The following is a 101556-nucleotide window of genomic DNA, read 5'->3' on the forward strand; positions in this document are numbered from 1 at the left end:
CGGGGGGGGGGGGGGCCCCCCCCCCCCCCCCCGCCGGGGGGGGGGCGCCCCCCCCCCCCCGGGGCCCCCCGCCGGCCCCCCCCCCGGCCCCCCCCCCCCCCCCCCCCCCCACGACCGGGGTGCTCAGACGGTGGGCTGGCTCGGCACCTTGAGGTGCTGGGACAGCCACTCCAGCGAGGACGGCAGCAGCGCGCTCCAGGTCTCGAAGTTGTGGCCGCCGTTCTCCAGCATGGCGTACGAGACCTTCATCGGGCTCTGCACGGCGTCGATGAACGCCTCGGTCTGCTGCTTGTAGTCGCCGTCGCCCTTCTTGGTGCCGGAGAGCAGCACGGACACCTTCGGCTGCGGCAGGTTCTTCAGCCGCCACATCAGGTTCGCCTCGTCGCGGCGCTGCTTGCTGCCGCCGAACAGGTCGCCGGTGGTCGGGTCGTCGGCGGCGTCGTAGTACCCGGAGAGGGCGACGGCGGTCGGGAAGACGTCCGGGTGGCGCATGGCCAGCTTCACTGCGCAGTAGCCGCCGGTGGAGTTGCCCATGAAGGCCCAGGACTGCGGGTCGGTGGAGACCCGGTAGCTGGCCTCGATCGCCGAGGGGACGTCCTTGGTGAAGTACGTGTCGGACTGCGGGCCGTTCGGGATGTCCTCGCACTCGGTGTCCTGCGGCATGGCCGGCGAGGGCTTGACCATCACCATGACGGTCGGCTGCATCCGGCCCTCCTGCAGCAGCTTGAGGGCCGCACCCGGGTAGTTGAAGCGGGTGATCAGGTTCTCGGCGAGCCCGGGAAAGCCGGTGCTGACGATCACGGCCGGGAACTGCCGGTTCGCGTACTCGGGCTGGAAGTACTGCGGCGGCAGGTAGACGTAGCCCTCGGTGGAGAGCCGGCTGGTCTTGCCGTCGATGCGGACCTTGCGGATCTCGCCGGACTGGGCGGGCTCGCGGCCCACCGCGCCGCCGCCCTTGACCGAGGCGGTGCCGATCGTGTCCACGATCAGGCGACCGGAGGCGTCCGCCTTGTTGTGGATCACCACCGGGCCGGTGTCGCCGGTGCCCAGCAGGTCGTCCCAACTGCTGTAGAAGGCGAAGTAGTTGTTCGCGACCAGGCCGAGCGCGGCGAGCACCGCGAGCTGGGTGCCGAGCAGCGCGCCGATCCGGCCGAGCACCGCCCGCCAGTTCTTCCCGGCGAGTCTGGGCCACAGCCAGACCGTGCCGACCATCATCACGACGGCGATCAATACGGCCAGCGCCAGCACCTTGTGGCTCGTCAGACCCATGTCCTACTTGCTCCCACGCCTCGAACTCCCCGCCCCTCCGCTAGCTACAGGACACCCGAGGTCGTCGACCCGGTTCCCCCGCCGGGGCGCGCGAGGACCAACCCTAGCGGGAGCTGGGAGGGAGCTGATCGCGGGCTGGGGAGCGACGACGGGGCGGGCAGGTCACGGCCGACGGGTCACGACCGACGGGTAACAGATGACAGGTTTCAACTTTCAGACTTCAACTTTCAGCTTTCAGATTTCAACTTCTGTCATCTGTCAGCCGTCCGGCGCCGGCCGTCAGCCATTCGCTGTCAGCCGCAGCCCCGCCGTGAGCTCGCGCATGCAGCGGCCGCCGAGGTCCTGCGGGGAGCCCGGGCCGGTGACCGGGGCGTCGGAGGCGGCCCACTGCTCCAGCGCGACCCGGATCGCGGCCGTCGCGGCGGCGGCGGCCAGCCGGATCTCCAGCGAGTCGGTGCCGTCCGCACAGCGGGCGGCCAGGACGGTGCGCAGCCGCTCCTCCGAGCCCGCGTGGACGCGCTGCCAGGTGCCGTCGAGCCGGGGGTCGCGCAGCAGGCTGCGGGTCCAGTGCATCGCCTCGACGGCCGCGTCGTCGGCCGGGGTCAGCGATGCGACGGCCGAGCGTTCCAGCGCCTCGCGCAGCGGGAGGTCCGCCGGGCTATCGGCGAGCAGCTCGACCCACCGCTGTCCGCCCGCCGCGAGCAGCGGGGCGACGGCGTCCTCCTTGACCGAGAAGTAGCGGTAGAAGGTGCGCAGCGAGATGCCGGCGGCGAGGGCGATCTCCTCGGCGGTGGTCGCCTCGACGCCCCGTTCGGCGAAGAGTGCGGCGGCGGTGCGGGCGATGTCGAGGCGGGTGGCCTCGCGGCGGCGCTGGTTCAGGGTGGGGCGTCCGGTCACGGGCTCAGCGTACGCGGCCCACTGCCACTTCGGCGTGACCTGCCGATATGGCACGACAAGACTTATTGGCACAACGTGCCATGCGGGCGTACCGTGTCTCTTGAGGTCGAGAGGCCACGAACGAACGGAGTACCACCATGGAGCGCTTCAGCGGACGGAACGTCCTGATCACCGGCGGCGGCTCGGGCATCGGCCAGGCGACCGTGCACCGGATCCTCGCCGAGGGCGGCAGCGTCGTCGCCGTCGACGTCAACGAGGACGGCCTGAAGAAGACCCGGGACCGCGCCACCGCGGACGGCACCGCGGACCGCCTCACCCTCCAGGTCCTGGACATCGCGGACGAGACCGCCGTCGTCGCGGGCGTGGCCGAGGCGGTCGCGGGTCTGGGCGGCCTGGACGTCCTGGTCAACGCGGCCGGCATCCTGCGCTCCTCGCACACCCACGAGACGACCCTGGAGTTCTGGAACAAGCTCCTCGCGGTGAACCTGACCGGCACCTTCCTGATGACCCGCGAGGCGCTCCCCGCGCTGCTCGCGGGCGGCAAGGGCGTGGTGGTCAACTTCAGTTCCACCTCGGCGGGCTTCGCCCACCCCTACATGGCCGCGTACGCCGCGACCAAGGGCGGCATCCAGTCCTTCACCCACGCCATCGCCTCGGAGTACTCCAAGCAGGGCCTGCGCGCGGTCTGCGTCGCGCCGGGCAGCATCGACAGCGGCATGACGAACAACCCCGGCCTGCCCGCCGACGCCGACTTCAGCCTGCTCGCCAAGCTCTCCCCCGCCCTCGGCCAGGGCTTCGCGGGCCCGGAGACGGTGGCCGGCGTGATCGCCATGCTCGCCTCCGACGACGGCGCGTTCGTCACCGGCACCGAGCTGCGGATCGACGGCGGCACCCACATGTGACCCGCCGGTCCGGCGGGCGGGCGGGGTCCGTGCCCTCCCCTGTGGGGCGCGGGCCCCGCCCGCCCGCGTCCAGGCCGCGGATCGCGCCAGAGCGGCCAGTCGTCGGGGGTGAGGGCGCGGAGGGTCGGCACGGCCGCCACCGTAAGGCTGCGGGCCGTCAGCCGGTGCGGGCGCGGGCGTGGCGGCGGCGCGGGGCGGGGTCGCGGCGGCCGTCCCGGCGGGCGGCGAGGGCGTTGCCCGCCGCCACGATGGCCGCGCCGACCAGCAGGAACGCCACCGTCATCAGGAAGCAGGCCCCGGCGACGCGCCGGTAGCCGCCGTGCCGGGCGGGGTCGAGGAACGGGTACGGGTACCAGTCGACGGCGTGCCCGCGCAGCAGCGTGTACGCCAGGTAGAGCAGGGGGACGACCAGCCAGCCGAGCAGCACGGTCGGGCGCAGCGGCCGGGCGGGCGGGTCGACCAGCCAGTCGGCGAGCACGACCAGCGGCATCGCGCGGTGGACGACGTCGTTCACCCACGGGATCACCAGCAGCTCCGGGTACTTCGCCAGGACCGTGCCGTAGACCAGGCCGGTGATCCCCAGGTAGAGCACCGCCGCCCCGCGCACCGCGTCCGGGACGGGCGGGCGGCCGGTGAGACCGGCCCAGCCGCCGTAGCCCAGGACGGCCAGCCCGACGAAGTTGCTGAGGTTGGTGAAGTAGCTGAAGTAGTTCACCACCCCGGTGGGGTCGGTCGCGGCGTGGTAGCCGTTGAGGCCGAGCGCGACGGCCAGGAAGACGGCGATGGCGAGCCGGGTGGGAGCGAGCCACGCGTGCATCGTCTCCTCCGCTCTCTGATTGCCCCAGCTCCGGGGGCGTGGTCCGGCAGGGCTACTCGGATTGAAACCCGGTCGGGAGGAGTCGGCCACAGGAGCGGGAGGCGGCGGGGCCCCGAGGGCGGCGCCGAGGGCTACGGCGCGCGCCAGTCGGCGGCGAGGGCGGCGGCCGGGTTGGCGGTGAGCAGCAGTTCGGGCAGCTCGGGGCCGAAACTGTGGGCCAGGCGCGGGGCGAGGTCGGTGAGCAGGCGGGCCGGGCCGCCGGCCTGGCGGGCGGTGCGGGTGGTGGTGTCGGCGCCGAGCAGCAGTCGGCCGGCGTGGCCGGCGTCGACCAGGTCGGCGATCAGGTCGAAGGCCTGGTGGTCGGCGGGGTGGCCGGCCCGGGAGGGGCTGTCCAGCGCGAGGTGGACGCCTTCGGCGGCGAGGCTGCGGTGCAGGGCCGGGTCGGGCAGGCGGGTGAGGTGGCCGAGGACGATCCGGTCGGGCCGGACGCCGTGCCGGCCGTGCAGGCGGTCCAGGATCTCGTGCGGGTCGCCGTCCGCTTCGAGGTGGACGGCGATCGGGGCGCCGGTGGCGTGGTGCGCCTCGGCGGCGGCCGCGTGCACCCGGCGGGTGTAGGCGGTGGTGGGGCCGGCGTCGGAGGCGATCTTGATCAGGCCGGCCCGGACGCCCCGGGGTGCGCCGGGCAGTCCGGTGGTCAGCTCGGCGACGAAGCGTTCGACGAGGTCCGGGTGGCCGGTGGACTCCGGGTCGACCGCCATCGGGAGGGCGTCCCGGCCGTAGTGGGCGGCCTGGTGGGCGCCGGTGGCGGCGACGAGGTGGACGCCCGTCGCCCGGGACAGCGTGGCGAGGGAGTCGGCGCCGCGGCCCATCCCGTACGGGGTCCACTGGACGAGGGTGCGGCCGCCGGCGGCGGCGAAGGCGCGCAGGACCTCCTCGGCGGCGGCCGGGTCGTCCAGCTCCTGGCCGGGGAGCAGCGGGCTGCGGATGAACAGGTGGTCGTGGGAATCGGTGGTGCCGAGCTCGGCGGGGTCGACGTCGCCGAGGACGGTACGGACGGTGCGCGCGGTGCCGGTCATGCCCGGGCCCGCTCGGGCTGGGGCGCGGGCGCGGCCTCGGACGCGGCCTCGGACGCGGCCTCGGACTGGGGCGCGGGCGCGGCCTCGGGCGCGGGCGCGGGCGCCGAACCGGACTCGGCGAGGGTGGCGGTGACGGCGCGGAGAGCGGCCAGGGCCTTGGGGACCCCGACGTACGGGGCGAGGTGGACGACCACCTCGGTGATCTCCTCCGGCGTCAGGCCGATCCGCAGGCTGTTGCGGACGTGGTCGGCGAGCTGCGGCTCCACGCCGCCGAGGGCGGTGAGGGCGGCCAGGTTGGCCACCTGGCGCTCGCGCAGGCCGAGGCCGGGGCGCTGGTAGGTCCCGCCGAAGAGGGCGGTGACGATCCAGTCGGGGAAGCCGGGGGCGACGGCGTCGAGGCCGCCGAGGGTGTCGACGGCGACCGGGCCGGCCAGGTCGGCGAGCAGGGCGTAGCCGGCCGCGCGGTCGAGCGGGGCGGGGGTGAGATCGGCGGGGATCAGCTGGGCGGACATGGCGGCGGAGAAACCTTTCACCAGTGGCGGCCGGCGGGCAGCCGGTCGAGTTCGGGGCTGGACAGGTGCAGCACCTGGTAGCGGATGCCGGGGGCGTCCTGCGGGGCCGGGCCGTGCCAGAGGGCGAACCGGAGCAGTTCCCAGCGGCTCGGGTCGACGGCGACGGCGGCGGTGTGCAGCGCGGGGTGGGCGGGGAGCTCGGCGAGCGCCCGCTCGACCGCCTCGGCGGGGTCGGCGGACTCCGGCAGCCGTACGGTCTCGCGGGTGGCGGTGGCCGGCGCCTCGGTCCGGGTGCCGTGGGCGACGCCGGCGCCGAGCCAGTGCCGGACGGTGGGGCGGCCGAAGTCGGCGCTCAGGCCGCGGAAGCCCGGGCCCCAGAGGAAGCCGTTCATGCCCTCGGGGGTGCGCCAGAGGTAGAACGGCGCGTACTGGTTGACCGGCGAGCCGTCCCGGCCGCGCTCGCGGACCAGGTACGCCTTGAGGCCGAGGCCGGGGTGGGCGTCCAGCAGGTGGCCCTTGTCGGCGACGCGCTTGCGGATGACGTCCATGTCGTAGTCGGCGGGGAGGGTGATCTCGTACTGCATGGCGTGCACGGCGGGGCTCCTGGGTTCTTCTGGCAGCGGTCGGGCGCGTGCCGCGGTTGCGTGCGGTGGCCGCGTGCGATGGCGCAGGTGTCGGGCCGGGTGTCCGGCTGGATGTCAGGCCGGATGTCAGGCCGCGCCGGGTGTCAGGCCGCGCGGTGGGCGGCCAGCAGGCCGAGGGCGCCGCGGGTCGCCTGCTCGAAGGGGCCGGCGTCGTCGGCCGCGCGGGCCAGGACGTAGCCGCCCTGGACGACGGCGACCACGGCGGCGGCGGTGTCGGCCGGGTCGAGGCCGGGGGCGAACTCGCCGGCGGCCTGGCCCTGCGCGACCAACTCGGCGATCCGGCCGCGCAGCCAGTCGAAGGTCTCCTCGACCGGGGCCCGCAGCTGCGGGTCGGCGACGACGTCCGGGTCCTGTGCCATCCGGCCGATCCGGCAGCCGCGCAGCACGTCGCGGTCGCGGTGCAGGTAGGCGGCGATGCGGTCGTAGGCGGTGCCGGGGGCGGCGAGGTCGGCCTCGGCGACGCCCCGCAGCTGCTCGGCGCTGCGGCGCAGGGCGGCGGCGGCGAGGTCCGGCTTGCCGGTGAAGTGGTGGTACATGCTGCCCTGGCCCACGCCGGAGCGCTGCTGGATGGCCTTGGGGCTGGTGCCGACGTAGCCGCGCTCCCAGAGGAGTTCCTGGGTGCTCTCGATGAGACGGTCCTGAGTGGTCACGTGGAACACTGTACATACCAGTAGGTACAGAGCGCCAGGGGATTCGCCGTTCCGGAGGAACGGGCGGCGGGAACGACTGAGGGCCGTGCGCCGCCCCCCGGCGGCCACGGCCCCTCGACCGTTCGTCCTCCCCCGCCCGGCCGGGCGGCATTCCGCCGCGAGTTGGTGGCGCGCGTCACGTCACGGAAAGTCGCCGACATGACGGACCGTGAGGAACGCCCGAGTGTCACACCGACCCTGCACCACACGGACATTGGCGACGGAGAGGCCTCCGGACCACCCGTCCGCCGCGACGACACGCCCGGCCCGCCGCGCGATCCGGAGGAGACCGGGGGTCGAACGCGCCGCGGCGGCTGGCAGGATGTCCGACATGAGCTACCTCGCCTCGGATGACCGCTACGCCTCGATGACCTACCGGAAGGCCGGCCGCAGCGGCGTGCGACTGCCCGCCGTCTCGCTCGGGCTCTGGCACAACTTCGGCGACGCCCAACCCCTGGACGTGCAGCGCGCGGTACTGCGCCGCGCCTTCGACCGGGGCGTCACCCACTTCGACCTGGCGAACAACTACGGCCCGCCGTACGGCAGTGCGGAGCGCAACTTCGGCTACCTGTACGCCCAGGACTTCCGGCCCTACCGCGACGAGCTGTTCATCGCCACCAAGGCCGGCTGGGACATGTGGCCCGGCCCGTACGGCGACGGCGGCAGCCGCAAGTACCTGCTCGCCAGCCTGGACCAGTCGCTGGGCCGGATGGGGCTCGACTACGTCGACGTCTTCTACTCCCACCGCTACGACCCCGAGACCCCCGTCGAGGAGACCATGGGGGCGCTGGACAGCGCGGTGCGGTCGGGCAAGGCGCTGTACGCCGCGATCTCCAACTACCCGGCGGAGCAGCACCGGGAGGCGGTGGCGATCCTGCGCGAGCTGGGGACGCCGGCACTGCTGAACCAGTCGGCGTACTCGATCCTCGACCGGCACGTGGAGGAGGGCGGCGTGCTGGACGCGGTGGGCGACACCCAGACCAGCCTGATCGCCTACTCGCCCCTCGCCCAGGGGCTTCTGACGGACCGTTACCTTTCCGGCGAGGTGCCGGCGGGTTCGCGGATGTCCATCGGGAAGTTCCTCACCGAGGAGGCGCTGACCGGCGAGAAGCTGGAGCGGCTGCGGGCACTGAACAAGGTCGCCGAGGGGCGCGGGCAGTCGCTGGCCCAGCTGGCGCTGTGCTGGGTGCTGCGGGACCCGCGAGTGGCCTCGGTGATCGTCGGCGCGAGCAGTGTCGCCCAGCTCGACCAGAACCTCGACGCCCTGGCCGGCGGGCCGCTGACGGCGGAGGAGCTGGCGGAGATCGACCGCCTGAGCCACTGACGGGACATCGGGCGCGGTCGGTGCGCAGTCGGCGCAGTCGGTGCGCAGTCGGCGGCGACGAACAGCGAACAACGAACAGATTTCAGCGAACAGATAACAGATGTTGAAATCTGTTATCTGTTCGCTGTTTTTTGTTCGCCGTTCGCCGTCGTTCGCCGCCGTTTCGCGCCGACCGTCAGCCCGCCGGGGTGTACTTGTAGCCGACCCGGCGGACCGTCACGATGCTGTCGCGGTAGGCCGGTCCGAGCTTGCGGCGCAGCCGGGCGACGTGGACGTCGACGGTGCGGCCGTCACCGACGTGGCCGTACCCCCACACCGCGGTGACCAGGTGGTCCCGGGTGTGGACGCGCTGCGGGTACTCGGTGAGGTGGGCGAGCAGCTCGAACTCCAGGTAGGTGAGGTCGAGCAGCCGCCCGTCGACGTAGGCGTTGCGCCGCTCGGCGTCGACGGTGACGCCGCGTCCGACCGGGCGCACCGGCCGGACGCCGGCCGGGGCGGGCGTTTCGGCGGGCGACGGCGCGGCCGCCGCCGGGGTCTCGGCGGGCACCAGCACCAGGTAGCCGACCATCGGCTGCCCGGCCGCACCGGCGAACTGCGTGCCGTACTGGGCGAGCAGCCCCGGCGGCAGCGCGCCCTGCGGCAGCGCGGCGACGACGGTCGCCCCCTCCGGCAGCGCGGCGAGCAGCGTCTGCGGCGCGGCCGGCGGCACCGGGACGCCGGCCGGGCGGCTCGGCGGGACGGGGGCCGAAGTGCGGTGGGGCGGAAGGTGGTTGGGCGTGGTGGCGGTGGGCAGGGAGCGGACCGCGCGCAGGTGCGGGGTCGCGGTGGGCAGGGGCAGGGTGGCCGTGGAGGAGGAAGACATGGTGCCGCTCATTTCGCGCGTGACGGACGGGGTGGAGTCGTCTGCGCGTCGACCGGGCGTCCTGCCGGTCGCCGAACCGGGCCGTCCAGGGGACGGGGGTTCAGCGGCCGGAGGGCCGGGACGCGCGGGGCGAGCCCGGACACGTCTGGTCGAACAGGTGCGGCTGCCGGGACGGCCAGAACGGTTCGAGGTCGGGGCGACCCCGGCGGCCGTCGACGGCGCGGCTCGCGCACCCGTTCCACCGGCCGGCGGTGCCGGCGCCGGGGGCGGGGGTCGTGCAGGCGTTGTTCACTGGTGGTCTCTCCGCGCGGCGGGGCGGTTTCGGGAGGCCGCGGACGTGCCGCGTGGGACGGGGTCCGCCGCGGCCTGGTCGGCGGGATCGAGGGTGCGTCGGGCGGCGGCCGGGCGTGGGCCGGGTTGCCGGGGACGTACCGGGACGGGCAGGTCCGGTCAGCGACAACAGGCGCTGCAGATCAGCGCGTGGTCGATGTAGCGGCGCACGGTGAGGGCCGGGACGGCACGGGGGGACACGGCGGGACCGGGACGTCGGTCGACGGTCATCCTGCTGCCCTCCCCCTCGTTGTCACGCGGTCGCGCCGCGGTCGTCTCCGCTCCCCCGGGCACGGCCGGGGGCGGCTTCGTCCACAGAGCCTTCCACGGCCGGGGTGGTCCAGGCAACCTTCCGCGCATCGAACGTCCGACATGCGGACATCCGGATGAGACGGCTGCGGCAGCGACGCCCCGGTGGGGTGGGGCGGGATCCGGCGAACTGGCTGGTCAGGCGCGGACGGTGGCGGCGCGGTGGCGGCCGGCGGCGGTGTGCTCGACGAGCGCGACCAGCACCTCCTTGCCGTCCTCCCGCAGCCGCGCGTCGCACAGCAGTACGGGAATGCCCGGGTCCAGGTCGAGGGCGTCCCGGACCTCGTCGACCTCGAAGCGCTCGGCGCCGTCGAAGCAGTTGACCGCGACCACGAACGGGATGCCGCGCCGCTCGAAGAAGTCGACCGAGGGGAAGCAGTCGGCGAGCCGCCGGGTGTCCGCGATCACCACCGCGCCGAGCGCGCCCCGCGCCAACTCGTCCCAGACGAACCAGAAGCGGTCCTGCCCGGGCGTGCCGAAGAGGTAGAGCGCGAGGCCGGGCTGCAGGTCGATCCGGCCGAAGTCCATCGCCACCGTGGTGGTGCGCTTCGTCTCGACGCCCGAGGTGTCGTCCACCGGGCGGCCCTGCTCGCTGAGCTCCTCCTCGGTGCGCAGCGGCCGGATCTCGCTGACCGAGCCGACCAGGGTGGTCTTGCCCGCGCCGAAGCCGCCGGCGACCAGGATCTTCACGGCCGCGGCCGGACCGCCGCGCCAGCGCGGTTCGGCGGCGCCGCCGCGCGTGGCCGGGGTGTGGTCAGAGCGCACGGAGTCCATTGATCACGTCTCGCAGCAGGCGCTCGTCCGGCAGCTCGGCGAGCGGAACGGGTCGGGTGACGCTGATCAGCTCGGCGTCGTAGAGGTCGCCGAGCAGGACTCGCACCACGCTGACCGGCAGGTCGGTGAAGGAGCCCAACTCGGCGACGGACAGCGGTTCGTGGCGGCACCAGGCGAGGATGGACTGGTGCTCCGGGGTGAGGCCGTGCGCGGGCACGCCGCCCGATTCCGGCCGGGGCTCGGCGGCGGTGATCAGCGAGATCAGGTCGAACAGGCCCTCCTCGACCGGCCGGGTGCGGCCCCGGGTCATCGAGTAGAGCCGCACCACCGGGCCGGCCTCGTCGTCGAACCAGCGCTCCTCGGTCTGGGCGCGCGGACGGAACAGGTCGACCTCGGGCCCGTCGCCCGGGTCGGCCTGCTCCGTCTCCGTCGACTCCTGCGCGCCGGACGGCAGTTCAGGGCCGTCCGGCGCTTCGCGGTCGGCCGGCACCCGGGCGCCGTCCGCCGCGACCTTCGAATCCGCCATCGGACGGTCTACCTCCCGGGCGGGGCGATTTCGGTGCGCGGCTCGGCGGCCATGTGCTCGCCGACCCGCTTGACCAGCAGGGCCATCTCGTAGGCGATCTGGCCGATGTCCGCCTCGGCCTCGCTCAGCACGGCCAGGCAACTGCCGTCGCCGGCCGCCGTGATGAACAGGAACGCCTCGTCCAGCTCGATCATGGTCTGGCGGACGCCGCCGACCTTGAAGTGGCTGCCGGCGCCCTTGGCGAGGCTGTGGAAGCCGGCCGCGACGGCGGCCAGGTGCTCGGCGTCCTCCCGGTCCAGGTCGCGGGAGGCACCGGTGGCCAGACCGTCGTTGGAGAGGATCACCGCGTGCCGAAGGGCCGCCACGCGCCCCACCAGGTCGTCCAGGAGCCAGTTGAGGTCCCCGGACGGCTGCGTCGAAATGGTCATGAATCGGTTCCTTCCGATGGAGCGGGTGATGCGGGTGATGCCGTTGGTGCTGATGCCGATGATGCCGTTGATGCCGTTGATGCCGATGGTGCGGGTGCTTCCGGTCCTGCAGAGGTCGTGGGCGGTACGCGCGAGGCGGACCGCAGCGGCACGGCGGGCGGTCCCGGCGGGACCCGGCGGGCCAGCCGGGCCCGGCTGCCGTCCGCCGGTCCGGGCAGCGCCGCCGGGGCGGGCGCCGGGCTGATCGCGCGACGGGACGGGTCCGGCGGGAGCCAGGCGGGCCGGGTGCTCCCCCGCTCCGCGCCGTCCGCCCGGTCGGCACCGTCCGCCGGATCGCTCGGGGCGCTCGGGGTACTGGGCCCGGCCGGGGCGCCCGGAGCGGTGGACGTGGACGGCCCGGTGGCACCGCGGCCGCGGGTGAAGCCGCGCTGGAAGGAGGCGAAGGTGGCCCGGGCCTCCTCGGGCGAGCGTTCGCGGGCGTCCCGGGCGTCCCGGGCGTCGGTCGCGGCGCGCTCCCCGGCCCCGCCTGGGCCGACGCCCGCGCGGAACCGTTCCTTCGCCTGTCCCTTGAGCTGCGGAGCCAGGTTCGCCTGCCGGACCCGCCGGGGCAGGCCGCCCGCCGTCCGGGTCGCGGCACCGCCGGGCGCGGCACCCGCGGGTACCGAAGCCAGGGGCGCGGCGTCGACCGGCCGGACGTCCGCCACCGGAGCCACCGGTGCCACCGGAGCCTCCGCGGCCCGGTCCGGCACCGCCTCCGGCCGCCGGTGCCGCCCGGTGGGCGACTCGCCGTCAGCGGGCGTCCCACCCTCGGCCTCGGCCCCGGGCGAGGGCACCAGCACCGGCCCGCCCCGGCCCCGGGCGGCCCGGCGCGGCAGGCCGCCCGCCGTCCGCCCGGCCTCGGGCGCGGACGGCCGGGGGCCGCCGGCCACCCGGTGCCGCCCGCCCGTGGCGTCGGCGCTCCGGGCGCCCGCGCTCCGGTCCGCGTCCGGGCCGGCCGCGGCGCCGACCCCGGCACCGGCGGGCACGGCCACCAGCTCGCGCGGCCCGCGCCGCCCGGACGCCCCGGTGCCCCCCGCAGACCCGCCGGCCCGGCCGGGCCCGGAGACCCCAGCGGCCCCGGAGGCCCCGGCCGCCGGCGGCTCCGGCAGCCCGTCCTGTGCCTCCGCGAGCAGTTCGCGCGGGATGAGCACGACGGCCGTCGTCCCGCCGTACGGCGAGGGCCGCAGGTGCACCCGGACACCGTGCCGCCGGGCGAGCCGGCTGACCACGAAGAGGCCCAGCCGGTCGGTGTCGGCGAGGTCGAACTCCTGCTCCACGGCGAGGCGTTCGTTGATCTCGGCGAGCAGCTGCTCGCTCAGTCCGAGCCCGCGGTCGTCGATCTCCAGCGCGAAGCCGTGCGCCACGACCTCGCCCTGGACGGTGACCTGGGTGCTGGGCGGGGAGAACACGGCGGCGTTCTCGACGAGTTCGGCGACCAGGTGGGTGATGTCGGCGACGGCGCTGCCGAGCAGCCCGGTGCCGGGGAACGGCCGGACGATCACCCGGGCGTAGTCCTCGACCTCGCCGACCGCCGCGCGCACCACGTCGACCATCCGGACGGGCTTGCGCCAGGCCCGCCCGGGCGAGCCGCCGGCCAGGATGATCAGGCCCTCGGCGTGGCGGCGCATGCGGGTGGTGAGGTGGTCGACCTTGAACAGGTCCTCCAGCTCGGCCGGGTCCTCGGTGCGGCGCTCCATGGTGTCCAGCAGGGTGAGCTGGCGGTGCAGCAGCACCTGGCTGCGGCGGGCGAGGTTGACGAACACGGCGGAGACGCCGCGGCGCAGTTCGGCCTGTTCGACGGCGGCTTCGATCGCGGTCCGCTGGACTTCGTTGAAGGCCTGGCCGACCTGCCCGATCTCGGCCTGCCCGAAGTGGAGTTCGGGCGCCTCGGCGGCCACGTCGACGGCCTCGCCGCGGCGCAGCCGGAGCATGACGGAGGGCAGCCGGGTGCTCGCGAGCTCGTTGGCGGCGTTGCGCAGGCCGATGAGTTCGCGGGCCAGGCCGCGGCCGATCCGGAAGGAGATCAGCACCGAGAGCACGACGGCGACGAGGCCGACCGCCCCGGCGATGCCGGCGCGCAGCAGCGCGGAGAGCGAGGCGGAGTGGCCGCGCTCGTCGAGCCCGGCGGCGATCCGGCTGTTGATCGCGGACAGGTCGGTGAGGGAGCGGTCGGCGGTCTCGCGCCAGCTGCCGCCGGCGAGCGCCTGGCCGACCCGTTCGGGGCCGCCGGCGCCGACGAAGTCGGCTTCGGCGCGGGTCAGCGCGGACCAGGCGTCGCTGCCGCGCAGGGCGATGTAGTCGGACTGGTCGGCGGGGTCGAGTTCGGCGATGTAGACGGTGAACAGGGCCTGCTGGTTGTGCAGGGCGTCGAGGGCGACCTGGTACTGCTCGGCGGTGGGCTTGGCGGCCGCGGTGTGCAGGCCCTCCATCGCCGCGTCCTCCTCGGAGAGGTACTCGCGGGCGCGCTCCAGTTCGATCAGGATGGTGCCCTGGCGCGGGAGTTGGCCGCTCTGCCGGGCGACGTAGGCGGAGCGGAAGCCGAACACGGGCTTGATCAGGTCGCTGTACTGGCCGAGCGCGAACTCCCAGTTCAGCGCGGCACGGCCGACCTGGGCGCGCAGCGGGCCGAGCTGGTCGGCGGCGGCGAGGACCTGCAGGTAGCGGCCGCGCTGGCTCTGGGAGAGCCGGCCGCCGGATTCGTCCTTCTTCTCCCGCAGCACGGTCAGGGTGCGGTCGGTGGCGGCCCTGGCGTGTTCGAAGGCGTCCCGGGCGACGGGCGAGTTCGGGTCGGCGAGGCGCTGGACGGCGGCGCGGCGCTCGCCCTGGAGGGCGTCGGCGTAGTCGTCGACGCGGGGGCCGAACTCCTTGTACGTACGGCTGATCTCCAGCTGGTTCCAGACGTCGCCGGTGGTGGCGAGGGTCGCGTACACCCACAGGGCGGTGAGCGCGACGATGGGCACCAGGAGCAGCGCGATGATCTTCGCGCGGATCGAGCTGCTGCGCAGACGCATGGAGTCCTCGGTCGGGAGTGTGCCAGGCGCGGGCTGGTCGGCGTGGGTCGTACGTCGTCGGAACGGGCCTGGCCGGAGCCCCGGCCGCAGGTCTGCGAGACTCTACTACGCCCTGACCACTCGTTCGAGGGTCGAATTCCCCCGCTCCGTCCACGCGGCCTCCACACTCGGCCCGCCTTGCCCCGGACACGTCAGGAAAGCGCCCCGATCGCCGCCGATTCGCGCCCGGATCGTCCGCTCACGCCCGATTTGCGACCCGGTGCGGCGCTGTCGCGGGCCTTCCCGGGATCTTCTCGGCAGCGACACTTCCGGTGCGAATCGGTGCCGATCTCGTCGCGTCACCGTCACAACCCTGGGCAGTGACAGGGCGATCCGATAGTTTCGCTGCACCCGCGCCGCCGCCCCCGTGCCGGGGCAGCCGGGGCGGGCCACCAGTCGCGCGCCGCACGGGCGGGCGGGCCGCGAGAGGCGAACGGGGAGGACTGTGCGCGAGTTCACCACGCCCGCCCTGCCCGGCCCCCCGCCCACCGGAGGCATCGCCGACTCCGTCTACGACACCGCCGAGCGCTCCCCCGAACTGGTCCAGCTCTCCCGCCAGGACCCGGACGGACGCTGGCGGGACGTCACCGCCCGCCGCTTCCGGGACGAGGTGCTGGCCCTCGCCAAGGGCCTGCTCACCCGCGGCGTGCGCTACGGCGACCGGGTCGCCCTGATGTCCCGCACCCGCTACGAGTGGACGCTCTTCGACTACGCGCTCTGGTCGATCGGCGCCGTCTCCGTCCCGATCTACCCGACCTCGGCGCCCGACCAGGTGCGCTGGATCCTCGCCGAGACCCAGGCGGTGGCCTGCCTGGTCGAGGACGAGGACGCCGCGATGACCGTCGGCGCCGTCTGCGACGCGCTGCCCGACCTGACCGGCATCTGGCAGCTCGACCACGACTGCGTCGCCGCGATCACCGAGGACGGCCACGGCGTGCCCGACTCCCTGGTGCACCGCCAGCGGCTCGGCGTCGCCGCCGAGAACATCGCCACCGTCGTCTACACCTCCGGCACCACCGGCCGCCCCAAGGGCTGCCTGATCACCCACGGCAACCTCGCCGCCGAGGCCGACGCCATGCTCGGCGGCTGGGGCGACGTCCTGCACGACACCGGCGGCGAACAGCCCGCCACCCTGCTCTTCCTGCCACTGACGCACGTGTACGCGCGGGCCGTGCAGATCGCCTCGATCCGCGGCGGCCTGCGCATCGGCCACCTGCCGCAGGTGTCCACCGACGCGATGCTGCCCGCCCTGGCGGTCTTCCGGCCGACCTTCCTGCTCACCGTCCCGTACATCCTGGAGAAGCTCCTCCAGCAGGCCCGGCAGGCCGCCGAGAACGCCGGGCGCGGCGAACTCTTCGAACAGGCACGGCAGGTGGCCGTCGACTGGGCCACCGCCAAGGAGCAGAAGGCCTTCGGACGCGGCCCCGGGCCCGGCGCCGGCCTGCGGCTGCGCCACATCGCCTACGACCGCGCCGTCTACCAGAAGCTGCGCGGCGTGCTCGGCGGCCGGATCCGCACCGTGATGTGCGGCGGGTCCTCGCTGCGCCGCGAGCTGGCCCTGTTCTTCACCGGCGCCGGCCTGCAGCTGTACGAGGGGTACGGGCTGACCGAGACCTCGGGCGCGATGGTCGCCAACCCGGCCGGGCGGCAGAAACTCGGCACCGTCGGGCAGCCGCTCGCGGACTGCACCGTGGTGCTGGCCGACGACGGCGAGGTGTGGCTGCGCGGACCCACGATCTTCGGCGGCTACCTCAACCACCCGCAGTGCACGGCCGACGCGCTGGTGGACGGCTGGTTCGCCACCGGCGACCTGGGCCGCCTCGACCAGGACGGCTACCTCAGCATCACCGGCCGCAAGAAGGACCTGATCGTCACCAGCAACGGCAAGAACCTCGCCCCGGCGGCGCTGGAGGAACGCGTCCAGGCGCACCCGCTGGTCTCCCAGTGCCTGGTGGTGGGCGACGACCGTCCGTACGTGGGCGCCCTGATCACCCTCGACCCGAGCGCGCTGGCGCACTGGCTCAAGTCGCACGGGCGGGAGCAGCTGGACACCTGGTCGGTGCTCGCGGACGAGCAGCTTCACGTGGAGATCCAGCGGGCGGTGGCGGCGGCGAACGCGGCGGTGTCCCGGGCCGAGTCGATCCGCGCGTTCCGGCTGCTGCCACGGGAGTTCAGCCAGGATCAGGGGCTGCTGACGCCCTCGCTCAAGCTGCGGCGCGAGGCGATCACCCGGCACCACGCGCAGGACATCGAGGAACTGTACGCGTCCTGACGGTTCGTCTGAGACGGTGCGGCGGCGGGAGGTTGTCCGGCGGCCGGGCGCCTCGGGCGGCAGCTCGCGGCGACTCGGCGCGACTTGCGGCGGCTCACTGCGGTTCACGGCGGCTCGCGGCGGTTCACCCGCCGTTCCCTTGACGGGCCGATTGGTCCAGTCCATTGTTTCTGTTCGGTCCGCGTGCGGGCGCACCACCCACCGCTCCCGCCCCTCCGGGAGCGCCCGGTTCCACGGCTCTGACACCGTCCCGCCCTCCCCACGGGCGGGTTCCCCCACCCGCAGGAGTCCTCACGTGTCCATGTCCACGCGTCTGTCCGCGCTGGCCGCCTCCGTCACCCTGCTCACCGGCCTCGCCGCCCCGGCGGCCTCCGCCGACCAGCCGCCCGCACCCGCCGGGGGGCCGGTCGTCAACCTGGCCACCAACCCGGGCTTCGAACTGCCCGCGCCCGACCTGGCCGACTGGGGCAGCATCCCGGGCTGGAACTGCACCGGGGGCCCGGCCGAGGCCGCCGTCACCACCACCGCCCCGCACTCCGGCACCTCCGCCCTCACCGTCACCCCGGCCGGGCCCGACTCCACCGGCGAGTGCGCGCAGACCGTCGCCGTCCAGCCGAACACCACCTACACCGCCTCGGCCTGGGTGCGCGGCAGCTTCGTCCACCTCGGCGCCACCGGCACCGGCAGAGACGTCGCCCCCGCCTGGACGGAGACCACCGGCGGCGGCTGGCAGCAGCTCACCACCCGCTTCACCACCGGCCCGAACGCCCGCAGCATCCGGCTGTACGTCCACGGCTGGTACCAGCAGGGCCCGTTCTCCGTCGACGACGTCCACGTCGACGGCCCCGCGCCCGCCCCCGCCGTCCAGACCGGCAGCGTGCCGACCGACGACAAGGTCGTCTTCTTCACCGTCGACGACGGCTGGCAGCGCACCCCCGAGGCGGAGAAGTTCATCGCCGACCACCACCTGCCGATCACCACGTTCCCGCTGCCGATGCCCGCCGGCACCGACCCGGGCTTCTTCCGGCGCGTCACCGCCGTGCCCGGCTCCTCCGTCCAGGACCACAGCGTCTCGCACTCCGACCTCAGCAAGCTGCCGCTCGACCGGCAGCAGGTCGAGATCTGCGACGCCCGCGACGCCATGACCCGGCTCTTCGGCACCGCGCCCGTGCTGTTCCGCCCGCCGTTCTTCGCCTGGAACGCCGACACCCTGCAGGCCGCCGCCAACTGCGGCATCCGCACCGTGCTCACCGCCGACGCCGACTTCAGCTGGGGCGCCGCCAACATCTGGCACCCCGGCCCGCTGCAGCCCGGAGACGTGGTGCTGATGCACTGGAGCGACACCCTCGCCACCGACCTGCAGCGCGTCCTCGCCGCCGCCGACGCGGCCGGGCTCAAGCCCGCCGGGATCGTCGACCACCTGAACTGACGCCGCCCTCGGCTCCCCCCCCGGAACGGGAGCCGACAACGCCGGTGCCGCCGCCCCCTCCCGTTGCGCGGGAGGGGGCGGCGGCACCGGCGTCATGCCCCGGCGGCCGACGCGAGGACTGATGCGGGATCAGGCCAGGCGTCGGACACGGTCTCAGGACTGGCTGAAGACCGGCAGGTAGCCGCCGGCCTGGCCGTCCGCGTTCGGGTGGTAGCTCTCGTCGACCGGCCAGGTGGCACTGTGCAGCCAGGTGGTCGACGAGCCGCAGATCTCGTGCCCGGCGAAGGTGCCGCGCACGTCACCGAAGGTGAACCCGGCGTTCGCGACCCGCTTGGCGATGACGTCGTCCAGCGTGTCGGCGGCCCCGTTGATGGCGGCGCGCTTGGTGTCGCCGATGCCGAACAGGCAGTAGCCGTCGATCTGGTACAGGTGCGGGTAGCCGAGCACCACGACGTGGGCGTTCGGCGCCTTGGACCGGATCGCGGAGTACACCTGGTCGAGCTGGCCGGGCAGGGTGTTCTGGGCGTAGTCCTCGGCGGCGCTGACGGCGTTCAGGCAGTCGCTGTCACTGCCCAGCACGCAGGTCTGCATGGTGCTGGAGAACCCGGAGTCGTTGCCGCCGATGGTGAGGCTCACCAGCGTGGTGCCGGCGTTCACCGCGGAGAGCTGGTTGTTGAGGACGTCGCCGGTTCTGGCGCCCGAACAGGCGACGAACGAGAACGACGAAGGCGCGTTCGCGTTCTTCCAGAGGTAGGCGTAGGCGTTGGTGCTGCGCTTGCAGCTACCGCTGTCGCTCAGGTAGTTGCCGGCGCCGACGCCGGCCGAGTAGGAGTCCCCGAGGGCCACGTAGTTGGCACCGGCCGCACCGGCGGACGACGCGGCGAAGAACGTCGACAGCGTGAGGAGAGCGGAAACGGCGGCGACGGAGAGAGCACGAGCAGGGCGGAGCATTGCACCTCCTGGGATGGCGGGGGTCGCAGAACGAGTGCCGGGCGGGGGCCCGGCACGCACGGCCTGGGCAGGAGCGGGAGCCTGGGCCGGGGACTTGGGGGGAACGGATCCGGGAACCGGAGCCGGAGGGCTCGGCGGGGGCCGGGGCCGCCTGGCGTCAGGGCCAGGTGTCAGGGCCAGGCGTCAGGACCGGCTGAAGACCGGCAGGTAGCCACCGGACTGGCCCGCGGCCTTCGGGTGGTAGCTCTCGTCGATCGGCAGCGTGGTGCTGTGCAGCCACGTGGTCGACGAGCCGCAGATCTCGTGCCCGGCGAAGACGCCGCGCACGTCGCCGAAGGCGAACCCGTGGTTGGCGGCCCGCTTGGCGATGACGTCGTCCAGCGTGTCGGCCGCCTTGTCGATGGCGGCGCGCTTGGTGTCGCCGATGCCGAAGAGGCAGGAGCCGCCCACCTTGTAGAGGTGCGGGTAGCCGAGCACGACGACGTGGGCCCGCGGGGCCTTCGCGTGGATCGCGTCGTACACCCGGTCCAGCTGGCCGGGCAGGGTGTTGCGGGCGTAGTTCTCGGCGGAGTTGACGGCGTTGAGGCAGTCGCTGTCACTGTTCAGCACGCAAGTCTTCATGGTGTCGCCGAAGCCCGCGTCGTTGCCGCCGATCGTGATGCTGACCAGCGTGGTGCTGGAGCTCAGGGCGGAGATCTGGTTGTTGAGGACGTCCCCGGTTCTCGCGCCCGAACAGGCGACGAACCTGAACGAGGACGGCGCGTTGGCGTTCTTCCAGAGGTACGCGTACGCGTTGGTGCTGCGCTTGCAGCTACCGCTGTCGCTCAGGTAACTGCCGGCACCGACGCCGGCCGAGTACGAGTCCCCGAGCGCAACGTAGTTGGCACCGGCCGCACTCGCCGACGATGCGGCGAAGAACGTCGTCATGGCGAGGGAGGCCGCTATGGCGGCGACGGGCAGAACGCGAGCTGGGCGGAGCATGACACCTCCTTGGCGTGACACGGGTCACAGAAGTGATAGCAGGAGGTGAGTGGCTCGGGAAGCGGTCATGCCAAGGATATTGACGGACCGTCTGACAACGGAGAAGTGAACCCCTGACCACAGCGCGCACATCCCCGCTGCTCAACAGGGGTATATGCCGACGCGCATCGGTCATCGCGCGTAGAAAGGATTCTGTGGAGAAGTCAGCACGCGGTCAGCCGAAGGCCAACACATGGTCAGCCTGCGGCCAGCGCACGGACAGGAAGCGCACGGACGAACACGCGCGCGAGGGCGGCGACGAGGGCGCGGACGAGTACGGGTTCAGGCGGGCGGGCGGGCGGGCGCGGCGCGGCGCCCGGTGGCCCGGTGGCACGCCTGAACCCGGCCTACGGGTACTCCGCGCCGGGGAAGACCTCGCAGCCCTCCACCGGCAGCTCCTCGATCGCCTCGTTCGCGGCCGCGGGCACACCGAGCCGCTGGACGGCCGTGGCCACCGCCACCCGCGCCTGGCGCAGCCCGGGCTCGCCCCAGCCCAACAGCTCGACCGCCAGCCCCGGCGCGACCAGCAGCCGCCGGTAGTGCCGACCCGAGGCCGGATCGGCCACGCTCGGCCCGACCGCCCGCATGGCGGCCGTCATCCGGACCCGTGCGCACTCGTGCCCGCCGTTCGCCGAGCCGACCCGGTCGTAGAGGTAGCCGAGGTAGTACGGCCGGCCGATCAGGGCCTGGGCCTCCTCGCCCGCCTCACGGGCCAGCGCGGCGCCCGGGTCACCGTCGTCCTCCGGCTCCAGTGAACCGCCGGGCAGTGAGCAGATCCCGTCCCTGGGGTTGACCAGGGTCAGCACCCGCCCGTCCGGTGCGAACAGCCACCCCCAGGACTGCTTCACCGGCAGGCCGTCCGGCACCGGCTCGCCCGGCCGCCACGGCCAGCCCGCCGTGGGGCGGCGGCGCACCCGGCCGAGCAGTTCGGCGACCTCCGCGCTGTACTCGATCCGGCTCATGCGCCCGCCTCGCCGCGCTCGGCAGAGGCACTCACCCACGCGCACCTTCCATCGATTCGCTCGCCACGCTCGCTCATGCGCCCGCCTCGCCGCGCTCGGCAGAGGCACTCACCCACGCGCACCTTCCATCGATTCGCTCGCCACGCTCGCTCATGCGCCCGGCCCTCCCCCGGCCGCCCGGCCCGGGACCTCCCACCGTCCGGTGGGGGCACCCGCCCGGGCGGGCGCCGCGGTGAGGAGACGGCTCCGCTCACTCATGCGTCCCCCTCTCGGTGTCGGGCTCGCCGCACCGGCGGCGCGACGGTCGACCTGCGGGGCACGGCGCGGAGCGGAGCGGCCGGAGCGGCGGCGTGGGGCACCGCACGCTCCTGCTGTTGATCTTCTCCGAATCTTCCCCGAACAGGCGGTCGATGAACAGTCCCCAGCGCCGCATGGCGGACGCGGCCACCCGCACACCTCGGGCACGGTTGATCAGCCCAGCGGCCCACCCCCCTTCCGGGGCCCGGGGAATCCCGGCCGCGAAGGCCCGGACGACGGCCGCCCCGAAGGCGGCGGCGCGGCCGGCGGCGGCCCCGGGGGCCCCGAGGGCGGCGTGTCCGGCAGCGGGAACCCCGGCCGCGGCATGACCCCGGGCGGGAACGGGAGCCCTCGCTCGGCGTCGTCCGCCAGCTCGTCGAACACCTCGTGTACCGTCATCGGCCGCAGCCGCCCGCCGGCCAGCGCCCAGCCGCGCACCACCGGCCCGGTCGCCGGGTCGCCGTGCAGCAGCACCGCGCCTCCTCCGCCCGCGGCCACACCCGCCGCCAGCGTGACGCAGAACGCCTCGGTGTCCCGCCCGGCGGGCCGCAGGCTCCCCGCCTCGACGCAGACGTCCACCGCCGACGTCAGCTCCTCTCCGTCCTCGGGACCGTGGCAGCGGAGCGTCAACAGGTGGCAGCCCTCCCCCGCGCCCTCGGCCAGCGCCAGGTACGCCGACGTCACGTACCGCATCACCGAGGCCAGCCGGCGCTGCCCGGCCGGGTCGTCGCCGACCGCGTCCAGCAGAGCCGCGCAGGCCACCGACATCCGCACCCTCGCCCGGTGGTCCTCCAGCAGCGCCGGCGCCAGCTCAGCCAGCCGCTCCCCCGCGTAGACGAACGGCTCCCCGGCCAGCTCCGGATCGCCCGCGTACGCGACCCGGGCGGCCGGCATCCGGGGATCGAGGCCGAGCGCGTCGCAGTAGTCCTCGAAGTCCCCCGCCTCGAAGACCCTCAGGTGCACCTCCACGCCCTGCCCGTGCAGGGCGCGCAGCTGCTCCTCCGAGCGCCGCAGGTACTCCTGGTGCCGCAGCGCACCGAACAGCCCGTACCGCGCCAGCCCGGCGAAGTCCGCCGCCTCGACCGCCAGCGCGACCGCCACCGGCTGCGGCGGCGGAGCACCCCGCGCCCGCCCGCCGCGCCGCGACCGCGCTCCGGGGCCGCCCGCACACCCACCCGGCGGCGCACCGCCCGGCGGCACGCCCCCGGCACCGCCCGGCCGCGGCCCGCCGACCCCCGCCCCGGCCCCGCGCCCGGCGAGCAGCACCCGCCGGCCCGCCTGCGGCCTTCCGCCCCGCCTCACCGCGACGCCCAGCGCCCCGGAGACCTCGCCCAACAGCTCCCGTACGGTCATGGTTCCTCCCAGCTCACTCGAACAGCACTGACACCTCCGGCCGCCCCGCCCCACAGAGCCGCCGACGTCGAGGAACATACACAGAGCCACTGACAATCGACCCCGGGTAATCGAACAGGGGGTGGTCGAGCGGCCGGAGAACGGGTGCGCGGGCCCGCACCGGCCGGCAGGGGACGGGAAGCCCGACCCCGCACGGCCCGGCGGTGCGGGCGGCCACGAGCGCCCGGTACGCCGGCGGGGAGCGGCTCCCGCACCGGCATGCCGAGCGAGGCGGCGGCTCCGCGCGGGCGGCGTGGAAGCCCCGCGTCCCGAACAGCGCGCCGGGGCCGGCGGCCGGGCGATTCGGGCGCACCGGCCGTGGCCGCCGGTCCGGGAAGCCCGCGCACGGGCCCGGCGTTTCGAGCGGAGCGCCGAGCCGGGCGGCCCCGCGGATCCCCCGGCGGAGAACCCGGCGGCCCAAGCCCCGCACCCGCACCCGCACCGGAGCCCAGCCGGTCCGAGCGCGACGCACGGAGGCCCGGCGCCCCGAGGCACACCGCCCGGGGCGCCGGTACGGGCACCCGGGCGGACCGGGCGGCGACCGGTCGAACCGAGGGATTCCGGGTGCGCAGGAGCCCGGCGCCCACCCGCGGGGCCGCCCGCCCCGGGCCGTGGTGCGGGCGGTTCGGGCGGGGTTGTCAGTGGCGGGCGTTATGGTCGGGGACCATGCGACTGCTGCATACCTCCGACTGGCATCTCGGCCGTTCGTTCCACCGGGAGAGCCTGCACGACGCCCAGCGCGCCTTCCTGGACCACCTGGTGGGCGTGGTCCGGAGCATGCGCGTGGACGCCGTGCTGGTCGCCGGGGACGTGTACGACCGGGCGCTGCCGGGCCTGGAGGCGGTGGAGCTGTTCGACGACGTGCTGCACCGGCTGGCGGGCCTCGGCGTGCCCACGGTGTTCATCAGCGGCAACCACGACTCGGCGCGCCGGCTGGGGGTGGGCGCCGGACTGATCGGGCGGGCGGGCGTGCACCTGCGGACGGATCCGGGCGAGTGCGCCGTCCCGGTGCTGCTGGAGGACGAGCACGGGCCGGTGGCGGTCTACGGGCTGCCGTACCTGGAGCCGACGCTGGTGCGCGAGCGGTTCGGGTTGGCGAAGGGCGGGCACGCGGCGGTGCTGGGTGCGGCGATGGAGCAGGTCCGGGCCGACCTGGCGGCGCGGCCGGAGGGGACGCGGGCGGTGGTGCTGGCGCACGCGTTCGTCACGGGCGGCGCGCCGAGCGACAGCGAGCGGGACATCGCGGTGGGCGGCGTCGCCGCGGTGCCGGCGGCGGTCTTCGACGGCGTGCACTACGCCGCGCTCGGCCACCTGCACGGCAGCCAGACGCTGGCCCCGCACCTGCGCTACAGCGGCTCGCCGCTCGCGTACTCGTTCTCCGAGGCGAAGCAGCGCAAGTCGATGTGGCTGGTGGACCTCGCGGCGGACGGCTCGGTGTCGGCGGAGCGGGTGGACTGCCCGGTCCCACGCCGCCTGGCCCCGCTGCGGGACACGCTGGACGCGCTGCTCACGAAGGAGGAGTACGCGGAGGCCGAGGACTGCTGGGTGCAGGTGACGCTGACCGACGCCGTCCGGCCGAGCGAGCCGATGGAGCGGTTGCGCCGCCGCTTCCCGCACACCCTGCAGTTGCTGTTCGATCCGGCGGAGACCGAGGCGGAGCCCGTCCGCTCGTACGCGGCGCGGGTCGGCGGCCGGGCGGACCTGGAGATCGCCGAGGGCTTCCTGCGGCACGTCCGCCCGGGCGCGGAGCCCGGCGCGGAGGAGCTGGGCTGGCTGCGGGAGGGCTTCGAGAGCGTGCGGGAGTCCGCCGAGCGGAAGGCGGACCTGCCGCGATGAGGCTGCACCGGCTGACAGTCACCGCCTTCGGCCCGTTCGCGGGCACCGAGACGGTGGACTTCGACGCGCTCGCCGCGGGCGGGCTGTTCCTGCTGCGCGGCGCGACGGGCGCGGGCAAGAGCAGCGTGCTGGACGCGGTCTGCTTCGCGCTGTACGGCGAGACGCCGAACGCCCGGCGGGCCGGCCGGCTGCGCAGCGACCACGCCGACCCCGGGCAACTGACGCAGGTCCGGCTGGAGTTGACGCTCGGCGGCCGGCGGCTGGAGATCACCCGGCTGCCGGAGCAGCGGCGGCCGAAGAAGGTCGGCACCGGCACGACCGTCGAGCGGGCGCAGACCCTGCTGCGCGAGTGGGCGGCCGACGCGGGCGCGGGCGTGCCCGGCTGGCGGCCGCTGAGCAAGTCGCACCAGGAGGCCGGGGAGGAGATCCACCGGCTGATCGGCATGAGCCGGGACCAGTTCTGCCAGGTGGTGCTGCTGCCGCAGGGTGACTTCGCCCGCTTCCTGAAAGCGGACTCGGAGGAGCGCGGCAAGCTGCTGCGGCGACTGTTCGACACCGAGCGGTACGGGCTCGTGGAGGCCTGGCTGGCCGAGCGCCGGCGTGCCCAGGAGGCCGCCGTGCAGGCCGGCCGGCGGCGGCTGCGGGACCTGGTCAGCAGGGCGGAGCAGGCGGCCGGTCCGGGTGCCGAGCCGGCCGAGGGCTGGGTGCCGGCGGAGGACGGCGAGGCGGACCTGACCGCCGGGGTGCTGGGCTGGGCGGCGGTCCTGCGCTGCGGCGCGGCCGAGCAGGCGGCCGTCGCCGAGGCGGCGCTGGACGGCGCGCAGGCGGCTCAGCGCGCGGCCCAGCGGGTCCGGGAGGCGGCCGAGGAGGTGGCCGGGCGACAGCGCCGCCACCGGGAGGCGCTGGCCAGGGCCGAGCGGCTGGCGGAGTTCGAGCCGGCGGCGGAGCGGGACGGGCGCCGGCTGGCGGCGGCGCAGCAGGCGGTCGGCGTCGAGTCGGCGCTGCGGCTGCGCGAGGGTGCGGCCGAGGCGCACCGGCGGGCCCGGACGGCGGAGCGGCGGCGGCGCGAGGCGCTGGCCGGTGCGCTCGCCACGCCGGGTGGGCTCGACGCGCTCGGTGTGCTCGGCATGCTCGGCGCGTCCCCGTCCGTGGACGGCACCCCCGTCGACATCGGGTCCCGCACCGACACCCAGCTCGATCCCCGCACCGACACCCGGGCCGACACCCGGGCCGACACCCGGGCCGGGGCCTGCGCCGAGGAGCTGGCCGGGGCCGAGCGGCGGCTGCGGGCCGAGGTGGTGCGACTGGAGGCGGCCCGGGCCGAGGAGCGGCGCTGCACCGAACTCGCCGACGAGCGGCGCTCGTTGGGCTCGGACCTGCGCGGCGCCGAGGAACTGGCGGAGGAGGCCGAGGACTGGCTGGCCGAGTTCGAGGGCGAGTTGGGCCGGCTGGAGGAGCGGCAGGCGGGGGCCCGGGCGGCCGGCGCCCGGGTCGAGCAGTTGGACGGGCGGCGCGCCGAGTCGGCGGCCCGGCTGGCGGCCGCGCGGGAGCGGGACGGCCTGCGGGCCGAGATCGCGGCGGCCGAGCCGCGGGTGGCGGGGCTGCGCACCGCCGCGCTGGACGCCCGCGAGCACGGCCTCGATCTCCGGGACCGCCGGCTGGCGGGCATGGCGGCCGAGTTGGCCGAGCGGTTGCGGGCGGGCGAGGCCTGCCGGGTGTGCGGGTCGCCCGAGCATCCGGCGCCCGCGGAGGCCGCGCCGGGCGGCCGGGTGAGCGCCGAGGACGAGGAACGGGCGGCCCGGGCGCTGGACGTGGCCGAGCGGGCCTGGCGGCAGGCCGACCAGGCGCTCACCGCGCTGCGGGTGCGCGAGGCGTCCGCCACCGGTGCCGCCGGGCCGGACGGCGTCGACGTGCTCGCCCGGGCGCTCGCCGGGCTGGAGCACGAGCACCGCGAGGCGCTGGGCGCGGCGGAGACGCTGGGCCGGGTCGAGCAGGAGATCGGCCGGCTGTCGCAGGACCGTGCGCGCCGCCTGGACGAGCTGCGCGAGGCCAAGGAGCGGGCGGCCGTGCTGACCGACCGGCTGCAGCAACTGGACGCCGAGCAGCGGGAGTCGGCCGGCCGGGTGGCGGCGGCCCGGGGCGGCGCGGCCTCGGTCGCCGAGCGGGCGGCGGCGCTCGGCCGGCTGGCCGAGGAGGTCGCCGGCGCGGCCGCCGCGGCCCGGGCCGGCGCGGAGGCGGAGGACCGGCTTGCCGACGCGGAGGCCGAGCTGGGCCGGGCCGCCGTGGCGGCCGGCTTCCCGGACTCCCGGGCGGCGCTGGCGGTGCTGCTGCCGGCCGAGGAGCGCGAACGCCTGGCCGGGCGGCTGGAGCGGCACCGCGCGGAGTCCGCGGCGGTGCGGCGGGAGCTGGCGCTGCCGGAGCTGGCCGAGGCGGCGGCCCGTCCGCCGGCGGACCTGGCGGCCGCGGCGGCCGCGCTGGGCGCCGCGACCGACCGGCTCGGCCGGGCGCACGCCGCGCGGGCGGCGGCGGACGAGCGGTGCGCGGCGCTGGCCGCGATCGGGCGTCAGCTGGCCGCGCTGGCGGCGGAGTTGGGCCCGGCACTGGAGCGGTTCGGGCGGATCAACCGGCTGGCCGGGGTGGCCGCCGGCACGTCCACCGAGAACCGGCTGCGGATGCGCCTGGAGTCGTACGTCCTGGCGGCACGGCTGGAGCAGGTCGCGGCGGCGGCCAGCGACCGGCTGGTCCGGATGTCGGGCGGCCGCTACACCCTGGTGCACAGCGACGACCGGGGCACCGGCAACAAGCGCTCGGGGCTGGCGCTGCGCGTGGTCGACGCCTGGACGGGCACCGAGCGGGACACGGCGACGCTCTCCGGCGGCGAGGGCTTCTTCGCCTCGCTGTCGCTCGCCCTGGGCCTGGCCGACGTGGTGACCGACGAGGCCGGTGGCATGCCGCTGGACACCCTGTTCATCGACGAGGGCTTCGGCACGCTGGACGAGCAGTCCTTGGAGGAGGTGATGGACGTCCTCGACGGGCTGCGCGAGCGGGACCGCGCGGTGGGCATCGTCAGCCACGTCGCCGACCTGCGCAGCCGCATCCCGGCGCAGCTGCTGGTCCGCAAGGGCCGGCACGGCTCGACGCTGGCGCTGGCGGGTCGGGAGGACGCGTAGCGCAGGAGAGGACGGGGCGACCGGCGGGGCCGGTCAGCTGGTCAGCCGGTCAGCCCGAGCAGGCGATCCGCTGCGCCTGCTGCCAGGCGCAGACCGGGCAGAGCGTGCTGCCGGGCTGGTCGGCGGGCAGTTCGGTCGGCTCGCCGCACAGCACGCAGTCGGCGCGCGGGCCGGCGGCCGCCGGGTCACGCCGCAGCGCCGCCTCGGCGTCGCCGTCCGGGGCGAGGTCGCAGACCGTCACGTCGGCGGCCGGGCCGTGGGCCGCGGTGTCGCCGGGGACGGCGCCCGCGCTGCCGTCCGCCCTGTCGCCGGCGCTGTCATCGACCCTGCCGTCGGCACTGTCGTCGGCGCTGTCGTCGGTGGGGGTCCCGTCGTTCATGCCGCCTTCCTACTCCGGGCGCCCGGCCGCGGGCAAGGCGGCGGCACCTGGCCCGACCGGGGCCGCCACGGTCGGGTTCCCGGCCGCCGCGATCATGGCGGCGACGCCGTCGAGCAGCGGGCCCAGCCCGAAGGCGAACAGCGCGTCGAGGTCGAGGTCGTAGCCGTCGCTGCCGAGGCCGCCGACGATCCGGGCGAACACCGGGTGGCGCCCGCCGGCGACGATCCCGGCCAGGGCGGGGGCCTGCCGGTCCATCCACTGGTCCTCGGTCAGGCCGGTGCGGGCCTCGGCCTGGCTCTCCCGTTCGAGGTGGACGGCGAGGCCCTGGACGTAGCTGTAGAGCAGGACGTGCAGGTCGAGCACGGTCCTGGGGTCGAGGCCGTGGCCGTCCAGGGCGCCGAGCGCCCACTCGGCGTGGTCCATCAGCGCGGGCAGCAGGAGCGGGCGGGTGAGCGCGCCGACCTGGGCGAGCCAGGGGTGGCGCCGGTGGATCCGCCAGAGGATGTGCGCGCCGGTCTCCAGCCGCTCGCGCCAGGACGGCGGCGGCTCGGCCGGGTAGGACTCCTCCGCGAAGGCCGCGTCCGCCATCAGCAGGACGAGCTCGTCCTTGCCCGCGACATGTCGATAGGTGGACATGGCGGCGACACCGAGCCGGGCCGCGACGCTGCGCATGGAGAGCGCGGCGAGCCCTTCGCGGTCGGCGATCTCGACGGCGGCCCGGACGATCCGCTCCCGGGTCAGCTCGCCGCCCTCACCCGTCCCCGGTTCGCCGAACAACTCGCCTGACGGCCCGGCGGCCGGCCCGGCGGCCGAGCCGGGCGCGGGCGGGCGCCGCCGGGCGGCGCCCGGGGCCGCCACCACCGTGCCGACCCGGGGCCGGGCCTCCACCAGGCCCTCCAGCCGCAGGGTGGTGAGCGCCTTGGTGGCCGTCGCGAGCGCGACGTTCCACTCGCGGGCGATCCGGCGGGTCGAGGGCACCCGTTCGCCGGGTACGAGGGCACCCTCGGCGATCCGCCGCCCGATCTCGTCGGCGATCCGCCGGTACGGCGGCAGGGCGGGCTCCGGCTTCCCGGCCATCCGGCGACCTCCTCGTGTGACATCCGTCTCAGCGTCGCGGCGGACCGCGGCTGCCCTAGGACAGAAGCTACCAGCCGCGCTCCCCCACCAGACCCCAACTGTCCTAGCTCAGTCGCGCCGAAAGCCCAGTTGGAGCCCCTGTGCGTACGCCGTACATTCAGGTCGAGTACACCGTACCGGCACCGGCGGCCGACAGCCGTCCGGCGCACACCGACGCGAAGGAGTCGACCCCGTGAAGACCGTGACCACGACCGCGACCACGACCGCGACCAGAACCGCGACCAGAACCGCGGCGGAGACCGCGACGAAGACCCCGGCCGGCGCCCCGGCCAGGACCGTGCTCATCTCCGGCGGCGGCATCGCGGGCTGCGCGCTCGCCGCCCTGCTCGCACGCAGCGGCTTCGCCCCCACCGTGGTGGAGCGCGCGCCCGGGCCGCGCCGCGGCGGGCAGGCCGTCGACGTCCGGGGCGTCGCGCTGGAGGTGGTCGACCGGCTCGGGGTGCTGGGGCAGGTCCGCGAGCACCGCACCCGGATGCGCGGCATGTCCGTGCTGGACGGCGAGGGCCGGGAGGTCCACCGTTCCACCGACAGCACCTACAGCTCCGGCCGGCTGGACGGCGACGACGTCGAGCTGCTGCGCGACGACCTCGTCCGCATCCTGCACGAACGGGCCGCCGGGGACGGCGCCGAGTTCGTGTTCGGCGACGCCGTCACCGCGCTCGACCAGGACGAGGACGGCGTGCTGGCCCGGTTCGGACAGGCCGGCCCGCGCCGCTTCGACCTGGTGGTCGGCGCGGACGGCCTGCACTCGGCGGTGCGCCGCCTCGCCTTCGGACCCGAGGAGCGCTACGCCACCCACCTCGGCCTGCACCTCGCCCTGTTCAGCGCCGAGAACTTCCTCGGCCTGGAGGACTGGCAGCTGTGGCTGCGCGACGGCGAGATCGGCTTCGGCATCTACCCGGCACGCGGCAACACCGAGCTGCGGATCGGCTTCGGCTTCGCGGCCGGCCCTGAGCCGGAGGGCCGGCAGCCGGAGGGTCCGCGGCCGCAGGGCCCGCCGCGGGAGGGCCCACCGGCGGACGGCAGCTCCGGCCCCGAGGCCCGCCGGGCGCTGGTCGCCGAGCGGATGGCGGCGCTGCGCTGGGAGCGGGAGCGGCTGCTGCGGGCCCTGGCCGACGCCCCGGACTTCACCTGCTTCGCGATGACGCGGATCCACCTGGACCACTGGTCCCGGGGCCGCGTCACCCTGCTCGGGGACGCCGGCTACTGCCCGTCCCCGCTGTCCGGCCAGGGCACCAGCCTCGCCCTGGTCGGCGCGCACGTGCTGGCCGACGCCCTCGCCGGCCACGGCGGCGACCACCGCACGGCCTTCGCGGCCTACGAGGAGCGGCTGCGCCCGTTCGTCCGGCTCAACCAGGAGCTGGCCACCGAGAACCCGGGCGGCCCGGCCTCGGAGGAGTCGGTCGAGCGGGCCAAGAACGCGATCACCCTCGACACCCCCGGCGCCTGAACCGCCCGGCCGCGGACACCCGGGCCCGCCCGGGGGCGCCCCGACGCCCCGCCCTAGGGTGGCGGGCATGACCGCCGACCTGCACCGCCGTCTGCTCGCCGCCCGCGTGACCGCGCCGACCTACCCGGAGGTGGGCGCCACCCGGGGCGGCCGGCTGCCGGACGGCTACGCGCACCTGCGCCGCCGGGTACACCTCGGGCACGGCCGGGCGGTGCTGGAGCGGGCCGGCCGGTACGTGCTCGGCTGGGGCAGCCAGCTGGGCACCGGCTTCGCCGTGTACCCGCACGCGCCGGCCGAGCCGGGGGCGACGGTGCTGCTGCGGCTCAGCCTGCCGGGCAGCCGGTGGCCGCGCGTGGTGATCCCCTGCCGGGTGGTGTGGACGGTGGCGGAGTCGGACCGGATCGGCTTCGGTTACGGGACGCTCCCCGGGCACCCGGAGTGCGGCGAGGAGGCGTTCCTGGTGTCGATGGACGAGGCCGGCGAGGTGTGGTTCGAGGTGACCGCGTTCTCGCGGCTGGCCGCCTGGTACGCCCGCCTGGGACGTCCGGTCGCGCTGCTGTGCCAGCACCTGGCGATCGAGCGCTACCTCGCCGCCGTCGCCGCCCACTGCCGCGACCGGCAGGACCGGCGGGACGGGCGGGACCGGCGCGACCGGCGCGACCGGCGGGACGGGCACGGCGACGGAGCCCGGACCGGGGGACCCGGCCGGGCCTGAGCCGAGGCCAGAGCCTGCGCCCGGGTCGGCACCCGGGGCGGCCCCCGGCCCGCGGCTCAGCCGAGGAACGACAGCCGCACGCTGCGCCGCGGATTGTCCCCGTTGGTGTCGACGAGCACCACGGACTGCCAGACGCCGAGGGCGAGTTGACCACCGATCACCGGCAGGGTGGCGTGCGGGGCGACCAGCCCGGGCACCACGTGGTCGCGTCCGTGGCCGGGGCTGCCGTGCCGGTGGCGCCAGCGGTCGTCGGCGGGGAGCAGGTCGCGCAGGACCGCGAGGAGGTCGTCGTCGCTGCCGGAGCCGGTCTCCAGGACGGCGATCCCCGCGGTGGCGTGCGGGACGAAGACGTTGAGCAGGCCGTCGCGCCCGGCGGCGTGCTCGGTGAGGAACGCGGCGCAGCGGTCGGTGATGTCCAGCGCGACCTCGCGGCTGCCGGTGGTGATCTCAAGGGTGGCCGTCTGGAACCGGCCGGGGTGGGTGGGGTTGGTGTTGTCCGCCATGCCGCCATCCTGGCCCAGGTCAGCCGATCGCGCGTACCGCGCCGCCGTCCGCCGGCGCCGGTCGGGCGCCGTGGCATACCATGAGAGGTTCAGACCACATCCGCCGCCGGACGGCGCCCGGTCATGCCGAAGGCCCGGTGGACCGGACGGTCCACCGGGCCGAAGCCCGAAGGCCGGGGCCGAAGCCCGAAGGCCGGGGCCGAAGCCCACGGCCAGGGCCCGAAGGCCGTGGCCGGAACCCGGCTCCGAAGGTCGAGACCCCCCTCGACGCGACAGGCCGCGACTGCTTAGCCGCGCCCGCCGAACAGGGTCCGCCGCAGCCGCCGCAGGGGCGCCAGCAGCTTGACCCGGGTGTGGCGGCGCCGGGCCGCCGGAGCGTCCGCGGCGGCCGGGCCGCGCGGGGTCAGCTCCCTTATCAGCCCGAGCGCCTCGGCGGTGTCGACCGCCGAGAGTGCGGGCGCGCCGAGTACGGCCAGGTGTCGGTCGATCCGGCGGCCGGTCGCGCCGACGCCGCACTGGATCGCCGGCACACGGGGCCGAGTCCGCACTTGCATGTGTTCCATCTGTTTCCCACCCCTACGAGGCGCCAGGGCCGTGAGGCGAAGACTATCCGTGACGGACGGCCTTCGCGCAACCGTCCTGGTGTGCTGCCACCGTACCGTGCGGCGTCAACTGACGGCGCACCAGGGGCCACCCGGGCGGTCACGACTAGGCATCAATGATGGGTGCACGGATCGCCTCCCGCCAACGGTGCCCGGATGCACGGACGGCGCACGGGCCGGGCCGCCGGTGCGCCCCCGGGTCGGCTTGCCCATATAGGGGACAAGCGCCAGGTCGACAAAGCGATCATGAACGGCGGCCGGCGATCACCCGCGGCGGTCCACCCGCTTCATGAAGTGAACACATTCGAGGGATTGACTCCCGGGAAAGCTCCAAGCAATATCTCTTCCAACGCGCGAGTGCCGCACCGCACCCGCGCGTGTGTTCGAGTCATGAAAGACTCGATGCGGGACTCCGGCTCCCCGCGGGCCACTGCCCGGCCGCCTCGACGCTGCGGCGGCCAGGCTCGCGCGGTGCCCGGACCGGCGGCCGGCCGTAGAGGGTCGGCCCGGCCGCCACCGACTGCCGGTGCCGCCCCCGTCCGGGGCCCGGCACCGGCGGTTCCGGGCCCGGGGCCCGGGGCCCGCCGCGATCACCCCCGCGACGACCACCCCCGCGCCCGTGCCCGTACCCGCCGGACGTCCAGGCAGGTCGGACCCGGCGGATCGGTAGACTCGGCCAGCGTGTCCCCCCTCCTCCTCAGCATCGTGCTCCCGGTCCACGGCGTGGAGCGGTTCCTGCCGCGCTGCCTCGACTCGATCCTCGGCGACACCGCCGCCGTGGAGTCCCGCTTCGAGGTGGTCGCGGTCGACGACCTCTCCCCGGACGGCTCCGGCGCGATCCTGGACGCCTACGCCGCCCGCGACCGCCGGCTGCGCGTCCTGCACCTCGACGAGAACCGGGGGCTCGGCGGCGCCCGGGCCGCCGCCCTGCCGCAGCTGCGCGGCGAGTACGTCTGGTTCGTGGACAGCGACGACTGGGTGCCCGAGCGCACGGTGAGCGTGCTGCTGGACGAGCTGGCGCAGGAGCACCGCCGCGCCACCCCGGCCGACGTGCTGATCACCGACTTCACCCACGTCTACCCGGACGGCGGGACCGAGCCCAACCCGTGGCGCCACGTGCTCACCGGCTCCCCGCTGATAGAAGGCTGCACCCTGGCCGAGCACCCGGCACTGTTCCGCACCGTGATGTCGGTGTGGAACAAGGTGTTCCGCCGCGCCTACCTGGAGGGCCTGGGCGTCTCCTTCGGCGGCGGCTACTACGAGGACATCTCGGTCACCTACCCGGCGCTGCTGGCCGCCGAGCGGCTGCGCTACCTGGACCGGCCCTGCTACAACTACCGGCGCGGCCGGGACGGCGCGATCACCGCCACCGCCTCCCCCAAGCACGCCGACGTGTTCGCCCAGTACGACGCGATCTTCGCCTTCCTCGACCGGGCCGACCGCCCCGGTCCGGCTGTCCCCGAAACGCTGCGCACCCAGGTCTTCGAGCGGACCGTCCAGCAGGCGCTGAACGTCTACGACTCCCCCGGGCTCGTCCCCGCCGACCGGCGCAAGGACTTCTTCCGCCGGATCGCCCAGCACTTCGAGCGGCACCGCCCGGCCGGCTACCGCTTCCCCGGCGGCGTGCGCGGCGTGCAGTACCGGCTGGCCGCGCGCGGCGCCCGGATCGCGTACGCGGAGCTGCGCCGCACCGGCCGGCTGCCGCGCGAACTCAAGCGCGGCGCACGGGCGGTGGCGCCCGCGGTGAAGAAGGGGATGCGCAGCGGCGCCCGGTTCACCGCGTACAACGCGTTCCGCCGGCTGCCGCTGGACGAGCACCTGGCGGTCTACGCCGCGTACTGGCACCGGGGTTACGCGTGCAGCCCGGCCGCGATCTACGAGAAGGCGAAGGAACTCGCCCCGCAGATCCGGGGCGTGTGGGTGGTGGAGAACCGCCGGCAGGCCGACACGCTGCCGGACGGCGTGCCGTACGTGATCGTCAACACGCCCGCGTACCTGAAGGTGATGGCGACCGCCAAGTACTTCGTCAACAACGTCAACTTCCCGCGCACGATGGCGAAGCGGCCGGGCACGGTGCACGTCCAGACCCAGCACGGCACCCCGCTCAAGGCGATGGGCATGGACCTGCGCGACCGGCCCGAGGCGGCCGAGGGGATGGACTTCGACCGGCTGCAGGAGGCCATCGACCGCTGGGACTACCTGGTCTCCTCCAACCCGCACACCAGCGAGCACTTCGCCCGGGCCTTCCCCGGGCGCTACGAGATGCTGGACACCGGCTACCCGCGCAACGACCGGCTGGCGAACGCCACCCGGGAGGAGGCGCGGGCGATGCGCGAGCGGATCGGGCTGCGGCCGGGCACCACGGCGGTGCTGTACGCGCCGACCCACCGCGGCGGCAAGGGCGGCTACCTGCCGCTGCTCGACGTGGCGGACCTGGCCCGGAAGCTGGGCCCGGACTTCACGCTGCTGGTGCGCACCCACTACTTCCACACCGGCGGCCCGGGCGACCTGACGGTGGATCAGGACGCGGCGCGGATCGTGGACGTGTCGGCGCACCCGGTCGTGGAGGACCTGTACCTGGCGGCGGACGCGCTGGTGACGGACTACTCGTCGATGATGTTCGACTACGCGGTGCTGGACCGGCCGGTGGTCGTCTTCGCCCCGGACTGGGAGGAGTACCAGCGCGAACGCGGCGCCTACTTCGACCTGTTCGCCGAGCCGCCGGGCGCGGTCACGGTGGACGCGGAGGGGCTGGCGAAGGCGCTGCTGGCGGGCGATCCGGAGCCGGCGGCGCGGGCGCGGTTCCGGGCGAAGTTCTGCGTCTGGGACGACGGCGGGGCCTCGGAGCGGGTGGTGCGCCGGGTGTTCCCGGTGCGGGACTGACCCGCGCGGAACCGGCCCGTGCGGGTGGGGTCGGGCCGACCGCCGCCGGTACGGCGGCCGGCCCCGACCCCGGGGTGCGCTCAGCCGCGGCGGGCGGCCAGGAACTCCTCGAAGTCCAGGTAGCCCTGGTGACGGGTGTCCATCGTGTGGATCAGCGCCTCGGCCATCCCGAGGGTCACGCTGTGGTCGCCCATCTCGTTGGCGGCCAGCGCGTACTCGGCCGGAGTGATCTTGCCGTCACCGTTCTTGTCGAAACGGTCGAACAGCGCCTTGATCTCCTCGACGCTCTGCATGGTGCCCTCCTGGTACTGCGGGGTCGTGCTCGGTTCGGACGGGCGTACCCTACCCGGCCGTGGCACGCGCCACGGTCAGCGGGAGTGGACGGGCGCGGGGGTCGGTGTCGTAGTCTGCGGGTCTGATTGCAGGCCCGGGCACCTCCCGGGCGGTCGTTCGTCCAGGGAGGGAACCATGCTCGACCTCGTCACCAGGCTGGTGCTGAAACCCGTTTCGCGCGGGATCTGGCGCCCGGCCATCGAGGGTGCCGAGAACGTGCCGAGCAAGGGCGGGGTGATCCTGGCGAGCAACCACCTGTCGTTCATCGACAGCGTGGTGATCCCGCTGACCGCCCCCCGCCGGGTCCACTTCCTCGCCAAGGCCGAGTACTGGCAGGCGCCGGGCCTCAAGGGCAAGCTGTCCAAGGGCTTCTTCGAGGCGATCGGCGCCGTCCCGGTCGAGCGCGGCACCTACCGCTCCGCCCAGGCGTCGCTGGAGTCCGCGCTGGAGATCCTGGAGGCCGGCAAGGCCTTCGGCATCTACCCCGAGGGCACCCGCTCGCTGGACGGGCGGCTGTACCGGGGCAAGACGGGCGTCGCCTGGCTGGCGCTGACGGCGGGCGTGCCGGTCGTCCCGGTGGCGCTGGAGGGCCCGGAGCAGATCCTGCCGGTGGGCAAGCGCGTGCCGCGGATCAAGAAGGTGACGGTCCGCTTCGGGGAGCCGCTGCACTTCGACGAACTGCACGGGCAGGCCAGGTCGCTGAAGGCGCGCCGCCAGGTGACCGACGAGGTGATGGCGGCGATCCAGCGGCTGTCCGGGCAGGAAGTCGTGGGGAGCTACAACGAGGTCCCGAAGGCGGCGTAGCCAGCGCCTGCGGTCCTTGCGGTTCTTGCGGGTCCGGTCCGCGGTACGGGCCGGCCGCGGTGCGCACTGCCCCGCGGTGCGGACTGCCCGCGATACGGACCGGCCGCGGTACGGGCCGGCCGCGATACGGGCCGGCCGCTACGCGTGGCCCAGGACCTCGGCGGTGTCCGGAACTTCGCGGCGCAGCAGCGCGGCGTACCGCCCGTCCAGTGCCACCAGTTCCTCGTGGGTGCCGAGTTCGGCCACCTCGCCGCGGTCGAGCACGGCTATCTGGTCGGCGGTGCGCACGGTGGAGAGCCGGTGCGCGATGGTGATGGTGGTGCGGCCGGCGGCCAGCGCGTCCACGGCCTGCTGGACGGCGCGTTCGGTGCGGTTGTCGAGCGCGCTGGTGGCCTCGTCGAGGATCAGCACGGGCGGGTTGCGCAGGATGGTGCGGGCGAGCGCGAGGCGCTGCTTCTCGCCGCCGGAGAAGCGGTAGCCGCGTTCGCCGACCAGGGTGTCGTAGCCGTCCGGGAGGGCGGCGATGGTGTCGTGGACCTGTGCGGCCCGGGCGGCCTCGACCAGTTCGGCGTCGCTGGCGTCCGGCTTGGCGAAGCGCAGGTTCTCGGCGACCGAGGCGTGGAAGAGGTAGGTCTCCTGGGAGACCACGCCGACCGCGCGGGCCAGGGTGTCGAAGGACAGCTCGCGCACGTCCACGCCGTCGATGGTGACCCGGCCGCCGGTGGCGTCGTACAGGCGCGGCACCAGGTAGCTGAGCGTGGTCTTGCCGGACCCGGTCTCGCCGACCACGGCCAGTGAGCTCCCGGCCGGGACGGCCAGGTCGACGCCGGCCAGGGTCGGGCGCGGCTGCTCGGGGTCGTAGCGGAAGTCGACGCGCTCGAAGCGGACCTCGCCACGGATCGGGTCGAGGGTGACGGGCCGCGCCGGTTCGGCGATGTCCACCGGCAGGTCGAGGTACTCGAAGATGCGCTGGAAGAGCGCGAGCGAGGTCTGCACGTCCACGCCGGTGGAGAGCAGGCCGACGGCCGGGCGGAACAGGCCCTGCTGGAGGCTGACGAAGGCGACCAGGGTGCCGACCGAGACGATCGGCGCACCGGCGGCGGAGGTCAGGCCGGCCGCCCAGTAGATCAGCGCGGGCATCGCGGCCATCACGATCATGATGGTGTTCATCCGCCAGCGCCCGGCCATGCCGGCCCGCACCTCCAGGTCGGCGAGCTGGTCGGACTGCGCGGTGAACTCCCGGGCGAGCGAGTCGGAGCGGCCCATGGTGCGGCCGAGCAGGATGCCGCTGACGGACAGCGACTCCTGGACGGCGGAGCTCATCGCGGCCAGCTGCTTCTGCCGCTCGGTGGTGATCTTCTTGCGCTCGCGGCCGACCCGGCGGCTGATCCAGACGAACAGCGGGAGCAGCAGCAGCGAGACGACCGTCAGTCGCCAGTCGAGGGCGACCATGGCGACGACGGAGGCCACCACGGCGGTGAAGTTGGAGGCCAGGCTGGTCGCGGTGGACGTCACCGTGGACTGCATGCCGCCGATGTCGTTGGCGATCCGGGACTGCACCTCGCCGGTGCGGGTGCGGGTGAAGAAGGCGAGCGACTGGCGCTGCAGGTGGTTGTAGACGGCGGTGCGCAGGTCGTGCATGACCCGCTGGCCGACCGTGGTGGAGATCAGCGTCTGCAGGACGCCGAAGATGCTGCTCACGACGGCCGCGAGGACCATCCCGAGCGCCAGCAGGCTGAGCAGCCCGGTGCGGCCCTGCGGAATGGCGGTGTCCAGGACGGCGCGGAGCAGGAACGGCGTGGCGACGGACACCACGGCGGTGGCGGCGACCAGCAGGCCGACCGTGGCGAGGCGGCCCGCGTACGGGCGGAACAGCGCGAGGATGCGCCGCCACTGGGCCGGCGGGCGGGGGTCGCCCTCGGCGCGCGGGGGCGGGGTCCAGTCGATGGTGGCATGCCTCAAGGGCGGCCTCCCTGGGTGGGGCGCGCGGCGGGCGCGCGCCGGCGGACGGGTTTCGGCGAACGGGTTTCGGCGGACATGTTCCGGCGGACATGTTCCGGCGGACAGGGTTCGGCACGACGCGGGCACGGCCGAAGGGGCCGTGCCGGGGCGGGCGGCCTCAGCATAGCGGGGTTAGCTCATAGTTAGGCAAGCTAATAGTGAGGGTTGCTCTATTCCCGGTGCCGAGGCCGCCTGGCCGTGCGACTCCTCGGGCCACTGGGGACTTTGGCCCTTGGGGCCCGCCGTCCGTCCGGCGCCGCCGTCAGTTCGTCCGGTAGGTGCGCGCCGCCTTGGAGGAGAGGCCGCCCAAGCCGCCGGACGGCAACAGGCGGGCCAGGGCCACCACCGTCTTGTAGCGCTTGCCCGGCACCGACAGCGACTTGCCCCGGGCCAGGTCCCGCAGCGCCTCGTCCACCACCCGCTCCGCCGACAGCCACGACCAGCGCGGGATGTTGCCCGTGCCCATGCCGGCCCGCTGGTGGAACTCGGTGCGGGTGAAGCCCGGGCACAGCGCCATCATCCGCACCCCGGTGCCGCCGAGGTCGCGCAGCACGCCCTGGGTGAAGCTCACCACCCACGCCTTGCTCGCCCCGTACGTGCCGCGCGGCAGGAACGCGGCCACCGAGGCGACGTTCACCACCGCGCCCCGGCCGCGCTCGCGCATGCCAGGCAGGGCGGCCGTGGTCAGCCGCAGCACGGCCTCGATGTGCACCTTCAGCATGTCCAGCTCGTCCTGCAGCGGGACCGTCCCGAACGCGCCCTTGTTGCCGAACCCGGCGTTGTTGACGAGCAGGTCCACCGGGCGGGCGGAGTCCGCGAGGCGGGCCTCGACGGCCGCGATGCCCTCCTCGGTCGCGAGGTCGGCGGTCAGCACCTCCGCCTCGACGCCGTACTCGGCGTGCAGGTCGGCGGCGGCACGCTCCAGACGCCCGGTGTCGCGGGCCACCAGGACGAGCCGGTGGCCGCCGCGGGCGAGTCGGCGGGCGAACGCGGCTCCGATGCCGGCGGTAGCGCCGGTGATCAAGGCTGTGGTCATGCCCAGACCGTACCGACTCCCCGCAGCCACGCCCACACCCAGGGCAACACCCCAGCTCGGCGGGCTGCGGAGGCCGGCCGCCGAGGGCTCGTAGCGTCGGACAGGGGCATCGCCCGACCGGGCGGTGACGACCGGATGAGGAGGCACATCTGATGCTTGCTCAGTTCGGGACCACCACGACCCGGGCGCTGCTGGCGCCGCCGGACGAGCTCGATGCGCTCGGCACGCTGATGGTGGAGGACGAAGTCCTCGCCACCGCCCAGCGGGTCGGCTCGCGCGCGCTGGCCTGCTGCGCTACCCGCTCGCCCACCTATGGCTCGGAGAGGGCGAGTTGGGCCGGGCCCTCGGCGAGGTGCGGCGGCCGCGGCTGCGCCTGCCGCACTCCGGCGACGAGCTGTGCCTGGTCTGGAACCACCGACGCCCGGCGGCCGGGACCTCTACTTCCACACCGGCGGCACCCGCGGCTTCACCGCGTTCGTCGGCTTCTCGCCGCCCAGCGGCACCGCCGTCGCCGCGCTCGCCAACACCGGCCCCGGCCTGGACGGGCGGTTCCTGCAGTGCGGCTACGGGCTGCTGCGGGAACTGGCGTCGCAGGTGTGAGGGCGGCTCCGGGACGCCCCGGGCCTCGGCTTCGGTGTTACGCGGCGACGGCCTTGGCGCGGTCGGTGGCGATGTGCAGGGCCAGGCCGGCGAGGACGGTGCCCATCGCGTAGCGCTGGATCCGCAGCCAGGTCGGGCGACGGCCGAGGAACGAGGCGATGCTGCCGGCGCTGACCGCGATCAGGCCGTTGACGGCGACCGCGATCACGATCTGGACCAGGCCCAGCACGAGGCTCTGCAGGGCGACATGGCCGCGCTCCGGCGCCACGAACTGCGGCAGCAGCGAGAGGTACATGATGACGATCTTGGGGTTGAGCAGGCAGGTCAGGAAGCCCATCGCGAACAGCTTGCGCGGCGGGTCCGGCGGCAGCGGCTGCGGGGCGAACACCGCCGCACCGCCCGGCTTCACCGCCTTCCAGGCCAGCCACAGCAGGTAGCCGGCGCCCGCCAGCTTGATCGCCGTGTACAGCGCGGGCACCACCGAGAACACCGCGGCCACCCCGGCCGTCACCGCCATCAGGTACACCAGGAACGCGGCCGCCACCCCGGTCAGGGACACCAGACCGGCCCGGCGGCCCTGGGCTATCGAGCGCGAGACCAGGTAGATCATGTTCGGGCCCGGCGACAGCGCCATGGTCAGGGCCACGGCCGCGATCCCGAGCACGGCGTGGCCGTCCACGACGTGTCCGTTCGCGACGTACCCGTTCACGGCAGAGAGCAGATCATCCATGCGAGGAGGCTAGGCCGGGCTCCCTACTCGATGCAATGATGACTTTGCGCTCGGTGCAATCCGGGCGGCGCCGAAACAGCCCGGAGGGACCGACCGGCCGTGGACGACTACCGCGCGATCGCCGACCAGATCGCCGCCGACATCACGGCCGGACGGCTGCGGCCCGGCCAACAGCTCCCCACCCAACGGGACTTCGCCCGCCGCCGGGGCATCGCCAACTCCACCGCGACACGCGTCTACCGCGAGCTCGTCCGGCGCGGACTGACCACCGGCGAGGTCGGGCGCGGCACCTTCGTCCGGGCCGGGGACGCGCCGGGCGGCGGCGGCCGGGTCGCGCTCGCCGAACCGGGCGCCGCGCCCGTCGACCTGGAGCTCAGCTACCCGGCCGTCCCCGAGCAGTCCGCGCTGCTCGCCGCCGGTCTCGCGCCGCTGCTGCGGCCGGACGCGCTGGCCGAGGCACTGCGGCCGGTCGGCGCGGCCGGGACGGCGGCGGCCCGGCGCGCCTTCGCCGGACTGGTCGGCGGCCCGGACCGGGGCCTGCCGGAGGACGCCGTGCTCTTCGCGGGCAACGGGCGGCAGGCCGTCGCGGCGGCGCTGGCCGCGCTGGTGCCGCCGGGGCAGCGGCTCGGGGTCGAGGAACTGACCTACCCGGTGGTCAAGGCGGTCGCCGAACGGCTGGGCATCCGGCTCGTGCCGCTGCCCGTCGACGAGGACGGGCTGCTGCCCGACGCCGTCGCCGCCGCGCACCGGACGGCGCCACTGCGGGCGCTGTACGTCCAGCCGCGCGTGCACAACCCGCTCGGGACGAGCATGCCGCCGGAGCGGGCGGCGGCGCTGGCGGCGCAGGTGCGGCGGCTCGACCTGCCGGTGGTCGAGGACGCGATCTGGTCCTTCCTGCGCCCGGACCTCGCGCCGTTCGCCGCGCTCGCGCCGGAGCGGACGGTCCTCGTCGACAGCCTGTCGAAGCGGCTCGCGGCCGGGCTGAGCGTCGGGGTCGCGGTGGTGCCGGCGGCGCTGCGCGAGCGGGTCGCCGGGGCGCTGCGCTCGGGCGGGTCGACGCCGAGCGGCTACGCGTTGGAGGCGGCGGTGCGCTGGATCGGTGACGGCACAGTCGCGGCGGTCGCGGCCGCCAAGCGGGCCGACGCCACGGCGCGGCTGGAGCTGGCGCGCGAAGTCCTCGGCGGGCGGCGGCTGTCGGCCGACCGGTGCGCGTACTTCGCGTGGTGGCGGCTGGCGCCGCCGTGGCGGGCGGAGACCTTCGTCGCGGCGGCGGCCCGGGCCGGCATCTCCGTCACCCCGGCGGCGGCGTTCGCGGTCGACCCCCGGCGCTCACCGTCCGCCGTCCGGATCGGGCTGGCCTCGCCCCCGCTGCCGGTCCTCGAGCGGGCCCTGGCGACGCTGGAACGGATCGCGGCGGAGGGGCCGGGAGCTGGCGGGGAGGTGGGGGCGGTGGGGGCGGAGGCGAGCGACGGCGAACAGATCACAGGCGACAGATGACAACGAACAGATGACAACTTTCAACATCTGAAATCTGTTCGCTGACATCTGTTCGTTGTTCGCCGTCGGTCGTCAGCTGTCAGCCGCCCGCCCTCCGCCGTCCGTCAGCTCGCCGGACCGCTCCGGCCGCCCCGCACGGCGGAGTCCGCAGCCGTGTCGGCTGCGCCGCCCGCGCCGACCGCGCGCAGCCGCGAGGCGGCGGTCGCGGCGAGCTGCGGCGCGAGCCTGGCGACGTCGCGGGAGCCCACCAGTGCGATCAGGCTCGGCAGCATCCAGCGGACCGGCTGCATGCCGCGCAGCCAGGCCTGCGCGTAGACGTGCGCGGAGCGGCGGGCGATCCCGGCGACGATCCGGTCCACCGCCGGCTCCAGCGGGTACGTCTTGTTCGCCGGCCACGGCAGCCGGCTGCGCATCTGCTTCAGCACCGCGTCCTGGTCGGCGCCGCGCACCATGTCGGTGTCGGTCCAGCTCAGGTACCCGACACCGACCTTGACTCCCTGGTAGGCGACCTCGGCGCGGATCGAGTGGGCGAAGGCCTCCACCCCGGACTTGCTCGCGCAGTACGCGCTCATCAGCGGCGCCGGGGTGAGCGCCGCGAGCGAGGCGATCTGCAGCAGGTAGCCGCGGCTCTCGGCGAGCGCCGGCAGGAAGGCCCGCGCGGTGGCGACGCTGCCCAGCAGGTTGACCTCGATCACCCGGCTGAACGCCCGGTGGTCGCTGTCGGCCAGCGGCCCGCCGATGGCGATCCCGGCGTTGGCGACGACAGTGTCGATCCGGCCGTAGTGCTCCTTGATCCGCCGGGCGACGTCGCTCAGCGCGTCGAGGTCGGTGACGTCCGCCTCCCAGCTGGTCGCGGACGGTCCGCACTGGGTCGCGACGTCCTTCAGCTCCTCCGGCTCCAGGCCGAGCAGCGCGACCTTCGCCCCGCGGCGGGCCAGCTTCCGGGCGAGCGAGGCGCCCACGCCGCGGGCGGCCCCGGTGACGACGACGACCTGCTCGGACAGCGGCGGGATGGTGTTCATGCGGCGGCGGTCCTCTCGACCTCGGGGACGGAGACGGGAACGGCAGGGGCGGGAGCGGCGGCCGCCAGGTACGCGAGCGCCATCCGGCGGATCTCGGCCGCGACCTCCGCCGGCCGTTCCAGCGGCGCCATGTGGCCGACGCCCGGCAGCAGCAACAGCCCCTGCGGGTCGGCCAGTTCGGCGACGATGCGGTGCGCGTGCACCTGCGGGGTGAGCCGGTCCGCGGTGCCGACGACGACCGCCGTCGGCACGCCGAGCCGGGCGAGCGGGGCATGGACGTCCAGGCGGTCGAGCACCCTCGCCCAGTTGGCCCGGACGGCGGCCGGGCAGGCGTGCACGATCCGGGCCGTCGCCTCGACCTGGCCGGCCGGCGAACCCGGGCCCATGGTGGCGTACTTGAGCGCGGCCCGGCTCAGCGGCGTGACCGGTCCGAGCGGCAGTCGGGCGTGCAGCAGCCGCCGGTGCAGGAAGCGGCGCAGGCCGGCGGGGCGTACGCCCTCCGGCACCACGGTGAGTTCGGCCACCAACTCCCCCGCCCCGGTGGAGACCAGGACGGCGGCGGCGGTCCGCTCGGCGACCTCGGCGCGGCCGCCGGCGGCCATGATGGTCATCCCGCCCATGCTGTGGCCCGCGAGCAGGGCCCGCTCCCCCGCCGGGACGGTGGCGGCGAGCACGGCGGACAGGTCGTCGACGAGCGCGCGGGTGGAGTACCGGGCCCGGCTCGGCGGGACCTCGCTGCGCCCGTGGCCGCGCTGGTCGTAGGCCACCACCCGGTAGTGGTCGGCGAGTCTGCGGATCACCGGCGCCCAGAAGGCGATCGAGCAGGTCCAGCCGTGCGCGAGCACCACGGTGGGCGCGCCGGGCCGGCCGTGGACCTCGGCGTGCAGCCGGATCCCGTCCGCCGAGCGGACGCTCAACTCCTCGACGGGCAGGGGTGCTTCGTAGTCGGCGGGCGGCCGGACGGCGCTCACGCGGACACCTCCCGGGTGGCGGCGGAGGTGGCGGCCGACGCGGGAGCGGCGGTGGCGGCGGACGTGGCGGCCGACGCGGGAGCGCCCGTGGCGGCGAACGCGGGAGCGGCGGTGGCGGCCGACGCGGGAGCCGGCCCGGGCCGCATCGTCAGCTCGTACTCGCCGAGGTCGACCTTGCGGGTGGCGCGGCGGAAGGAGGTGGTGGAGCCGGGCCACAGCACGGTGTTCTTGCCGTTCGGGTCGAGGTACCAGCTGCGGCAGCCGCCGGTGGTCCACACCGTGCGGTCCATCCGGTGCTGGAGTGCGAGGTTCCACCGCCGCTGGGCGCGCGCGGTGGGCTGCATGGCGGCCGCACCGACCGCGTCGAGGGTGGTCAACGCGTCGATCAGATAGTTCACCTGGGACTCGATCATGAGGATCATCGAGCTGTTGCCGAGGCCGGTGTTGGGGCCGATGACGAAGAACAGGTTCGGGAAGCCGTGCACGGTCGAGCCGCGCAGCGCCTCCATGCCGTCCTTCCACTCCTCGGCGAGGCTCGTCCCGTCCGCGCCGAACACCCGGGAGCCGATGGGCATGTCGGTGACGTGGAAGCCGGTGCCGAAGACGATGGCGTCCACCTCGCGCTCGGTGCCGTCCGAGGCGACCAGGGTGGAGCCGCGCACCTCGCGCAGGCCGGCCGCGACGACCTCGGTGTTGGGTGCGGCGAGCGCCGGGTAGTAGGTGTTGCTCAGCAGGATGCGCTTGCAGCCGATCCGGTAGTCCGGGGTGAGCTTGGCGCGCAGCGCCGGGTCGGCGACCGCCTGGGCGAGGTGGCGCTGGGCGAGCCGCTGGACGACGCGCAGCAGGCCGGGGCGGCGCACGAAGGCGTCGACCTGCAGCTCGCGGAGCGCGAAGAGGGTGCCGCGGCGGATCGAGGTGGTCGCCGGCACCTGGGTGTGCAGCCACTTCTCCAGTTTGGTGATCTCACGGTCACGGCGCGGCAGGACCCAGGCGGGGGTGCGCTGGAAGACCGTCAGTTCGCCGACCCGCGGCTGGATCGACGGGATGATCTGGGCGGCGGAGGCGCCGGTGCCGACCATGGCGACGCGCTTGCCGGTCAGGTCGTAGTCGTGGTCCCAGCGGGAGGAGTGGAACACCTTGCCGGGGAAGGCGTCGAGCCCGGGCAGGTCGGGGATCTGCGGGTCGGCGAGCGGTCCGGCGGCGGACACGACGGCGTCGGCGGTCCAGTCGCCGGCCGAGGTGGAGATCCGCCAGTGGGTCCGTTCGTTGTCCCAACGGGCCTCCAGCACCTCCGTGTCGAAGCGCAGGTGCGGGCGCAGCCGGAAGACGGTGGCGACCTTCTCCAGGTAGGCGCGGATGTCCGGCTGGCCGGAGAAGCTGCGCGGCCACTCGGGGTTCGGCGCGAAGGAGTAGGAGTAGAGGTGCGAGGGCACGTCGCAGGCGCAGCCGGGGTAGCTGTTGTCGCGCCAGGTGCCGCCGACCGAGTCGGCCCGCTCCAGGACGACGAAGTCGGTGATCCCGGCGCGCCGCAGGCGGACGGCGGCGGCGAGGCCGCCGAAGCCGGATCCGATCACCGCCACCCGGACGTGCGGGACGGCCTGCTCCGGCGCGGACGCGTCGGGAGCGCCCGGGCGCGGGAGCTTGCTGCTGGATGCCATGCGGCCTCCTCCTGAGGGTGGGGGCGGTGATCGCGCTCTCCCGGGGCCTGCCCGGGGACCCTTGCAATCGCGCCAGTAATCACTGGCATGGTTGGCAGGGTAGCCCTTGCCGACACCGGATGGAAGAAGAGCGGCAGTGCGGATTCGGCGCGGCTTCGACCACCCATTCTCCAAGCCGCCGAAGCCCCGGCCGCGCGCGCACCTATGCTGAACGCCGTGGACAAGGTCAGCGCAGCCGCGGGCGACGAGAAGAACGGCAGACGCGAATACCGGGTGGAGGAACTGGCCGAGGCGGCCGGCATCACCACCCGCACCCTGCGCTTCTACCGCGAACGCAAACTGCTCCAGCCGCCCCGCAAGCAGGGCCGGATCGCCTGGTACGGCGACGAGCACCTGGCCCGGCTGCGGATGATCGCCGAACTGCTCGACCGCGGCCACACCCTCGGCGGCATCACCGAACTCATCGGCGCCGGCGAGAGCGGCCGCGACGTCGCCGAACTCATCGGGCTGGAGGCCGCGATCGTCGCCCCCTGGTCGGACGAGACCCCGGTGCGGCTCGACTGGGACGAGCTCAAGGCCGCCTTCGGCGACCAGCTCACCGAGGAGAACACCGCCGAATCCATCGCCCAGGGCTACATCACCATCGCCGACGACGGCATCACCCACGTCAGCCGGCGGCTGATGGACGCCACCACCGAACTCGTCGCGGAGGGCGTGCCGCTCTCCGCCGTGCTCGACGCCAGCCGGCGCACCCGCGAACACGTGGACGCGATCGCCGAGATCTTCATCGAGGTGGTCAGCGAGCACCTGCTCAGCGCGCTCTCCGCCGACACCCCGCTCGCCCCCGGCGAAGCGGCCCGGCTCACCGAACGCATCCTGCGGGTCCGGCCGCTGGCCCGCACCGTCGCCGACGCGCAGTTCACCCTCGCCATGGACCGCCGGGTGCACGTCGAGTACGACCAACTGCTGCGCCAGCGGCGGGAGAACGGGCTGGAGAACGAGCCGGAGAACGAGCCGGAGAACGAGCCCGAGCCGGGCGCGGAACCCGGCGGCGAGGCGTAACGGACCAGATCCGCAAGGACCTGACGGCGGCGACCGACAGCGGGGCCCCGGCGTCGAACAGCTCACAGGAAACAGCCGACGGACAACAGATGACAACTTTCAGATGTTGAAAGCTGTCATCTGTTATCCGTCAGCTGTCATCTGTCAGCTGTCATCTGTTCGCCGCGCTCCGCCCGCCGCCCGCCACCGCCCGCCGGCTACTCCGCCTCGTCGTCCACCGCCCCCGGGGCGAGAGCCGGCGACGGGAAGACGTGCCGGGCTTCGCCGCCGGACCACCAGACACCGACCGCGAAGACCGCCGTCGCCTCCAGCAGCGCGGCCCGGTCGAGGCCGCCGCAGGGCACGGGCACGCACCCCATCGAGTCCACCAGCTCGGCGACCAGGGCGCCCGCGCCCGGATCGTCCGCGCAGTACGGGACGCCGAGCGGCGCGCCGTCGAAGCTCGGCCGCGGCATCGTCCAGATGCTCTCGTGGCAGATGCCGAACGCCTTCACCACCCGGGCGTCCGGGGCCGCCGCGGCGAGCCGCCGGGCGACCGAGTCCCCGGCCCCGGCCGTGGTCAGGGCCGGTCCGTCCGCGCCGGGGGCCATCGGCACGGTGCAGTCCAGCACCACCCGCCCGGCCAGCTCGGCCGCCAGCGGCGCGACCACCGACACCGCCGCCCCGGCCGGCACCGCGACCAGCACCGCCTCGGCCGACCGCACCGCCGCGGCCGGGTCGCCGCCGCCCGTCGCCCCGATCCGGGCGGCGAGCCGCCGGGCCGCCTCGGGGTCTCGCCCGCCCACCGTGACCTCGTGCCCGGCCCGCACCCAGGCCCCGCCGAGCGCCGCCGCCATCGCACCCGTCCCGAGGATGCCGATCCGCATCGTCCGCATATGCCCACTCCCCACCGTCGTCAGCCGTCTTCGCCGACCCGCCGCACCGGGCGAACCGCCGTGCCCAGGACGCTAGTCCGGCCGTTGCACACCGCCCGGTACGCAACGGCTGGGGCAGGATGGGGGGATGGAGACCGACGATCTGGGCGGCGCCGTGTTCGCCGCCGACTGCCATGCCCGGCTGGCCTTCGAGGTGATCGCCAACCGGTGGGACAGCGTGGTGGTGTACGTCCTCGGCGAGCGGGGTCCGATGCGCCCCCGGGCGCTGCTGGCCCGGATCGGCGGGATCAGCCCGAAGGTGCTCAACGAGACGCTGCGCCGACTGGAGTTCAACGGCCTGGTGGAGCACCGGCGTTACGCCGAGGCGCCGCCCCGGGTGGACTACGCCCTCACCGAGGCGGGCACCGCCCTGCTCGGCCCGATCCGCGCGCTCGGCGCGTGGGCCGCCGTCCACGGGGACGCCGTGCTCGCCGCCCAGGAGCGGGCCGAAACGGAACAGAGGGGTCCCGCCGAGCCGCACCCGAGGCTCGACGGGACCCCTCATCGGGGAGCCCGCCGGTTCGGACCCGCCCAACTCGGACCCGAACCGGCGTCGTTCCCGGCCTAGTTGACGTTGACGGCCGTCCAGGTGGCGGCGACCGCGTTGTACTCGTTGCTGTTGGCGCCGTACAGGTCGGTCGCCGCGCTGAGGGTGGCCGCACGGGCGCCCGCGTAGTCGGTGGTGGACGTGAAGTACGCGGTCAGCGCCTTGTACCAGATCTGCGCGGCCTTGTCGCGGCCGATACCGGCGAGCGTGGAGCCGTCGTAGGTCGGGCTGTTGTAGCTGAACCCGTTGACCGTCTTCGCGCCGCTGCCCTCGGACAGCAGGTAGAAGAAGTGGTTGGCGACGCCGGACGAGTAGTGGACGTCCAGGTTGCCGACGTTCGGGTCCCAGTAGTCCGCGGACGAGCCGTCCTTGCTCGGCTGGTCCATGTAGCGCAGCGGGCTGCCGTCGCCGCGCAGGTTGATCAGCTCGCCGATCTGGTAGTTCGGCGGGTTCGAGGGCAGGTTGGCGTACCACTCGACCATCGTGCCCATGATGTCGGAGGTGGCCTCGTTGAGGCCGCCGGACTCGCCCGAGTAGTTGAGCGCGGCGGTGGCGGCGGTGACGCCGTGGGTCATCTCGTGGCCGGCCACGTCGATCTCGGTGAGCGGGGCGGAGTTGTTGGCACCGTCGCCGTACGACATGCAGAAGCAGTCGTCGCTCCAGAACGCGTTGACGTAGTTGGAGCCGTAGTGGACGCGGCTGAGGGCGCCGACACCGTCGTTGCGGATGCCGTTGCGGCCGAAGGTGTTCTTGTAGAAGTCCCAGGTGGTGGCAGCACCGAACTGGGCGTCCACGGCGGCGGATTCGCGGTTGCCGGCGGTGCCGTCACCGAAGCTGTTGTTCGGGTTCGCGAACAGGGAGCCACTGCCCGAGGTCCCGTTGCTCATGTCGCTGGTGGACTGGCCGCCGCGGGTGGCGTCCTTCAGCTCGTACTGCGAGCCGTTCTGGTTGGTGGTCAGCGGGACCTGGCCGACGAAGACGCCGTTGCCGGTGCCGGCGGCGGTCTCGATCTTCTCGTGGGTGGAGAGGACCGCGCCGCTGGCCGCGTCGGTGATCAGGATCTGGCTGCTCGGGGTGCCGTCCTGGCGGACGCCCTCGACGGTGGTGCGGTAGGCCAGGCGCGGGTTGTTGTCGTTCGCCCAGACCACCAGCTCGGCCTTGCCGGTCTGGTGCACGTCGGCCAGCGGGGACTCGTCGGAGTCGATCGTCTGGCCGACCGTGGCCTTGACGGCGCCGGCGGCACCGGCGGCGGCCTGGTCGGCCGGGATCTGCGGGGTGAGGCTCGGCAGCGCGATCTTGGCGGTGGCGGCCTTGTCGACCGACTTCACACCGCCGTCCGCCTTCTGGTGGACGACCAGGTCGCCGCCGAGGACCGGCAGGCCGGCGTAGGTCCGCTCGAAGCGCAGGTGCTTGGTGCCGTCCTGGTCGATCACGGCGTCCTTCGCCACGAGCTTCTCCTGGTCGCCCAGGTTGAGCGCCTTGGCGAGCGGAGCGGACTGACCGTTGGCCACGGCGACCACCGCGGCGTGCTGGTGGGCGGCCTGGGCCTGGATCGAGGGGGCGGCAGGGGCGGCCTGGGAGACGCTCACCTGGACGACGCCGGTCAGAAGGGCGGTGGCCGAGACGACGGCGACAGCCGCGAGCTTTCGCTTCACGTACGAGTCCTTCCGGGAAACCGCGTAAGGGCGCGGTCACGCCTCGTCCCGGGGGCCGGGGTCGGCACCTGTGGGGCGGGACGGGCGCTGACGTGCAGTGACCCCGTGCGCTAGAGCGGCTCGCCACCGTGGGTGGGGGTGGGGGCTACCGCTGGGGTTGCCGAGAAGCGTGGCAGCCCGGCCGCCTTTTTGACAGGTCTGCCTCAGGAATTGGCCAGGTCCCGCCAGATGGTAAAGAGGTTCAAGTGACGGACGAAACCGGACGATTCACCCGGCCGCACCGAATGCTCCGGGCCCGATCACGCCCGGCCGCCTGGGCCGACGCCGGGTCGCCGATCGAGCGTCGGTTCGACCGGCGATCGCCGGTGGCCTCCGACCGTCTTTTACATTCGTGTAGAAGTTTCCACACGGACTCTTGACGGCCGGTGGCGAGGTCCCGCCACCAGGCACCCTTGCCGGCCACACAGGACTTCTGATAATGGCCCGGCAGGTCCCACTAGGGCATCGGCCGCCGGGCGTACGGCCTGACCTGCCGCGCGGTCGCGCGCAACAGCGCCAGCCGCCGCTCCAGCCCGGCGCGACAGACCGGCCACTCCTCCCCGGTGACCGAGAAGATCGCCGAGTCCCGCAGCAGCCCCGCCTCCCCCGGTGCCCACGACTGCGACAGCTCCGCAGCACGCCCTCGATTTCGCCGGCCGAAGCAGCCCTTCGGGTCAACCGATGGGCCCGCCAGGCGATTTCACTCACCGTGCGCCGCTTGCAACCGGCCGGTCGCTACGGCTGGATCCGCCACTGCTGGGCCGCGAGACCGGGGGTGCAGCTCTGCATGGCGACCTGTTGGCCGACGCCGATGGCGGTCATGCACCGGCTGTTGTTGAGGTCGCCCAGGGTGTACGTGCCCGAGCCGGTGGACTGGACCGTCCACCGGTAGGTGAAGCTGCTGTAGTAGTCGCCGAGGCTGACCGAGTCGGCCCCGAAGTCGTACGCGAGGATCGGGCCGCCGGAGTTGCAGGCGTGGTATTCGTTCCAGGTGCCGGTCGTGATCGACCAGCCGTACTGCGAGGCGCCACCCAGGACGATCTTGGTGCCGCTCGCAAGGCTGTCGTTGGCCATCCCGATCGCCGTGCCCGTCGACACGCTGACGATCCGGACCCAGCTGTCGCCGCCGCAGTTGGCCGGCCGGGCCGGGCTCTGCGCCGGCGGCGGGTTGCCCCCGGCGGGGGACGAGCCCCCGGCGGACGAACCGCCGGACGACGGGCCGCCGGAGGAGTTCTGCGGCGGGGGCTGCGGGTTGGGGTTGGCGGGGTTGGCGGGGTTGCCGGGGTTGGCGGGGTTAGCGGGTGCGGGGGCCGGCTGGTGCGCCGTGGTGCCGCCGGCAGCGCCCCCGCCCTGGCCCCCGCTGCCGGACCCGCCGCCGTTGCCGCCCGCGCCGGGCGCCGTGCCGGGCTGCTGCGGCTGCGGCTGCGGCTGCCCCTTGTCGGGGGTGCCGGGCTGCTGGCCGGGCTGGGTGGCGCTCGGGGTCCCGGTCGGCGCGGTGGTGGCGGCGGTGGCCGCGCCCGGGGCGGCGCCGCCCGGGGTGGCCGGGGCCGTCGCGGCGGCGGTCGGCTGGGTGCCGGGCGGCGCGGCCGCGTCCGAGCTGCCGGGGCTGCGGTCGATCAGCAGCGCGGTCGCCGTGCCCACCGATATGACGGCCGGAATGATGACCGGCACCAGCAGGGTGCGACGTGAGCGGCGCCCGACCGGTTCGGTCGGCCGGCTCGGGTCCACCTTCACGACCGGTTCCGCCTTCACGACCGGCCGCGGCCCTCCGGCCGGGTCCGGCGCCGCGGCGGCGGGCCCCGGAGCGCCCGCGCCGGCCTTCCCCCGCAGGTCGACCGTGCCGGTGGCGGACACCGCTCCGGGCGGCAGGCCGACCGCCGCCCGGGCCGCCGCCGCCATCTCGGCGGCGCTCGCGTACCGGTCCTCCGGCGCCTTGGACAGCGCGCGGGCGACCAGTTCGCGGACGGCCGCCGGAACGGTCCTCGGCAGCTCCGGCACCGGTTCGTGGACGTGCTTGATCGCGACCTGCACCGGCCCGTCGCCGACGAACGGCAGGGTGCCGACCAGCAGTTCGTAGCAGACGACCCCGATCGAGTACAGGTCGGAGGCCGGCCCGATCCGGCCGTTCACGGCCTGCTCGGGGGACATGTAGGCGGCCGTGCCGATGACGCCGGAGCGCTTCGTGGCCTTGGTCCCGGCGATCGCCAGGGCGATGCCGAAGTCGGTCACCACCACGGCGTCGTCGCTGCGGCGCACCATCAGGTTGGAGGGCTTGACGTCCCGGTGGACGATGGAGCGCTGGTGCGCGGCGTGCAGCGCGTCCAGCGCGGCGGCCACCATGCCGAGGGCCCGCTCGGGCGGCATCCGCCCGTCCGCTTCGAGCACCTGGTTCAGCGGCCGGCCGTCGATCAGGTCCATCACGATGTAGGCGCAGCGGTCGCCGGTGCCCCCGCCGCCGCCCTCTCCGGAGCCCCCGCCCCCGCCGCCCTCACCGGTGCCGTCGCCGGTGCCGTCGCCGGAGCCGTCGCCGCTCTCGCCGTAGTCGTGGACCTTCACGACGCCCGGATGGTCGATCGCGGCGACGAGCTGGGCCTCCCGGCGGAAGCTCTCGATCGCGGCGGCGTTCTCGAACAGTTCCGCGTTGAGGATCTTGACCGCGACCTCGCGCGCCAGCACCGAGTCGTGGGCCCGCCAGACCTCGCCCATGCCGCCGCGACCGAGCCGCTCGATCAGCCGGTACCGGACGTTCAGCACGGTGCCAGCACCAATCATGCCCCTGCCCCCAGGTGTGTCATGACCCGCCCAGCGGGTCGTCGGCCCACAGTGTGCCAGAGGGTGCCCGGGGCCCAGCATCCTTCCCGAGGGCGGGGTTTGGCCGGTGCGGGACGGTCAGGTCACCGGAGGCGGACGCTCCGGGCGTGGTCGACGGCCTCCAGCACGGCGGCGACGACGGCTGCGGGCCGGTCGGCGTGGACGGCGTGACCCGCCCCGGGCACCACGACGTGGTGGCCCCTCGGGTGGCCGGCCACGATGCGTGCCTGCATCGCCGTCCACTGGCCGCGCATCGCGGCGGGCAGGCCCTTGGTCGCGCTGAGGACGGTCACCGGCACCTCGGGCAGTCGCGCGGCGGCGCGGCGTCGGCGCAGTTCGGGGACGGCGAGGGCGGTGAGCCGGTTCTCGTCGAGGACGGTCCGGCGCTGGTGGCGGTGGGCGAGGACGGCGGCCTCGGCGGCCTCGGCGGCCGCGGCGGCGGCGCCGAGCGCCGTGCCCGCGATAGCCGTGGCGGCGGCACCACTGCCGTTGGCGCCCCTGGCGCCCCCTGCGGTCACGACACCCCCAGCACCGCCGGCGCCCCCGGCCGTCACGGGCTTCGCGAGCGCCGACCGGAGCAGCCACACCCGGTGGAGCACCGTCTCGGCGGCCCGGATCAGCGGCGGCTGGAACTCCTCGTGCGCCGGGTCGACGAGCACCAGGCCCGCCACGAGCTCCGGCCGCTGCCAGGCGAGGAGTTGGGCCAGCTGGCCGCCCCAGCTGTGTCCGACCAGGACGGCCGGGCCGGCGTCGAGCCGGCGTACCAGCGCGGCCAGGTCGGCGACCTGGGCGTCCAGGTCGGGGCCGGCGCCACGGCGCGGCTCGCTGGCGCCGAGGCCGGCCCGGTCGTACGCCACCACCCGGCCGTGTTCGGCGAGTTCGGGCAGCACCGGCGCCCAGGCGAGCGAGCTGTCGCCGCAGCCCGCGATCAGCACCACCGGGGGGCGGCCGTCCGCCCGGCCGGCCTCCACCCAGCGCAACGCCCGTCCGTCCCGGTCGAGTTCCCCCGCCCGCACCCCGCCGCGGGTGCGCTCGGCCAGTGCCCGCACGATGGCGTCCTGGACGGCGCGCAGGCCGGGCGCGCCCGGTGAGCCGTGGGTGTTCCGTGTGTTCCGCATCGTCGATCCCCCCATGGATCCGTCCGCGAGGACGCGGCGCCCCCGCGCGTTCGACCGTCCCCCGTGTCCGGTCGATCATCCGACGCTGGCCGTCGTACCGTACGAAAGGTCGAACACCGACCGTTCGCCGGGTGACCGCCAAGCCAACAAACCCTCGACGTCGGGCCCGGTCAGGCGCCCCAGGTGCGGGAGCAGAGCACCAACTGGTAGCCGTCCGGGTCGGACACCGTCACGCCGTGCTCGTCCCAGTACGGGTTGTGGGCCCGGACGCGGCTGCCGCCGGCGGCCTCCAGCCGGGCGACGAGGGCGTCGTCGGCGGGCGCGCCGAGGTAGACGACGAACAGGTCGTCCACGGTCGGGGTCGGTTCCAGCGGGTGCTCGGGGTCGTGGGTGAGCTCGAAGTGCCAGGCACCGCCGGGCGGGCCGACCATCAGCAGGTCGTGCTTGCCGGACACCCGCCCGGTGGTGCGCCACAGCACGTCGAGGCCGAGGCCGCCGACGTAGAAGCGCTCGGCGGCGGCCAGGTCCCGGGAGGGACGGGCGATCCGGACCCGCGTCGTCGCATCGATCATGGACGGGACGCTAGCGCACGGCACTGACGGCCGACCGCCCGGGGTGCGGCCACGACGACGGCCGCGGCAGCGGGAACGGCGAGGGCCACGACGGCGGCCGGCGGCGGGCCGACCGTCCGTCAGAGTCGGCGCAGCCGTTCCTCGTCGCAGGTGCGCGGGCAGGTCAGGCAGGCTTCGGCGGCCGGGGAGACGGCGTAGTAGAGGCAGCAGCCGAGCCGGGTCCGGGTGTGGTGGGCGCGCCCGTCCGGGGTGTGCAGGCGGCGGAAGTCGGCGGCGCCGGGGAGCGGGAGGGTGCCGCCGGGCAGGACGGCTTCGGCGGCGGCCACCGCGGCGTCCTCCGCGCCGAGCATCCGGCCCAGGTACCAGAGGGCGGAGGCGAGGTCGTCGGTGACCATGCCCCAGAGGGCGCGGTCGCGACGGCGGGTGGGTCCGGCGAAGGCGGCGACCAGCGGTTCGAGGTGGGCGACCACGGCGGAACGCAGTTCGGCGCGCAGTTCGTCCTCGCCGGGCGGCGGCAGCGGCGGGAGGGCGAGGTGCGGGCGCGGGCGCAGCGCGAGGTCGCCGGTGGGAGTGTGCAGCCAGAGGTCGCCGGGGGTGAGGTCGGGGACCTGGCGGGCGAGGTGCCAGGGGCCGGCGATGAGCAGGCAGGCGGACCAGGCGTAGTGGTGGAGCAGCCGGGAGGCGGTGACGTGCGGGCGGGGGGCGCGGCCGTGAGCGGCGGCGATGCGGGCCTCCTCGCCGGCCAGGGCGGCGGCCAGGGCCCGTTCGTCGGTGGCGAGTTCGGCTCCGCTGTGCCAGCCGTCCGCGGCGGCGGGGTCGGGGTCGGCGGGGCCGAGCAGGCGCAGGTCGAGCACGGGGCAGAGGTCGCGCAGGCGCCGGTAGTCGGCCGCCGAGGCGGGCACGGCGGCCGGAGGCAGGGCCACGGGCGAAGCCAGGGGTAGGGCCAGAGGCGCTGCCACGGGCGAGGGCAGGGGTGTTCCGGGGGTCATCGGCGCTCCCGAGATCGACTCCGGATGATCGAATAAGGTGAGGCTCACCTTACAATGCCTCAAGCGCACCATCGGCCACCCGGCCACACCCGCCCCGCACCCACCCCGAACCAGCCCCGCACCGGGGGCGACCGGGGCCGGAATCCCCGGGAGGCCCGACCCGAGGTTGACGAAGTTAGGTAAACCTAACCTAATATGTCGCCTCGTGTTGAGAACCGACCCGCCGGGCACCACCGCCCCGGCGACCCCCCGATCCTCGGCGCTCCGGCGGCCCCTGCTGCTGGCCGCCGGGCTGTGCGCCCTGGTGCTGTGCGCCGCGCTGAGCCTCGCGCTCGGCTCCCGCTCCGTCCCGCTGGCCACCGTCGTGGACGCCCTCACCGGCTCCGCCCACGGCACCGACGCCGATGTGGTGACGGGCCTTCGGGTCCCGCGCACCCTGATCGGCCTGGCGGTCGGCGCCGCGCTCGGCGTCGCCGGGGCCGTCGCCCAGGGCGTCACCCGCAACCCGCTGGCCTCGCCGATCACCCTCGGCATCAACGCCGGTGCGAGCCTCGCCGTGGTCGCCGCGATCTACGCGCTGGACCTCTCCCGCCCGGTCGAGTACGTCTGGTTCGCCTTCGCCGGCGCGGCCGTCGCCGCCGTCGCCGCGTACGCGATGTCCCGGCGCGGCGGGGACCTCGACCCGGTCCGGCTCGCACTCGGCGGCACCGTGCTCACCGTAGTGCTCACCTCCTGGACGTCCGCGCTGATGCTGGCCAGCCACCGCACCCTCGACGAGGCCCGGTTCTGGCTGGTCGGCTCGATCGCCGGGCGGCACCTGGACGCCCTCACCCCCGTCCTGCCGTTCCTCGCCCTCGGCCTGCTGGCCGCGCTCGCCGTCGCGCCCGCGCTCAACGCGCTCGCCCTCGGCGACGAGAGCGCGCAGTCGCTGGGCGTGCCGGTGACCCGCATCCGGCTGGTCGGCGGGCTGGCCGTCGTGCTGCTGGCCGGCGGAGCGGTGGCCGTCGCCGGACCGGTGGCGTTCATCGGACTGGCCGCGCCGCACCTGGTCCGTCCGCTGCTCGGCAACGACCACCGCTGGCTGCTGCCCGGCTGCCTGATCACCGGTCCGCTGCTGCTGCTCACCGCCGACGTGCTCGGCCGGCTCGTGGTGCGCCCCTCCGAGATCGAGGTCGGCATCGTGACCGCCTTCCTCGGCGCGCCGCTGCTCGCCGTGCTGGCCCGGAAGGTGGCCAAGTGACCGCGCTCACCGCCCCGATGGGCGCGATCGTCCGCCGCCGGGCCCGCACCGCCGCGTGGTCCGCGCTCGCCGCCGCCCTGCTGGTCCTGCTGACCGGGATCGCGCTCGGCACCGGCCGGGTGAACATCTCCGTCTGGGACGCGCTGCGCGCCCTGGTCGGGCAGGGCGAGGCCGGGAACGTCCTGGTGGTCCAGCAGTTCCGGGCGCCACGCGTGGTGTCCGCGCTGATCGCGGGCGCCGCACTGGCGGTGGCCGGCTCGATGCTGCAACGGCTGTTCCGCAACCCACTGGCCGCCCCCGACACCATCGGCATCACCGGCGGCGCGTCCTTCGGCGCGGTGCTGATGCTCGCCACCGGCGCCTCCCAGCAGCTCATCCCGCTGGCCGCGGTCGGCGGCGGACTGCTCGCCGCGATGCTGCTCGGCGGCTTCGCCTGGCGCTCGAAGATGGCCGTCACCCGGCTGGTGCTGGTCGGCCTGGCGGTCCAGCAGGGCCTGGCCGCCGCCGTGAACCTGATGATCGTACGGTTCCCGGCCGAGCTCGCCTCCTCCGCGCTGCAGTGGACCACCGGCTCGCTGTACGGCCGCAACTGGACCGAGGTGTGGATCGGCGGCAGCGCCATCGCGCTCACCACCGCCGGCCTGCTCCTGTGCCAGCGCCGCGTCGCCGTCCTCGACCTCGGCGACGACTCCGCCGGCGCCCTCGGCCTCGACCCCGCCCGCGACCGGCTCTGGCTGCTGCTCCTCACCATCACCCTCGCCTCGCTCGCCGCCGCCCTCACCGGACCGGTCGCCTTCGTCGCACTCGCCGTCCCGCACCTGGTCCGGCTGCTCGCCGGACCGCCCACCCCCGGCACCCTCGGGCTCACCGCGCTCACCGGCGCCGTGCTGCTGCTCTCCGCCGACCTCCTCGTCCTCCACGTGATCCCCGTCCACGGGCTGCCGGTCGGTGCCGTCACCGCCACCCTCGGCGCGCCCTGGCTTCTGGTGCTGATGATCCGCCAGGGCCGGCTTCCCCAGAGGAGCAGCTGATGACCAGCGCCAACACCGGCAGCGGCAGCGGCCGCGGCCGCGGCCGCGATTCCGGTTCCGGTTCCGGTTCCGGTTCCGGTTCCGTCAACCGGCTCGCCGCCCACGGGCTCGGGCTGCGCTACGGCGAGCGGACCATCGTCGACGGGCTCGACCTCGAACTGCCCGGCGGCGCCGTCACCGCCATCGTCGGCCCGAACGCCTGCGGCAAGTCCACCCTGCTGCGCGGACTCGTCCGCCTGCTCGACCCGGCCGCCGGCACCGTCACCCTCGACGGCGCCGACATCCACCGGATGCCCGCCCGCGAACTCGCCAAGCGGATGGGGCTGCTGCCGCAGCAGCCCGTCACCCCCGAGGCCGTCACCGTCGAGGCGCTGGTACGGCTCGGCCGCTACCCGCACCAGCGGATGCTCAGCCCGTGGAGCAAGGCCGACCAGGCCGCCGTCGAGGAGGCGCTGCGGCGCACCGGCACCGCCGAACTGCGCGACCGGCAGGTCGACCGGCTCTCCGGCGGGCAGCGCCAGCGGGTGTGGATCGCGCTCGCGCTCGCCCAGGAGACCGACCTGCTGCTCCTCGACGAGCCGACCACCTTCCTCGACCTGCGGCACCAGCTCGACGTGCTCGACCTGGTCTCCGACCTGCACGCCGAGGCCGGGCGCACCGTCGTCATGGTGCTGCACGACCTCGGGCAGGCCGCCCGGTACGCCGACCACCTGGTGGTGCTCAAGGACGGGCGGCTCGCCGCCGCCGGACCACCCGCCGAGGTGCTGACCGCCGAGCTGGTGGAGGCCGTCTTCCAGGTGCCCTGCCGGGTGGTGCCCGACCCGGAGACCGGCACGCCGCTCGTCGTGCCCCGGGGGCGGCGGCGCGCCGCCATCCCCGTTGCCTGAACTCCCTTTCCCCCTCCCCCGTTCGACCCGCCCGATCCGTCCGATCCGTCCGATCCGTTCTCCCCGACGCAAGGAACCCCCCGATGAACCGCCGACTGCCCGTCGCCGTCCTCGCCGCCGCCCTCTCCACCACCCTGCTCGCCGCCTGCGGCAGCGGCGGAGGCGACAACAAGGCGGCCGGAGGCGGCACCGCCGCCGCCTCCTCCGCCGCGCCCGGCAGCGCCGCCGCGTTCCCGCGCAGCGTCAAGCACGCCGCCGGCACCGCCGAGATCAAGGCCCAGCCCAAGCGCGTCGTGGTGCTGGACAGCGGCGAGCTCGACGACGTCACTCTGCTCGGCATCACCCCGGTCGGCGCGGTGTCCCCCCACATGAAGACCGAGGGCGGGTTCCCGAACTACCTCAAGGACAAGATCAAGGACACCAAGGACGTCGGCCCGATGAACGAGCCGAACCTGGAGCTGATCGCCTCCCTCAAGCCCGACCTGATCCTGTCCTCCAAGGTCCGCCACGCCAAGGTGTACGACCAGCTGAACGCGATCGCCCCGACCGTGCTCGCCGAGACCACCGGGTTCCCGTGGAAGGACAACCTCGCGCTGTACGCCCAGGCGCTCGGCAAGGAGGACGAGGCGAAGAAGGCCCTCGCCGACTACGAGGCGCGCGCCAAGAAGCTGGGCGAGGCGATCAAGGCGAAGAACAACGGGACGATGCCGACCGCCTCGGTGGTCCGCTTCGTCGCCGGGCCGACCCGCCTGTACGCCAAGTCCTCGTACAGCGGCGTGGTGCTCAAGGACGTCGGCCTGACCCGCCCGGCCGCGCAGGACGTGGACAAGAACATCATCGAGGTCAGCGCGGAGCAGATCGGCCAGGCCGACGCCGACCTGGTGTTCGTCACCACCGCCGACGACCCGACCAAGACCAAGGAGAGCGAGGTCCAGCAGACCCCGGTCTGGCAGGGCCTGAACGCCGTCAAGAACAACAAGGTCTTCACCGTGCCGGACGAGACCTGGATGTCCGGCATCGGCGTCCAGGCCGCCGACGCGATGCTCGTCGACATCGCCAAGGCCGCCGGGGTGGACGCGCCGAAGTAGGCCGCCGACGGACGACAGCGAACAGATGACAGATTTCAACATCTGTTATCTGTCGTCTGTTCGCTGTTCGTTGTTCGCCGTTCACCGTTCGCCGCCCTTCGCCCGCCACACCTCCGAGGACAACCCCATGCGGCTCTACCTGCTCGCCCTCAACCCCACCGACTCGGTCACCCGCGGCTTCCTGCCCGCCGCCGCCCGGCTCGGCCTCGACGTCACCGTCCTCACCGACCACGTCGAGGACCACCGGCGCTCCTACGCCGACGCCGACTTCGCGTGCGAGGTGCTGGAGTGCGACGTCCAGGACTTCCGCGAGGTCATCGGCACGATCTCCCAACACCACATACCCGACGCGGTGTTCAGCAACAGCGACCACCTGCAGACCCAGACCGCCCTCGTCGCCGAGTACTTCGGCCTCACCGGCAAGGACTGGAAGGCCTCACTGCGGGCCAAGAACAAGGGCGAACTGCGCCGCCACCTGGCCGAGACCGGCCTGGACCGCGTCTGGTCCGCCGAGCTGGCCCCCGGGCAGGACCCGGCCGGGCTCACCCCGCCCTTCCCCTGCATCGTCAAGCCGCGCGAGGGCGTCGCCAGCGAGGACGTCACCCTGGTCGCCGACGCCCCCGAACTCGCCCTGCGCGTCAAGCAGATCCAGCAGCGGCGGCCCGGCGCAACGCTGGTCGTCGAGGAGTTCCTGGCCGGCGAACTGTGCACCCTGGAAACCCTCGGCGACGGCCACGCCCGGCACGTCCTCGGCGGCTTCCGCACCCGACTCTCCCCGCCGCCGGACTTCATCGAGGAAGTCCTCACCTTCACCCCGGCGCACCCCCGCCCGGTGGTCGACCAGGTGCTCGCCCAGCTCGACGCGCTCGGCGTCGGACTCGGCGCCTGCCACACCGAGTTCGTCCTCCAGCCGGACGGCCGCGCCCGCATCATCGAGGTCAACTACCGCGCCATCGGCGACCAGTGCGACCTGATGCTCGCCGAGATCCTCCGGCTCCCCTACTTCGAGCTGGTCCTGCGCACCCACCTCGGCGAGGCCCTGCCCGCCGACCTCGGCGCGCGCACCGACCTGCGGGCCCGCCACGAGCGCGTCTGCGCGGACCGCTCCGGCACCCTCACCGCCGCACCCGAGCCGCACTTCGAGCGGCGGTCGGACGGCGTCACCCTCTCCTACCGGCCGGTCCGCGAGGTCGGCGCCCGGCACGACCTCTACCGCACCAACCGCGACTACCTGGGCATCGTCTGGGCGGTCGGCCCGGACCAGGGCGCGGTGGACGCCGCCGTGGCGGACTTCATCGCCGCCAACCGCTGGGAGATCGCCTCATGACCCCGGCCGCCCCGGCGCCTGCCGCCCCGACTCCTGCCGCCCCGACTCCTGCCGCCCCGACGCCTGCCAGCGCCCCGACCGCCCCCGCCTCGACAACCAGGACACCGGCCGAACAGCTGACCCTGCGCGTCCTGTCCGCCCTGCTGCGCGAGGACGTGCTCGGCCTGCGCACCGGCGGCGCACTGGAGCAGCGGGCCGACGGCCCCTGGCTGAGCGACGGCACGCTCGCCCTGCCCGTCACCCCGGACGGCTTCCAGGGCGATCACGCCGCCCGGCTCCCGGAGTTGGAGGTGGACGGCGTCCGGCTCACCGAGCTGCCCGCCATACTGGCCCGCCTCGCCGACCGCGCCGACCCGCTCGACCGGCCCGGCCACCTGGCCTTCGCCGAGGAGTGCCGGCAGACCCTCGCCACCACCGAACTGCACGACCGGGTACGGCCCGAGGTGCACGCCGCCCTCGCCGCCCGCTACGGCGCGGACGTCGCCGACTGGACCGGCCCGCACGCCGCACTCGGCTTCGAAGCCCTCGCCGCCTTCCTCGACCACCCGGTCTACCCGACCGCGCGCGGCCGCGCCGGCCTGGACGAATCGCAACTTCGCGCGTACGCACCGGAGTTCCACCCCGCCTTCGAACTGCGCTGGCTCGCCGTACCGGCCGCGCACCTGACCACGCACGGGGACGGGCCGCTGCCCGCCTGGTGGCCGACCGCCGAACAGCTGGGCGTACCGGGCGAGTTCCGCACCGTCCCGATCCACCCGCTCACCGCCGACGAGGACTTCGAACGGATCGCGCCCGGCTCGGTGCTCGCCCCGAAGCCGTACCTCACGGTGCTGCCGACGCTGTCGATGCGAACCGTCGCCGTCGCCCAGGACCCGTCCTGCCACCTCAAACTCCCGGTCGCCACCGCCACCCTGGGCCTGCGCAACCGGCGCACCATCAAGCCGGTCACCCTGGTCAACGGGGCAGTCGGACAGCGCCTGGTGGAGACCGTGGCCGCCCACGAGCCGCGGTTCACCGGACGGGTGCTGCACGCCGACGAACAGCACTACGCGCACGCCGGCGACGAGCTGCTGGCCGTCCTGCTGCGCCGCTACCCGGACGGCCTCGACGACGCCGTCACCGTGCCGCTGGCCGCCCTGCTCGCCGAGGCGCCCGGCGGGCGGCTGGTGATCGACCACCTCGCCGACCGCTTCTACGGCGGCTCCGTCCTCGCCCTGTACGAGGACCTGCTGCGGGTGCTGGTCGACTGGCAGACCGCCCTGTTCGGCCACGGCATCGCCCTGGAGTCGCACCAGCAGAACACCTCCCTCGTCCTCGACGGGGCCGGCCTGCGGCTGCTCTACAAGGACAACGACGGCCCCCGGATCAACACCGGCAGGCTGAGCGCCGGCGGGATCGGCGAACTCGCTCCGCTGGCCGCCGAGTTCCGCGACCCCCGGATCCTCGGCGACCAGGACCGGGCGCTCACCGACCTGTTCACCACGATCACCGGCCACCTGTGCACGGCCTCACTCGCCTTCGGCCTCGCCGAACACGGCCGCGCCCCGCTGGAGCGGACCTTGGGGCTGCTGCGCGACACCCTCGCGGCCGCGGTCGACCGACTGGGCCCGGCCGGCCGACCGCTGCGGACCGCCCTGCTGGACGCCGAACGGCTGCCGGTCAAGGCCATGGTGAGCGCCGGCACCCTGCTCAGCAAGGAACGCAGCGGCGCCGCCGACATCAACAAGCACTACACCGACGGCCCCAACTACCTGCTGCCGAAGAGCCGTACGCGATGAGCCTGGACACCCTGCCGCGGCGGGCTCCGGGCGTCGCGCTGGACCGCGGCCAGGTGCACGCCATCGCCGCCTGCTACTTCGTCGCCTCCTTCGCCGCCCTCGGCCTGCCGCCGTACCTCACCGAGATCCTCCCGGGCCTCGGCGACCACGACGGGCACTGGGCGGGCCTGCTCTACATCGCGCCGACCGTCTTCACCGCCCTCGGCGCGCCGCTGTGGGGCCGGCTGGCCGACCGGTTCGGCCAGAAGCGGCTGCTGCTGCGCGCCCAACTCGGGCTCACCGTCTCGTTCCTGCTCGCCGGAGCCGCCGACAGCCTGCCCGCGTTCACCTTCGCGCTGGTCCTCCAGGGCTTCCTTGGCGGCACCTTCTCCGCCACCAACGGCTACCTCGCCGCCGCCCTGGAAGGCTCCCAGCTGTCCAGGGCGCTCACCCTGATGCAGGGCAGCGCCCGCGCCGCCCTGGTCGCCGCGCCGATCCTGGTGGGCGCGCTGTCACCGTGGATCGACCCGCACCGTCAGTACCTCGTGATGGCGGTCCTGCCACTGACCGCCGCGGTGCTGCTCGGCTTCCTGCCGGAGCCGACCCGCCCGGCAGCCCCCGTCACCGCTGCCGCCTCCACCGCGACCGCCACCGCCACCGCCACCGCCACCGCCACCGCCACCGCCACCGCCACCGCCACCGCAGCGAGCGGAACCGGGGCCCGGGCCGCACGCGCGGGCGACCCGCCCGGTTCGCTCAAGCTGCTCTACACCTTCGAGTTCGCGTTCGTCTTCGCGACCGTCATCTCCTTCCCCTACCTGATCACCCTGGTCCACGAGCGGCTACCGGGCGCCGGCGCCGCGGTCGCGGGAATCCTCTTCGCGCTGCCGCACCTGGTCTACCTGGTCACCGCCGGGCGGGTGCACAGCGCCGTCCAGGCGAGACCCCGCACCGGCCTCGCCCTCGGCTTCGCCCTCGTCGCCCTCGGCCTGGCCGGACACGCCCCCGCCCACTCCCTGCCCGCCTTCGTCCTCACCCGGGCGGCGCTCGGGCTCGGCATGACCCTCGGCCTGGTCTGCCTCGCCGTCCTCGCCGCCGAGGCCGCCCGCGGCCGCGCGCCGGGCCGGATGTTCGGCACCCGCGAGACCGTCTCCAAATGCGGCGCCGTCGCCGCCGGGCTCACCGCCGCGCTGGTCAACGGCAGCGGCGGACCGTCCGCACCCGTCGTCACCGGCACCGTCGCCGCCCTGGCCGCCGCCCTCCTCGCCCTCCTGACCCGTAGGAGCACCCGATGACCATCCGCACGGCACTCCCGCAGTCCGCCGCCACCGCACTGCCTCCCACCGCACTGCCCACCACCGCAGCGCCCACCACCGCAGCGCCCGCTACGCCCGAACTCCCCTCCGCCGACGATGCGGTGGCCCACACCCTGCTCAACTGCCTGCTGCGCGAGGTGTCCGCGCCCGAGCACCAGACCGCCGTCGACGACGGCCGCCTGCTGCTGCGCCTGCCCCGCCGCGGCACCCTGCTGCGGGTCGCCCTGCGCCGCACCTCGCTGCTCGGCGCGCACCGCTTCACCGGTCCGGTCTCCGAGGAAACCCCGGACGGCTGGCGCGAGTTGGACTGGCGCGCGCTCGCCGAGCAGGTCCAGGACGAACTGGAGCTGCGCACCGGCACCGCGAACGAGGAGTTCACCGCCCAGGTGGCGTCCAGCCACGAGGGCGTCCTCGCCGGCCTGACCGACCGACCCGCGGCCGAACACGCCCACACCCGCCACGTCGACGCCGACCACCCTGAGACCGCCCGCACCGACCGCACCGGCCGCTACCTGGAGTCCGAGCAGGCCCTGCTGTTCGGCCACCGCTTCCACCCCGCGCCTAAGTCCCGCTCCGCCGCCCGGGGCGACTGGCGCCACTACGCCCCGGAATCCCGCGCCGCCTTCCCGCTGCGCCACCTCGCGGTGCGCGCCGAGCTGCTCGCCGAGGAGTGCGCCGACGAGCGGGCCACCGCACTGCTCGACGGCCTCGGCGAAGTCCCGGACAGCTACCGGCTGTTGCCCGCCCACCCGTGGCAGTACCAGCTGATCGGCGACCACCCGCTGCTGCGCCGGGCCCTGCAGCGCGGCGACGTCCTGGACCTCGGCCCGCGCGGCGAGCACTTCACCGCCACCGCCTCGGTGCGCACCCTGCACGGCGCGGACGCCTTCCTCAAGTTCAGCCTCGACGTCCGCATCACCAACTGCCTGCGCAAGAACGCCGCCTACGAGCTGACCGGCGCCGTCACCCTCACCCGGCTGCTCGCCCCGGTGCTCGCCGACCTGACCCGGCGCTTCCCGGACGCGGCGATGCTGCGCGAACCCGCCTTCCGCACCCTCGCCCTGCCCGGCACGGACGGCCGCCCCGACCTGGCACTGTTCGAAGGCTTCGGCCTGATCGTGCGGGACGGCCTGGGCGGCGCGCTGCGCCCCGGCGTCACCCCCCTGCTCGCGGCCGCCGTCGCCGACGAGTACCCGACCAGCTCGGCCCACATCTCCCGCCTGCTGGCCGGGAGTTCGGACGCGCCTTCGGTGCTCGGCTGGTGGCGCGACTACCTGCGGCTGCTCGTCCCGCCGGTGCTGGCGGCCTACTTCGACCACGGCGTGGTGCTGGAGCCGCACCTGCAGAACGTGCTCATCGGCGTCGACGCCGCCGGACGCCCCGCCCAGGTGCTGTTCCGCGACCTGGAGGGCACCAAGCTCGTCCCCGAGCACAACGCCGGCCTGCTCGCGGCCCTGCCGCCCGAGGTGGCCGGCCCGATGACCTACGACGCCGAGCGCGGCTGGGACCGGGTGGTCTACTGCCTGCTGGTCAACCACGTCGCCGAACTCCTCGCCGCCCTCGCCGACGTGCGCCCCGACCTGGAGGGCGCGCTCTGGCAGGCCGTCCGGGACTCCCTGGAGGACTTCGCCGCCGCGCACGGCCGCCCGCCCCGGCTGCGGGCACTGCTGGCCGGGGTCCCACTGCCCGCCAAGGCCAACCTGCTGACCCGCTGGGAGCGCCGCGCCGACCGCGAGGCCGGCTATGTCCGACTGCCCTCGCCGCTGGCCGGCTCCGTCCTCGCCGAGGCCGCCCGCATGCCCGCCGCGATGCCGGCCGCCGCGCCCGTCCACCCGTCCGCCCACCCCTCCACCGGGAGCACCGCCCGATGACCCCCTCCGTCCGCAGCCACGCCACGTCTCTCGCTTCCGAAGAACTCCCCGCCTACATCTACGACTTGACGGCGCTGCGGGCGCACGCCGCCGCCGTCCGGGCCGCCCTGCCCGAGCGGGTCGAGCTGTACTACGCCGCCAAGGCCAACCCGGAGGCGCCACTGCTGCGCGCACTGCGCGACGCGGTCGACGGCTACGAGGTGTCCAGTGGAGGGGAGTTGGCGCACGTGCGGGCGGCGGCGCCGGGCGCGCGGCTGGCCTTCGGCGGGCCGGGCAAGACCCCGACCGAGATCGCCGCCGCCCTGGACGCCGGCGTGCACCGCTGGCACGTCGAGAGCGAGCAGGAGCTGCACCGGCTCGCCGCCGCGCTCGCCGACCGGCAGGAAGAGCGGACGGTGGACGTGCTGCTGCGGGTCAACCTGCCGGTCGGCGACGGCGCGTTGGACGCGGTGGCGCTGGCGATGGGCGGGCGGCCGACGCCGTTCGGCCTCGACCCGGAGCAGGCCGAGGAGTGTGTCCGGCTGCTCACCGGCGACGGCCGGCTCGGCGGGCGGCTCCGGCTGCGCGGGGTGCACGCCCACCTGGCCAGCGGGCTCGCGGCGGCGGAGCAACTGGCCGTCGCCGAGCGGATCGTCGCGTGGTCGGCGGCGCTGGCCGACCGGCACGGCTTCCCGCTGGAGGAGGTCAACATCGGCGGCGGCATGGCCGTCGACTACGACGACCCGGCGGCGCGCTTCGACTGGACGGCCTTCGGCAAGGGCCTGGCCGAGCTGCTCGACGCCCACCCGGGACTGCGACTGCGGATCGAACCGGGCCGGGCGCTGACCGCGTACTGCGGCTGGTACGCCACGGAGGTCCTGGACGTGAAGCGCAGCCACGGCGAGGACTTCGCGGTGGTCCGCGGCGGCACCCACCATCTGCGCACCCCCGCCACCCGGGGGCATTCGCAGCCGTTCGAGGTGCTGCCGGTCGACGCCTGGCCGCACCCGTGGCCGCGCCCCGCCGTCACCACCGGCCGCGCCACCCTGGCCGGCCAACTGTGCACCCCGAAGGACGTCCTGGCCCGGGCGGCGGCGGAGGCGGACGGCCTGCGGACGGCGGATCGCGTGCTGTTCGCCATGGCGGGGGCGTACGCGTGGAACATCTCGCACCACGAGTTCCTGATGCACCCGCACCCCGGGTTCCACTACCTGGGCGAATAGCGGCACGGCCTGGGCGGGTAGCGACACGGCGTAGCGAACAGATTTCAGATGACAGATGACAATTTTCAACATCTGTTATCTGAAATCTGTTCGCTGAAATCTGAACGCTGAAACCTGTTCGCCGTCACCCGGCACCCGCCGCGGCCACCGCCACCGCCGCCCGCCCGGCATCGGCCCGCCACCACCCGCTCCACCCGCACGTGGGAGAGTGGTACCGGTGAAGGGAGCGCGAAAGTGCTGATGGACAAGGTGGCGGAGATACTCGCCGAGGCGTCGGCCGAGGCGGTGGAACCGCGCTTCCGGGCATTGGCCTCCGGCGAGGTGATGGAGAAGGCCCCCGGCGAGGTCGTCACCGTCGCCGACCGAGAGGCCGAGGCGATCATCGAGCGGCGGCTGCGCGAGCTGCTGCCTGTCCCGGTGGTCGGCGAGGAGGCCGTCGCGGCCGACCCGTCGCTCGCCCTGGCCCTGCGCTCCGAGCCGGCGGTCTGGCTGGTCGACCCGGTGGACGGCACGTCCAACTTCGTGGCCGGCCGCCCCGAGTACGCCGTGATGTGCTCGCTGGTGCGCACCGGGCGGACGGTCGCCTCGTGGATCTGGCAGCCCGCGTTCTCGACCTCCTACCGCGCGGAGCTCGGCTCCGGCGCCTGGAGGAACGACGACCGACTGACCCGCCCGCCCGCACCCGCCGACGCCGGCAAGCTGACCGGCATCATGAAGACCCGTTTCCTGGCCCCGGAGCACCGCCGCCACCTGGAGGCCAACTGCACGGTGTTCGGCGAGGTCGACCCCGGCCGCAGTGCCGCCGGGATCGAGTACCCGGATGTCGCGGACGGCCGGTTCGACTTCATCTTCTACTGGCGCACCCTGCCCTGGGACCACGCCCCCGGCTCGCTGCTGGTCACCGAGGCCGGTGGTGTCTCGGCCCGCATGGACGGCACCCCGTACCGCCCCGAGGCCCCCGGCTGCGAGGACGGCCTCTTGGTCGCCGCCGACCCGGCGACCTGGGAGCTCACCCGCGCCGTCCTCATGGCCGACTGACGCCGGCGGACCCCCGCCAACCCGACCGGCCCCCACCCCTGCCCCCACCCCCGCCCCGGCCGACCGGCCTCAGCCGGCCCGATCCCCCGCGACCTTGCGCCCCGCCCCCACCACGTCGCGCAGCAGCGCGCCGACCTCGCCGACCGTGGTGTGCGGGTTGAGCAGCGTCAGCTTGAGCCGCACCCGGCCCGGCCCCTCGCCGGGCAGTTCGGTGCGCCCGACGACGGCCCGCCCCGAGCGGAGCAGCAGCCGCCGCAGCTGCCCGTTCAGCTCGTCGACGGCCTGGTCCGCGAGGCCGGGCGGCCGGTAGCGGAACAGCAGCGCGGTGAGTACCGGTTCGGCGTGGAGTTCGAGCAGCGGTTCGGCGCGGACGGCGTCGGCGGCGGCGCGCGCGAGGTCGTGGCAGGCGTCGACGAGGCGGCCGAGCCCGTCGCGGCCCAGGGTCCGCAGGGTGACGGCGAGTTTGAAGGCGTCGGCGCGGCGGGTGGTGCGCAGGGAGCGGCCGAGCAGGCTGGGGTAGCCGGCCTGTTCGTCGTCGACCGGGTTGAGGTATTCGGCGCGGCGGGCGAGGGAGACGTAGGTCTCGGCCCGCCGGACGAGGAAGATCCCGGCGGCGGCGGGCTGCCAGCCGAGTTTGTGCCAGTCGAGGGAGACGGAGTCGGCGCGGGCGATGCCGTCGAGGAGCGGGGCGAGCCGCTCGGAGAGCAGTGCGCCGCCGCCGTACGCGGCGTCGACGTGCAGCCAGGCGCCGTAGCGGCCGGCGAGGTCGGCGGCGGCGTGCAGTGGGTCGACGGCGCCGGTGTCGGTGGTGCCGGCGGTGGCGACGACGGCGATGGGGGTGCGTCCGGCCCAGCTGGCCTCGGCCATGGCGCGTTCCAACTCGTCTTCGCGCATGCGCAGTTGCCGGTCGACGGCGACGGGGACGACGGCCCGTTCGCCGAGTCCGAGGAGCGCGGCGGCGCGCTGGACGGAGAAGTGCGCGGCTTCGGAGGCGAGGATGCACGGGCGGACGCCGGCCGGGATGCCGTCCAACTCGACGATGCCGTCGAGCTTCTGGTCGCGCGCGAGCATCAGTCCCATCAGGTTGGACTCGGTGCCGCCGGAGGTGAGGACGCCGGCCGCGCGGTGCGGTTCGTAGCCGACGAGGGCGGCGAGTTCGGCGAGCACCGCGGTTTCGAGGGCGGTGGCGGCGGGGGCCTGGTCCCAGGAGTCCTGGGAGGGGTTGAGGGCGCTGACGGCGAGGTCGGCGGCGGTGGCGACGGCGAGCGGCGGGCAGTGCAGGTGGGCGGCGCAGGCCGGGTCGGCGGGGTCGGCGGCGCCGTAGGCGAGGAGTTCGGTGAGCCGGGTGAGCGCGTCGCGGCCGCTCGCGCCGGCGAGGGCGTCGGCGACCAGGGCGGTGATCTCGGCGGGGCTGCCGGCGGGCAGCGGCCCGGCGCGGAGCACGATGCCGGCTTCGAGCGCGTCGAGGACGGCGGCGAGCAGTGGCGCGAGCGCGCCGGGCCCGCCCGCACCGCCGGCCAGGGCGTCCAACGGGGCGGCGCTGTCGGGCAGTTCGGGCACCTCGTCCGGACCGTGGCCGCGCCCGGCACCGGAGCCAGAACCGGAGCCCGAGCCGGAGCCCGCGCCGACCCCGCCGCTCACCGCTCGCCCCTCGCGCCGACAGCGCCCGCCTGAACACCTGACGGAACGCCGGCCGGGACCGCCGCCGGAACGCCCGCAGCCGCCGCGATGGCGTCGGCGAGCCGGTCGAGCACCGCCTCGGTCTGCTCGTCGGTGATGGTGAGCGGCGGGAGCAGCCGCAGCACCGCGTCGTGGCGGCCGCCGAGTTCGACGATCAGGCCGCGCGCGAGGCAGGCCTCGCGGACGCGGACGGCGAGCGCGGGGTCGGCGGGGCGGGCGCCGCAGGCGTCGGGTTCGGCGGCGGGGTCGACGAGTTCGACGCCGAGCATCAGCCCGCGCCCGCGCACGTCGCCGATGACGGGCAGTTCGGCGGCGAGCGCGCGCAGCCGCGCGGTGATCCGTTCGCCGACCGCGGCGGCCCGGTCGGCGAGGCCGTGCGCGGAGACGTACCGCAGGGTGGCGGCCCCGGCGGCCATGGCGAGGGTGTTGCCGCGGAAGGTGCCGGTGTGGGCGCCGGGCCGCCAGCCGTCGTAGTCCTCGCGGTAGACGACGACGGCGAGCGGCAGGCTGCCGCCGATGGCCTTGGAGAGCACCATCGCGTCCGGGACGACGCCGCTGTGTTCGACGGCCCACATCGCACCGGTGCGCCCGACGCCGGTCTGCACCTCGTCGACGATCAGCGGGATGCCGCGTTCGGCGGTGATCCGGCGCATCGCGCGCAGCCAGCCGTCCGGTGCGGGGACGACGCCGCCCTCGCCCTGGACGGCTTCCAGGACCATCGCGGCGGGCGGGACGACGCCGCCGGAGGGGTCGTCGAGCAGGCGTTCCACGTAGGTGGCGGCGAGGTCGGCGCCGGCCTCCCCGCCGATCCCGAACGGGCAGCGGTAGCCGTACGGGTAGGGCAGCCGGACGACTTCGCCGCCGCCGGGCAGGGGTTCCTTGACGGCGACGTTGCCGGTGAGGGCGAGGGCGCCGGCGGTCATGCCGTGGTAGGCGCCGGTGAAGGCGAGCGCGCCGCAGCGGCCGGTGGCGGTCTGCATCAGTTTGAGCGCGGCCTCGACGGCGTCGGTGCCGGCCGGTCCGCAGAAGTGGACCCGGGCGCGGGCGGCGAACTCGGCGGGCAGGCTCTCGAAGAGGGCGCTGGTGAAGTCGTCCTTCTCCGCGGTCGCGAGGTCGAGCAGGTGCAGGGGGGCGCCACTGTCGAGGGTGCGGCGGATCGCCTCCAGGACCACGGGGTGGTTGTGGCCGAGGGCGAGCGTGCCGGCGCCGGAGAGGCAGTCGAGGTAGCGCCGCCCGTCCGCGCCTTCGACGGTCATGCCGTGGGCGCGGACGGGGACGATCGGGAAGGACCGGGCGTACGTGCGGGCGGCGGACTCGCGCACGCGCTGGCGGCGCAGGATGGCCTCGCCGTTGGCGGGGGCCCCGGAAGCGGCCTGGGCGGGTACGGCGGCGAGCGACAAGACGGACCCCCAAATGATGTTAGGTAAGCCTAACCTTATAGCTCTTGACCTGGCGCGATGCCCCAGAGCGTTCAGAACCACCCGCGCGAGTGAACCTCCCCCGGTCCTGCCAACGAGCGCGGAGCCGAAAGGTCACGGCCGCCGCGCGAACGTCACTCCGCACGGCGGGAGCACCGCCCGGCCCTCCGATCGCCCGGCTCTGCGGCCCTCCGCCCGACCCCCCGATCGGCCCCCGCCCGCCTCCCGATCGGCTCACCGACCGGACGTCACGCCTTCCCCGTCCACCGGTAGCACAGCTCCGGCCGCCCGACGCTCCCGTACTGCGGCTCCCGCACCGCGCGCCCGGTGTCCACCAGGTGTTCGAGGTAGCGCCGCGCGGTGATCCGGGACACCCCGGCGGCGGTGCCCGCCGCGGCCGCGGACAGCCCGGTCGCCGCTTCGCGCAGCACGGCCGCGACGGTCTCCAGGGTGGGCGCGCTCAGCCCCTTCGGCAGGGTGCTGCGCTCGGAGGTGCGCAGCAGCGCGAGCGCCTGGTCGACCTCGTCCTGGCCGGTCGCCTCGCCGCTGCGCCCGAGGCTCGCGCGGTAGCGGGCGTAGCGTTCGAGCCGGTCGTGCAGGGCGGCGGCGCTGAACGGTTTCAGCAGGTACTGCACCACGCCCGCCGAGACGGCCTGCCGGACCATGGCGAGGTCGCGGGCCGAGGTCACCGCGATGACGTCGGTGGCGTGGCCGGCGGCGCGCAGCGTGCGGCAGAGCTGGAGGCCGTGGCCGTCCGGCAGGTAGAGGTCGAGCAGGGTGAGGTCGACGGGCGTGCCGGCGGCGCGGGCGCGGTCCAGGAAGCGCAGCGCGTCGGCGCAGCTGTGGACGGTCCCGGCGGCGTGGAAGCCGGGCTCGCGTCCGACGTAGAGGGTGTGCGCGGCGGCGGCCACCGGGTCGTCCTCGACGACCAGCACGGAGATCTCCGGCCCTGCCCCGGCTCCGCCCGTCACGTCGACGCCCCTTCCCGCTCCCGCTCGTCGCCCCGCTCCCCCGCACGCGCTCCCTCGCGAGCCCCTTCACGCGCCGTTTCGAGGGCCGCTTCGAGGGCCCCTTCGCGGACCCCCGCGCCGGCTGCGCCCGCGCGCCCCCGCCCGGCCAGCGGCAGCCGCACGGTGAGCACCGCGCCGCGCTCGCGCCCGACCTCGACGGTGCCGCCGTTGCGCCGGGCGGCCTGGGCGACCAGGGCGAGCCCGAGGCCGTGCCCGCGCCCGTCCTGCTTGGTGCTCCAGCCGCGACGGAAGACGTCCTCGACGGCGGCCGGGTCGATGCCGGCGCCGGTGTCGGCGACCCGCAGCAGCAGGCGGGCGTCGGGGGCGTCGCCGCCCTCGATCCGGGCGGTGACGGTGACCTCCGGGGGCACCGGGCTGTGCGCGGCGCCGGCGATGGCGGCGTCGACGGCGTTGTCGATCAGGTTGCCGAGCACGGTGATCAGGTCCCGCGCGGAGAGCCCGGGCGGCAGGACGCCGTCGTCGATCCGGCTGTCCTCGGTGAGGGTGAGTTCGACGCCGCGTTCGGCTGCCTGGGCGGCCTTGCCGAGCAGCAGCGCGGCCAGCACCGGTTCGCCGACCGCGGCGACGACCCGGTCGGTGAGCTGCTGGGCGAGGGCGAGTTCGGCGGTGGCGAACTCCACCGCCTGTTCGTGGCGGCCCAGTTCGATCAGCGAGACGACGGCGTGCAGCCGGTTGGCGGCCTCGTGGGCCTGGGCGCCGAGCGCGTCGGTGAAGCCGCGTACGGAGTCCAGTTCGCCGCTGAGCGCCTGGAGTTCGGTGTGATCGCGGAGGGTGACGACCCGGCCGAGGCCGGTGCCGATGGTGGAGGTGTTGAGCACGACGACCCGCTCGGCGGTCAGGTGCACCTCGTCGCGGACCGGCTCGGCGCCGAGCACGGCCGCCACCAGCGCCTCCGGCAGGCCCAGCCCGTCGACCGGACGTCCGTCCAACTCGCCTTCCAGGTCGAGCAGTTCGCGGGCGGCATCGTTGCACAGCACGACCCGGTGCGCGCGGTCGAGCAGGATCAGCCCCTCGCGCACCGAGCGCAGGGTGGCCTGGTGGTACTCGTAGAGGTGGCTCAGTTCGTCCGGCCCCATGCCGTGGGTGTGCCGCCGCAGCCGGGAGTTGGCGAGGTAGGTGCCGAGCCCGCCGAGCGCGAGCGCGCCGGCCGCGACGCCGACCAGGGCGAGCAGCGGGCCGCTGAGCCACGCGGAGATGGAATCCAGCGTGAGGCCGACACTGACCAGCGCGATCACCCGGTGCCGGTCGTCCAGCACGGGGGTGACCACCCGTACGGACGGGCCGAGCGTGCCGGTGTACGTCTCGCTGCGGGTCTGCCCGGCGAGCGCCCAGTCGATGTGTCCGAGGTACGGCCGGCCGATCTGCTCGGGCCGCGGGTGGGTCCAGCGCACGCCCGTGGTGTCCATGACGGTGATGAAGGAGACCCCGGTGTCGATGCGCACCTGCTCGGCGTACGGCTGGAGGACGGCGGTCGGGTCGGGCCCGGTGACGGCGCTGCGGACGGTCGGCGCGTCGGCGACGGCGTGCGCGACGGCGGTCACCTGGCGGCGGGCGGCGTCCTCGGTGCGCTGGGCGGTGAACAGGTACGCGAGCACCGCGCCGCCCGCGACGACGGCGGCGACGATGACCACCTGGACGACGAACAGCTGCCCGGCCAGGCTGTGGACCAGCCCGCGCGGCGCACGGAGGCGGCGGCGCGCGGCGGCGGGGGCGGGGGGCACGGGCATGCCTGCCAGTGTGCACCACGAGGCCGGGCGACGACCCCGGTGCGACAACGAACCGGTGCCCGGGGAGCGGCCGAGGAGCGGCCCGGGACCGGCCCGGCGAGCGGCCCGGGGAACAGCCCGGGGAGCCGCCCGAGAACAGCCCGAGAACAGCCCGGGGAGCGGCCGAAGCCCCGGAGAACTTTATGACCGCAAACGTGACCCGGATCACGCGCAGGCCCGATAGTCGGATCGGCCCACCACCCGGGGCCGCCAGGACTGCAGGGCGAAGGAGCCGCAGATGTCGATCGCTGGAGCCGCACCGGCGGGGGGACCCAGACGCAAGGACCGCACCCACTACCTCTACCTCGCCGTGATCGCCGCCGTGATCGCGGGCGTGGTGGTGGGGCTGGCCGCGCCCGGCTTCGCGACGGAGCTGAAGCCGGTCGGCACCGGGTTCGTCAATCTGATCAAGATGATGATCAGCCCGGTCATCTTCTGCACCATCGTGCTCGGCATCGGCTCGGTCACCAAGGCGGCGAAGGTCGGCAAGGTCGGCGGCCTCGCGCTCGGCTACTTCCTGGTGATGTCGACCGTCGCGCTCGCCATCGGCCTGGTCGTCGGCAACCTGCTGGAGCCCGGCGGCGGCCTGCACCTGACCGCCGCGCTCGCCAAGTCCGGCCACGCCCAGGCGGCGGCCGGCGGCGCCCAGTCGACCACCGACTTCCTGCTCGGGATGATCCCCACCACCCTGTTCTCGGCCGTCACCGAGGGCAAGGTGCTGCAGACCCTGCTGGCCGCGCTGCTCGCCGGCTTCGCCCTGCAGGCGATGGGCCCGGCCGGCGCCCCGGTGCTGCGCGGGATCGAGCACGTGCAGCGGCTGGTCTTCCGGATCATGTCGATGATCATGTGGGTGGCGCCGATCGGCGCGTTCGGCGCGATGGCCGCCGTGGTCGGGGCCACCGGCACCGCCGCGCTGAAGAGCCTCGCCGTGATCATGGTCGGCTTCTACCTGACCTGCGCGCTGTTCGTCGTCGTGGTGCTGGGCGCGCTGCTGCGCCTGGTCGCCGGGATCAACGTGTTCGCGCTGCTCAAGTACCTCGGCCGCGAGTTCCTGCTGATCCTGTCGACCTCCTCCTCGGAGAGCGCGCTGCCCCGCCTGATCGCCAAGATGGAGCACCTGGGCGTCAGCCGCCCGGTCGTCGGCATCACCGTGCCGACCGGCTACAGCTTCAACCTCGACGGCACCGCGATCTACCTCACCATGTCGTCGATCTTCATCTCCGAGGCGATGGACAAGCCGATGGGGATCGGCGAGCAGCTGTCGCTGCTGGTCTTCATGGTGATCGCGAGCAAGGGCGCGGCCGGCGTCACCGGCGCCGGACTGGCCACCCTCGCGGGCGGCCTGCAGTCCCACAAGCCGGCCCTGGTGGACGGCGTCGGGCTGATCGTCGGCATCGACCGGTTCATGTCCGAGGCCCGGGCGCTCACCAACTTCGCGGGCAACGCCGTCGCCACCGTGCTGATCGGCCGCTGGACCGGCGAACTGGACACCGAACGCGCCCAGCGGGTGCTGGCGGGCGAAGTGCCTTTCGACGAGCAGACGCTGCTCGACAGCACCGGCGGCCACGAGGCGCCCCACGCCCCGGTCGACCCCGACGCGACCCCCGCCCCGGTGCCCGCCTGAGCGAGCCCGCACTCCTCGGTCCGGCGCCGGCCCCCACCCCGGAAGAACGGCGCCGGACCGAGGGTCCCCCACAGCCGGATCGGCCCGCCCCCACAGCGCGGGCCGATCCGGCTACAGCTCCTGCGGCCCGTCCGACCGCGACTCCTCCGGCGCGGCCACCGCTCCTTCGGCTCCTTCGGCCCGCCTGCGGGTCCTCCGGCCCGGCTACAGCTCCTCGGACCCGCTGAGCGCCCAGGCCACCCCGCTCGCCGGGTCCTCCAGCGCCACGTGCAGGTGCCGCAGTCCGGCCGCCGGCTCCAGCCAGGTGAAGCAGCGCATCCGGGCCACCAGCGCGTTGACCTCCGCGCGGTCCGGGCCGTCCGGGCCGCTCGCACCCGTCATCGCGCCGAGCGCCCGCCACAGCGCGAGCCGCCCGTGCGCGCAGCCCCGCGCCCGCCCGGCGGCGGCCGCCTGCACCAGCGCCGGGCAGACCAGCGCGAACGGCAGGTACCCGCCGACGACCCGCAGGCCGCGCGCCCCCCGGGCCGCCACCGCCAGCCGGGCCGCCGCCAGCGGGGCCGGACCGCGCACGCAGACCGCCTCCGCCCACGGCACCAGCGCGGCCAGCGCCGCCGTCGCCGCCGCGGCCCGGGCCGCCCGCTGACCGCCCAACCGGTCCGCCGGATCCGGCAGTTCGACCGCGCCCAGGCCCTCCCGGTCGGCCGGCAGGGTCAGCAGCGCGCTGCGCGCACCGCCGCACGGCAGGTACTCGCGTACCCGCGCGCCCTCCTCCCAGCCCGCCGCCTCCCACGGCTCCAGGCACAGCGGCACGCCCTCCGGGTCCGGCTCGGCCCCGTACGAGAGGTCCTCGCCCAGCAGCACCCGGGTGTGCGTGACCAGCCGCCGCACCGGGGCCGGGCCGAGCAGCGGGGCCAGCCGGAGCCAGGAGTGCCTGGTCGCCAGCACCTCCCACAGCGGCCCGGCGTCGTGGTCGGCGACCCCGGCGGCCGTCCCCGGACCACCGTCCAGGTCGAACAGCCGGACGGCCAGCTCCGGCGGCGCCGAGTAGGCGATCAGGTGCCCGAGCGGCGCGGTCAGCGCCGCCGCGGTCGCCTCACCGGCCCGCTCCACGGCGGCCGCCCGGCCCTGCCGGTAGGCAGCCAGCAGCTCGGGCCAGCGGCCGTCGTCGGCCAGGGCGCGCAGGCGGTGGTCCTCGTACGTGATCACGATTTTCAGCGTACGGGCCGGGGCGGCGCATCAGCTGACTTACCGTCGGCTCGGTGCGTCGAAGCGGTTCGCCCCCCAGGGCGATCCGAGGCGGCAGCCCGGACCCGCCGGTGCGGCGGCGCTCAGCCGCCACGGCCCCGTTCGCGCTCCCGTTCGACGACCACCTCCCAGCGCGCCCGCAGCTCGCCACCCCGCCGCCGGGCGACCCCGGGCAGGGGGCGGGAGTTCGCGAGCGTACGGGCTCAGCCGGTCGGCGAGGCGTCCGCGATCAGACGGGCGGCGTGCACCCGGCCCGCGTGCTCGACCAGGTCGATCAGCACCTCCTTGCCGGAGGCCCGGCGGCGGGCGTCGCACAGGACGACCGGGGTGCCGGCGTCCAGGCCCAGTGCGCGGGCGACTTCCGCCGGGCCGAACTCACGCGTCCCGGCGAAGCGGTTCACCGCGACCACGAACGGGATGCCCCGGTGCTCGAAGAAGTCGACGGCCGGGAAGCAGTCGGTCAGCCGGCGGGTGTCGGCGAGCACGACGGCGCCGAGCGCGTCTTGAGCGCGAGCACGGCGTCGCCCGGGTCGTCCTCGAACGGGCCGGGCGGCGGCACGGACCGGCCGGACACTCCGCCGGAGGATCCGTCGCCGCGGGCGTGAGGGTGGGCGTGGGGGCGGGGGCGGGCGTGGGGGCGGGCCGGCGCGGACGGTCGGTCAGAGCGCGCGGAGTCCATGGATGACCTCCTGGAGGATGCGCTCGTCGGGGAGCAGGGCGGGCGGGACCGGGCGGTTGACCCGGATGAGCCCGGCCGCCCGCAGGTCCCCGACCGGCAGGTCGAGCTCGGCGGCGAGTTCGGCCACCGACTGCGGCACGTCGCCGCACAGGGAGAGGATGCGGGCCTGTTCCGGGCCTACCGGCGGCTCGGGGGCGTCCGGGGCGAGCAGCGGGTTGGGCGCCTCCCGGAAGACCAGGGCGATCAGGTCGAACCGCCGGCCCTCGCCACCGGTCCGCCCCCGGGTGAGGGCGTACGGGCGGACCACCGGGCCCGGTGGAAGGCGGACATCGCGATCCGCACCGCCTCCGGGCTCCGGCCGCCGGGCGCCCGGGGGCGGCACCGCGGTCTTGTCGCATGGGTGGCGGGCCTTTCGGGCGGGGTCGGGGTGGGCCGGGTCGGGGTGGGCCGGCCCGGGTCACGCGGGCGGTGCGGGGAAGTCCTCGACGGCCAGTTCGCCCGCCTCCAGGTAGCCGGCCCGCTCCTGGGCGGTCGGGGACAGGGCGACGAAGGCGGAGGCGAGGAAGAGGAAGGAGCCGAGGCCGACCGCGAGCGGGAAGACGAACTCCATCGGGCCGGCGCCGCCGAGGCCGGCCCGGTCCGGGTCGAGCCGGACGTGGACGGCGGCCATGCCGGTGTAGTGCATGCAGCTGACGGCGAGGCCCATGGCCAGCGAGGCGGCGGCGGCCGCGTACACGTTGCGGATGGTGACGGCCGCCCAGAGCGCGGCGGTGGCGGCGCCGACCGCGACCAGCACGGACAGCGCGACCGTGCCGGCGTCGTAGTGCATGCCGCCGTGCATCCGGACGGCGGCCATGCCGAGGTAGTGCATCGCGGCGACGCCCAGCCCGGTGGTGACGCCGCCGGCCAGCAGGGCCGGGCCGCGGTGCCGGCCGTAGCAGACGACGGTCAGGCCGAGGCCGGTGACCAGGACGGCGACGGCGAGGCTGAGGACGGTCAGCGGCACGTCGTAGCGCAGTTCGGTGCCGTCGACGGTGAAGCCGAACATGGCGACGAAGTGCATCGTCCAGATGCCGGAGCCGATCGCGGCGGCGGCCGTGACCAGCCAGTTCCGGCGGGCGGCGCCGTTCGCCGCGAGCCCTCGCAGGGTGCAGCGCAGGCCGAGGGCGGCACCGGCGCAGGCCATCACGTAGGAGAGGGCGGGTGTCAGCCAGCCGAAGCTGACGTGGTTGAGGGTGCCCATCGGACCTCCGGTCGACCGGTCGGGCCCGGGGCGGTACGCGTCGCGCCCGGGCTCCCCGGGCCGGGCGGACTGCACGCGACCGGCGGCGGTGGAAGGACTTCGGGCTGTCCTGACGCACCGTCAAATGCCGGTCGCATGTGCGCTTTCGGCCTGGGGTGCGTGGGACGCTATCGAGGGGCCGGAATCAGCCACCCGGAGATCCGGAAAGCCACCCGCGAGGCGCGGGCGTTGTGTTCGAATGGGTCGGCCCCCTGCCCGGAGGGCGGCAGGCCCGCGAACACCGAACAGATTTCAGCGAACAGCCGACAACTTTCATCATCTGTTATCTGTTCGCTGAAATCTGTTATCTGTCAGCTGTTATCTGTCATCCGTCAGCTGCCGACTGTTGACCGTCAGCCGGCAGCCGTCACCCGCCGGCCGCCACACCCCGCGCCGGACACCGGGCGGCCCCGACCGCGGTCAGCCCCGGGCCCGCTCCCGCTACCGCTCCGTCACCCGGATCCGCATCGGGCTCCTCACCTGCAGCGTGATGCCCTGGCCGAGCGCCACCCGCTGGTCCACCGCCTCCAGGTCGAAGTCCCGCAGCAGCACGCCGAGGGTCAGCACCGACTCCAGCATCGAGAAGTGCTGCCCGATGCACGCCCGCGGGCCGCCGCCGAAGGGGTACCAGGCGTAGCGGTGCCGGGCCTTCTCCTGCTCGGGCAGGAAGCGGTCGGGGTCGAAGCGCTCCGGGTCCGGCCAGTGGTCCGGGTTCCGGTGGGTGACCAGCGGCGCGACCACGAGCTGCGCCCCCGCCGGGATCACGTACCCGTCGATGACCGTCTCGGCGACCGCCCGCCGCCCGACCAGCGCCGCCGCCGGGTAGAGCCGCATCGCCTCCTTCATCACCCGGGTCAGGTACGGCAACGCGTCCAGATCCGCCGCGGTCGGCGCCCGCCCGGCCAGGACGGCCTCGGCCTCCTCCTGCACGAGCCGGCGCTGCTCCGGGTGCTTGGCGAGCAGGTGCAGCGCGAAGGCCAGCGAGGTGGCGGTGGTCTCGTGCCCGGCGAGCAGGAACACCAGGACCTGGTCCCGGAGTTCGGCCGGATCGAGCCGCTCGCCGTCCTCGCCGCGGGCCCGTCCGAGCAGCGTCAGCAGGTCGTTCGCGTCCTCGTCGCCGCCGCCGCGCGCGGCCCGCTCGGCGATGATCCGGTCGCAGATCTCGTAGAGCGCCCGCTGCGCCTCCAGGCCGCGCCGGTTGCCCGGGGTCGGCCAGGCGCGGGGCAGGCGCACCGGGGTGAAGCCGCGGTCCATGACGTACGCGCCGAGTGCCGGGAAGCTGCGGTTGACCACGTCCACCGCTTCCTCCACGTCGGCGCCGAAGAGGATCCGGGCGACGGCGCGCAGCGCGAACCGGGACATCTCCTCGGCCGCGTCGACGACTCCGCCCGGCGCGGCGCGCCACCGTCCGGCGAGTACCTGCACCTCCTCGGCGAGCGCGTCCGCGTAGCCGTCGACCCGGCAGCGGGTGAACAGCGGCTGGACCAGCCTGCGTTGGCGCTGGTAGACCTCGTCCTGGCTGGTGAGCAGGCCGTTGCCGACGCTGATCCGCGGCTCCTCGTAGAAGTTGTTCTCCTTGCGGAAGTTGCCCGCTTCGCTGCCCAGGACCTGGTGGACGCCCTCGGGCGAGAACACGCCGTAGAACTCGGTGCGCAGGCCGGGCGGGCCGACGGTGAAGCGCACCACGTCCCCGTAGTCGCGCCGGGCGGCGAGGTAGGTGCGCAGCGGGCGGCGGGTGAGGTCGAACAGCGACCCGGTCAGCGGGTGCCCGGCCGGCCCGGGCACCGTGCGGGCGGCGGTTCCGGATGGGGCCGGGGTCGGGGCCGGGGCTTCGGCTGCGATGGTCATCGGCACTCCTTCGACACGGACGGCACCTCAACCTTACTGACGAGTAGTCAACCCCGGAAGGCCTGAAAGGTCTGAACAGCCCGCCTCCGAGCCCGGCCGCCCCTCCTACTCGTACTCGGTGCCGCCCTTGCGGGTCAGGTAGGCGTCGGCGACCACCTTGGCGATCGCCCGTCCGCCGAGCAGCGGGCTCCAGCGCTCGGTCACCGGTCGGACCACGACGCCCTCGCGCAGGTGGAGTTCGCGTCCGGAGAAGGTCTCCCGGCCCTCGGCGAAGGCCAGCACGGTCTCCCGGTCGAACGGTCCGCGCCACAGCTCGGGCACCAGCGGCAGTTCGCCGTCCAGGAGTTCGGCGGCGGGCAGCCAGGTGAGCTGCCCGTCGATCAGGGCGGACACGTCGAAGGCCGCGTAGCCGGGCAGTTCGGTGCGCGCGGAGGCGCCGTACGTCAGGTCCTGCACGCCCTCGCCGAAGACCTCGCCGAAGATGCCGATCCGCTCGGCGCCCAGCCGTTCGGCCAGCCGCGCCGCCACCTCCGGTATGCGGTGCGCGCGCACCGCCCGCCAGTAGAGGTTGCGCTCGTCCTCGATCAGCGCGAGGCCCTGCGCGCCGATCCCCTTGGAGGACACCTGCACCTCGCCGGTGCCGGCGGTGTAGGTGAGCAGGCAGCAGCTGCCGTGCAGCTTCTCGGTGAGCACCACCGGCTCGCCCGGCTCGAAGACGTCGGGGTAGCGCTTGAGGTTCTCGATATCCACCCAGGGCAGCAGGTCCGGCGCGCCGACCACGTCGCCGCTCATCGACGTCGGCACCGGGGGCTGCCACTTGACGACGCCGAGCAGCTCGGCGAAGTCCTCGCCCCGCTCGGCGGCGGCCGCCAGGTCGGTCCCGGCGAGCGCGGCGGGCCGGCAGACGATGCCCTGCGACAGCTCGCCGCGCAGCCGTACCGCCTTGACCCGGTTCGCCTTCGAGCCGGCCAGCTTCCCGGTCAGGCCCAGTTCCGCGACCAGCTCGTCCGGGAGGACGGACTGCTCGGGGATGTAGACGGCGAAGTCGCCCGTCCGGTACGCGCCCTTGGCGATCACCGCCCGGTAGAGCCCGACCTGCGCGAGCTCCAGGGCATCGGCGTTCGGGTGCTCCAGGACGATCAGCTTCTCCGCGGTGACGCGCAGCGTGGACATGGACGGACTCCTCCCCTAGGGCCCGGCCGGGCGACGGCACCCGGCCATGCGTACGGACTGCGCCCACTCTGGCCGGTCGGGCGCCCGGGCGCGACGCAATTTCCCCGCGGCCGCCCGCTGCCACCTGCCGCCACCTGCCGCTACCCGCCGCCGCCCGCCGCCGCCCACATCACCGCCCCCTGCAGCGCCCGCCGCACGCACCGGCCGCGACCACGGCGCGCCTTGCGCCTTCCCACAGCCGGGCGGACGGCGTCGGCACCCCGGGGCTGTGCGAAGCGACAGGGGATTCTGCGCTCGCATCTGCGGCACTATGATCACCGAAATGGCCGCACCTGCGGCCCAGCCACCCTCGCGCCCCGTCCGGCGCGCACCCTGGAGGGGAAGCCCCGATGAGCACCCGCACGCACGCCCCCGCCCGCAGGCTCGCCGTCGCCGCCGTCGCGGCCCTCGCGCTCGGCCTCGGGGCCACCGCCTGCGGCAGCGACGGCGGCACGTCCGCCGGCTCCGGAGCCTCCGCGTCCGCCTCCGCCGGGGCCACCGGGCCCGGTACGGGCGCCGGCGTCCCGAAGGCCCACGGCACGATCACCGTCTTCGCCGCCGCCTCGCTCAAGGAGACCTTCACCGACCTGGGCAAGAAGTTCGAGGCGGCGAACCCCGGCACCAAGGTCACCTTCAACTTCGGCGGCAGCTCCAGCCTCGCCACCAGCATCAACTCCGGTGCCCCGGCGGACGTGTTCGCCGCCGCCAGCCCGGCCACCATGAAGACGGTCAGCGACGCGGGCGGGGCGAGCGGCCAGCCGGCGACCTTCGTCCGGAACACGCTCGCCATCGCCGTGCCCAAGGGCAACCCCAAGCACATCGCCGGCCTGAAGGACCTGACCGGCTCCGGAGTGAAGGTCGCGCTCTGCGCGAAGGAGGTGCCGTGCGGCGCGGCCGCGCTGACCGCGCTCAAGGCGGCCGGCGTCGACCTCACCCCGGTCACCCTGGAGCAGGACGTCAAGGGCGCGCTCACCAAGGTCGAGCTGGGCGAGGTCGACGCCTCGCTGGTGTACAAGACCGATGTACGGGCCGATGCTGCGAAGATCGACGGCGTGGACTTCCCCGAGGCCGCCAAGGCCGTCAACGACTACCCGATCGCCGCGCTCGCCAAGGCCCCGAACAAGGACGGCGCCGCCGCGTTCGTCGCGTACGTCCAGTCGCCCGAGGCCCAGCAGGTCCTGACCGCGGCCGGTTTCCAGGCCCCGTGAACGACCGCAGCGCCGACGCCGACCGGCCGACCGGCGATGACCGGCCGACCGGCCGCCGCCATGACCGGCCCGGCGGCCGGCTCGACGGCCGGAGCAGTGGTCGGGACGGCGTCGGCGCGGCCGGCCCAGCTCCGGCCCTGCCGCGCCGGGGCCGACGCCCGCGCCCGGGTCGTACCCCGGTGGCGCTGGCGCTCCCGGCCCTGCTCGGCCTCGCGTTCCTGATCCTGCCGCTGGTCGGCCTGCTCGTCCGGGCGCCGTGGAGCGGCCTGTCCGAGCAGCTGACCAGCACCGCCGTCTGGGACGCCCTGCGCCTGTCGCTGATCAGCGCGACCGCCGCCACGGCGGTGTCACTGGTCCTCGGCGTCCCGCTGGCCTGGCTGCTCGCCCGCACCGAACTGCCGGGCCGGCGGGTGGTCCGGGCGCTGGTGACGCTGCCGCTGGTGCTGCCGCCGGTGGTCGGCGGTGTGGCGCTGCTGCTGGTGCTCGGGCGGCGCGGCATCGTCGGCTCCTGGCTCGACTCGGCGTTCGGCATCACGCTGCCGTTCACCACCGCCGGCGTGGTGATCGCCGAGGCGTTCGTGGCGATGCCGTTCCTGGTGATCAGCGTCGAGGGGGCGCTGCGGGCCGCCGACCCCCGCTTCGAGGAGGCGGCCGCCACCCTGGGCGCCTCCCGGCTGACCGCCTTCCGCCGGGTCACCCTGCCGATGATCGCCCCGGGGATCGCCGCCGGGGCCGTCCTGGCGTGGGCCCGGGCGCTCGGCGAGTTCGGCGCGACGATCACCTTCGCAGGCAACTTCCCGGGCCGCACCCAGACCATGCCGCTGGCGGTCTACCTGGCGATGGAGTCCGATCCGCAGGCCGCGATCGCCCTGTCGCTGGTGCTGCTGGTGGTCTCCGTCGCCGTCCTGGCCGGCCTGCGCGACCGCTGGCTGTCCACCCCGTGAGGCCGAACCCATGACACCGAACCGCGCCACGCCGCCGGGCCCGGGGGCGTCGCACCCCAGTCCGTCTCACCCGACCCCGCAGCGCCCCGGCACGCCGACCGCCCTGGACGCCCACCTGCGGGTGGACCGCCCCTCCTTCACCCTCGACCTCGGGCTCGCCGCCGCCCCCGGCGAGGTGGTCGCCCTGCTCGGCCCGAACGGCGCGGGCAAGTCCACCGCCCTGCGCGCCCTCGCCGGACTGCTCCCGCTGACCGGCGGCCACCTGCGGCTGGACGGCCGGCTGCTGGAGGACCCGGCGCGGCGCCTGCACACCCCCGCCGAGGAACGCCCGGTCGGCGTGGTGTTCCAGGACTACCTGCTGTTCCCGCACCTCAGCGCGCTCGACAACGTCGCCTTCGGCCCGCGCTGCCAGGGCCGCCCCAAGCGCGCCGCCCGCGCCGAGGCGGCGGACTGGCTGGAGCGGATGGGCCTGGCCGAGCACGCCTCGGCCCGTCCCGGCCGGCTCTCCGGCGGCCAGGCGCAGCGGGTGGCGCTCGCCCGGGCGCTCGCAGTCCGGCCCCGGCTGCTGCTGCTGGACGAGCCGCTGGCCGCGCTCGACGCCCGCACCCGGCTCGACGTTCGGGCCCAACTTCGGCGCCACCTGGCCGAGTTCGAAGCGATGGCGGTGCTGGTGACGCACGATCCGCTGGACGCCATGGTGCTGGCCGACCGGCTGGTGGTGATCGAGGACGGGCGTGAGGTGCAGTCCGGGCCGCCGGCGGAGATCGCCCGGCGGCCGCGCACCGATTACATCGCCCGCCTGGTCGGGCTCAACCTGTACCAGGGCGTGGCCGAGGGCACGCACGTCACGCTCCCGGACGGCACGGTGCTCGCCACCGCCGAGGAGCTGTCCGGCTCGGCCTTCGTCGCCTTCCCGCCGTCCGCGGTGACGCTGTACGGGCAGCGACCGCAGACCAGCGCCCGAAACCTGTGGCTGGCCGAGGTGACCGGCCTGGACCTGCACGGCGACCAGGTGCGCGCCGAACTCACCGGCGAGCTGCCGATGGCCGCCGACCTCACCCCGGCCGCCGTCGCGGAGCTGGGCCTGGCACCCGGCGCCGAGGTCTGGGCCTCCGTCAAGGCCACCCAGACCCACGCCTACCCGGCCTAGGCCGACCCGCGGGGCTGCCGCCGACGGCGAACAGATTTCAGCGAACAGATAACAGCTTTCAACATCTGTTATCTGTTCGCTGAAATCTGTTACTCGTCACCTGCCACCTGCCACCTGTCAGTCGTTCGATTCCGCTCACCGCAGCAGCGCGGGGTGCTCCGCGATCACCGTGCAGCTGCCCGGGGCGATCTCGGTGAAGCCCGCGTCCTGCACCACCGGCAGGCCGCTGCGGACCAGGTCCGCCCAGCGCTCCGGCGTGGCCGTCCGGACGGCGAGCGCGAAACCGGCCTCGGCCCACTCCTTGCGCTGCGCCTCGTCCAGCCGCCACCAGGCGATCTGGGCGGCGTGCCCGGTCTGCGCCATCGTCTTGCCCGCGCTCATGTCCAGCTCCGGGTTGAGCCACAGCACCGGCAGCCCCGGTTCGGGCGCACCGACCTCGGCGGTCTCTTCCAGGTCCGTCCCGGAGACCTGCAGCTTGGCGAGCTCCTTCGGCCAGCCGTCCAGCGGGACCGGCGGGAACACCCGCACCTCCGCCTCCCGCCCGTGCACCGTGATGCCCGGCAACTCCTCGGCCCGGCGCCACTCGCCGCCCCGGGCACGGCGGACGACCTTGCGGATCCGCGCGTCCTCCCAGGCGGCGACCCGCTCCGCCCACTCGCCGTCCGCCCCGGCGACCCTCGGGTCGGCCAGGAAGGTCAGCACCGCGCGGGCCGAGGTCTCCAGCGCGTCCGTCCGTCCCGGCGGCGTGGCCCGCTCCAGCCGGACGACCAGCGGCAGCACGTACTGCGGCCGCGCGTCGCGGTCCTCGGGGGCGGCCGGCTCGGCGGGGGCGGAAGCGGATTCAGCGGCGGGGGCGTCGAACGGAGAAGTCACCCGTCCAGCATGCCAGCCCGCCGGCGCCCGCCCCGCCCCGCCCCGTCCCGCCTGCCCCGCCGCACGGGCCGGTCAGCGCAGCCGCTGCCGCAGCTCGTCCACGGCCGTGCGGATGCCGGCGCTGTAGACGTCCTCCGGCAGCGCGTCCAGGCTGCGCACCGCGCGCTCCAACTGCTCGCGCGCGAGGTCCGGTTCGCCGAGCTTGAGGTGGTCGGAGGCCAGGTTGAGGTGCAGCGACGGGTAGAAGGCGCGCACCTGCAGGGCGGACTCGTAGGTCTGCGCGCGTTCGGCGGTCAGCGAGTCGGCGGCGGCCAGCGCCCGCCGGTCCCACTCCAGTTCCGCCCTCGGGTCGTCCTGTAGGTCCGCCAGATAGTGCGCGAGCACGCACCGGTGGAAGACGTCGCGCTCGCCGAGCGCCTCCCAGAGCGCCTCGAAGAGGGCCCGCGCCTGCGCCGACCGGCCGCGCTGCGCCGCCCGCACGCCGTCCAGCCCGAGGCCGATCCGGTCCAGCGCCGAGCCGTCGCCGCCCGGCTCGACGGCACCCGAATCGGAACGGCCCGAGGACCGGGGACCATCGGACCCGGACCCGGACCCGGCGGACCCACCGGACCCACCGGACCCGGCGCCGTCCGGCAGCGGATCACCGGGAGCAGATACTTCGGGCACATCGGACATGCCCGCAGCCTAACCGCCGCCCCCGACGCCCGCTCAGCGCCGGTAGCCGCGCTGCGGGTCCCGCTCCTCCGCGTCCTCGTACATCAGGAACCAGCCCTCCGGGTGCGTGGCCGCGAGCAGCAGTTCGGTGCGCTGCTCGGTGCCGAGCTCCGCGTCGCCGTCGTCGGGCCCGTAGACGCCGAACAGCTCGTCGTGGCAGCCGTCCCAGTCGTAGTCGTACAGGTCGGCCGGCAGGTCGCCCATCATGTCGGCGACCGATTCGGGCTGCGCGCCGAGCAGCGCCCGGGCGTCCACCAGGGCCATCCGCAGCGCGACGTCCTCGGCCAGGCAGCGCGGCAGCGGCCACTCGCCGAGCGCGAGGTCGTCGGCCAGGTCGTCGAAGGCTCGGGCCATCGCGCGGCGCCAACCCCGGTGCAGCCGCCAGGTGCGCTGGGGCAACCGGGCGAAGACCGTCCAGTCGACGTCCTCGCCCTCGGCGACCGGCTCGTCGCCGTGCTCCTCCAGGTCGTCGTAGGCGGCGTCGGCGAGGCCGAGCAGCTGGGCGTGCACGAGGCAGGCGGTGCGCGGGGTGAGGGTCCAGTCGGAGCCGGCGCCGCCGTCCTCGTCCTCGCTCTCCAGCGGGAAGAGGTCGGCGAAGTCCGGTGTGAAGTCCTCGGTGACGCTGATCTCCAGCGTGCCGCCGATCGCCTCGACCCCGGGGATGGCCGCCACCAGGCGGTCCGGGTGCAGCAGCGCGCCGAGCGCCGCGTTGGCGTCCTCGGTGACCTCGCGCAGCAGTTCGCGGCGCTGGCCGACCGGGTCGATGCCTTCGAAGTCCAGTTCCTCGACGGCCCGGATCGCGGCCGCGCGCAGCGCCGGCCAGTCGGTGATCCGCAGGCCCAGCACCACCGTCGCCTCGATCTCCTGCGCACCGGAGTCGCCCGGGCCGCCGGAGCCGCCCGAGTGTTCCGCCGCGCCCGGCCCCTGCGGATGATCGCTTCGCTCGCCCATGGGGCTACGGTACGGCTTTTCGCCCGTCCGATCACCGGTCCGGACCAGCTTACGGATGCCTTCTCGGTCACGGCCCGGCCACGCCTCTCTCACTCGGACGCACGACACCGGCAGGATGGGGCGCATGGCAGACATCAACGAGTACGGCGGCGGGCAGGTCCCGAACGCGGACGTCCTGGTCGTGACCACCAACGACATCCCCGGATTCCGGGTCGACCACGTGATCGGCGAGGTGTTCGGCCTGACCGTGCGCAGCCGTCACATCGGCAGCCAGATCGGCGCGGGCCTGAAGTCGCTGATCGGCGGCGAGCTGCGCGGTCTGACGAAGACGCTGGTCGAGAGCCGCAACGAGGCGATGCAGCGGCTGATCGAGCAGACGAAGGCGCGCGGCGGCAACGCTGTCCTGATGATGCGCTTCGACGTGACGGAGGCGGCGGACGTGGGGACCGAGGTCTGCGCCTACGGCACGGCCGCGGTGATCTCCCGGTCCGCCTGAGCGGATCCGTCCGACCGGCCCGGCGGGAACACCCGCCGGGCCGGCGCCGTTTCCCCGACGTGACTGTTTACGGCTCAACTACTTACGGTGCGTCGGCCACCCACACAGCGGCGGCGAACGCCGCGGCACCGGCCGCCGACGCGACACCGGACCTCGCCGCGGCCGTGGACCTCGCCGCGACCCCGGATCTCGTCGCGGCCGTGGACCTCGTCGCGGCCGTGGACGTCCTCGTGGTGGGCGCCGGCCAGGCGGGCCTGTCGGCCGCCTACCACCTGCGCCGCCGCGGCTTCGCCCCGTACGCGGCCGACCCCGACCGTGCCCCCGGCGGCTTCGTCGTCCTGGACGCCGACGCCGCACCCGGCGGGGCCTGGGCGCACCGCTCGCCGTCGCTGCGGATGGCCACCGTGCACGGCTTCCACGACCTGCCGGACGCCGTCCTGCCCGCGCCCGACCCCGAGGCCCCCGCGCGCGAGGTGGTGCCGGGGTACTTCGCGGCGTACGAGGCCCGGCACGCGCTCCCGGTCGTGCGCCCGGTCACGGTCCGCGCCGTACGGGCCGAGTCCGAGCGGCCGGACTCCCGGCTGCTGGTCGAGACCGACCGCGGCACCTGGGCGACCCGCGCGCTGATCAACGCCACCGGCACCTGGACCCGTCCGTTCCTTCCCTCCTACCCCGGCCGGTTCGCGGGCCGGCAGCTGCACTACGCCGAGTACCGCGGCCCGGAGGAGTTCGCCGGCCGGCGCGTCCTGGTGGTGGGCGGGGGTGCGTCCGCGATCCAGGTGCTGTCGGAGGTGGCGGCGGTCGGCGAGACGGTCTGGGCCACCCGTTCCGAACCGGTCTACCACGAAGGGCCGTTCACACCGGAGTACGGGCGTGCGGTGGTCGCGAAGGTCGAGGAGCGGGTCCGGCTGGGGCTGCCGGCGCGCAGCGTGGTGAGCGTGACCGGGCTCGGCCCGTCCGTCGCCTACCGGCGGGCCGAGGCGCTGGGCGCGCTGCACCGGCGGCCGATGTTCGACCGGCTCACCGAGCACGGCGCGGTCTGGGGCGAGGAGGAGACGGCGGTGGACGCGATCATCTGGGCGACCGGTTTCCGGCCCGAGGTCGGTCACCTGGCCCCGCTCGGGCTGCGCTCCCCGCACGGGGGCATCGCGCTGACCGGCACCCGGGCCACCGCGGACCCGCGCGTCCACCTGGTCGGCTACGGCCCGTCCGCCAGCACCATCGGTGCCAACCGGGCCGGGCGCGCGGCCGTCAACGACCTGGTCGCGCTGCTCGGCGACCCGACGACGTCGCCGGCCCCGGTCGCGGTGTGACGATCGCACCCCGGCCTGGTCCGAACCGGGGCGGGTCCGGGCCGGGCCAGGCCGGGGCGTCCGCGGCTCAGCGGTCGTAGTCGACGGTCACCCGGTCGGTGAGCGGGCGGGCCTGGCAGGTGAGGACGTAGCCGGCCGCCAGCTCCTTCTCCTCCAGCGCGAAGTTGCGGCGCATCTCGACCTCGCCCTCGGTGACCAGGGCGCGGCAGGTGCCGCAGACCCCGCCCTTGCAGGCGAACGGCAGGTCGGGGCGGGAGCGCTGGGCGCCGTCCAGGATCGAGCGGTCGCGTGGGAGGGCGAGGGTGCTGCCGCGGCCGTCGAGCACGACGGTGACCTCGCTGCGCTCGCCGGGCGAACCGTCCGCGGCGCCGTCCGTGCCGTCCCAGTCCTCGTCGCGTTCGGCGAGCGGCTCGTCCTCGGCGTGGAACAGCTCCTGGTGGACGCGCTCGCCCGGTACGGCGAGGTCGGCGAGCAGGTCCTTCGCCCCGGCGACCATGCCGAGCGGCCCGCACAGCCACCAGTGCCCCACGCCCTCGACGTCGACCAGCGCCGCCAGCAGCGCGCGGACCCGCTCCGGGTCGAGGCGGCCGCTGAGCAGTTCGGCGTCCCGGGTCTCCCGGGAGAGGACGTGCACCAGCTGGAACCGGCCGAGGTAGCGGTCCTTCAGGTCGGCCAGCTCGTCGGCGAACATCACGGTGTCGCTGCGCCGGTTGCCGTAGAGCAGGGTGACGGTCGAGCGGCGGTCGGCGGCCAGCACCGAGCCGGCGATCGACAGCATCGGGGTGATGCCGGAGCCGGCGGCGAGCAGCACGTGGTCGGCGGGGACCCCGAGGTCGGGGGTGAACAGGCCGGTCGGCGTCAGCACCTCGACCTCCTCGCCGGGCCGGGCCTCGTGCACCAGCCAGCGCGAGAACAGCCCGCCGGGCACCTCGCGGACGGCGATCCGCAGCGGACCGTCCACGGGGGCGCAGATCGAGTAGGAGCGGCGCTCGTCGACGCCGTCCACCACCTTGCGCAGGGTCAGGGTCTGCCCGGGCCGGAAGGCGTAGGCCTGCGCCAGGGCGTCCGGAACCGCGAAGGTCACCGCCACGGCGTCCTCGCAGAGCCGTTCCACCCGCTCGATCCGCAGCCGGTGGAAGACGGGCCGGCGGGCGGCGGGAGGGGAGACGGCGGCGTCGGCGGCGCTCCCGGGGCGTTCCGGGCTCTCGCGGCGTTCCGAGTTCTCGGGGCTCTCGGCGCTCTCGGTGGCGGAGGCGGCGGGCATTCAGATCTCCTTGACGCGTTCGAAGGGCTCCCGGCAGGCACGGCAGCGCCAGAGCGCCTTGCAAGCGGTGGAGCCGAACCGGGACAGCTCCTCGGTGTCGGCGGCGCCGCACTGCGGGCAGAGCACGGCGGACGCGGCGCCGGCCCCCGTGCGGGTGGGACCGAGGGCGAGCGGGACCGGCCCGGCCGCCGTGGCGGCCGCGGACGCCGCGGCGGCGCCCGGGCGCGGCGGGGCGATGCCCGCCTCGGCGAGCTTGCGGCGGCCCTCGGCGGTGATCAGGTCGGTGGACCACGGCGGGTCCAGGCGCAGCCGCACCCGGACGTCCCGGTAGCCGGCGGCGCGCAGCCGGCGGTCCACGTCGGCGGCCATCTCGGCGACGGCCGGGCAGCCGGAGTAGGTCGGGGTCAGCCACGCGGTGACCGCGCCGCCAGCGCCCTCGTCGTCGCCGCCGCCGTCGACCTCGACGCCGGCCAGGACGCCCAGGTCGGCCAGGGTGAGCATGGGCAGCTCCGGGTCCGGGACGGCCGCGGCGACCTCCCAGGCCCGGGCCCGCCGCGCCGGCGCGGCGGTCACCACGTCGCCCCCGGGTGGGCGCGGGCCACCACCTGAAGCTCGGCGAGCAGCGGGCCGAGCGCCTCGGTGTGCACGCCGTGCCGGCCCGCCCGGCCCAGCACGGTGGCCAGCGGCGGCCCGTCCGGCACCGTCAGGCCGGCCTCGGCGAGGACGGCGCCGAGCGAGCGCAGCACCGATTCGCGCAGCCCGGCCGGGTCGACGCCCGCCCGCAGCTCCACCGGGTGCGCGGTGAACAGCTCCTCCAGCAGCGGCCAGACCGCGTCCAGGCCGGCCTGCATCCGCTGCGCCGAGTACGGGGTGCCGTCGCCGAGCCGCAGCGTCCAGGCGGTGGCGTACTCGCGGTGGTAGGCCAGTTCCTTGACGCCCCGGGCCGCGACCGCGGCCAGCACCGGGTCGGCGTGGGCGGCCAGCGCCTCGTACAGGGCCTCGCGGGCGGTGGCGAACAGCAGCAGCCGGGCGATCGCGTGCGCGAAGTCGCCGTTCGGGATCTCCACCAGCCGGACGTTGCGGAACTCGTGGTCCTCCCGCCAGTACGCCAGGTCGTCCTCGGTGCGGCCGGTGCCGTCCGCCTGGCCGGCCCGGGTGAGCAGCAGGCGGGCCTGGCCGAGCAGGTCCAGGCCGAGGTTCGCGAGCGCGACCTCCTCCTCCAGCTCGGGCGCCCGGGTGCACCACTCGATCAGCCGCTGGGCGAGGATCAGGGCGTCGTCGCCGAGCATCAGGCAGTAGGCGGCCAGGTCGGCGCCGTCCAGGCCGGCGGGCAGGGCGGTGTCCACGCCGAGCAGCGGGTCGGCGAAGCCCGTCCCGTACGCCCAGCGGCCCTCGCCCTCGGGGCCGGCGTCGGCCTCGGCGAGGCTGAGGTAGACGTGGTCGTCCTCGCTGGTGGAGGCGGTGCGGTCCTGCATGGCGGTTCCCCCGTCAGATGTGCGGGACATCCTCGGGGATGTCGTAGAAGGTCGGGTGGCGGTAGACCTTGTCACCGCTGGGCTCGAAGAACGGGTCGCGCTCGTCCGGGGTGGAGGCGGTGATCGCGTCCGAGCGGACCACCCAGAGGCTGACGCCCTCGTTGCGGCGGGTGTAGAGGTCGCGGGCGGCGAGCAGGGCCATCCGGTCGTCGGCGGCGTGCAGCGAGCCGACGTGGACGTGGTTCAGGCCGCGCCGGGGGCGCACGAACACCTCGTACAGGGGCCAGCCGGCCTTGGACCCGGCCATGGACTCGGCCTTGGATCCGGCCTTGGACTCGGTCACTTTCCGTTCTCCTCTTCGGTGTGCGGCTGCTCGGCCGCGCGCTTGGCCGCGTAGGCGACGGCGGCCTCGCGGACCCAGGCGCCGTCCTCGTGGGCGGCCCGGCGGCGCTCGACCCGCTGGGTGTTGCAGGGGCCCTGGCCCTGGATGACCCTGGTCAGCTCGGACCAGTCCGGCTCGCCGAAGTCCCAGCCGCCGCGCTCCTCGTTCCAGCGCAACTCGGGGTCGGGGAGGGTGACGCCCAGGTGCTCGGCCTGCGGGACGGTCATGTCGACGAATCGCTGCCGGAGCTCGTCGTTGGTGTGGCGCTTGATCCGCCAGGCCATCGAGCGGGCGGTGTTCGGCGAGTCGGCGTCCGAGGGGCCGAACATCATCAGCGACGGCCACCACCAGCGGTCCACCGCGTCCTGGACCATCCGGCGCTGCGCCTCGGTGCCGCGCATCAGGGTCATCAGCAGCTCGTAGCCCTGGCGCTGGTGGAAGGACTCCTCCTTGCACACCCGGACCATCGCGCGGGCGTACGGGCCGTAGCTGCAGCGGCAGAGCGGGACCTGGTTGCAGATCGCGGCGCCGTCCACCAGCCAGCCGATCACGCCGACGTCGGCGAAGGTCAGGGTCGGGTAGTTGAAGATCGAGGAGTACTTCTGGCGGCCGCTGATCAGCTTCTCGGTCAGCTCGGCGCGGTCGACGCCGAGGGTCTCGGCGGCGGCGTAGAGGTAGAGGCCGTGGCCGGCCTCGTCCTGGGCCTTGGCGAGCAGGATCGCCTTGCGGCGCAGCGAGGGCGCGCGGGTGAGCCAGTTGCCCTCGGGCTGCATGCCGATGATCTCGGAGTGGGCGTGCTGGGCGATCTGGCGGACCAGCGTCGCCCGGTAAGCGTCGGGCATCCAATCCCGGGGCTCGATCCGCTGTTCGGCGGCGATCACCGCCTCGAACCGGTCCTCCGCCGTCCGGTCGGGGACCGCCTCGGCCACCTCTGCTGTCACCACGGTCCCCTCTCGTGCCCCGTCGCGCCTCCTCGGGCGCCGACCGACTGACCGTTCGGTCGGTACCATTGTGCGCGGCGGGGCGGGGGGATGGCAAGGACAGGCATGGGAGGAGGGTGGGAGGGGTGCGGGGCGACGCGGGAGGACTGACAGATGACAGCTGACAGATGTTGAAATCTGTCAGCTGTCATCTGTTATCTGTTCGCTGCTATCTGTTCGCCGTCATCCTCCTGCTGCCATCCGTTCGCCACCGACCCCGGCCGCCCTCACCCCTCGGCGCGGTCCCGCAGGCGCGGCAGGGGCACCGCCAGCAGGGCCGAGAGCAGCGCGATCCGGGGCGCGAGCTGGTCGAGGCGGATGTGCTCCTGCCGGGCGTGGGCGCCGGCGCCCACCGCGCCGAACCCGTCCAGGGTGGGCAGTCCGCGCGAGCCGGGGAGATTGGTGTCCCCCGCCCCGCCCGCCGGGCCGCCGTCCAGCTGCTGCCCGAGCACCGCGGCGAGCGAACGGACGTGCCGCAGCAGCGGGTTGCCGGTCCGCTCGGGCCAGGCCGGGCGACTGGAGAGCACCTCGGTGCGGACCCGGGCGCCCGGGCGCAGCGCGGTGAGCCGGGCGAGGTGGTCGAGCGTGCGGCGCTGCGCCTCGGCGGTGGCGAACCGCAGGCCGAGTTCGGCCTCGGCGCGCCCCGCGATGACGTTGGCCCGCGAACCGCCGCTGATCCGACCGGCGTTGAGCTCGGTGCCGGGCTGCCCGGCGAGCCCTCGGACGGCGACCAACTGGTCGACCAGCTCGTCCACCGCCGAGACCCCTTCGCGGGCGTCGTTGCCCGCGTGCGCCTCGCGCCCGGTCACGGTCAGCCGCACCCGGGTGCTGCCCCGCCGGGCGGTCTTCAGCCGGCCGTCCGGGTGCGGCGGTTCGAGCCCCAGCACGGCTGCTGCGCCACGCAGTTGGCGTTCGACGAGGCGCCGCCCGTCCGGGCTGCCGACTTCCTCGTCGGAGACGACGACCAGCCGGACGGTGCGGTGCGGCCGCTGCCCGAGGTCGGCGAGCAGCGCGAACGCGCCTTCCAGGACGGCGAGTCCGCCCTTCATGTCGACGACGCCGGGGCCGGTGAGCACACCGTCCCGCTCGGCGACCGGCCACTCGGCCAGGGTGCCGACCGGCCAGACGGTGTCGTGGTGGCCGACGATCAGCAGGTGGGGCAGGGATTCGTCCTGACCCTCCCACTCCAGGACGAGGTGGTCGCCGGCCGGCCCGGGTTCGCGGCGGGCCGTGGCGCCGGTCGCCCGGAATCCGGAGGCCAACTCCTCGGCCAGCGCGTCGAGTCGGGGCGCGTCGCCGCTGGGGGACTCGATCCGGGCCAGGTCGGCGCAGCGGCGCCGGACGGCGCCGGAGAGGGTACGGGCCCGGGCGCTCAGCGCCTGCGGAAGCCCGGGCAGGGCCTTGGTGACGGTGGCCGCGGCGGCCGAAGGCGCGGGCGCGGTCGTCGTGGTGGTGGCGGCGACGTGGGCGGCGGCGGTCTGAGCGGCGGCCGGCTCCGTACGGTCGGGTTCGGTGGCGGTGTCCGGTGCGACGGCCGGCGACCCGACGATCTGGGGACTCAACGCTCGCCTCCGCGGCCGCCGCCGGTATTCAGCGGCCGGGCCGGCCGACCGCTCCCGCCCGAACTCCAGGCCCGGCGGGGCCCCGCCGGGCGGCCGGAATGGGGTGCGGCCCCACGGAACGGCCCGTCTGGCCCAAGTGCGGTGGAACGGCTGGGCGGCGTGCTTGGCATTACGTCCTCCTCGCTCGATCCGGTGGCCCCGGTCCGCCCGGAGCCCCGTGGACGACGGCCTCCCGGCGGCGGGCAATGGCAGGACCGCCGCAGGGAAGCCGAGATGTGAGCCTAGAAGAACCGTTCGGTTTCCTGCGAGGTGGCCCTGTTCCCAGCGCGCCGGTGTCGGGCCCCGGCCGAGGGCGCCCGTCAGCGGAAACGGCGACGGACGAACGGCGCGCGAACCCGACCCGACGCGCGGGCGCGGTCGCCGGATCGCGCCCATCTCCACCATGGACCCGCCGCCCGGGTTCGGCAGCGCAAACCGCCAAGGCGCGGGATTTCCACGCCGGATGGGTGACAGCGGATCAGCCCGCGGTACGAACCGGGGGCGCGCGTCCGCGTCCGGCGGGCTCGGGTCGTCCCCTGCTCAGGCTCCGTCCCCGGCCAGCCCCGCGTCGCGCGCCAGGAGCGCGGCCTGGACCCGGTTGCCGACGCCGAGCGCGGTCAGGATGCGGCTGACGTGCGCCTTGACGGTGCTCTCGCGCATCCCGAGGACGCCCGCGATCTCGGCGTTGGAGAGCCCGTCCGCGAGTTCGCGCAGCACGTCCGTCTCGCGCGGGGTGAGACCGGCCACCCGTCCCCGCGCGGCGACCGACCGGGGCGCGCCCGCGCGGTGGTAGCGGTCGATCAGGCGCCGCGCGGCCGCCGGGTGCAGCATGCCCTGCCCGGCCGCGACCACGTGGACGGCCCGGGCGATCTCGGCCGGCGGGGTGTCCTTGAGCAGGAAGCCGTCCGCGCCGGCGGCGAGCGCCTGGTACACGTACTCGTCGAGATCGAAGGTGGTGAGCGCGATCACCCGTGGGGCGTCCCGGAGTTCGCGCAGGCGCCGGGTGGCGGCGATGCCGTCGAGCCGGGGCATCCGGATGTCCATCAGCGCGACGTCGACCCGCGTGCCGCGGGCCAGCTCGACGGCCTGCAGCCCGTCCGCGGCCTCGGCGACCACGGTCAGCGCCGGGTCCTGGGCGAGCAGGTCGACGAGGCCGAGCCGGACCAGCGCGTCGTCGTCGACCACCATCGTGCGGATCATGCGGTGCCCTTCGGGTGCGGATCGGCCGGCGCCGGTGCGCTGCCTCCGGTGTCTCCGGTGTCTCCGGTGGCGGGGGCGGTCACGGTGCCGACTGCCGTGCTCGGCGCGGGTTCGGGTTCGGGTTCGGGGACGGGTTCGGGGACGGGGACGGGGACGGGGACGGGCCGCGGCGGCCGGGAGGGGGCGGGAAGCCGGGCGGAGAGCCGGAAGCCGCCGCTGCCGTCCGGGCCCGCGTCGAGGTGGCCGCCGAGCGCGCTGACCCGTTCCGTGAGCCCGACCAACCCGTATCCGCCGCCACCGCCCCGCCGGTACGGCCCGTCCGGCCGGACCTGGCCGCGGGTGTTGCGGACCTCGACGGTGGTGGCCGGTGCGCCGTACGCGACCCGAACGTCGACGGGCGCCGCGTACGCGTGCTTGCGGGCGTTGGTCAGCGCCTCCTGGACCAGGCGGTGCACGGCCAGTCGATGGGTGGTCGGGACGCTCTCCGGGTCGCCGGAGAGGGCCAGTTCGACCTGCTGGCCGGCCTGGACGGCCTCGCCGACGAGTTCGGTGAGATCGCGCAGGGCGGGTGCCGGGACGTGCGGGGTGCGCACCGGGCCGGCCGGACCTCCTCCGCCTCCGTCGCCCTCTCCCTCCCGGTCGGACGGCTGCCGGACGGACCCGTCGTACCCGTCGCGCGGGCCACCGGACGGGCCGTACGGACCGGACGGACCGGCGTACAGACCGGGCGGGCCGACCGGAGTCTCCGGGTCCACGGCGTCCACCGGGTCGGCCCGCAGGGCGCCCAGAACGTCGCGCAGGTCGTCCAACGAGCGGGCGGCGGTACTGCGCAGCAGTTCGAGGCGGTGACCGAGCCGGTCCGGGTCGGCGGCGACGGTGCCGGCCCGGGCCTGGTCGCGCAGCACCCCGGCGTGCAGCACCAGCAGGCTGAGCCGGTGGGCGAGCACGTCGTGCATCTCCCGTGCGATCCTGGCTCGTTCGGCGGCACGCGCCTGCTCGGCGCGCAGCTCGCGCTCACGGCGCAGCGCGTCGACCTGCTCGTGCAGGGTGCGGATCAGCACCCGCCGGCCGTTGAGCCACAGGCCGACCGACAATGTGGCGGCCTGGACGAGGAGTTCGGAGGCCGTGGTGCCCGCCCAGCCGACCAGCGAGTCGGCCCGGGTGGCGCTGAGCAACGCGATGATCGCGCCGCCCGCGACCGCCGGGCCGAACCGGCCCAGGTAGGCGAGGTGGTAGACGCTCAGCAGGCCCGGGACGGCGCGGTTCAGCAGGCCGCCGGTGAGCACCGGCAGGACGGCCGAGGCCAGTGGGTGGCGGCGGGCGAGGAGCAGCGAGAGCGCGGCCAGCGCGGCGGCGACCGCGGCGGGCAGCCGCAAGGGGCCGTCGATGCGCAGGCATTGGGTGACGGCCTCTTCGACGCTCAGGGCGAGGATGCCGAGCAGCAGCAGCGTGTCGGTCCGGGGGTTGCGGTCCGGGCCGTACCAGCCGAGCGGGCCTGCGCGCACGGGGCCGACTCCTTCCGCTTCCGCCGTCCTGTTCGGCGTCCGACCCGGCCGGTACCCGTTCCTCCGACACGTGCCCGCCCACCGGTCCGGCTCTCCGTCCGGCTCGATGCTAGGGCGGGCGGCGGCGCGGCACAGCCGTCTTCCGGACAGCCGTGCCCTCGACTTTGGTCGGGGGTGGGCGTCGCTCACCGGCCGATTCGCGGCGATCGCGCGCTTCCTAGCGTCGACGGTATGACGAACGACCAGCTCCGCCCCGGCCCCGACTCCCCGCCACCACCGCACACTTCACCGCCCGTGCCGCCGCCCGCGTCGCCGCCCGTGCCCCCGGCGGGCAGGGACCACCTGCTGTTCCTCGCCGAGGCGCTGCGGGCCTTCCACGACACCGGGGCCCTGGCCCCGAGCGGGCCGGAGCTGGTGAACGCGCTGGTGGTGCCGGTCACCAGCCGGCCGAACCGGCCGCTCTCGGTGCTGGAGGTGGGTGCGGGGACGGGCGCGGTGACCCGCCGGCTGGTCGAGGTGCTGCGCCCCGGGGACCGCCTGCACGTCGTGGAGGCGAACCCCCGGTTCGCCGAACGGCTCCGGGAGGACCCGGTGCTGGCCGCGCGCCGCCCGGGGGTGGACGTGCGGCTGTCCGCCTGCCGGGTGGAGGAGCTGCCGCCGGACGAGCATGACGGGCATGACGGGCAGGGCAGGAAGGGCGGGCAGGGCGGGAAGGACACCGGGGGCGAGCGCGGCGAGCGGTACGACGTGATCGTCTCGGGCCTGCCGTTCACCAACTTCGAGCCGGCGCAGGTGCGGACGATCCTCGACCTCTACCTGCGGCTGCTGGTGCCGGGCGGCGAGCTGACGTACTTCGGCTACCTCGGCACGACGGCGGTGCGCACCCTCACCTCGGGGCCGCGCCGGGGCGCCCGCCACCGGGCCGTGGTGCGGCTGCTGCGGCGCTTCGAGGCCGTATACGGACTGGGCGCGCGCACGGCGTGGCGGAACCTGCCGCCCGCCCGCGCCCACCTGCTGCGGGCGCCCGGCGGGCGGGAGGTCTGGTGGCCGGACGTCGCGCGGCCGTCCGCCGAGGCCCAGGCCTCGCCGATCGGCTGACAAGCGTCAAGTAACAAGTAACAAAAAACAGATGACAGCGAACAGATTTTGAAATCTGTTCGCTGCCGTGCCATAGTGAGACCCGGGTCACCTGCCCTTCGCCGACCGGCGTCGTTCCCAACCCTGGAGCTCGCATGTCCTCGAACGTCCGCACCGCACAGCGCACCCTCGGCACCTCCGGCCTCTCCACCTCCGCTCTCGGCCTCGGCTGCATGGGCATGTCCGACCTGTACGGCCCGGCCGACGAGGCCGAGAGCATCGCGACCATCCACGCGGCCCTGGACGCCGGGGTCACGCTGCTCGACACCGGCGACTTCTACGGCATGGGCCACAACGAGCTCCTGATCCAGGAGGCGCTGCGCGGCCGCGACCGCGCGAGCGTGCAGATAAGCGTGAAGTACGGCGCCCTGCGCGGCCCGGACAACTCGGTGCTCGGCCTCGACACGAGCCCGGCCGCCACCAAGTCCGCGCTCGCCTACACCCTGCGCCGCCTGGGCACGGACTACGTCGACGTCTACCGCCCGGCGCGGCTGGACCCGAAGGTCCCGATCGAGGAGACCGTCGGCGCCATCGCCGACCTGGTGAAGGCCGGGTACGTCCGCCACATCGGCCTGTCCGAGGTCGGCGCCGACACCCTGCGCCGCGCCGCCGCCGTGCACCCGATCTGCGACCTGCAGATCGAGTACTCGCTGCTCTCCCGTTCGATCGAGTCCGCCGTCCTGCCCACCGCCCGCGAGCTCGGCATCGGGATCACCGCGTACGGGGTGCTCTCCCGCGGCCTGCTCAGCGGGCACTGGGAGCAGGGCCGCACACTGGCCGCCACCGACTTCCGCGGCCACAGCCCGCGCTTCCAGGGCGAGAACCTGGCCCACAACCTCGCGCTCGTCGAGGCGCTGCGCGCGGTCGCCTCCGCGAAGGGGGCGAGCGTCGCCCAGGTCGCCATCGCCTGGGTCGGCTCGCGCGGGCAGGACATCGTCCCGCTGGTCGGCGCCCGCCGCCGCGACCGGCTGACCGAGGCCCTCGGCGCCCTGGACGTCGACCTGACCGAGGCGGACCTCGCCGCGATCGAGGCCGCCGTCCCGGCCGGCTCCGCGGCGGGCGAGCGCTACGCCGCCGCCCAGATGGCCCACCTGGACAGCGAGCGCTGACGTCCGGACCACCGCGACCCCCGGCCCCGGCCGGACCCCGAGCACCACCCGGCAGTACCCGGCAGTACCCGGCACCACCCCTTCACCAGCACCACCCAAGGACGGCCATCGTGACCTCGGACACCCCGCTCACCGCCGAGCAGATCCTGATCGCGGCGGAGGACGCCTTCCGGCGGTTCGGCCCTGCCAAGGCCACCGTCGTGGACGTCGCCCGCAGCCTCGGGGTCAGCCACAGCAGCGTCTACCGCCACTTCCCGAGCAAGACCGCGCTGCGCGAGGCGGTCAACCAGCGCTGGCTCGACCAGGCGAACCAGAAGCTGAAGACGATCTCCACCGACGACGGCCTCGGCACCGCCTCCGAGCGGCTGCACAGCTGGCTGACGACGCTCTTCGACACCAAGCGCAAGAAGGCGCTCGACGACCCCGAGCTCTTCGCCACCTACCAGGTGCTCACGGACGAGAACAGCGGCCTCGTCGAGGAGCACATCGAGACCCTGATCGGCCAGATCGCCGAGATCATCCACTCCGGCGTGGACGCGAAGGAGTTCAAGCTCACCCACATCCAGAACACCGCCCGCGCGGTCTTCGACGCCACCGCCCCCTTCCACGACCCGGCCTACGCGGCCACCTGGTCCGACCCGAAGGCGGACGACCGCTTCGACGCCGTCTGGAAGCTCGTCATCGGCGGCCTGCAGGCAGCCAGGTGACGGACCGCCGCTGACGGCACGGGCCGCCGGACGGGCGATCCGGCGGGCCACCCGACGGCCACCAGCGGGGGGGGGGGGGGGGGGGGGGGGGGGGGGGGGGGGGGGGGGGGCCCCCGCCCCCCCCCCCGCGGGCGGGCGCGCCCGCAAAAAAAAAAGATTGGGTGGGGGGGAGCCGGGGGCGCCCGGGGCGGGGGCCGGCA

General features: G+C 74.9%; 87 protein-coding genes and 1 pseudogene. 33 read left to right on the top strand and 55 right to left on the bottom strand.

What is annotated here, in order from left to right:
- Positions 1-123: 123 nt before the first annotated feature.
- Both ACPC54_RS05755 and ACPC54_RS05760 read right to left on the bottom strand, forming a co-directional pair.
- A complete protein-coding gene (locus ACPC54_RS05755) occupies positions 124-1269 on the bottom strand; it encodes an alpha/beta hydrolase (RefSeq protein WP_498961581.1) in 1146 nt (381 codons plus the stop codon).
- A gap of 279 nt (positions 1270-1548) precedes the next feature.
- Positions 1549-2166, bottom strand: coding sequence for a TetR family transcriptional regulator (locus ACPC54_RS05760; protein WP_498961583.1), 618 nt, complete (start codon positions 2164-2166; stop codon positions 1549-1551).
- A gap of 137 nt (positions 2167-2303) precedes the next feature.
- Between ACPC54_RS05760 and ACPC54_RS05765 the strand changes: the two genes are divergently transcribed.
- Positions 2304-3068 carry an SDR family NAD(P)-dependent oxidoreductase gene (locus ACPC54_RS05765; protein WP_498961586.1) on the top strand — a complete coding sequence of 255 codons (765 nt, stop codon included), beginning with the start codon at positions 2304-2306 and terminating at the stop codon, positions 3066-3068.
- A gap of 157 nt (positions 3069-3225) precedes the next feature.
- Here the strand turns inward: ACPC54_RS05765 and ACPC54_RS05770 are convergent, their stop codons facing one another.
- The 5 genes from ACPC54_RS05770 to ACPC54_RS05790 form a co-directional block, all read right to left on the bottom strand.
- Positions 3226-3885, bottom strand: a complete 660-nt coding sequence (locus ACPC54_RS05770) for a Pr6Pr family membrane protein (RefSeq protein ID WP_498961588.1) — start codon at positions 3883-3885, stop codon at positions 3226-3228.
- A gap of 131 nt (positions 3886-4016) precedes the next feature.
- Positions 4017-4961, bottom strand: a complete 945-nt coding sequence (locus ACPC54_RS05775) for a phosphotriesterase family protein (protein WP_498961590.1) — start codon at positions 4959-4961, stop codon at positions 4017-4019.
- Entirely contained in the window at positions 4958-5473 is a 516-nt protein-coding gene (locus ACPC54_RS05780; protein ID WP_498961592.1) for a carboxymuconolactone decarboxylase family protein, read from the bottom strand. Before ACPC54_RS05780 ends, ACPC54_RS05775 begins: the two co-directional genes overlap by 4 nt.
- 17 nt (positions 5474-5490) lie before the next feature.
- A complete protein-coding gene (locus ACPC54_RS05785; RefSeq protein WP_498961595.1) occupies positions 5491-6066 on the bottom strand; it encodes a DUF4865 family protein in 576 nt (191 codons plus the stop codon).
- A 134-nt stretch (positions 6067-6200) separates the two neighbouring features.
- On the bottom strand, positions 6201-6767 hold the full coding sequence (locus ACPC54_RS05790) for a TetR/AcrR family transcriptional regulator (RefSeq protein ID WP_498961597.1): 567 nt from the start codon (positions 6765-6767) through the stop codon (positions 6201-6203).
- Positions 6768-7137: 370 nt separating this feature from the next.
- On the opposite strand from ACPC54_RS05790, the gene ACPC54_RS05795 reads away from it, so the two are divergent.
- Positions 7138-8130 (top strand): aldo/keto reductase, encoded by a 993-nt coding sequence (locus ACPC54_RS05795; protein WP_498961599.1) that lies wholly within the window; start codon positions 7138-7140, stop codon positions 8128-8130.
- 175 nt (positions 8131-8305) lie between these two features.
- Here the strand turns inward: ACPC54_RS05795 and ACPC54_RS05800 are convergent, their stop codons facing one another.
- The 5 genes from ACPC54_RS05800 to ACPC54_RS05820 form a co-directional block, all read right to left on the bottom strand.
- Positions 8306-8992: a winged helix-turn-helix domain-containing protein gene (locus ACPC54_RS05800; protein ID WP_498961601.1), complete on the bottom strand. Its 687-nt coding sequence runs from the start codon at positions 8990-8992 to the stop codon at positions 8306-8308.
- Between the two features lie 777 nt (positions 8993-9769).
- A complete protein-coding gene (locus tag ACPC54_RS05805) occupies positions 9770-10396 on the bottom strand; it encodes a GTP-binding protein (protein WP_498961603.1) in 627 nt (208 codons plus the stop codon).
- Positions 10386-10715 carry a DUF742 domain-containing protein gene (locus ACPC54_RS05810; protein ID WP_498962419.1) on the bottom strand — a complete coding sequence of 110 codons (330 nt, stop codon included), beginning with the start codon at positions 10713-10715 and terminating at the stop codon, positions 10386-10388. Before ACPC54_RS05810 ends, ACPC54_RS05805 begins: the two co-directional genes overlap by 11 nt.
- Before the next feature lie 224 nt (positions 10716-10939).
- Positions 10940-11359, bottom strand: coding sequence for a roadblock/LC7 domain-containing protein (locus ACPC54_RS05815; protein ID WP_498961605.1), 420 nt, complete (start codon positions 11357-11359; stop codon positions 10940-10942).
- The gene (locus ACPC54_RS05820) at positions 11356-14409 is read right to left on the bottom strand and encodes a sensor histidine kinase (protein ID WP_498961607.1); all 3054 of its coding nucleotides are present in this window, start codon (positions 14407-14409) and stop codon (positions 11356-11358) included. The genes ACPC54_RS05815 and ACPC54_RS05820 overlap by 4 nt, the downstream gene beginning before the upstream one ends.
- Before the next feature lie 484 nt (positions 14410-14893).
- Here ACPC54_RS05820 and ACPC54_RS05825 point away from each other — a divergent pair, with 484 nt between their 5' ends.
- Positions 14894-16720, top strand: coding sequence for an AMP-dependent synthetase/ligase (locus ACPC54_RS05825; protein ID WP_498961609.1), 1827 nt, complete (start codon positions 14894-14896; stop codon positions 16718-16720).
- A 301-nt stretch (positions 16721-17021) separates the two neighbouring features.
- Positions 17022-18149 carry a polysaccharide deacetylase family protein gene (locus ACPC54_RS05830; protein WP_498961611.1) on the top strand — a complete coding sequence of 376 codons (1128 nt, stop codon included), beginning with the start codon at positions 17022-17024 and terminating at the stop codon, positions 18147-18149.
- A 153-nt stretch (positions 18150-18302) separates the two neighbouring features.
- Here the strand turns inward: ACPC54_RS05830 and ACPC54_RS05835 are convergent, their stop codons facing one another.
- The 4 genes from ACPC54_RS05835 to ACPC54_RS05850 form a co-directional block, all read right to left on the bottom strand.
- Positions 18303-19100: an SGNH/GDSL hydrolase family protein gene (locus tag ACPC54_RS05835; protein ID WP_498961613.1), complete on the bottom strand. Its 798-nt coding sequence runs from the start codon at positions 19098-19100 to the stop codon at positions 18303-18305.
- A gap of 183 nt (positions 19101-19283) precedes the next feature.
- Positions 19284-20081 carry an SGNH/GDSL hydrolase family protein gene (locus ACPC54_RS05840; protein WP_498961615.1) on the bottom strand — a complete coding sequence of 266 codons (798 nt, stop codon included), beginning with the start codon at positions 20079-20081 and terminating at the stop codon, positions 19284-19286.
- Positions 20082-20467: 386 nt separating this feature from the next.
- The gene (locus ACPC54_RS05845; RefSeq protein WP_498961617.1) at positions 20468-21082 is read right to left on the bottom strand and encodes a hypothetical protein; all 615 of its coding nucleotides are present in this window, start codon (positions 21080-21082) and stop codon (positions 20468-20470) included.
- Between the two features lie 471 nt (positions 21083-21553).
- The gene (locus ACPC54_RS05850) at positions 21554-22732 is read right to left on the bottom strand and encodes a DUF8829 domain-containing protein (protein WP_498961619.1); all 1179 of its coding nucleotides are present in this window, start codon (positions 22730-22732) and stop codon (positions 21554-21556) included.
- 705 nt (positions 22733-23437) lie between these two features.
- Here ACPC54_RS05850 and ACPC54_RS05855 point away from each other — a divergent pair.
- Both ACPC54_RS05855 and ACPC54_RS05860 read left to right on the top strand, forming a co-directional pair.
- Entirely contained in the window at positions 23438-24607 is a 1170-nt protein-coding gene (locus ACPC54_RS05855; RefSeq protein WP_498961621.1) for an exonuclease SbcCD subunit D, read from the top strand.
- Entirely contained in the window at positions 24604-27777 is a 3174-nt protein-coding gene (locus ACPC54_RS05860; protein ID WP_498961623.1) for an AAA family ATPase, read from the top strand. The genes ACPC54_RS05855 and ACPC54_RS05860 overlap by 4 nt, the downstream gene beginning before the upstream one ends.
- 49 nt (positions 27778-27826) lie before the next feature.
- Here the strand turns inward: ACPC54_RS05860 and ACPC54_RS05865 are convergent, their stop codons facing one another.
- Positions 27827-28156, bottom strand: a complete 330-nt coding sequence (locus ACPC54_RS05865) for a hypothetical protein (RefSeq protein WP_498962463.1) — start codon at positions 28154-28156, stop codon at positions 27827-27829.
- A gap of 9 nt (positions 28157-28165) precedes the next feature.
- Complete coding sequence (locus ACPC54_RS05870; RefSeq protein WP_498961625.1) at positions 28166-29233, bottom strand: TetR/AcrR family transcriptional regulator C-terminal domain-containing protein; 1068 nt, start codon at positions 29231-29233, stop codon at positions 28166-28168.
- Between the two features lie 232 nt (positions 29234-29465).
- Between ACPC54_RS05870 and ACPC54_RS05875 the strand changes: the two genes are divergently transcribed.
- On the top strand, positions 29466-30743 hold the full coding sequence (locus tag ACPC54_RS05875) for an FAD-dependent monooxygenase (protein ID WP_498961627.1): 1278 nt from the start codon (positions 29466-29468) through the stop codon (positions 30741-30743).
- A gap of 67 nt (positions 30744-30810) precedes the next feature.
- Entirely contained in the window at positions 30811-31458 is a 648-nt protein-coding gene (locus ACPC54_RS05880; protein WP_498961629.1) for a DUF1990 domain-containing protein, read from the top strand.
- Between the two features lie 56 nt (positions 31459-31514).
- Here ACPC54_RS05880 and ACPC54_RS05885 read toward each other — a convergent pair whose 3' ends face one another.
- Both ACPC54_RS05885 and ACPC54_RS05890 read right to left on the bottom strand, forming a co-directional pair.
- Positions 31515-31961 carry a YjbQ family protein gene (locus ACPC54_RS05885; RefSeq protein WP_498961631.1) on the bottom strand — a complete coding sequence of 149 codons (447 nt, stop codon included), beginning with the start codon at positions 31959-31961 and terminating at the stop codon, positions 31515-31517.
- Positions 31962-32248: 287 nt separating this feature from the next.
- Positions 32249-32524 (bottom strand): hypothetical protein, encoded by a 276-nt coding sequence (locus tag ACPC54_RS05890; RefSeq protein WP_078859663.1) that lies wholly within the window; start codon positions 32522-32524, stop codon positions 32249-32251.
- Between the two features lie 720 nt (positions 32525-33244).
- On the opposite strand from ACPC54_RS05890, the gene ACPC54_RS05895 reads away from it, so the two are divergent.
- Positions 33245-35446, top strand: coding sequence for a bifunctional glycosyltransferase/CDP-glycerol:glycerophosphate glycerophosphotransferase (locus tag ACPC54_RS05895; protein WP_498961633.1), 2202 nt, complete (start codon positions 33245-33247; stop codon positions 35444-35446).
- An 80-nt stretch (positions 35447-35526) separates the two neighbouring features.
- Here the strand turns inward: ACPC54_RS05895 and ACPC54_RS05900 are convergent, their stop codons facing one another.
- A complete protein-coding gene (locus ACPC54_RS05900) occupies positions 35527-35739 on the bottom strand; it encodes an EF-hand domain-containing protein (protein ID WP_498961635.1) in 213 nt (70 codons plus the stop codon).
- A 175-nt stretch (positions 35740-35914) separates the two neighbouring features.
- Between ACPC54_RS05900 and ACPC54_RS05905 the strand changes: the two genes are divergently transcribed.
- The gene (locus ACPC54_RS05905) at positions 35915-36583 is read left to right on the top strand and encodes a lysophospholipid acyltransferase family protein (RefSeq protein WP_498961637.1); all 669 of its coding nucleotides are present in this window, start codon (positions 35915-35917) and stop codon (positions 36581-36583) included.
- Positions 36584-36721: 138 nt separating this feature from the next.
- Here the strand turns inward: ACPC54_RS05905 and ACPC54_RS05910 are convergent, their stop codons facing one another.
- The 3 genes from ACPC54_RS05910 to ACPC54_RS05920 all read right to left on the bottom strand — a co-directional run bounded on the left by ACPC54_RS05910 (position 36722) and on the right by ACPC54_RS05920 (position 39930).
- Positions 36722-38545, bottom strand: a complete 1824-nt coding sequence (locus tag ACPC54_RS05910; RefSeq protein ID WP_498961639.1) for an ABC transporter ATP-binding protein — start codon at positions 38543-38545, stop codon at positions 36722-36724.
- A 301-nt stretch (positions 38546-38846) separates the two neighbouring features.
- A complete protein-coding gene (locus ACPC54_RS05915) occupies positions 38847-39620 on the bottom strand; it encodes an SDR family NAD(P)-dependent oxidoreductase (RefSeq protein WP_498961641.1) in 774 nt (257 codons plus the stop codon).
- A gap of 160 nt (positions 39621-39780) precedes the next feature.
- Complete coding sequence (locus ACPC54_RS05920; protein WP_498961643.1) at positions 39781-39930, bottom strand: hypothetical protein; 150 nt, start codon at positions 39928-39930, stop codon at positions 39781-39783.
- An 86-nt stretch (positions 39931-40016) separates the two neighbouring features.
- Between ACPC54_RS05920 and ACPC54_RS05925 the strand changes: the two genes are divergently transcribed.
- The gene (locus tag ACPC54_RS05925; protein WP_498961645.1) at positions 40017-40220 is read left to right on the top strand and encodes a hypothetical protein; all 204 of its coding nucleotides are present in this window, start codon (positions 40017-40019) and stop codon (positions 40218-40220) included.
- A 37-nt stretch (positions 40221-40257) separates the two neighbouring features.
- Here ACPC54_RS05925 and ACPC54_RS05930 read toward each other — a convergent pair whose 3' ends face one another.
- Positions 40258-40950, bottom strand: coding sequence for a LysE family translocator (locus ACPC54_RS05930; protein ID WP_498961647.1), 693 nt, complete (start codon positions 40948-40950; stop codon positions 40258-40260).
- A 99-nt stretch (positions 40951-41049) separates the two neighbouring features.
- Between ACPC54_RS05930 and ACPC54_RS05935 the strand changes: the two genes are divergently transcribed.
- Positions 41050-42447, top strand: a complete 1398-nt coding sequence (locus tag ACPC54_RS05935) for an aminotransferase-like domain-containing protein (protein WP_498961649.1) — start codon at positions 41050-41052, stop codon at positions 42445-42447.
- 104 nt (positions 42448-42551) lie between these two features.
- Here ACPC54_RS05935 and ACPC54_RS05940 read toward each other — a convergent pair whose 3' ends face one another.
- From ACPC54_RS05940 to ACPC54_RS05950, 3 genes are read right to left on the bottom strand one after another with little or no spacing between them, the layout of a single operon-like run.
- Positions 42552-43469, bottom strand: a complete 918-nt coding sequence (locus tag ACPC54_RS05940) for an SDR family oxidoreductase (protein WP_498961651.1) — start codon at positions 43467-43469, stop codon at positions 42552-42554.
- The gene (locus tag ACPC54_RS05945) at positions 43466-44440 is read right to left on the bottom strand and encodes an alpha/beta fold hydrolase (protein ID WP_498961653.1); all 975 of its coding nucleotides are present in this window, start codon (positions 44438-44440) and stop codon (positions 43466-43468) included. The genes ACPC54_RS05940 and ACPC54_RS05945 overlap by 4 nt, the downstream gene beginning before the upstream one ends.
- Entirely contained in the window at positions 44437-46098 is a 1662-nt protein-coding gene (locus ACPC54_RS05950; RefSeq protein ID WP_498961655.1) for a flavin-containing monooxygenase, read from the bottom strand. Before ACPC54_RS05950 ends, ACPC54_RS05945 begins: the two co-directional genes overlap by 4 nt.
- Before the next feature lie 204 nt (positions 46099-46302).
- Between ACPC54_RS05950 and ACPC54_RS05955 the strand changes: the two genes are divergently transcribed.
- Complete coding sequence (locus ACPC54_RS05955) at positions 46303-47160, top strand: MerR family transcriptional regulator (protein ID WP_498961657.1); 858 nt, start codon at positions 46303-46305, stop codon at positions 47158-47160.
- 197 nt (positions 47161-47357) lie between these two features.
- On the opposite strand, the gene ACPC54_RS05960 is transcribed toward ACPC54_RS05955, so the two are convergent.
- The gene (locus ACPC54_RS05960) at positions 47358-48035 is read right to left on the bottom strand and encodes an NADPH-dependent F420 reductase (protein WP_498961659.1); all 678 of its coding nucleotides are present in this window, start codon (positions 48033-48035) and stop codon (positions 47358-47360) included.
- Positions 48036-48162: 127 nt separating this feature from the next.
- Here ACPC54_RS05960 and ACPC54_RS05965 point away from each other — a divergent pair, with 127 nt between their 5' ends.
- Positions 48163-48642 (top strand): winged helix-turn-helix transcriptional regulator, encoded by a 480-nt coding sequence (locus ACPC54_RS05965; protein ID WP_498961661.1) that lies wholly within the window; start codon positions 48163-48165, stop codon positions 48640-48642.
- On the opposite strand, the gene ACPC54_RS05970 is transcribed toward ACPC54_RS05965, so the two are convergent.
- The 5 genes from ACPC54_RS05970 to ACPC54_RS05990 form a co-directional block, all read right to left on the bottom strand.
- On the bottom strand, positions 48639-50276 hold the full coding sequence (locus ACPC54_RS05970; RefSeq protein WP_498961663.1) for a M4 family metallopeptidase: 1638 nt from the start codon (positions 50274-50276) through the stop codon (positions 48639-48641). The genes ACPC54_RS05965 and ACPC54_RS05970 overlap by 4 nt on opposite strands.
- 774 nt (positions 50277-51050) lie before the next feature.
- Positions 51051-53087: a serine/threonine protein kinase gene (locus tag ACPC54_RS05975; RefSeq protein ID WP_498961665.1), complete on the bottom strand. Its 2037-nt coding sequence runs from the start codon at positions 53085-53087 to the stop codon at positions 51051-51053.
- A 122-nt stretch (positions 53088-53209) separates the two neighbouring features.
- Positions 53210-54244 (bottom strand): alpha/beta fold hydrolase, encoded by a 1035-nt coding sequence (locus tag ACPC54_RS05980; RefSeq protein ID WP_498961667.1) that lies wholly within the window; start codon positions 54242-54244, stop codon positions 53210-53212.
- Positions 54245-54414: 170 nt separating this feature from the next.
- Complete coding sequence (locus ACPC54_RS05985) at positions 54415-54816, bottom strand: VOC family protein (RefSeq protein WP_498961669.1); 402 nt, start codon at positions 54814-54816, stop codon at positions 54415-54417.
- Positions 54817-54935: 119 nt separating this feature from the next.
- Positions 54936-55739 carry a (2Fe-2S)-binding protein gene (locus ACPC54_RS05990; RefSeq protein WP_498961671.1) on the bottom strand — a complete coding sequence of 268 codons (804 nt, stop codon included), beginning with the start codon at positions 55737-55739 and terminating at the stop codon, positions 54936-54938.
- Positions 55740-56010: 271 nt separating this feature from the next.
- Between ACPC54_RS05990 and ACPC54_RS05995 the strand changes: the two genes are divergently transcribed.
- The 10 genes from ACPC54_RS05995 (at position 56011) to ACPC54_RS06040 (ending at position 68562) form a co-directional block, all read left to right on the top strand.
- Entirely contained in the window at positions 56011-57045 is a 1035-nt protein-coding gene (locus tag ACPC54_RS05995) for a FecCD family ABC transporter permease (protein WP_498961673.1), read from the top strand.
- A gap of 17 nt (positions 57046-57062) precedes the next feature.
- Positions 57063-58076, top strand: a complete 1014-nt coding sequence (locus ACPC54_RS06000) for a FecCD family ABC transporter permease (protein WP_498962421.1) — start codon at positions 57063-57065, stop codon at positions 58074-58076.
- Positions 58076-58963: an ABC transporter ATP-binding protein gene (locus ACPC54_RS06005; RefSeq protein WP_498961675.1), complete on the top strand. Its 888-nt coding sequence runs from the start codon at positions 58076-58078 to the stop codon at positions 58961-58963. Before ACPC54_RS06000 ends, ACPC54_RS06005 begins: the two co-directional genes overlap by 1 nt.
- Before the next feature lie 83 nt (positions 58964-59046).
- Positions 59047-60051 carry an ABC transporter substrate-binding protein gene (locus tag ACPC54_RS06010; protein WP_498961677.1) on the top strand — a complete coding sequence of 335 codons (1005 nt, stop codon included), beginning with the start codon at positions 59047-59049 and terminating at the stop codon, positions 60049-60051.
- A 127-nt stretch (positions 60052-60178) separates the two neighbouring features.
- Entirely contained in the window at positions 60179-61378 is a 1200-nt protein-coding gene (locus tag ACPC54_RS06015; RefSeq protein ID WP_498961679.1) for an ATP-grasp domain-containing protein, read from the top strand.
- Positions 61375-63156 carry an IucA/IucC family protein gene (locus tag ACPC54_RS06020; RefSeq protein ID WP_498961681.1) on the top strand — a complete coding sequence of 594 codons (1782 nt, stop codon included), beginning with the start codon at positions 61375-61377 and terminating at the stop codon, positions 63154-63156. The genes ACPC54_RS06015 and ACPC54_RS06020 overlap by 4 nt, the downstream gene beginning before the upstream one ends.
- Positions 63153-64430 (top strand): MFS transporter, encoded by a 1278-nt coding sequence (locus tag ACPC54_RS06025; RefSeq protein ID WP_498961683.1) that lies wholly within the window; start codon positions 63153-63155, stop codon positions 64428-64430. The genes ACPC54_RS06020 and ACPC54_RS06025 overlap by 4 nt, the downstream gene beginning before the upstream one ends.
- Positions 64427-66322: an IucA/IucC family protein gene (locus tag ACPC54_RS06030; RefSeq protein WP_498961685.1), complete on the top strand. Its 1896-nt coding sequence runs from the start codon at positions 64427-64429 to the stop codon at positions 66320-66322. Before ACPC54_RS06025 ends, ACPC54_RS06030 begins: the two co-directional genes overlap by 4 nt.
- Positions 66319-67524, top strand: a complete 1206-nt coding sequence (locus tag ACPC54_RS06035) for a type III PLP-dependent enzyme (RefSeq protein ID WP_498961687.1) — start codon at positions 66319-66321, stop codon at positions 67522-67524. Before ACPC54_RS06030 ends, ACPC54_RS06035 begins: the two co-directional genes overlap by 4 nt.
- A gap of 240 nt (positions 67525-67764) precedes the next feature.
- A complete protein-coding gene (locus ACPC54_RS06040) occupies positions 67765-68562 on the top strand; it encodes an inositol monophosphatase family protein (RefSeq protein WP_498962423.1) in 798 nt (265 codons plus the stop codon).
- Between the two features lie 69 nt (positions 68563-68631).
- Here the strand turns inward: ACPC54_RS06040 and ACPC54_RS06045 are convergent, their stop codons facing one another.
- The 4 genes from ACPC54_RS06045 to ACPC54_RS06060 all read right to left on the bottom strand — a co-directional run bounded on the left by ACPC54_RS06045 (position 68632) and on the right by ACPC54_RS06060 (position 74418).
- Positions 68632-70203, bottom strand: a complete 1572-nt coding sequence (locus tag ACPC54_RS06045) for a pyridoxal phosphate-dependent decarboxylase family protein (RefSeq protein WP_498961689.1) — start codon at positions 70201-70203, stop codon at positions 68632-68634.
- A complete protein-coding gene (locus ACPC54_RS06050) occupies positions 70200-71642 on the bottom strand; it encodes a diaminobutyrate--2-oxoglutarate transaminase (protein WP_498961691.1) in 1443 nt (480 codons plus the stop codon). Before ACPC54_RS06050 ends, ACPC54_RS06045 begins: the two co-directional genes overlap by 4 nt.
- 266 nt (positions 71643-71908) lie before the next feature.
- Entirely contained in the window at positions 71909-72631 is a 723-nt protein-coding gene (locus tag ACPC54_RS06055) for a response regulator (RefSeq protein ID WP_498961693.1), read from the bottom strand.
- Positions 72628-74418 (bottom strand): sensor histidine kinase, encoded by a 1791-nt coding sequence (locus ACPC54_RS06060; RefSeq protein ID WP_498961695.1) that lies wholly within the window; start codon positions 74416-74418, stop codon positions 72628-72630. Before ACPC54_RS06060 ends, ACPC54_RS06055 begins: the two co-directional genes overlap by 4 nt.
- 277 nt (positions 74419-74695) lie before the next feature.
- Here ACPC54_RS06060 and ACPC54_RS06065 point away from each other — a divergent pair, with 277 nt between their 5' ends.
- Positions 74696-76081: a cation:dicarboxylate symporter family transporter gene (locus tag ACPC54_RS06065; RefSeq protein WP_498961697.1), complete on the top strand. Its 1386-nt coding sequence runs from the start codon at positions 74696-74698 to the stop codon at positions 76079-76081.
- A 204-nt stretch (positions 76082-76285) separates the two neighbouring features.
- Here the strand turns inward: ACPC54_RS06065 and ACPC54_RS06070 are convergent, their stop codons facing one another.
- The 6 genes and pseudogenes from ACPC54_RS06070 to ACPC54_RS06095 form a co-directional block, all read right to left on the bottom strand.
- Positions 76286-77287, bottom strand: coding sequence for a hypothetical protein (locus tag ACPC54_RS06070; protein ID WP_498961699.1), 1002 nt, complete (start codon positions 77285-77287; stop codon positions 76286-76288).
- 242 nt (positions 77288-77529) lie between these two features.
- A pseudogene (locus ACPC54_RS06075) lies at positions 77530-77862 on the bottom strand (ATP/GTP-binding protein); the annotation flags it as partial.
- Positions 77863-77985: 123 nt separating this feature from the next.
- A complete protein-coding gene (locus ACPC54_RS06080) occupies positions 77986-78312 on the bottom strand; it encodes a DUF742 domain-containing protein (RefSeq protein ID WP_498961701.1) in 327 nt (108 codons plus the stop codon).
- A 150-nt stretch (positions 78313-78462) separates the two neighbouring features.
- Positions 78463-79248 carry an MHYT domain-containing protein gene (locus tag ACPC54_RS06085; protein WP_498961703.1) on the bottom strand — a complete coding sequence of 262 codons (786 nt, stop codon included), beginning with the start codon at positions 79246-79248 and terminating at the stop codon, positions 78463-78465.
- 480 nt (positions 79249-79728) lie between these two features.
- Entirely contained in the window at positions 79729-81135 is a 1407-nt protein-coding gene (locus tag ACPC54_RS06090; RefSeq protein ID WP_498961705.1) for a cytochrome P450, read from the bottom strand.
- A gap of 105 nt (positions 81136-81240) precedes the next feature.
- Complete coding sequence (locus tag ACPC54_RS06095; protein ID WP_498961707.1) at positions 81241-82308, bottom strand: RNA ligase (ATP); 1068 nt, start codon at positions 82306-82308, stop codon at positions 81241-81243.
- A 389-nt stretch (positions 82309-82697) separates the two neighbouring features.
- Here ACPC54_RS06095 and modA point away from each other — a divergent pair, with 389 nt between their 5' ends.
- The 3 genes from modA (at position 82698) to ACPC54_RS06110 (ending at position 85649) form a co-directional block, all read left to right on the top strand.
- A complete protein-coding gene (gene modA / locus ACPC54_RS06100; RefSeq protein ID WP_498961709.1) occupies positions 82698-83555 on the top strand; it encodes a molybdate ABC transporter substrate-binding protein in 858 nt (285 codons plus the stop codon).
- Positions 83556-83692: 137 nt separating this feature from the next.
- Positions 83693-84499: an ABC transporter permease gene (locus tag ACPC54_RS06105; RefSeq protein WP_498962425.1), complete on the top strand. Its 807-nt coding sequence runs from the start codon at positions 83693-83695 to the stop codon at positions 84497-84499.
- 10 nt (positions 84500-84509) lie between these two features.
- Positions 84510-85649: an ABC transporter ATP-binding protein gene (locus ACPC54_RS06110; protein WP_498961711.1), complete on the top strand. Its 1140-nt coding sequence runs from the start codon at positions 84510-84512 to the stop codon at positions 85647-85649.
- A 135-nt stretch (positions 85650-85784) separates the two neighbouring features.
- Here the strand turns inward: ACPC54_RS06110 and ACPC54_RS06115 are convergent, their stop codons facing one another.
- The 3 genes from ACPC54_RS06115 to ACPC54_RS06125 all read right to left on the bottom strand — a co-directional run bounded on the left by ACPC54_RS06115 (position 85785) and on the right by ACPC54_RS06125 (position 88187).
- Complete coding sequence (locus tag ACPC54_RS06115; RefSeq protein WP_498961713.1) at positions 85785-86522, bottom strand: peptidyl-tRNA hydrolase; 738 nt, start codon at positions 86520-86522, stop codon at positions 85785-85787.
- Positions 86523-86594: 72 nt separating this feature from the next.
- The gene (locus ACPC54_RS06120; protein WP_498961715.1) at positions 86595-87197 is read right to left on the bottom strand and encodes a hypothetical protein; all 603 of its coding nucleotides are present in this window, start codon (positions 87195-87197) and stop codon (positions 86595-86597) included.
- Between the two features lie 33 nt (positions 87198-87230).
- Positions 87231-88187 carry a hypothetical protein gene (locus ACPC54_RS06125; RefSeq protein WP_498961717.1) on the bottom strand — a complete coding sequence of 319 codons (957 nt, stop codon included), beginning with the start codon at positions 88185-88187 and terminating at the stop codon, positions 87231-87233.
- Between the two features lie 124 nt (positions 88188-88311).
- On the opposite strand from ACPC54_RS06125, the gene ACPC54_RS06130 reads away from it, so the two are divergent.
- Together ACPC54_RS06130 and ACPC54_RS06135 are read left to right on the top strand one after the other, a co-directional pair.
- Complete coding sequence (locus ACPC54_RS06130; RefSeq protein ID WP_045693147.1) at positions 88312-88683, top strand: YbjQ family protein; 372 nt, start codon at positions 88312-88314, stop codon at positions 88681-88683.
- Between the two features lie 200 nt (positions 88684-88883).
- A complete protein-coding gene (locus tag ACPC54_RS06135; RefSeq protein WP_498962427.1) occupies positions 88884-89996 on the top strand; it encodes an NAD(P)-binding domain-containing protein in 1113 nt (370 codons plus the stop codon).
- Between the two features lie 67 nt (positions 89997-90063).
- Here ACPC54_RS06135 and paaE read toward each other — a convergent pair whose 3' ends face one another.
- The 8 genes from paaE to ACPC54_RS06175 form a co-directional block, all read right to left on the bottom strand.
- Complete coding sequence (gene paaE, locus ACPC54_RS06140) at positions 90064-91260, bottom strand: 1,2-phenylacetyl-CoA epoxidase subunit PaaE (RefSeq protein ID WP_498961720.1); 1197 nt, start codon at positions 91258-91260, stop codon at positions 90064-90066.
- Positions 91261-91836 (bottom strand): 1,2-phenylacetyl-CoA epoxidase subunit PaaD, encoded by a 576-nt coding sequence (gene paaD / locus ACPC54_RS06145; protein ID WP_498961722.1) that lies wholly within the window; start codon positions 91834-91836, stop codon positions 91261-91263.
- Positions 91830-92735: a 1,2-phenylacetyl-CoA epoxidase subunit PaaC gene (gene paaC, locus ACPC54_RS06150; RefSeq protein WP_498961724.1), complete on the bottom strand. Its 906-nt coding sequence runs from the start codon at positions 92733-92735 to the stop codon at positions 91830-91832. Before paaC ends, paaD begins: the two co-directional genes overlap by 7 nt.
- A gap of 13 nt (positions 92736-92748) precedes the next feature.
- Positions 92749-93042, bottom strand: coding sequence for a 1,2-phenylacetyl-CoA epoxidase subunit PaaB (gene paaB / locus ACPC54_RS06155; protein ID WP_498962429.1), 294 nt, complete (start codon positions 93040-93042; stop codon positions 92749-92751).
- Between the two features lie 32 nt (positions 93043-93074).
- Positions 93075-94127 carry a 1,2-phenylacetyl-CoA epoxidase subunit PaaA gene (gene paaA, locus ACPC54_RS06160; protein WP_498961726.1) on the bottom strand — a complete coding sequence of 351 codons (1053 nt, stop codon included), beginning with the start codon at positions 94125-94127 and terminating at the stop codon, positions 93075-93077.
- A 197-nt stretch (positions 94128-94324) separates the two neighbouring features.
- On the bottom strand, positions 94325-95659 hold the full coding sequence (locus ACPC54_RS06165) for a M20 family metallopeptidase (RefSeq protein WP_498961728.1): 1335 nt from the start codon (positions 95657-95659) through the stop codon (positions 94325-94327).
- Positions 95660-96238: 579 nt separating this feature from the next.
- Positions 96239-96898: a response regulator gene (locus ACPC54_RS06170; RefSeq protein ID WP_498961730.1), complete on the bottom strand. Its 660-nt coding sequence runs from the start codon at positions 96896-96898 to the stop codon at positions 96239-96241.
- Entirely contained in the window at positions 96895-98403 is a 1509-nt protein-coding gene (locus ACPC54_RS06175) for a sensor histidine kinase (RefSeq protein ID WP_498961732.1), read from the bottom strand. Before ACPC54_RS06175 ends, ACPC54_RS06170 begins: the two co-directional genes overlap by 4 nt.
- Positions 98404-98634: 231 nt before the next feature.
- Between ACPC54_RS06175 and ACPC54_RS06180 the strand changes: the two genes are divergently transcribed.
- The 3 genes from ACPC54_RS06180 (at position 98635) to ACPC54_RS06190 (ending at position 101356) form a co-directional block, all read left to right on the top strand.
- The gene (locus ACPC54_RS06180) at positions 98635-99501 is read left to right on the top strand and encodes a class I SAM-dependent methyltransferase (protein ID WP_498961734.1); all 867 of its coding nucleotides are present in this window, start codon (positions 98635-98637) and stop codon (positions 99499-99501) included.
- 134 nt (positions 99502-99635) lie between these two features.
- Positions 99636-100649: an aldo/keto reductase gene (locus ACPC54_RS06185; RefSeq protein WP_498961736.1), complete on the top strand. Its 1014-nt coding sequence runs from the start codon at positions 99636-99638 to the stop codon at positions 100647-100649.
- Between the two features lie 110 nt (positions 100650-100759).
- Positions 100760-101356: a TetR/AcrR family transcriptional regulator gene (locus ACPC54_RS06190; protein WP_498961738.1), complete on the top strand. Its 597-nt coding sequence runs from the start codon at positions 100760-100762 to the stop codon at positions 101354-101356.
- The last annotated feature ends 200 nt before the right edge of the window (positions 101357-101556 follow it).

The sequence above is a fragment of the Kitasatospora sp. NPDC094028 genome, assembly GCF_049543595.1.
Taxonomy (GTDB): Bacteria; Actinomycetota; Actinomycetes; order Streptomycetales; family Streptomycetaceae; genus Kitasatospora.

Bases quoted from the DNA above. Each gene is read 5' to 3' on its own strand.
- ACPC54_RS05755 (WP_498961581.1), bottom strand. From the start codon at position 1,269: ATGGGTCTGACGAGCCACAAGGTGCTGGCGCTGGCCGTATTGATCGCC.
- ACPC54_RS05765 (WP_498961586.1), top strand. From the start codon at position 2,304: ATGGAGCGCTTCAGCGGACGGAACGTCCTGATCACCGGCGGCGGCTCG.
- ACPC54_RS05770 (WP_498961588.1), bottom strand. From the start codon at position 3,885: ATGCACGCGTGGCTCGCTCCCACCCGGCTCGCCATCGCCGTCTTCCTG.
- ACPC54_RS05775 (WP_498961590.1), bottom strand. From the start codon at position 4,961: ATGACCGGCACCGCGCGCACCGTCCGTACCGTCCTCGGCGACGTCGAC.
- ACPC54_RS05780 (WP_498961592.1), bottom strand. From the start codon at position 5,473: ATGTCCGCCCAGCTGATCCCCGCCGATCTCACCCCCGCCCCGCTCGAC.
- ACPC54_RS05795 (WP_498961599.1), top strand. From the start codon at position 7,138: ATGAGCTACCTCGCCTCGGATGACCGCTACGCCTCGATGACCTACCGG.
- ACPC54_RS05800 (WP_498961601.1), bottom strand. From the start codon at position 8,992: ATGTCTTCCTCCTCCACGGCCACCCTGCCCCTGCCCACCGCGACCCCG.
- ACPC54_RS05810 (WP_498962419.1), bottom strand. From the start codon at position 10,715: ATGACCCGGGGCCGCACCCGGCCGGTCGAGGAGGGCCTGTTCGACCTG.
- ACPC54_RS05815 (WP_498961605.1), bottom strand. From the start codon at position 11,359: ATGACCATTTCGACGCAGCCGTCCGGGGACCTCAACTGGCTCCTGGAC.
- ACPC54_RS05820 (WP_498961607.1), bottom strand. From the start codon at position 14,409: ATGCGTCTGCGCAGCAGCTCGATCCGCGCGAAGATCATCGCGCTGCTC.
- ACPC54_RS05830 (WP_498961611.1), top strand. From the start codon at position 17,022: ATGTCCACGCGTCTGTCCGCGCTGGCCGCCTCCGTCACCCTGCTCACC.
- ACPC54_RS05835 (WP_498961613.1), bottom strand. From the start codon at position 19,100: ATGCTCCGCCCTGCTCGTGCTCTCTCCGTCGCCGCCGTTTCCGCTCTC.
- ACPC54_RS05840 (WP_498961615.1), bottom strand. From the start codon at position 20,081: ATGCTCCGCCCAGCTCGCGTTCTGCCCGTCGCCGCCATAGCGGCCTCC.
- ACPC54_RS05845 (WP_498961617.1), bottom strand. From the start codon at position 21,082: ATGAGCCGGATCGAGTACAGCGCGGAGGTCGCCGAACTGCTCGGCCGG.
- ACPC54_RS05850 (WP_498961619.1), bottom strand. From the start codon at position 22,732: ATGACCGTACGGGAGCTGTTGGGCGAGGTCTCCGGGGCGCTGGGCGTC.
- ACPC54_RS05855 (WP_498961621.1), top strand. From the start codon at position 23,438: ATGCGACTGCTGCATACCTCCGACTGGCATCTCGGCCGTTCGTTCCAC.
- ACPC54_RS05860 (WP_498961623.1), top strand. From the start codon at position 24,604: ATGAGGCTGCACCGGCTGACAGTCACCGCCTTCGGCCCGTTCGCGGGC.
- ACPC54_RS05865 (WP_498962463.1), bottom strand. From the start codon at position 28,156: ATGAACGACGGGACCCCCACCGACGACAGCGCCGACGACAGTGCCGAC.
- ACPC54_RS05870 (WP_498961625.1), bottom strand. From the start codon at position 29,233: ATGGCCGGGAAGCCGGAGCCCGCCCTGCCGCCGTACCGGCGGATCGCC.
- ACPC54_RS05880 (WP_498961629.1), top strand. From the start codon at position 30,811: ATGACCGCCGACCTGCACCGCCGTCTGCTCGCCGCCCGCGTGACCGCG.
- ACPC54_RS05885 (WP_498961631.1), bottom strand. From the start codon at position 31,961: ATGGCGGACAACACCAACCCCACCCACCCCGGCCGGTTCCAGACGGCC.
- ACPC54_RS05890 (WP_078859663.1), bottom strand. From the start codon at position 32,524: ATGGAACACATGCAAGTGCGGACTCGGCCCCGTGTGCCGGCGATCCAG.
- ACPC54_RS05900 (WP_498961635.1), bottom strand. From the start codon at position 35,739: ATGCAGAGCGTCGAGGAGATCAAGGCGCTGTTCGACCGTTTCGACAAG.
- ACPC54_RS05905 (WP_498961637.1), top strand. From the start codon at position 35,915: ATGCTCGACCTCGTCACCAGGCTGGTGCTGAAACCCGTTTCGCGCGGG.
- ACPC54_RS05915 (WP_498961641.1), bottom strand. From the start codon at position 39,620: ATGACCACAGCCTTGATCACCGGCGCTACCGCCGGCATCGGAGCCGCG.
- ACPC54_RS05930 (WP_498961647.1), bottom strand. From the start codon at position 40,950: ATGGATGATCTGCTCTCTGCCGTGAACGGGTACGTCGCGAACGGACAC.
- ACPC54_RS05940 (WP_498961651.1), bottom strand. From the start codon at position 43,469: ATGAACACCATCCCGCCGCTGTCCGAGCAGGTCGTCGTCGTCACCGGG.
- ACPC54_RS05950 (WP_498961655.1), bottom strand. From the start codon at position 46,098: ATGGCATCCAGCAGCAAGCTCCCGCGCCCGGGCGCTCCCGACGCGTCC.
- ACPC54_RS05955 (WP_498961657.1), top strand. From the start codon at position 46,303: ATGCTGAACGCCGTGGACAAGGTCAGCGCAGCCGCGGGCGACGAGAAG.
- ACPC54_RS05960 (WP_498961659.1), bottom strand. From the start codon at position 48,035: ATGCGGACGATGCGGATCGGCATCCTCGGGACGGGTGCGATGGCGGCG.
- ACPC54_RS05965 (WP_498961661.1), top strand. From the start codon at position 48,163: ATGGAGACCGACGATCTGGGCGGCGCCGTGTTCGCCGCCGACTGCCAT.
- ACPC54_RS05975 (WP_498961665.1), bottom strand. From the start codon at position 53,087: ATGATTGGTGCTGGCACCGTGCTGAACGTCCGGTACCGGCTGATCGAG.
- ACPC54_RS05980 (WP_498961667.1), bottom strand. From the start codon at position 54,244: ATGCGGAACACACGGAACACCCACGGCTCACCGGGCGCGCCCGGCCTG.
- ACPC54_RS05985 (WP_498961669.1), bottom strand. From the start codon at position 54,816: ATGATCGATGCGACGACGCGGGTCCGGATCGCCCGTCCCTCCCGGGAC.
- ACPC54_RS06000 (WP_498962421.1), top strand. From the start codon at position 57,063: ATGGGCGCGATCGTCCGCCGCCGGGCCCGCACCGCCGCGTGGTCCGCG.
- ACPC54_RS06005 (WP_498961675.1), top strand. From the start codon at position 58,076: ATGACCAGCGCCAACACCGGCAGCGGCAGCGGCCGCGGCCGCGGCCGC.
- ACPC54_RS06010 (WP_498961677.1), top strand. From the start codon at position 59,047: ATGAACCGCCGACTGCCCGTCGCCGTCCTCGCCGCCGCCCTCTCCACC.
- ACPC54_RS06015 (WP_498961679.1), top strand. From the start codon at position 60,179: ATGCGGCTCTACCTGCTCGCCCTCAACCCCACCGACTCGGTCACCCGC.
- ACPC54_RS06020 (WP_498961681.1), top strand. From the start codon at position 61,375: ATGACCCCGGCCGCCCCGGCGCCTGCCGCCCCGACTCCTGCCGCCCCG.
- ACPC54_RS06025 (WP_498961683.1), top strand. From the start codon at position 63,153: ATGAGCCTGGACACCCTGCCGCGGCGGGCTCCGGGCGTCGCGCTGGAC.
- ACPC54_RS06030 (WP_498961685.1), top strand. From the start codon at position 64,427: ATGACCATCCGCACGGCACTCCCGCAGTCCGCCGCCACCGCACTGCCT.
- ACPC54_RS06035 (WP_498961687.1), top strand. From the start codon at position 66,319: ATGACCCCCTCCGTCCGCAGCCACGCCACGTCTCTCGCTTCCGAAGAA.
- ACPC54_RS06040 (WP_498962423.1), top strand. From the start codon at position 67,765: ATGGACAAGGTGGCGGAGATACTCGCCGAGGCGTCGGCCGAGGCGGTG.
- ACPC54_RS06060 (WP_498961695.1), bottom strand. From the start codon at position 74,418: ATGCCCGTGCCCCCCGCCCCCGCCGCCGCGCGCCGCCGCCTCCGTGCG.
- ACPC54_RS06065 (WP_498961697.1), top strand. From the start codon at position 74,696: ATGTCGATCGCTGGAGCCGCACCGGCGGGGGGACCCAGACGCAAGGAC.
- ACPC54_RS06085 (WP_498961703.1), bottom strand. From the start codon at position 79,248: ATGGGCACCCTCAACCACGTCAGCTTCGGCTGGCTGACACCCGCCCTC.
- ACPC54_RS06090 (WP_498961705.1), bottom strand. From the start codon at position 81,135: ATGACCATCGCAGCCGAAGCCCCGGCCCCGACCCCGGCCCCATCCGGA.
- ACPC54_RS06095 (WP_498961707.1), bottom strand. From the start codon at position 82,308: ATGTCCACGCTGCGCGTCACCGCGGAGAAGCTGATCGTCCTGGAGCAC.
- modA (WP_498961709.1), top strand. From the start codon at position 82,698: ATGAGCACCCGCACGCACGCCCCCGCCCGCAGGCTCGCCGTCGCCGCC.
- ACPC54_RS06110 (WP_498961711.1), top strand. From the start codon at position 84,510: ATGACACCGAACCGCGCCACGCCGCCGGGCCCGGGGGCGTCGCACCCC.
- ACPC54_RS06120 (WP_498961715.1), bottom strand. From the start codon at position 87,197: ATGTCCGATGTGCCCGAAGTATCTGCTCCCGGTGATCCGCTGCCGGAC.
- ACPC54_RS06125 (WP_498961717.1), bottom strand. From the start codon at position 88,187: ATGGGCGAGCGAAGCGATCATCCGCAGGGGCCGGGCGCGGCGGAACAC.
- ACPC54_RS06130 (WP_045693147.1), top strand. From the start codon at position 88,312: ATGGCAGACATCAACGAGTACGGCGGCGGGCAGGTCCCGAACGCGGAC.
- paaE (WP_498961720.1), bottom strand. From the start codon at position 91,260: ATGCCCGCCGCCTCCGCCACCGAGAGCGCCGAGAGCCCCGAGAACTCG.
- paaC (WP_498961724.1), bottom strand. From the start codon at position 92,735: ATGCAGGACCGCACCGCCTCCACCAGCGAGGACGACCACGTCTACCTC.
- paaB (WP_498962429.1), bottom strand. From the start codon at position 93,042: ATGGCCGGGTCCAAGGCCGGCTGGCCCCTGTACGAGGTGTTCGTGCGC.
- paaA (WP_498961726.1), bottom strand. From the start codon at position 94,127: ATGGTACCGACCGAACGGTCAGTCGGTCGGCGCCCGAGGAGGCGCGAC.
- ACPC54_RS06170 (WP_498961730.1), bottom strand. From the start codon at position 96,898: ATGATCCGCACGATGGTGGTCGACGACGACGCGCTGGTCCGGCTCGGC.
- ACPC54_RS06180 (WP_498961734.1), top strand. From the start codon at position 98,635: ATGACGAACGACCAGCTCCGCCCCGGCCCCGACTCCCCGCCACCACCG.
- ACPC54_RS06185 (WP_498961736.1), top strand. From the start codon at position 99,636: ATGTCCTCGAACGTCCGCACCGCACAGCGCACCCTCGGCACCTCCGGC.